At 60.3% G+C, this 87,215-nt stretch carries 69 protein-coding genes, 1 other RNA gene and 1 pseudogene; 40 read left to right on the forward strand and 31 right to left on the reverse strand.

The window, feature by feature from the left end:
- Nucleotides 1-140 precede the first annotated feature (140 nt).
- On the forward strand, nucleotides 141-1,550 hold the full coding sequence (locus tag KGA97_RS06390; protein ID WP_008028508.1) for an MATE family efflux transporter: 1,410 nt from the start codon (nucleotides 141-143) through the stop codon (nucleotides 1,548-1,550).
- A 45-nt stretch (nucleotides 1,551-1,595) separates the two neighbouring features.
- On the opposite strand, the gene tusA is transcribed toward KGA97_RS06390, so the two are convergent.
- On the reverse strand, nucleotides 1,596-1,847 hold the full coding sequence (gene tusA / locus KGA97_RS06395; protein WP_008037724.1) for a sulfurtransferase TusA: 252 nt from the start codon (nucleotides 1,845-1,847) through the stop codon (nucleotides 1,596-1,598).
- Nucleotides 1,848-2,008: 161 nt separating this feature from the next.
- Nucleotides 2,009-3,082: a 23S rRNA (cytidine(2498)-2'-O)-methyltransferase RlmM gene (rlmM, locus tag KGA97_RS06400; RefSeq protein ID WP_008028511.1), complete on the reverse strand. Its 1,074-nt coding sequence runs from the start codon at nucleotides 3,080-3,082 to the stop codon at nucleotides 2,009-2,011.
- Between the two features lie 222 nt (nucleotides 3,083-3,304).
- Between rlmM and acnA the strand changes: the two genes are divergently transcribed.
- The 3 genes from acnA to KGA97_RS06415 all read left to right on the forward strand — a co-directional run bounded on the left by acnA (nucleotide 3,305) and on the right by KGA97_RS06415 (nucleotide 8,738).
- The gene (gene acnA / locus KGA97_RS06405; protein ID WP_008028513.1) at nucleotides 3,305-6,046 is read left to right on the forward strand and encodes an aconitate hydratase AcnA; all 2,742 of its coding nucleotides are present in this window, start codon (nucleotides 3,305-3,307) and stop codon (nucleotides 6,044-6,046) included.
- Between the two features lie 229 nt (nucleotides 6,047-6,275).
- Nucleotides 6,276-7,067, forward strand: a complete 792-nt coding sequence (locus KGA97_RS06410) for a CPBP family intramembrane glutamic endopeptidase (RefSeq protein ID WP_207285073.1) — start codon at nucleotides 6,276-6,278, stop codon at nucleotides 7,065-7,067.
- Between the two features lie 105 nt (nucleotides 7,068-7,172).
- Complete coding sequence (locus KGA97_RS06415) at nucleotides 7,173-8,738, forward strand: methyl-accepting chemotaxis protein (protein ID WP_008028517.1); 1,566 nt, start codon at nucleotides 7,173-7,175, stop codon at nucleotides 8,736-8,738.
- Between the two features lie 189 nt (nucleotides 8,739-8,927).
- Here KGA97_RS06415 and KGA97_RS06420 read toward each other — a convergent pair whose 3' ends face one another.
- On the reverse strand, nucleotides 8,928-9,614 hold the full coding sequence (locus tag KGA97_RS06420) for an alpha/beta family hydrolase (RefSeq protein ID WP_223480421.1): 687 nt from the start codon (nucleotides 9,612-9,614) through the stop codon (nucleotides 8,928-8,930).
- Nucleotides 9,615-9,707: 93 nt separating this feature from the next.
- Between KGA97_RS06420 and ccoN (KGA97_RS06425) the strand changes: the two genes are divergently transcribed.
- The 8 genes from ccoN (KGA97_RS06425) to ccoP (KGA97_RS06460) all read left to right on the forward strand — a co-directional run bounded on the left by ccoN (KGA97_RS06425) (nucleotide 9,708) and on the right by ccoP (KGA97_RS06460) (nucleotide 16,620).
- The gene (gene ccoN, locus KGA97_RS06425; protein WP_008028521.1) at nucleotides 9,708-11,132 is read left to right on the forward strand and encodes a cytochrome-c oxidase, cbb3-type subunit I; all 1,425 of its coding nucleotides are present in this window, start codon (nucleotides 9,708-9,710) and stop codon (nucleotides 11,130-11,132) included.
- Nucleotides 11,133-11,142: 10 nt separating this feature from the next.
- On the forward strand, nucleotides 11,143-11,751 hold the full coding sequence (gene ccoO / locus KGA97_RS06430) for a cytochrome-c oxidase, cbb3-type subunit II (protein ID WP_008028522.1): 609 nt from the start codon (nucleotides 11,143-11,145) through the stop codon (nucleotides 11,749-11,751).
- A 3-nt stretch (nucleotides 11,752-11,754) separates the two neighbouring features.
- Nucleotides 11,755-11,964, forward strand: a complete 210-nt coding sequence (locus KGA97_RS06435) for a cbb3-type cytochrome oxidase subunit 3 (protein ID WP_008028524.1) — start codon at nucleotides 11,755-11,757, stop codon at nucleotides 11,962-11,964.
- Nucleotides 11,961-12,914, forward strand: a complete 954-nt coding sequence (gene ccoP, locus KGA97_RS06440) for a cytochrome-c oxidase, cbb3-type subunit III (RefSeq protein ID WP_207285065.1) — start codon at nucleotides 11,961-11,963, stop codon at nucleotides 12,912-12,914. Before KGA97_RS06435 ends, ccoP (KGA97_RS06440) begins: the two co-directional genes overlap by 4 nt.
- A 484-nt stretch (nucleotides 12,915-13,398) precedes the next feature.
- Nucleotides 13,399-14,841 (forward strand): cytochrome-c oxidase, cbb3-type subunit I, encoded by a 1,443-nt coding sequence (gene ccoN / locus KGA97_RS06445; RefSeq protein ID WP_008028528.1) that lies wholly within the window; start codon nucleotides 13,399-13,401, stop codon nucleotides 14,839-14,841.
- Nucleotides 14,841-15,449 carry a cytochrome-c oxidase, cbb3-type subunit II gene (gene ccoO / locus KGA97_RS06450; RefSeq protein ID WP_008028530.1) on the forward strand — a complete coding sequence of 203 codons (609 nt, stop codon included), beginning with the start codon at nucleotides 14,841-14,843 and terminating at the stop codon, nucleotides 15,447-15,449. Before ccoN (KGA97_RS06445) ends, ccoO (KGA97_RS06450) begins: the two co-directional genes overlap by 1 nt.
- 5 nt (nucleotides 15,450-15,454) lie before the next feature.
- A complete protein-coding gene (locus KGA97_RS06455; RefSeq protein WP_003175465.1) occupies nucleotides 15,455-15,640 on the forward strand; it encodes a CcoQ/FixQ family Cbb3-type cytochrome c oxidase assembly chaperone in 186 nt (61 codons plus the stop codon).
- On the forward strand, nucleotides 15,637-16,620 hold the full coding sequence (gene ccoP / locus KGA97_RS06460) for a cytochrome-c oxidase, cbb3-type subunit III (RefSeq protein ID WP_008037742.1): 984 nt from the start codon (nucleotides 15,637-15,639) through the stop codon (nucleotides 16,618-16,620). Before KGA97_RS06455 ends, ccoP (KGA97_RS06460) begins: the two co-directional genes overlap by 4 nt.
- Nucleotides 16,621-16,696: 76 nt before the next feature.
- On the opposite strand, the gene KGA97_RS06465 is transcribed toward ccoP (KGA97_RS06460), so the two are convergent.
- The gene (locus KGA97_RS06465) at nucleotides 16,697-17,683 is read right to left on the reverse strand and encodes a metallophosphoesterase family protein (protein ID WP_223480422.1); all 987 of its coding nucleotides are present in this window, start codon (nucleotides 17,681-17,683) and stop codon (nucleotides 16,697-16,699) included.
- Nucleotides 17,684-17,983: 300 nt separating this feature from the next.
- Here KGA97_RS06465 and KGA97_RS06470 point away from each other — a divergent pair, with 300 nt between their 5' ends.
- The 7 genes from KGA97_RS06470 to hemN all read left to right on the forward strand — a co-directional run bounded on the left by KGA97_RS06470 (nucleotide 17,984) and on the right by hemN (nucleotide 26,209).
- Entirely contained in the window at nucleotides 17,984-18,913 is a 930-nt protein-coding gene (locus KGA97_RS06470) for a metallophosphoesterase family protein (RefSeq protein WP_223480423.1), read from the forward strand.
- Nucleotides 18,914-19,170: 257 nt separating this feature from the next.
- Nucleotides 19,171-20,586: a cytochrome c oxidase accessory protein CcoG gene (gene ccoG / locus KGA97_RS06475; RefSeq protein WP_223480424.1), complete on the forward strand. Its 1,416-nt coding sequence runs from the start codon at nucleotides 19,171-19,173 to the stop codon at nucleotides 20,584-20,586.
- Between the two features lie 11 nt (nucleotides 20,587-20,597).
- Nucleotides 20,598-21,137, forward strand: coding sequence for a FixH family protein (locus tag KGA97_RS06480; protein WP_008028539.1), 540 nt, complete (start codon nucleotides 20,598-20,600; stop codon nucleotides 21,135-21,137).
- Nucleotides 21,138-21,248: 111 nt separating this feature from the next.
- On the forward strand, nucleotides 21,249-23,699 hold the full coding sequence (locus KGA97_RS06485) for a heavy metal translocating P-type ATPase (protein WP_223480425.1): 2,451 nt from the start codon (nucleotides 21,249-21,251) through the stop codon (nucleotides 23,697-23,699).
- Between the two features lie 24 nt (nucleotides 23,700-23,723).
- A complete protein-coding gene (ccoS, locus tag KGA97_RS06490) occupies nucleotides 23,724-23,942 on the forward strand; it encodes a cbb3-type cytochrome oxidase assembly protein CcoS (protein ID WP_223480426.1) in 219 nt (72 codons plus the stop codon).
- Nucleotides 23,935-24,618, forward strand: a complete 684-nt coding sequence (locus KGA97_RS06495; protein WP_008028545.1) for a sulfite exporter TauE/SafE family protein — start codon at nucleotides 23,935-23,937, stop codon at nucleotides 24,616-24,618. Before ccoS ends, KGA97_RS06495 begins: the two co-directional genes overlap by 8 nt.
- A gap of 208 nt (nucleotides 24,619-24,826) precedes the next feature.
- A complete protein-coding gene (hemN, locus tag KGA97_RS06500) occupies nucleotides 24,827-26,209 on the forward strand; it encodes an oxygen-independent coproporphyrinogen III oxidase (protein WP_223480444.1) in 1,383 nt (460 codons plus the stop codon).
- Here hemN and KGA97_RS06505 read toward each other — a convergent pair.
- Nucleotides 26,206-26,685 carry a hypothetical protein gene (locus KGA97_RS06505; RefSeq protein ID WP_223434372.1) on the reverse strand — a complete coding sequence of 160 codons (480 nt, stop codon included), beginning with the start codon at nucleotides 26,683-26,685 and terminating at the stop codon, nucleotides 26,206-26,208. The two genes, hemN and KGA97_RS06505, sit on opposite strands and share 4 nt — an antisense overlap.
- Nucleotides 26,686-26,839: 154 nt before the next feature.
- Between KGA97_RS06505 and fnr the strand changes: the two genes are divergently transcribed.
- Nucleotides 26,840-27,574, forward strand: coding sequence for a fumarate/nitrate reduction transcriptional regulator Fnr (gene fnr, locus KGA97_RS06510; RefSeq protein WP_008028550.1), 735 nt, complete (start codon nucleotides 26,840-26,842; stop codon nucleotides 27,572-27,574).
- Between the two features lie 79 nt (nucleotides 27,575-27,653).
- Entirely contained in the window at nucleotides 27,654-28,202 is a 549-nt protein-coding gene (locus KGA97_RS06515) for an adenine phosphoribosyltransferase (RefSeq protein WP_008057870.1), read from the forward strand.
- 111 nt (nucleotides 28,203-28,313) lie between these two features.
- On the opposite strand, the gene KGA97_RS06520 is transcribed toward KGA97_RS06515, so the two are convergent.
- The 5 genes from KGA97_RS06520 to dnaX all read right to left on the reverse strand — a co-directional run bounded on the left by KGA97_RS06520 (nucleotide 28,314) and on the right by dnaX (nucleotide 34,107).
- Nucleotides 28,314-29,462: an acyl-CoA dehydrogenase family protein gene (locus KGA97_RS06520; protein WP_223480427.1), complete on the reverse strand. Its 1,149-nt coding sequence runs from the start codon at nucleotides 29,460-29,462 to the stop codon at nucleotides 28,314-28,316.
- Nucleotides 29,463-29,644: 182 nt separating this feature from the next.
- Complete coding sequence (gene recR, locus KGA97_RS06525; protein WP_223434374.1) at nucleotides 29,645-30,247, reverse strand: recombination mediator RecR; 603 nt, start codon at nucleotides 30,245-30,247, stop codon at nucleotides 29,645-29,647.
- Between the two features lie 65 nt (nucleotides 30,248-30,312).
- The gene (locus KGA97_RS06530) at nucleotides 30,313-31,347 is read right to left on the reverse strand and encodes an NADP-dependent oxidoreductase (protein WP_223480428.1); all 1,035 of its coding nucleotides are present in this window, start codon (nucleotides 31,345-31,347) and stop codon (nucleotides 30,313-30,315) included.
- 264 nt (nucleotides 31,348-31,611) lie between these two features.
- The gene (locus tag KGA97_RS06535) at nucleotides 31,612-31,950 is read right to left on the reverse strand and encodes a YbaB/EbfC family nucleoid-associated protein (RefSeq protein WP_008028561.1); all 339 of its coding nucleotides are present in this window, start codon (nucleotides 31,948-31,950) and stop codon (nucleotides 31,612-31,614) included.
- 66 nt (nucleotides 31,951-32,016) lie between these two features.
- A complete protein-coding gene (gene dnaX / locus KGA97_RS06540; protein ID WP_223480429.1) occupies nucleotides 32,017-34,107 on the reverse strand; it encodes a DNA polymerase III subunit gamma/tau in 2,091 nt (696 codons plus the stop codon).
- 144 nt (nucleotides 34,108-34,251) lie between these two features.
- Here dnaX and KGA97_RS06545 point away from each other — a divergent pair, with 144 nt between their 5' ends.
- Nucleotides 34,252-34,989 (forward strand): substrate-binding periplasmic protein, encoded by a 738-nt coding sequence (locus tag KGA97_RS06545; protein ID WP_223434377.1) that lies wholly within the window; start codon nucleotides 34,252-34,254, stop codon nucleotides 34,987-34,989.
- Nucleotides 34,990-35,106: 117 nt separating this feature from the next.
- On the opposite strand, the gene KGA97_RS06550 is transcribed toward KGA97_RS06545, so the two are convergent.
- Nucleotides 35,107-36,807, reverse strand: coding sequence for a putative bifunctional diguanylate cyclase/phosphodiesterase (locus KGA97_RS06550; protein ID WP_223480430.1), 1,701 nt, complete (start codon nucleotides 36,805-36,807; stop codon nucleotides 35,107-35,109).
- Between the two features lie 66 nt (nucleotides 36,808-36,873).
- Here KGA97_RS06550 and KGA97_RS06555 point away from each other — a divergent pair, with 66 nt between their 5' ends.
- Nucleotides 36,874-37,176 carry a hypothetical protein gene (locus KGA97_RS06555; protein ID WP_223480431.1) on the forward strand — a complete coding sequence of 101 codons (303 nt, stop codon included), beginning with the start codon at nucleotides 36,874-36,876 and terminating at the stop codon, nucleotides 37,174-37,176.
- A gap of 47 nt (nucleotides 37,177-37,223) precedes the next feature.
- Nucleotides 37,224-37,538, forward strand: coding sequence for a helix-turn-helix domain-containing protein (locus KGA97_RS06560; protein ID WP_008028568.1), 315 nt, complete (start codon nucleotides 37,224-37,226; stop codon nucleotides 37,536-37,538).
- A gap of 183 nt (nucleotides 37,539-37,721) precedes the next feature.
- Here KGA97_RS06560 and ffs read toward each other — a convergent pair.
- The 6 genes from ffs to KGA97_RS06590 all read right to left on the reverse strand — a co-directional run bounded on the left by ffs (nucleotide 37,722) and on the right by KGA97_RS06590 (nucleotide 47,094).
- An RNA gene (gene ffs, locus KGA97_RS06565) (signal recognition particle sRNA small type) lies at nucleotides 37,722-37,818 on the reverse strand.
- Between the two features lie 137 nt (nucleotides 37,819-37,955).
- Nucleotides 37,956-39,122 carry a putative zinc-binding metallopeptidase gene (locus KGA97_RS06570; protein WP_223480432.1) on the reverse strand — a complete coding sequence of 389 codons (1,167 nt, stop codon included), beginning with the start codon at nucleotides 39,120-39,122 and terminating at the stop codon, nucleotides 37,956-37,958.
- A 172-nt stretch (nucleotides 39,123-39,294) separates the two neighbouring features.
- Nucleotides 39,295-41,652, reverse strand: a complete 2,358-nt coding sequence (ligA, locus tag KGA97_RS06575) for an NAD-dependent DNA ligase LigA (protein WP_223480433.1) — start codon at nucleotides 41,650-41,652, stop codon at nucleotides 39,295-39,297.
- A gap of 178 nt (nucleotides 41,653-41,830) precedes the next feature.
- Nucleotides 41,831-42,685 (reverse strand): cell division protein ZipA, encoded by an 855-nt coding sequence (gene zipA / locus KGA97_RS06580; protein WP_008027358.1) that lies wholly within the window; start codon nucleotides 42,683-42,685, stop codon nucleotides 41,831-41,833.
- 258 nt (nucleotides 42,686-42,943) lie between these two features.
- Entirely contained in the window at nucleotides 42,944-46,432 is a 3,489-nt protein-coding gene (gene smc / locus KGA97_RS06585; RefSeq protein WP_192416911.1) for a chromosome segregation protein SMC, read from the reverse strand.
- A 2-nt stretch (nucleotides 46,433-46,434) separates the two neighbouring features.
- Nucleotides 46,435-47,094, reverse strand: coding sequence for a GntR family transcriptional regulator (locus KGA97_RS06590; RefSeq protein ID WP_223480434.1), 660 nt, complete (start codon nucleotides 47,092-47,094; stop codon nucleotides 46,435-46,437).
- Nucleotides 47,095-47,360: 266 nt separating this feature from the next.
- Between KGA97_RS06590 and xdhA the strand changes: the two genes are divergently transcribed.
- The 4 genes from xdhA to guaD all read left to right on the forward strand — a co-directional run bounded on the left by xdhA (nucleotide 47,361) and on the right by guaD (nucleotide 53,510).
- Nucleotides 47,361-48,815: a xanthine dehydrogenase small subunit gene (gene xdhA, locus KGA97_RS06595; protein WP_223480435.1), complete on the forward strand. Its 1,455-nt coding sequence runs from the start codon at nucleotides 47,361-47,363 to the stop codon at nucleotides 48,813-48,815.
- Nucleotides 48,808-51,207 (forward strand): xanthine dehydrogenase molybdopterin binding subunit, encoded by a 2,400-nt coding sequence (xdhB, locus tag KGA97_RS06600; protein ID WP_192416913.1) that lies wholly within the window; start codon nucleotides 48,808-48,810, stop codon nucleotides 51,205-51,207. The genes xdhA and xdhB overlap by 8 nt, the downstream gene beginning before the upstream one ends.
- A gap of 144 nt (nucleotides 51,208-51,351) precedes the next feature.
- The gene (gene xdhC, locus KGA97_RS06605; protein WP_008027370.1) at nucleotides 51,352-52,197 is read left to right on the forward strand and encodes a xanthine dehydrogenase accessory protein XdhC; all 846 of its coding nucleotides are present in this window, start codon (nucleotides 51,352-51,354) and stop codon (nucleotides 52,195-52,197) included.
- Nucleotides 52,198-52,205: 8 nt separating this feature from the next.
- A complete protein-coding gene (guaD, locus tag KGA97_RS06610; RefSeq protein ID WP_008027372.1) occupies nucleotides 52,206-53,510 on the forward strand; it encodes a guanine deaminase in 1,305 nt (434 codons plus the stop codon).
- A gap of 154 nt (nucleotides 53,511-53,664) precedes the next feature.
- Here guaD and KGA97_RS06615 read toward each other — a convergent pair whose 3' ends face one another.
- Nucleotides 53,665-54,429, reverse strand: a complete 765-nt coding sequence (locus KGA97_RS06615; protein WP_008027375.1) for a GntR family transcriptional regulator — start codon at nucleotides 54,427-54,429, stop codon at nucleotides 53,665-53,667.
- 271 nt (nucleotides 54,430-54,700) lie between these two features.
- Here KGA97_RS06615 and KGA97_RS06620 point away from each other — a divergent pair, with 271 nt between their 5' ends.
- The gene (locus KGA97_RS06620; RefSeq protein WP_223480436.1) at nucleotides 54,701-55,891 is read left to right on the forward strand and encodes a benzoate/H(+) symporter BenE family transporter; all 1,191 of its coding nucleotides are present in this window, start codon (nucleotides 54,701-54,703) and stop codon (nucleotides 55,889-55,891) included.
- Nucleotides 55,892-56,060: 169 nt separating this feature from the next.
- Here the strand turns inward: KGA97_RS06620 and KGA97_RS06625 are convergent, their stop codons facing one another.
- Nucleotides 56,061-56,405, reverse strand: coding sequence for a YggL family protein (locus tag KGA97_RS06625; RefSeq protein WP_008027379.1), 345 nt, complete (start codon nucleotides 56,403-56,405; stop codon nucleotides 56,061-56,063).
- Nucleotides 56,406-56,639: 234 nt separating this feature from the next.
- Between KGA97_RS06625 and dacB the strand changes: the two genes are divergently transcribed.
- The gene (dacB, locus tag KGA97_RS06630; RefSeq protein ID WP_008037767.1) at nucleotides 56,640-58,100 is read left to right on the forward strand and encodes a D-alanyl-D-alanine carboxypeptidase/D-alanyl-D-alanine-endopeptidase; all 1,461 of its coding nucleotides are present in this window, start codon (nucleotides 56,640-56,642) and stop codon (nucleotides 58,098-58,100) included.
- A gap of 129 nt (nucleotides 58,101-58,229) precedes the next feature.
- On the opposite strand, the gene KGA97_RS06635 is transcribed toward dacB, so the two are convergent.
- Nucleotides 58,230-60,620: a GGDEF domain-containing protein gene (locus KGA97_RS06635; RefSeq protein WP_223480437.1), complete on the reverse strand. Its 2,391-nt coding sequence runs from the start codon at nucleotides 60,618-60,620 to the stop codon at nucleotides 58,230-58,232.
- 143 nt (nucleotides 60,621-60,763) lie between these two features.
- The gene (rlmKL, locus tag KGA97_RS06640; RefSeq protein ID WP_223480438.1) at nucleotides 60,764-63,034 is read right to left on the reverse strand and encodes a bifunctional 23S rRNA (guanine(2069)-N(7))-methyltransferase RlmK/23S rRNA (guanine(2445)-N(2))-methyltransferase RlmL; all 2,271 of its coding nucleotides are present in this window, start codon (nucleotides 63,032-63,034) and stop codon (nucleotides 60,764-60,766) included.
- Nucleotides 63,035-63,565: 531 nt separating this feature from the next.
- Here rlmKL and rmf point away from each other — a divergent pair.
- Entirely contained in the window at nucleotides 63,566-63,781 is a 216-nt protein-coding gene (rmf, locus tag KGA97_RS06645; protein WP_003223300.1) for a ribosome modulation factor, read from the forward strand.
- A 232-nt stretch (nucleotides 63,782-64,013) separates the two neighbouring features.
- Here rmf and KGA97_RS06650 read toward each other — a convergent pair whose 3' ends face one another.
- Complete coding sequence (locus KGA97_RS06650) at nucleotides 64,014-65,033, reverse strand: quinone-dependent dihydroorotate dehydrogenase (protein WP_032832392.1); 1,020 nt, start codon at nucleotides 65,031-65,033, stop codon at nucleotides 64,014-64,016.
- 229 nt (nucleotides 65,034-65,262) lie between these two features.
- Here KGA97_RS06650 and KGA97_RS06655 point away from each other — a divergent pair, with 229 nt between their 5' ends.
- The 7 genes and pseudogenes from KGA97_RS06655 to cobA all read left to right on the forward strand — a co-directional run bounded on the left by KGA97_RS06655 (nucleotide 65,263) and on the right by cobA (nucleotide 75,401).
- Nucleotides 65,263-66,474 carry a CmpA/NrtA family ABC transporter substrate-binding protein gene (locus KGA97_RS06655; RefSeq protein WP_008027389.1) on the forward strand — a complete coding sequence of 404 codons (1,212 nt, stop codon included), beginning with the start codon at nucleotides 65,263-65,265 and terminating at the stop codon, nucleotides 66,472-66,474.
- Nucleotides 66,475-66,489: 15 nt separating this feature from the next.
- Nucleotides 66,490-67,065, forward strand: coding sequence for an ANTAR domain-containing response regulator (locus KGA97_RS06660; protein WP_008027390.1), 576 nt, complete (start codon nucleotides 66,490-66,492; stop codon nucleotides 67,063-67,065).
- A gap of 314 nt (nucleotides 67,066-67,379) precedes the next feature.
- Nucleotides 67,380-68,591: a nitrate/nitrite transporter gene (locus KGA97_RS06665; protein WP_008027395.1), complete on the forward strand. Its 1,212-nt coding sequence runs from the start codon at nucleotides 67,380-67,382 to the stop codon at nucleotides 68,589-68,591.
- Nucleotides 68,592-68,598: 7 nt separating this feature from the next.
- On the forward strand, nucleotides 68,599-70,269 hold the full coding sequence (locus KGA97_RS06670) for a bifunctional protein-serine/threonine kinase/phosphatase (protein WP_223480439.1): 1,671 nt from the start codon (nucleotides 68,599-68,601) through the stop codon (nucleotides 70,267-70,269).
- Between the two features lie 413 nt (nucleotides 70,270-70,682).
- A pseudogene (locus KGA97_RS06675) lies at nucleotides 70,683-71,882 on the forward strand (NAD(P)/FAD-dependent oxidoreductase); the annotation flags it as partial.
- A 20-nt stretch (nucleotides 71,883-71,902) separates the two neighbouring features.
- Nucleotides 71,903-74,620: a nitrate reductase gene (locus tag KGA97_RS06680; protein ID WP_223480440.1), complete on the forward strand. Its 2,718-nt coding sequence runs from the start codon at nucleotides 71,903-71,905 to the stop codon at nucleotides 74,618-74,620.
- A gap of 10 nt (nucleotides 74,621-74,630) precedes the next feature.
- Entirely contained in the window at nucleotides 74,631-75,401 is a 771-nt protein-coding gene (gene cobA, locus KGA97_RS06685; RefSeq protein WP_223480441.1) for a uroporphyrinogen-III C-methyltransferase, read from the forward strand.
- A gap of 125 nt (nucleotides 75,402-75,526) precedes the next feature.
- Here the strand turns inward: cobA and KGA97_RS06690 are convergent, their stop codons facing one another.
- The 8 genes from KGA97_RS06690 to ppsA all read right to left on the reverse strand — a co-directional run bounded on the left by KGA97_RS06690 (nucleotide 75,527) and on the right by ppsA (nucleotide 83,648).
- On the reverse strand, nucleotides 75,527-76,561 hold the full coding sequence (locus KGA97_RS06690) for an OmpA family protein (RefSeq protein WP_008027405.1): 1,035 nt from the start codon (nucleotides 76,559-76,561) through the stop codon (nucleotides 75,527-75,529).
- A 107-nt stretch (nucleotides 76,562-76,668) separates the two neighbouring features.
- Nucleotides 76,669-77,259, reverse strand: a complete 591-nt coding sequence (gene sigX / locus KGA97_RS06695; RefSeq protein ID WP_017337463.1) for an RNA polymerase sigma factor SigX — start codon at nucleotides 77,257-77,259, stop codon at nucleotides 76,669-76,671.
- 86 nt (nucleotides 77,260-77,345) lie between these two features.
- A complete protein-coding gene (locus KGA97_RS06700; RefSeq protein WP_008027407.1) occupies nucleotides 77,346-78,170 on the reverse strand; it encodes a mechanosensitive ion channel family protein in 825 nt (274 codons plus the stop codon).
- A 2-nt stretch (nucleotides 78,171-78,172) separates the two neighbouring features.
- Nucleotides 78,173-78,421: a hypothetical protein gene (locus tag KGA97_RS06705; RefSeq protein WP_007944521.1), complete on the reverse strand. Its 249-nt coding sequence runs from the start codon at nucleotides 78,419-78,421 to the stop codon at nucleotides 78,173-78,175.
- A 63-nt stretch (nucleotides 78,422-78,484) separates the two neighbouring features.
- On the reverse strand, nucleotides 78,485-79,480 hold the full coding sequence (locus tag KGA97_RS06710) for a zinc transporter ZntB (RefSeq protein WP_008027409.1): 996 nt from the start codon (nucleotides 79,478-79,480) through the stop codon (nucleotides 78,485-78,487).
- 26 nt (nucleotides 79,481-79,506) lie between these two features.
- Nucleotides 79,507-79,998, reverse strand: coding sequence for a ribonuclease E activity regulator RraA (gene rraA / locus KGA97_RS06715; RefSeq protein WP_008037775.1), 492 nt, complete (start codon nucleotides 79,996-79,998; stop codon nucleotides 79,507-79,509).
- A 121-nt stretch (nucleotides 79,999-80,119) separates the two neighbouring features.
- Entirely contained in the window at nucleotides 80,120-81,109 is a 990-nt protein-coding gene (locus KGA97_RS06720) for an alpha/beta fold hydrolase (RefSeq protein ID WP_032832384.1), read from the reverse strand.
- 163 nt (nucleotides 81,110-81,272) lie between these two features.
- Nucleotides 81,273-83,648, reverse strand: a complete 2,376-nt coding sequence (ppsA, locus tag KGA97_RS06725) for a phosphoenolpyruvate synthase (RefSeq protein ID WP_008027416.1) — start codon at nucleotides 83,646-83,648, stop codon at nucleotides 81,273-81,275.
- A gap of 174 nt (nucleotides 83,649-83,822) precedes the next feature.
- Here ppsA and KGA97_RS06730 point away from each other — a divergent pair, with 174 nt between their 5' ends.
- A complete protein-coding gene (locus tag KGA97_RS06730) occupies nucleotides 83,823-84,641 on the forward strand; it encodes a pyruvate, water dikinase regulatory protein (RefSeq protein WP_008027418.1) in 819 nt (272 codons plus the stop codon).
- A 96-nt stretch (nucleotides 84,642-84,737) separates the two neighbouring features.
- Here the strand turns inward: KGA97_RS06730 and KGA97_RS06735 are convergent, their stop codons facing one another.
- Nucleotides 84,738-86,147 carry a PLP-dependent aminotransferase family protein gene (locus KGA97_RS06735; protein ID WP_223480442.1) on the reverse strand — a complete coding sequence of 470 codons (1,410 nt, stop codon included), beginning with the start codon at nucleotides 86,145-86,147 and terminating at the stop codon, nucleotides 84,738-84,740.
- A 94-nt stretch (nucleotides 86,148-86,241) separates the two neighbouring features.
- Here KGA97_RS06735 and KGA97_RS06740 point away from each other — a divergent pair, with 94 nt between their 5' ends.
- Nucleotides 86,242-87,180, forward strand: coding sequence for a DMT family transporter (locus KGA97_RS06740; protein ID WP_223480443.1), 939 nt, complete (start codon nucleotides 86,242-86,244; stop codon nucleotides 87,178-87,180).
- The last annotated feature ends 35 nt before the right edge of the window (nucleotides 87,181-87,215 follow it).

Genomic DNA, 87,215 nt, shown 5'->3' on the forward strand with positions numbered 1-87,215 from the left:
GTTTACGTCCATCGCGAGCAGGCTCGCTCCTACAGGTTTTTGTGTGATTACAAATGGGTAACACAGGACTTTTCCTGACCGTTGCGTCAACGCGTAGAATGCGCCGCCTCGCGCATCAAAACCTTTTGGACGTTTTGCCTTTGAATTCCGTGACTGACCGCCCCGCTGCCATTTCCCTCAATCGCCCCGCCCGGGTTCGCCTCGAGCTGAAGAACCTGCTCGGCCTGGCGTTGCCGATCATGATCGCGCAACTGGCCACCACGGCGATGGGCTTCGTCGATGCGGTGATGGCCGGTCGCGTCGGGCCACGGGATCTGGCGGCGGTGGCATTGGGCAACTCGATCTGGGTCCCGGTGTTTCTGTTGATGACCGGTACGCTGCTGGCCACCACGCCGAAAGTCGCCCAGCGCTTTGGTGCCGGTACCCACAGCGAAATCGGCCCGATCGTGCGCCAGGCGTTGTGGCTGGCGTTGGTGGTGGGCTTGATGGCGACTGGCATGCTGTTCAGCGCCGAACCGATTTTGCACCTGATGAAGGTCGATCCCGAGCTGATCGGCCCGTGCATGCAATACCTGCACGGTATCGCCAGCGGGCTGCCCGCCGTCGCGCTTTACCATGTGTTGCGCTGTTTCAGTGACGGCCTGGGACGCACGCGCCCGGCGATGGTCCTGGGTTTGTGCGGGCTCGCGCTGAACATTCCGCTGAACTATGTCTTCATTTATGGCCACTTCGGTGTACCCGCCATGGGCGGCGTCGGTTGTGGCTGGGCCACGGCGATTGTGATGTGGGTGATGGCGCTGGGCATGGCCGGCTGGGAACGCTGGGCGCCGGCGTATCAGTCGAGCCAGTTGTTCAGCCGTTTCGACTGGCCACAATGGGCGGTGATCAAACGCCTGCTGAGCATCGGCTTGCCGATCGGCATCGCGGTGTTTGCCGAATCGAGCATCTTCGCGGTGATTGCCCTGCTGATCGGCAGCCTCGGCGCCACGGTGGTGGCCGGGCATCAGATTGCCCTGAATGTCAGCTCGCTGGTGTTCATGATCCCTTACTCCCTGGGCATGGCCGTGACCGTACGCGTCGGTCAGGCACTGGGACGTGAAGAGCCGCGCGAGGCGCGTTTTGCGGCGGGTGTCGGCATGGGCACCGCGCTGGCCTACGCCTGCCTGTCGGCGAGCATGATGTTGCTGATGCGCGAGCACATCGCAGCGATCTACACCGCAGACCCGACGGTGATCCATATCGCGGCGATGCTGATTGTGTACTCGGCGCTGTTCCAGTTTTCCGACGCCATCCAGGTGACAGCGGCCGGCGCCCTGCGAGGTTTTCAGGACACTCGGGTGACGATGATCCTCACCCTGTTCGCCTACTGGGGCATCGGCTTGCCGGTGGGTTACGCCCTCGGCCTGACCGACTGGTTCGGCGAACCCCGAGGCCCGAGCGGGCTGTGGCAGGGTTTGATCGTCGGCCTGAGCTGCGCCGCCCTGATGCTGTCGATTCGCCTGACGCGCAGTGCACGCAAGCGGATCCGCATGAGCCATTCGATGGGTTGACCGCACAAAAAAGGCCTGCAAATGCAGGCCTTTTTTTCGAATCGATTAATCCGATTTCTTGCGAATCCAGTACAGGTAAGTGCCGGCCTCTTCGTGCTGCGCGATCAGCTCGTGGTCGAGGAACACGCAGAACTTGGGAATGTCGCGACGGGTCGACGGGTCGGTGGCGATCACCTTGAGCAGGCCGCCGGGCGCCAGGTCACGGATGTGCTGGTGCAGCATCATCACCGGTTCCGGGCAGTTGAGGCCGGTGGCGTCTAGGGTGCCGTCTACCGGCGTATCAAGCATTTCACTCATGATTCACTCCTGAAACTGGCCGGCATTGTCGCGCATTACCGGGTGTTCGGTCATCTGTGGCATGACGCCATCCCTGTAGGAGCGAGGCTTGCCCGCGAAGAGGCCCTTAAGGACGCCAAAAGCTTCGCGGGCAAGCCTCGCTCCTACACGGGTTGTGTACATCAGCGGGACTTGGGTTTCTTCACGTCCAGGCGGCGCAGGTGGCACGTCACTTCTTCGCGGTCGTGATACAGCTGCTTGCAGCCGATCTCGACGCGAATCCCGCGCTCCTTGAAACCGTCGGCAATGCGCTCCAGCAAGCGTTTCACTTCGGCGTAACGCTGCTTCATCGGCAGCTTGAGGTTGACCACCGCTTCGCGGCAATGCCCTTCGCCAATCCACTCTTCCAGCATCGCCGCGTTGCGTGCCGGTTTCTCGACGATGTCGCAGACCATCCAGTCCACCGGTTGCCGTGGCTTGAAGGTGAAACCGTCGGCCATCAAATGCTGCACCAGACCAGTGTCCATCAGGCTTTCAGCCATCGGACCATTGTCGATGGCAGTCACCAGCATGCCACGATTGACCAGTTGCCAGGTCCAGCCACCCGGCGCCGCGCCAAGGTCGACGCCAGTCATGTCGCTGTGCAGACGCTCGTCCCACTGATCGCGCGGGATGAAATGGTGCCACGCCTCTTCCAGCTTCAACGTCGAACGGCTCGGCGCCTCGCGCGGAAACTTCAGGCGTGGAATGCCCATCGGCCACATGGCCGAGTTGTTCGACTCGGCCAGGCCCATGAACACTTCGCGACCACTCTTGAACGTCAGCAGCAAACGCGGCTTGTTCGCGTCTTCCACCAGTTTGCCGGCCGCCATCAGCGCCTTGCGCAGGTGTACTTCGAATTTCTTGCAGAAGTTCGACAGCTCTTTGCCGTCGTTGGTGTCGACCATTTCCAGCCACAGGCTGCCGCACAGCGGGAAGTCGGCCATGTGCGCGAGAATCACGCTGATACGATCGGTTTCCGGCAGGTCGATGAAAATCCCCCGCGCCCATTGGCGCGGGAAGATCAGATCGGCGAAACGCTGACCGCGCATCAGGCGCTCGGCGCCGTCTTCTTCGGTGCAGATGAATTCGGCGCAGGCGCTGGCGGTTTTTGCCTTGGCATAACCGGCCACGTTCAGCCGTGCGGCGTGTTCGGAAATCTCGGAACAGACTTCGCCTTCGAAGCCCGGCCGGCAATGCATAAAGAGGGTGTTCATTCTTACTCCTGGGCAGTTGGCGAAGAATTCAGCCACTGCGCGATGCCCAGACTTGCGTTGAAGCAAAGCCTGTCACGAAAACCGGCGCATGATAGCCGAGTTCGGAACCTCGGACTTGCCCATAGAGTCCGGTTATTAGCTTTAACGTTCAAACGGGGCTAGGTTGAAAGCTCTGTCCGTCCCCTCAGTCCGTAGCCGTGCGGACTTTAAGGAGTGATCGTAATGCCGTCCCTCGATAGCCTGAAAACCCTTAAAACCCTGCAAGTCGACGACAAGACCTACCATTATTTCAGTCTGCCCGATGCCGCCAAGAGCCTCGGTGATCTCGACAAGCTACCTATGTCGTTGAAAGTGCTGCTGGAAAACCTGCTGCGCTGGGAAGACGAAAAAACCGTCACCGGCGCCGACCTGCGAGCGATTGCCGCCTGGCTCAAGGAGCGCCGCTCCGACCGCGAGATCCAGTACCGCCCCGCCCGCGTCTTGATGCAAGACTTTACCGGCGTTCCCGCCGTGGTCGACCTGGCCGCCATGCGCGCCGCCATGGCCAAGGCCGGCGGCGACCCGCAGCGGATCAATCCACTGTCGCCGGTGGACCTGGTGATCGACCACTCGGTGATGGTCGACAAGTTCGGCAGCGCCAGCGCCTTCGAACAGAACGTCGACATTGAGATGCAGCGCAACGGCGAGCGTTACGCCTTTCTGCGCTGGGGCCAGAGCGCTTTCGACAACTTCAGCGTGGTGCCGCCGGGCACCGGGATTTGCCATCAGGTGAACCTCGAATACCTCGGCCGCACGGTCTGGACCAAGGATGAAGACGGCCGCACCTATGCGTTCCCCGACACGCTGGTCGGCACCGATTCCCACACCACCATGATCAACGGCCTCGGCGTACTTGGCTGGGGCGTCGGCGGGATCGAGGCGGAAGCGGCGATGCTCGGCCAACCGGTGTCGATGCTGATTCCGGAAGTGATCGGCTTCAAACTCACCGGCAAATTGAAGGAAGGCATCACCGCCACCGACCTGGTGCTGACCGTGACCCAGATGCTGCGCAAGAAAGGTGTGGTCGGCAAATTCGTCGAGTTCTACGGCGACGGTCTCGCCGACCTGCCGCTGGCCGACCGCGCGACCATCGCCAACATGGCCCCGGAATATGGCGCCACCTGCGGCTTTTTCCCGGTGGATGACATCACTCTGGATTATCTGCGCCTGTCCGGTCGTCCACTTGAAACGGTGAAACTGGTCGAGGCCTACAGCAAGGCGCAAGGCCTGTGGCGCCAGCCAGGCAAGGAGCCGGTGTTCACCGACAGCCTGGCGCTGGACATGCGCAGCGTCGAAGCCAGCCTCGCCGGGCCGAAACGCCCACAGGACAGGGTGTCGTTGCCGAATGTCGCGCAAGCATTCAGTGACTTCACCGACCTGCAATTCAAACCTGCCAGCAAGGAAGAAGGTCGCCTCGAAAGTGAAGGCGGCGGTGGCGTTGCGGTGGGCAATGCCGACTTGGCCGGTGAAGCCGACTACGATTTTGAAGGTCAAACCTATCGCTTGAAAAACGGCGCGGTGGTCATCGCCGCAATCACCTCCTGCACCAACACCTCCAATCCGAGCGTGATGATGGCCGCCGGACTGGTGGCGAAGAAAGCCGTGGAAAAAGGCCTCAAGCGCAAGCCGTGGGTGAAAAGCTCGCTCGCTCCCGGTTCCAAAGTGGTGACCGACTACTACAAGGCTGCCGGGCTGACGCAATACCTGGATCAACTCGGTTTCGACCTGGTCGGTTATGGCTGCACCACCTGCATCGGCAACTCCGGGCCCTTGCCGGAGCCGATCGAAAAAGCCATCCAGAAAGCCGACCTGACCGTCGCCTCGGTGCTGTCGGGCAACCGCAACTTCGAAGGCCGCGTGCATCCGCTGGTGAAAACCAACTGGCTGGCCTCGCCGCCGCTGGTCGTCGCGTTTGCGCTGGCCGGCACGGTGCGCATAGATATCAGCAGCGAACCACTGGGCGATGACAAGGATGGCAACCCGGTGTATCTACGGGACATCTGGCCAAGCACCCAAGAAATCGCCGATGCGGTGAATCAGGTCAACACCGCGATGTTCCACAAGGAATACGCCGAAGTGTTTGCCGGCGACGAGCAATGGCAGGCGATTGAAGTACCTCAAGCGGCGACCTATGTCTGGCAGGACGATTCGACTTACATCCAGCACCCACCGTTTTTCGACGACATCGGCGGACCACCACCCGTGGTCAAGGACGTCGCGGGCGCACGGGTCCTTGCGCTGCTCGGCGACTCGGTGACCACCGACCACATCTCCCCCGCCGGCAACATCAAGACCGAGAGCCCCGCCGGCCATTACCTGCGCGAGAAAGGTGTGGAGCCGCGGGACTTCAACTCCTACGGCTCCCGTCGCGGCAACCATGAAGTGATGATGCGCGGCACCTTTGCCAACATCCGCATTCGCAACGAGATGCTCGGCGGCGAGGAAGGCGGCAATACGATTTACATTCCTACCGGGGAAAAACTGGCGATCTACGACGCGGCCATGCGTTACCAAGCCTCGGGCACGCCGCTGGTGGTGATTGCCGGGCAAGAATACGGCACAGGTTCGAGCCGCGACTGGGCGGCCAAGGGCACCAATCTGTTGGGCGTGAAAGCGGTCATCGCTGAAAGCTTCGAGCGGATTCACCGCTCCAATCTGGTCGGCATGGGCGTGTTGCCCTTGCAGTTCAAGCTGGATCAGAACCGCAAGAGCCTCAATCTGACTGGCAAGGAGACCCTGGACATTCAGGGCCTGAGCGGCGTCGAGCTGACGCCGCGAATGAACCTGACGCTGATCATCACTCGCGAAAACGGCAGCCGCGAGAAGATCGAGGTGTTGTGCCGGATCGATACGCTGAATGAAGTCGAGTACTTCAAGTCAGGGGGGATTTTGCATTACGTGTTGCGGCAGTTGATTGCGTCGTAGGTGTTTGCAGAAAAAGACACCGCCTTCGGGCGGTGTTTTTGTTTGCGGACACACCTCTATAATCGCCGCGCTTTTATAGCCCCACACAAGACCACTGTGGGAGCGAGCCTGCTCGCGATGGGGCCGTAACATCCAATATCAGTGCCGCCTGATACTCCGCCATCGCGAGCAAGCTTGCTCCTACAGTGGACCGAGGCGACCCGCAGAATTTCGAACACAAGGACTTCAGATGTTTGCTTTGCCATGGACCTTCCTGGCCCTGCTCTCCCTCGGTTATGCCATGGCGCTGTCCTACGGCCATCTCGGCTGGCTGGCGCTTATCTCGGTCGCATTGCTACTGATCGCCGGTCTCGCCGTGCGCCAGCAACAGGTCCGGGTCGGTCATTACCTCGGTCACGGCCTGTTCATTTTCATGGCGCTGGCATTGGCGATGCACTGGCTCCCCGGCTTCTACAACGGTCGCGGTATCAATCCGCATCGTATTACCGACGATGCCGTACCGTTTGCGCTGTACCTGAATCTGGACAAACCGCTGATTGGTTTCTGGCTGTTGCTGGTCTGCCCGTGGATTGTCGGCCGGCATTCGCTGCGGCTTTCCATTCCCGCCGCGCTGCTGGGGCTGACACTGAGCAGCGTGCTGGCATTGGGTGGCGCGCTGTTGTTGGGTGTGATCAGTTGGGCCCCCAAATGGCCTGATCAGGCCTGGCTGTGGCTGTTCAATAACCTGTTGCTGGTGACGCTGGTGGAAGAAGCGCTGTTTCGCGGCTACCTTCAGGGCGGCCTCAGCCGGTACTTTAAACACCTGCCTTATGGTGAAAACCTGGCGCTGCTGCTCGCCTCGCTGTTGTTTGGCCTGGTGCATGCGGGCGCTGGCTGGCAATGGGTGTTGCTGGCGAGTCTGGCAGGTGTCGGCTATGGTCTGGCCTACCGTTTCGGAGGGTTAGGTGCGGCCATTGCCACGCATTTCGGTTTGAACCTGCTGCATTTCAGCCTGTTCACCTATCCGATGCTGGCGGGCTGACGCAACGGTCGTTTTGCGACGCGCCGCTGATTATTGAAAAATATTCTTCAATAAATCCCTGACGGTGCCGACAACCTCTCAAAGCCTTGCGGATTGAAAAAAGCCATGCGTAACAACCAGCCCATTACACAACGCGAACGGACCTTCCCGGCTCAGCAACGGTTGATCTCCACCACCGATGCCAAGGGCGTGATCACCTACTGCAACGACGCTTTCGTCGAAATCAGTGGGTATTCCCGCGAGGAACTGATCCGTGCACCGCATAACCTGGTTCGTCACCCCGACGTACCGGCCGCGGTGTTCGCGCACATGTGGGGCACATTGAAACAAGGCTTGCCATGGATGGGCATTGTCAAGAATCGCTGCAAGACCGGTGACCACTACTGGGTTAACGCCTACGTCACACCGGTGTTCGATGGCAACCAGGTGATCGGTTACGAGTCGGTGCGGGTCAAACCCACCGCCGAGCAGATCCAGCGTGCCGAAGCGCTCTACCAACGCATCAACCAGGGCAAGTCAGCGATTCCTTCCACCGATAAATGGCTGCCGGTCCTGCAGGACTGGTTGCCGTTCATTCTGGTCAGCCAGCTGAGCTTCATGATCGGTGCCACGCTCAACTCCCAATGGGGTTTCGCCTTGGCCGCCGGTCTTTCGGTGCCACTGGGCCTGCTGGGGTTGAGCTGGCAACAGCGCGGCCTCAAGCGCTTGCTGCGCCTGGCCGAGCAGACCACCTCCGACCCGCTGATCGCACAGATGTACACCGACAGCCGTGGTGCCCAGGCGCGTCTGGAGATGTCGATCCTCAGCCAGGAAGCCCGCCTGAAAACCTGCCTGACCCGTCTGCAGGACACCGCCGAGCACCTGAGCGACCAGGCGAAACAGTCCGACACACTGGCTCACAGCAGCTCCACCGGCCTGGAACGTCAGCGCGTCGAAACCGAGCAGGTGGCCACCGCCGTCAATCAGATGGCCGCCACCACCCAGGAAGTCGCCAGCCACGTGCAACGCACGGCGGACGCGACTCAAGAAGCCAATCGCCTGACCGGGCGCGGCCGTGACATCGCCGGGGAAACCCGCGAAGCCATTCAGCGCCTGTCGGAGGTGGTCGGCGAAACCGGCCTGACCGTGACGCAACTGGCCAAGGACAGCGATGAAATCGGCGGCGTGGTCGACGTAATCAAAGGCATCGCCGACCAGACCAACCTGCTGGCGTTGAACGCCGCCATCGAAGCGGCGCGTGCCGGCGAGATGGGTCGCGGCTTTGCGGTGGTTGCCGACGAAGTTCGCCAATTGGCGCAACGCACCAGCGAATCCACCGGGCAGATTCACGCCCTGATCGCCAAGCTCCAGCAAACCGCCAGCACCGCCGTGCAAACCATGGAATCCGGGCATCGCCAGGCGGAAGAAGGTGTGGCGCGGGTACTCGAAGCGGATCAGGCACTGGTCGGGATCAGCGAAGCGGTGGCACACATCACCGACATGACCACCCAGATCGCGGCCGCGACCGAAGAGCAAAGCTCGGTGGCCGAAGAAATCAGCCGCAACATCAGCAACATCTCGCAACTGGCCGACCAGACGTCGGAACAGGCGCAGCACTCGGCGTTGTTGAGTGAAGAGCTGACCAAGACCGCGAATACCCAGTATTCGTTGGTGGAGCGGTTTAACCGCTGATTGATGCTGGAAAAACAAAACCCGGACGGTGAAAGCCTCCGGGTTTTTTATTGCCAGTTTGAATGAGATGTTGCCTGTTGGGGCGCCTTCGCGGGCAAGCCTCGCTCCTACAGGTCATCCCAAGCGGACACCGATAACCTGTAGGAGCGAGGCTTGCCCGCGAAGAGGCCCGGACAGACACTGCAAATCTCACCGCAGAAATGTTGCAACCTTGCTCGCCGCAGCCGCCAAATGCTGCTCATGCGTAAACCCCGAAGCCTTCAACGGCTTCAAATCATGATCCCCCGCCACCAGCCAGAACACCTCGATACTCGGTGACAACGCATAAGCCTCGACCGCCTCACGATTCCCCAGCGCATCGCGCTCACCCTGGACAATCAGCGTCCGGGTCTTCAGCGCAGCCAGATGCTCGACCCGGGGTTTCTCCGGTTTGCCTACGGCATAGAACGGATAGCCGAGGCACACCAACGCATCGGCTTTGAGCTCATCGGCCAAAAGACTGGCCATCCGTCCGCCCATGGACTTGCCGCCAATGGCCAGGCGACCAGTGACATGGCGTCGCACCACGGCGTACACCTCACGCCAGCACTCCAGCAGTTTCGGTGCCGGGTTCGGGGGACGCTTGCCGCCATCGACACGTCGTTGCGCCATGTAGGGGAACTCGAAGCGCAGCACGTTGACGCCCTGCGCAGCAAGGCGCGCGGCCATGTCGTTCATCCAGGCGCTGTCCATCGGCGCCCCGGCGCCATGCGCAAGAATCAGCGTCACAGGTTCACCCGAAACCGTTGAAGCGGCTTCATTCCACAGCCATCCATGCTCCCGCACACACTGCGCCCATTGATCCCCGTCAATACTGGCCTTGTGCTCTTTGTCCATGCTTGCCTCGCTTTTAGTCTGCCTATAACTCCAGGCGAAGGGAGCGTCTGCCTTGCGCGAACGCCCTTTCGGCTGAACCGTGGATGGGGAACCATGAACACTTCTATCAGTACCGCCTACAACTACAAGGTGGTCCGCCAATTCGCCATTATGACGGTGGTGTGGGGCATCGTCGGCATGGGGCTCGGGGTTTTTCTCGCGGCTCAATTGGTCTGGCCCGAACTCAACTTCAATTTGCCGTGGACCAGTTTCGGCCGCTTGCGCCCGCTGCACACCAACGCGGTGATCTTCGCGTTCGGCGGTTGCGCCCTGTTCGCCAGTTCGTTCTATTCGGTGCAACGCACCTGCCAGACGCAACTGTTTGCACCGAAAATCGCCGCGTTCTGCTTCTGGGGCTGGCAACTGGTGATTCTGCTGGCGGCGATCAGCCTGCCGCTGGGTTACACCAGTTCCAAGGAATACGCCGAGCTGGAATGGCCGATCGACATCCTGATCACCATCGTCTGGGTCGCCTACGCCATCGTGTTTTTCGGCACGCTGGCCAAGCGCAAGACCAAGCACATCTATGTGGGCAACTGGTTCTTCGGTGGTTTCATCATCACCGTGGCGATTTTGCACATCGTCAACAACCTTGAGCTGCCGGTGAGTTTCACCAAGTCCTACTCGCTGTACGCCGGTGCGACCGATGCCATGGTGCAGTGGTGGTACGGCCACAACGCCGTAGGCTTTTTCCTCACCGCCGGTTTCCTCGGGATGATGTATTACTTCGTGCCGAAACAGGCCGAGCGTCCGGTGTATTCCTATCGCCTGTCGATCGTGCACTTCTGGGCGCTGATCACCCTGTACATCTGGGCCGGCCCGCACCACTTGCACTACACCGCGCTGCCGGACTGGGCGCAGTCGCTGGGCATGGTGATGTCGCTGATTCTGCTGGCGCCAAGCTGGGGCGGCATGATCAACGGCATGATGACGCTCTCCGGTGCCTGGCATAAGTTGCGCAGCGACCCGATCCTGCGCTTCCTCGTGGTCTCGCTGGCGTTCTACGGCATGTCGACCTTCGAAGGGCCGATGATGGCGATCAAGACCGTGAACGCCCTCTCCCACTACACCGACTGGACCATCGGCCACGTACACGCCGGCGCACTCGGCTGGGTGGCGATGATTTCCATCGGCGCGCTGTACCACATGATCCCGAAAATCTTCGGTCGCCCGCAGATGCACAGCATCGGCCTGATCAACGCACACTTCTGGCTGGCCACTATCGGCACCGTGCTGTACATCGCCTCGATGTGGGTCAACGGCATCGCCCAGGGTCTGATGTGGCGCGCAGTCAACGAAGACGGCACGCTGACCTACTCCTTCGTCGAAACCCTGGTGGCCAGCCACCCAGGCTTCATCGTGCGACTGGTGGGCGGTGCGATCTTCCTCAGCGGCATGTTCCTGATGGCTTACAACACCTGGCGCACCGTGCGGGCCTCGCAGCCTGCCGAAGTCGCCGCTGCCGCGCAGATGGCCTGAGGAGTCCGAGATGAAACACGAAACAATCGAAAAAAACGTCGGCCTGCTGATGCTGCTGATGGTCCTGGCCGTGAGCATCGGCGGTCTGACCCAGATCGTCCCGCTGTTCTTCCAGGACGTGACCAATAAACCGGTGGAAGGCATGAAGCCCTACACCGCGTTGCAACTGGAAGGTCGCGACATTTACATCCGCGAAGGCTGCGTCGGTTGCCACTCGCAGATGATCCGGCCGTTCCGCGCCGAGACCGAGCGTTACGGTCACTACTCGGTGGCCGGGGAAAGCGTCTGGGATCACCCGTTCCTGTGGGGTTCCAAGCGTACCGGTCCGGACCTGGCCCGTGTCGGCGGCCGCTACTCCGAAGACTGGCACCGCGCGCACTTGTACAACCCGCGCAACGTGGTGCCGGAATCGAAGATGCCTGCCTATCCATGGCTGGTGGCCAATCAGCTCGACAGCAGCCACACCGAAACCAAGATCAAGGCGATGCGCACCCTCGGCGTGCCGTACACCGATGCCGACATCGCAGGCTCGGTCGAATCGCTCAAGGGCAAGACCGAAATGGACGCACTGGTCGCCTACCTGCAAGTGCTCGGCACTGCCATCAAGAGCAAGAGGTGAGCCATGCCCTTTGAAATAATGAGCGTAATGAGCAGTGGATTGATTCGCGGCCTGGGCACGGTCGTGGTGTTCGTGGCCTTTGTCGGCCTGACGTTGTGGGTGTTCAACAGCAAGCGCAATCCGGAGTTCGCCGAAGCACGTTTGCTGCCGTTCGCCGATGAGCCACAAGCCGATAGCACCCAAGAACCTGAAGCAAGGAGTACCCGGTCATGACCACTTTCTGGAGTACGTGGATCTGCGTACTGACCATCGGCAGCCTGATCGGCCTGACCTGGCTGCTGATCGGCACCCGCAAGGGCGAAACCAAGGGCAGCGTCGACCAGACCATGGGCCACAGCTTCGACGGCATCGAGGAGTACGACAATCCGCTGCCGCAGTGGTGGTTCATGCTGTTCGCCGGCACGCTGGTGTTCGCCGTGGGCTACCTGATTCTTTACCCGGGCCTGGGCAACTGGAAAGGCATCCTGCCGGGTTACGAGAACGGCTGGACCGGCGTTCACGAATGGGAAAAGGAGATGAACAAGGCCGACGCGAAGTTCGGACCGATCTTCGCCAAATTCGCCGCCATGCCGGTGGAAGAAGTGGCCAAGGACCCGCAAGCGCTGAAAATGGGCGGTCGCCTGTTCGCCTCGAACTGCTCGGTGTGCCACGGCTCGGATGCCAAGGGCGCTTTCGGTTTCCCGAACCTGGCCGACAGCAACTGGCGCTGGGGCGGCGACGCCGAGATGATCAAGACCACGATCATGGGTGGACGCATGGCGGCGATGCCGGCCTGGGGTGAAATCCTCGGTGAAGCCGGCGTGAAAAACGTTGCCGCGTATGTGCGTCATGAACTGGCCGGCCTGCCATTGCCGGCTGGCGACACCGCCGACCTGCAAGCCGGACAGCAAGCATTCAGCACCACCTGCGTAGCCTGTCATGGGGCAAACGGCAAGGGCACTGAAGCCATGGGTGCGCCGAACCTGACGCAACCGGCCGGTTTTATCTACGGTACAAGCCTGGCGCAACTGCAACAAACGATCCGCCATGGCCGCCAGGGCCATATGCCGGCGCAGAACGAACTGCTCGGCAACGACAAAGTGCAACTGCTGGCCGCTTATGTGTACAGCCTGTCCCACGGTCTGAATACAGAGCGTTTGCAGGCGGAAGGCAAAAGCGAATAATTCTTGACCGCTCTGCTGCCGCATTCTTCTCGGATGCGGCAGTTCCCTGCCCCTTTGCGACCCATTGTCGCACCCCTCCGTTAGTCCGCCTTTCGGTTCACCAGATTCGGGTCTAAGCTTGCCCCGATGCGGACTGGCTTGAGCCGGTTCCAGGTCGACCCGACCCGATGTGTTCGACGAATCAGCTCGATGACAAGCCGCAAAGGCTGGTAGATACCGGCTGTCGTGCCAATTGCCATCGGTCACCCGATCGTTGCGTTTGAACACACCCCGTTACAACTGACCTGACCCTCTCATCATTTTCGTTCGCTGCGACATTTTGTCCGAGGGCGATTTTGTCCTTACGCGGCGCATGGAAAGGCCGCAGAATCAGCTTTTGAAAGCATTGACCCAGGTCATGGCGCGTTGCAATGACCCCCTGCTTTCTCCATACTTGCGGCCGATTTTTACTCCTAATAAAACACCCAAACCGTGGAACCTTAGAATGAGCACAGCAATCAGTCCGACTGCTTATAACTATAAGGTAGTCCGCCAGTTCGCCATCATGACGGTGGTCTGGGGGATCCTTGGCATGGGGCTCGGTGTCTTCATCGCCTCGCAACTGGTCTGGCCGGAGTTGAACTTCGGTCTGCCGTGGACGAGCTTTGGACGCCTGCGCCCGTTGCACACTAACCTGGTGATTTTCGCCTTTGGTGGTTGTGCACTGTTTGCCACTTCTTATTACGTCGTGCAGCGAACCTGCCAAACGCGACTGATTTCCGACAGCCTCGCGGCCTTCACCTTCTGGGGTTGGCAAGCGGTGATCGTCGGCGCCATCGTTACCTTGCCGCTGGGTTACACCACCACCAAGGAATACGCTGAGCTGGAATGGCCCCTGGCTATTCTGCTGGCCATCGTCTGGGTCACCTACGGTCTGGTGTTCTTCGGCACCATCACCAAGCGCAAGACCAAGCACATCTATGTGGGCAACTGGTTCTACGGTGCCTTCATCGTCGTGACGGCGATGCTGCACATCGTCAACCACGCCTCGCTGCCGGTCAGTTTCTTCAAGTCCTACTCGGCCTACGCCGGTGCGACGGATGCGATGATCCAGTGGTGGTACGGCCACAACGCCGTAGGTTTCTTCCTGACCACCGGCTTCCTCGGGATGATGTACTACTTCGTTCCGAAGCAGGCCGAGCGTCCGATCTACTCCTATCGCCTGTCCATCGTGCACTTCTGGGCGCTGATCACCCTGTACATCTGGGCCGGTCCGCACCACCTGCACTACACCGCGCTGCCGGACTGGGCGCAGTCGCTGGGCATGGCCATGTCGATCATCCTGCTGGCACCAAGCTGGGGCGGCATGATCAACGGCATGATGACCCTGTCGGGCGCCTGGCATAAGCTGCGCACCGACCCGATCCTGCGTTTCCTCGTGGTCTCCCTGGCGTTCTACGGCATGTCGACCTTCGAAGGTCCGATGATGGCGATCAAGACCGTCAACTCGCTGTCGCACTACACCGACTGGACCATCGGCCACGTACACGCCGGCGCTCTTGGCTGGGTAGCGATGATCTCGATCGGCGCGATCTACCACATGATCCCGAAACTGTTCGGTCGCGCGCAGATGCACAGCATCGGCCTGATCAACGCACACTTCTGGCTCGCGACCATCGGTACCGTGCTGTACATCGCTTCGATGTGGGTCAACGGCATCACCCAGGGTCTGATGTGGCGTGCAATCAACGACGACGGCACCCTCACCTACTCGTTCGTCGAAGCGCTGCAAGCCAGCCACCCGGGCTTCATCGTTCGCGCATTGGGCGGCGCATTCTTCGCCACCGGCATGCTGCTCATGGCCTACAACGTATGGCGTACCGTACGTGCCTCGAACCCGGCAGAAGCTGAAGCCGCCGAACAGATTGCTGTAGTTGGAGCTCACTGATGAAGCATGAAGCAGTCGAGAAGAATATTGGCCTGCTGGCCTTCTTCATGGTCATCGCCGTCAGCATCGGCGGCCTGACCCAGATCGTTCCGCTGTTTTTCCAGGACGTCACCAACAAGCCGGTCGAAGGCATGAAGCCTCGTACCGCCCTTGAACTGGAAGGCCGCGACATCTACATCGCCAACGGTTGTGTCAGCTGCCACTCGCAGATGATCCGCCCGTTCCGTGCTGAAACCGAACGCTACGGCCACTACTCGGTTGCCGGTGAAAGCGTCTGGGACCACCCGTTCCTGTGGGGTTCCAAGCGTACCGGTCCAGACCTGGCCCGTGTCGGCGGTCGTTACTCCGATGACTGGCAGCGTGCGCATTTGTACAACCCGCGCAACGTAGTGCCCGAGTCGAAAATGCCGGCCTACCCGTTCCTCGTGGAAAACAAGCTCGACGGCAAAGACACCGCCAAGAAAATGGAAGTCTTGCGCACGCTCGGCGTCCCTTACACCGACGAAGACATCGCCGGTGCCAAGGATGCTGTGAAGGGCAAAACCGAAATGGACGCGCTGGTGGCCTATCTGCAAGGCCTGGGCACCATCATCAAAAGCAAACGGTGATTTAGATGGATATCGGGATGATTCGTGGCCTGGGCACCGTTGTTGTGATGGTGGCCTTCATCGGTCTGGCGTTGTGGGTGTTCAGCCCCAAGCGCAAGTCGGAGTTTGAAGACGCGACCTTGCTGCCTTTCGCGGATGATCCCGAAGCCATCAAGCACGTCGAGCAAGCTTCTAGGAGTAACAAAGAATGACTACGTTCTGGAGTCTGTACGTCACAGTCCTCAGTCTCGGCACCATCTTCGCCCTGACCTGGCTGTTGCTGTCCACCCGCAAGGGCCAGCGCAGCGAAGCCACCGAAGAAACGGTTGGCCACTCCTTCGACGGGATCGAGGAGTACGACAACCCGCTGCCGAAATGGTGGTTCATGCTGTTCGTGGGCACCATCATTTTCGCCCTGGGTTACCTGGTGCTGTACCCGGGCCTGGGCAACTGGAAAGGCCTGCTGCCAGGTTACAACTACCTGGATAACGAGAAGCAGACCGCGTTCGCCAACGGCCAGAGCGGCTGGACCGGCGTTCACGAGTGGGAAAAGGAAATGGCCAAGTCGGACGCCAAGTTCGGCCCGATCTTCGCCAAATTCGCTTCCATGCCGATCGAAGAAGTCGCCAAGGACCCGCAAGCCCTGAAGATGGGTGGCCGTTTGTTCGCCTCCAACTGCTCGGTTTGCCACGGCTCCGACGCCAAAGGCGCTTATGGCTTCCCGAACCTGACCGACGCCGACTGGCGCTGGGGTGGCGAAGCACAAACCATCAAGGCCACCATCATGGGCGGCCGCCACGCGGTCATGCCGGCGTGGGCTGAAGTGATCGGCGAGCAAGGCGTTGCGGACGTTGCTGCGTTCGTCCTGACCAGCCTCGATGGCCGCAAGCTGCCGGAAGGCACCAAGGCTGACCCGGCTGCCGGGCAGAAACTGTTCGCCGCCAACTGCGTGGCGTGCCACGGTCCGGCCGGCAAAGGGACGCCAGCGATGGGCGCACCTGACCTGACCCACCCGGGTGCGTTCATCTACGGTTCGAGCTTCGCTCAACTGCAGCAGACCATCCGTTACGGCCGTCAGGGCCAGATGCCTGCGCAAGAACAGCTGCAAGGCAACGACAAGGTTCACCTGCTGGCCGCTTACGTCTACAGCTTGTCTCACGGTGAGAAAGCTCCGGCGGCGGATGCCCAGTAAGGCAAACGCTTGATGCAAAAAAAGAGGCCCCGCCAGTGATCTGACGGGGCCTTTTTTATGGGCTATTGGCCAGAAGTCATGACACCGGCACTGTCGCTATCAGCTCACGTTTTTGCCACTGGTTGTTATCGACCGCATAGACGTGCAGGTTTTTGCGATCCTCGGAAAAACTGGCGATCAGATAGGTCTGCTGGGATGCACTGCCGCTGATGAAACCGGGCACACCGTTCGTGTACCAGATGGTGCCGCCATGCCCATGAAGATGACCGGCGAATATTGCAGTCACTTCATACTTTTCGATCATATCCCTGAACCGTTTTTCCTGACTCCAGTCACCCATAAAATCATTGGGTTTATGCATGTTCAGTAGAATGATTTTCCCCTGCGCGCGTGCCTGCTGAAGGTCACGCTCAAGCCAATCGAGTGCCGGGGTAATTTCAAAATCCTTCGGACTGAAAAAAGTCCCCGAAGAGAAGGTCACCGAGTAAGTCGGCTCATTATGTAACTGCACCAGGTGCACATCACCATAATCCCTGGAGTACGCGAGGCTGCCGTAATAAATGGTGCTCGACCCTGAAGCGCGCGCCGCCAGATCCATACTGCCGACTTTCCCCCAATAGCGTTTCTTCAAGTCCTCAATGCTTCCAGCGGCGCAATTATTCAGAAAGCAATCATCCACGTTATTTTGATAGTCGTGATTACCCAGCCCGTAGTCATAGTCCCCTTGAAGTTTCGAATCCAGCGTCTGCTGGATATAGGAACGCTCATCCGCATGACCGAAGGCAGTCATATCGCCATTGATCATCACGGGCACCGCCGCGCTCCCACCCTGTTGCCGCCTGAAGTCAGCAATACTGTCGTACTGCGTTTCGATCAGCCAACGGGAGCGCTCCCGCTTCTGCGAATCGGACTCCGGCAACCGGGCGTCAGTGTTATCGGTCCAGGGAAACTGCGGGTCCGAAGCGAACACAATATGGCGCGGCATTTCCGCCGCCGACACAACAGGAACTACCCACACACCTACCAGCAACATCAACAACTGCCATCCTTTGCTTAATTCCATCTTGTCCCTTTCCCTAATATTTAATAGTGAGCACGCTCACACAATTCCAATTTAAAAATTACTTGCGACGAGCAAACTACAACAACACCCACCCAAGCTCCAACAAACAACACATTTAGAATCATGAAACATTAACTATAAAAACAAACCAAATTACTCATTGAGCCCATCAACTTATTTAATCTAGATTTTGCCTAACCTTAAACGCAACCATCACATCAATAAAAATGGACTTCTATGAACTTTTATACATTACCGACCGCCCTGATATTGGCGTTCTCTGTAACGACCACCTTTTCCATGGCCTCTGACTTCGCGCCGCAACATATCGTCTTTGCCTCGGACCCCAAGTTCCCTTCAAGTGAAAAGTCCGACAATGGCGAAAGTGAATCCACCTCAAGCAAAGAAGAGCGTTCACGCTGGCTGATCGATGCGCAGTACTCCAGCATCGCTGACTTGCGCAAACAATCGGGTGGCGCCTCCGCCGTTCCCGTCATGATCAACGGCAACATGACTGCGTCAGGACAACCCGGCGAACGCACCTACCTCAACGCGGTATTGCAGAACAAACTGAGCAACCTCTATGACTACGGCCTGGGCAATCACGACTACGACTTCAATGTCGCCAGTTGCGCAAGTTGCGCCGCTGGAAGCGTGGACGACCTCAAGGACCGGTACTGGGGAAAAGTCGCCAACATGGACCTCGCCGCCCGGGCTTCCGGCCTGACGAAAACCTGGTACGGCAGCCTGGCTTACTCCCGGGATTACGGTGATGTTCACGTGGTTCAGTTGCACAACGAACCCACTTACACCACCAACTTTTCCACCAGCTCGTTCTTCCAGACCACCGCCTATGAAATCACGGCATCCCTCGACTGGCTGGAACGCGATCTGCAGCGGGCACGGGCGCAAGGCAAAATCATTTTGCTGAACTTGCATCAGCCGTTTCACTGGCCGGTCAGGGAGACCGAGATTTTCCGGTTCACAAAAATGATCGAGGACTATGGCGTGACCGCCGTGTTTTCCGCGAGTGCGAACAAGCAAAGCGGGAAATACGAGTCGAGCAACTACATCTACGGCGACATTCCCTTGTTCATGAGTGGCTCGGCGGTTCAGCAAAGCTGGTTGTATGCCACGTTCTCTGCCGATAGAACGCAAATGACAGTGAACGTCGTCGCGGGCAATGACTGGCGAAACCCCGTCGCGACTCACACTGTCCCGGTCAAGTAAGCGGCGATCGGCGCCTGGCATACAAGATGCTGGCGCCGATGAACAACCCCCAGCCGGCTATACTCCACAAGTCAATTGACCTGAATCATGTTTTGTTACATCTGCTACACCATTCATGATTTTTCCCCAACGCGACCAAAGGTCGCACCCTTGATCTAGAGCTACAGGCGTATCATTGCGCCACTGCAACACCCCTTTTTGACCGCGGTCGGCATGTACTGACCGAGGCATTTTTCCACTGCCGTGGGATGCAACTGATGAGCAACCAGATTCCGGTACACGACGTTACCCCGCCTGCCAAGAACGCGAACAACAGCGTCGACCTCTACGCCTCTCGAGAAAAGATCTACACCCGCGCCTTCACCGGCCTGTTCCGTAACCTGCGGATGATGGGCGGCGCGTTTTTGTTTCTGTTGTATTTCGGCACGGTCTGGCTGAACTGGGCCGGTCATCAAGCCGTCTGGTGGAACCTGCCGGAGCGTAAGTTCTTTATTTTTGGCGCAACGTTCTGGCCGCAGGATTTCATCCTGCTCTCGGGAATTCTGATTGTCAGCGCGTTCGGCCTGTTCTTCATTACCGTGTACGCCGGTCGTGTCTGGTGCGGTTATACCTGCCCGCAGAGCGTCTGGACGTGGATTTTCATGTGGTGCGAGAAGGTCACCGAAGGCGACCGCAACCAGCGCATCAAGCTCGACAAGGCGCCAATGAGCGCCAACAAGCTCCTGCGTAAATTCAGCAAGCACTCGATGTGGCTGCTGATCGGCTTCGCAACCGGCATGACCTTCGTCGGTTACTTCTCGCCGATCCGCGAGCTGACCATCGAATTCTTCACTGGCGAAGCGGATGGCTGGTCGTATTTCTGGGTCGGTTTCTTCACCCTCGCCACTTACGGCAACGCCGGCTGGTTGCGCGAGCAGGTGTGCATTTACATGTGTCCGTATGCGCGCTTCCAGAGCGTGATGTTCGACAAGGACACGCTGATCGTTTCCTACGATCCGCGTCGCGGTGAAAGCCGCGGCCCGCGCAAGAAAGGCATCGACTACAAGGCCCAGGGCCTGGGCGATTGCATCGACTGCACCATGTGCGTCCAGGTCTGCCCGACCGGCATCGACATCCGCGACGGCCTGCAAATCGAATGCATCGGTTGTGCTGCGTGCATCGATGCCTGCGACAGCATCATGGACAAGATGGATTACCCGCGCGGCCTGATCAGCTACACCACCGAGCACAACCTGTCCGGGCAAAAAACCCATAAACTGCGCCCGCGCCTGATCGGCTACGCCGCTGTATTGCTGGCGATGATGGCGTTGCTGGCGACGGCGTTCTTCATGCGTTCGCTGGTCGGTTTCGACGTCAGCAAAGACCGCGTGCTGTACCGCGAGAACGCCGAAGGCCGGATTGAAAACGTCTACAGCCTGAAGATCATGAACAAGGATCAGCGCGACCACACCTACGTGCTGGAAGCCGCCGGCCTGCCGGATCTCAAGCTGCAAGGCAAACGCGAGATCAAGGTCGCCGCCGGCGAAATTTTCAGCCAGCCGGTGGAACTGTCCATCGCGCCGGAAAAACTGCCATCGAGCACCAACGAGGTGAAATTCATCCTCAAGGATGCCGATGACGAGAGCATCCACGTTGAAGCCAAGAGCCGGTTCATCGGCCCACAAATTCGTTAAGAGAAGTGATCATGCCCGCAGCAAACGCCGCAAGTCCCTGGTACAAGCATCTTTGGCCGTGGATCATCATTGCCATCCTCGCCTGTTCGGTGACCTTGACCTTGTCCATGGTGACCATCGCGGTGAACAACCCGGATAACCTGGTCAACGACAACTACTACGAGGCCGGCAAAGGCATCAACCGCTCCCTCGACCGTGAACTGCTGGCGCAAACCCTGCTCCTGCGCGCCAGCGTGCACCTGGATGACGTGACCGGCGAAGTCGACCTGCGCCTGAGCGGCAACAGCCAACCGAAAACCCTCGAACTGAACCTGATCTCGCCGACCCAGCCGGAGAAGGATCGCAAGATCACCCTCGCCCAAAGCGAAACCGAACAGGGCCGCTACATCGGCCAGTTGAGCGACAAGGTGGAAGGTCGTCGTTTTGTCGAATTGCTGGGTACTCAGGACGACCACATCTGGCGTATGTTCGAAGAAGAGCTGGTCAGCCATGACAAGGATCTGCTGCTGGGTGACGAACCGCTGCAGGGCGCCGAAGACCTGAAAAAGTAAAGTCGCGCTTCGCGCATCGCCGGCAAGCCGGCTCCTACAGGATCGTGCGAACCTTTGTAGGAGCTGGCTTGCCAGCGATGAGGCCCTTTCAGACGACATAGATCCAACATCATGACCACCCCAACCCCCTGCTACCACTGCGCCCTGCCCGTCCCGGCCGGCAGCCGCTTCACCGCGGCCGTCCTCGGTGAAACCCGCGAGTTCTGCTGCCCGGGTTGTCAGGCGGTGGCCGAAGCGATTGTCGCCGGTGGGCTGGAAAGCTATTACCAGCACCGCAGCGAAGCCTCGGCCAACCCCGAAGCGTTGCCGGTGCAGTTGGTGGATGAACTGGCGCTGTACGATCGCGCCGACGTGCAAAAACCCTTCGTGCGCCACGATGGCGAACTCGCCGAAACCACGCTGCTGATGGAAGGCATCAGTTGCGCGGCCTGTGGCTGGCTGATCGAGAAACACCTGCGCGGCTTGCCGGCGGTGGCCGAAGCGCGCCTCAACCTGTCCAACCATCGCCTGCACGTACGCTGGGCCGATGCGCAATTGCCGCTGAGCCAGGTGCTCAGCGAGTTACGCCACATCGGTTACGCCGCCCATCCCTATCAGGCCGACCGCGCCAGCGAACAACTGGCCAGCGAAAACCGCCTGGCCCTGCGCCAACTCGGGGTTGCCGGGCTGCTGTGGTTCCAGGCGATGATGGCGACCATGGCCACCTGGCCGGAATTCAATATCGACCTCAGCCCCGAGCTGCACACCATCCTGCGCTGGGTCGCGCTGTTCCTCACCACGCCGATCGTGTTCTACAGCTGCGCGCCGTTCTTCAAAGGGGCGATGCGCGATTTGCGTACCCGCCACCTGACCATGGACGTCTCGGTGTCGCTGGCGATTGGCAGTGCCTACATCGCCGGGATCTGGACCTCGATCACCGGGGTCGGCGAATTGTATTTCGATGCCGTCGGCATGTTTGCGCTGTTCCTGCTGGCCGGGCGCTATCTGGAGCGTCGCGCCCGCGAACGCACCGCCGCCGCCACCGCACAGCTGGTCAACCTGCTGCCCGCCTCGTGTTTGCGCCTGAGCGCCGACGGTCAGAGCGAGCGGATCCTGCTCAGCGAACTGCGCGTCGGCGATCAGGTTCTGGTGCATCCCGGCGCGATCCTGCCGGCCGACGGCAAGATCCTCGACGGTCAGTCGAGCATCGACGAATCCCTGCTGACTGGCGAATACCTGCCACAGCCGCGCACGCTTGGTGACGCCGTCACCGCCGGCACCCTGAACGTCGAAGGCGCGCTGACCGTGGAAGTCCTCGCCCTCGGCCAGGACACCCGACTGTCTGCCATCGTCCGCCTGCTCGACCGAGCCCAGGCCGAGAAACCACGACTGGCGGAGATCGCCGACCGCGCCGCGCAATGGTTCCTGCTGCTGACGCTGATCGCCTCCGCTTGCATTGGCCTGCTGTGGTGGGAGCTGGACTCATCGCGCGCCTTCTGGATTGTCCTGGCGATGCTCGTCGCGACCTGCCCGTGCGCCCTGTCCCTCGCCACACCGACCGCACTCACCGCCGCCACCGGCACGCTGCACAAGTTGGGTTTGTTGTTGACCCGCGGCCATGTGCTGGAAGGCCTGAACCAGATCGACACGGTGATTTTCGACAAGACCGGCACCCTCACCGAAGGGCGCCTGGCGCTACGCTCGATCCGCCCGCTCGGCGCGCTCGACAGCGATCAATGCCTGGGCCTCGCCGCCGCCCTCGAAAACCGTTCCGAACACCCGATCGCCCGTGCGTTTGGTCGCGCGCCACTGGCCGCCGAAGAAGTCCACAGCACGCCGGGGCTGGGCCTGGAAGGCGTGGTCGGTAAGCAACGCCTGCGCATCGGCCAACCGGGTTTTGTCTGCGAACTCAGTGGCGCTGCCATCCCGTTGATGCCGGATGAAGCCGGCCAATGGCTGCTGCTCGGCGACAATGCCGGACCGCTGGCATGGTTCGTCCTCGACGACCGTTTGCGCGCCGATGCACCCGCGTTGCTGGAAGCCTGCCGGGCGCGCGGCTGGCGCACGTTGCTGCTGTCGGGTGACAGCTCGCCGATGGTCGCCAGCGTCGCCGCCGAACTGGGCATCGACGAGGCCCGTGGCGGTTTGCGTCCGGACGACAAATTGCAGGTCCTGCAACAGTTGCACAAAGAAGGACGCAAGGTGTTGATGCTCGGTGACGGCGTGAATGACGTGCCGGTGCTGGCCGCCGCCGACATCAGTGTCGCCATGGGTTCGGCCACCGATCTGGCGAAAACCAGTGCGGATGCGGTGCTGTTGTCCAACCGCCTGGACGCGCTGGTGCAAGCCTTCAGCCTCGCTCGGCGCACCCGTCGGGTCATCATCGAGAACCTGCTGTGGGCCGGGCTGTACAATGGCCTCATGTTGCCGTTCGCCGCCCTCGGCTGGATTACGCCAGTGTGGGCGGCGGTCGGCATGTCCATCAGTTCGTTGACCGTGGTGCTGAACGCCCTGCGCCTGACTCGCCTGCCGCGCACGCCGGCCGCCAGCGCCACGCCAGAAACCCGCCCGCTGCCGGCCTGAGCCGCGCGGGCATGGAGCCTCACCATGCCAGCTCTCTACGTGATGATCCCGGCCGCACTGCTGATCGTCGCCATCGCGGTCTACATCTTCTTCTGGGCGGTCGACAGCGGTCAGTACGACGACCTCGACGGCCCGGCCCACAGCATCCTGTTCGACGACCAGGACCCGAACCACACCGCAGCGGTCGACGAGGCCAGCGGCCATCCGACCAAACCGGACGACAAGGCGCCCCCGCATGTTTGAGCTGGCGCCACTGCTGGTGTCGGCGGTCATCCTGGGCCTGCTCGGCGGCGGGCATTGCCTGGGCATGTGCGGCGGTTTGATGGGCGCGTTGACCCTGGCGATTCCCAAGGAACAGCGCAGCCGCCGGTTTCGATTGCTGCTGGCCTACAACCTCGGGCGAATTCTCAGTTACGCAGCGGCCGGCCTGCTGATCGGCCTGGCGGGTTGGGCGGTGGCGAACAGTCCGGCGGCGATGTTCATGCGTATCCTCGCCGGATTGCTGCTGATTGCCATGGGGCTTTATCTCGCTGGCTGGTGGAGCGGCCTGACCCGCATCGAAAGCCTCGGTCGCGGTCTGTGGCGGCATATTCAGCCCGTCGCGAACAAGCTGTTGCCAGTGTCGAGCCTGCCGCGAGCCTTGTTGCTCGGCGCGCTCTGGGGCTGGCTGCCGTGCGGGCTGGTTTACAGCACGTTGCTGTGGTCGGCGAGCCAGGGCAATGCGCTGGACAGTGCATTGCTGATGCTCGCGTTCGGGCTGGGCACCTGGCCGGTGTTGCTCGCCACGGGGCTGGCGGCCGAGCGGGTCACGGCGCTGTTGCGCAAACGGTACGTACGCATGACGGGTGGCTTGCTGGTGATGCTGTTTGGCATCTGGACCTTGCCGGGGCCGCATCAGCATTGGCTTATGGGGCATTGATCGGCGGCGCGGCCTTCGCGGGCAAGTCGAATCGTCGCACCGCTCGCTCCTACAGGGGAATGTAATTCAACGTAGGAGCGAGGCTTGCCCGCGAAGAGGCCCGCACCCACAACACAAATCCTGACCGTTGATGCAAATCAAGATGCCCCAACGCCGCACCCCATAGACTTGCCGACACTGCCAGCCTATCCGGGGGAATGCCCGCATGATGCTCGACGCCATTCGTTGGGATACCGATCTGATCCGCCGTTATGACCTGGCGGGACCGCGTTACACCTCCTACCCGACCGCCGTGCAGTTCGATGGTCATGTCGGCACCTTCGACCTGTTCCATGCGCTGCGCGAAAGCCGCAAGGCCCTGCGTCCTTTGTCGCTGTATGTGCACGTGCCGTTCTGCGCGAACATTTGCTACTACTGCGCCTGCAACAAAGTCATCACCAAGGATCGCGGCCGCGCCCTGCCCTACTTGCAGCGCCTGGAGCAGGAAATCCAGCTGATCGCCTGCCATCTCGACCCGGCGCAGAAGGTTGAGCAATTGCACTTCGGTGGCGGCACACCGACCTTTCTCAGCCATGACGAACTGCGTCAGCTGATGGCCCAGTTGCGTAAAAGCTTCAATTTGCTGGAGGACGATTCCGGCGACTACGGCATCGAGATCGACCCGCGCGAAGCCGATTGGTCGACCATGGGCCTGCTGCGCGAACTGGGTTTCAACCGGGTCAGCATCGGCCTGCAAGACCTCGACCCAGCCGTGCAGCGCGCGGTGAATCGCCTGCAAAGCCTGGAGGAAACCCGGGCGGTGATCGACGCCGCACGGACGCTGCAATTTCGCTCGATCAACATTGACCTGATCTACGGTTTGCCAAGGCAGACACCGGAGAACTTCGCCCGCACGGTCGACGAAGTGATCAACCTGCAACCGGACCGCCTGTCGGTGTTCAACTACGCGCACTTGCCGGAACGCTTCCTGCCGCAACGGCGAATCAACAGCGACGAATTGCCGACGCCGGCACAGAAGCTGGAAATGCTCCAGCGCACCATCGAACAGCTGACCGCCGCCGGCTACCGTTACATCGGCATGGATCACTTCGCCCTGCCCGACGATGAGCTGGCAATTGCTCAGGAAGAATCAACCCTGCAACGCAACTTCCAGGGCTACACCACTCACGGCCATTGCGACCTGATCGGCCTCGGCGTCTCGGCCATCAGCCAGATTGGCGACTTGTACTGCCAGAACAGCAGCGACCTGAATCAGTACCAGAACGCCTTGGCTTCAGCACAACTGGCCACCAATCGCGGCCTGCTGTGCAATGCCGATGACCGCCTGCGGCGGGCGGTGATTCAACAAATGATTTGCAGTTTCAACCTGGAGTTCGCTGATATCGAGAAGGCTTTCAACATCGATTTTCGCGGTTACTTCGGCGAATTGTGGCCGCAACTGCAACGCATGGCCGAAGACGGACTGATCGAACTGAACAATGAACGGATCACCGTATTGCCGGCCGGACGGTTGCTGGTGCGTTCGGTGTGCATGGTGTTCGACGCGTACCTGGAGCAACAGAATCGCCAGCGGTTTTCGCGGGTCATCTAACGTTCCAACAGCAGGGAAGTCGTCTTCAGCACTTGCTCAGGGGTCAGGCTCGCCTGCGAGATGGCTTTGGACAGCACCATATTGGCCGTGATCAGCCCGCCATTGAGGGTGGTGATGGTCGCTTGCAGCGCGCCGAGCTTGGCCCTGCGTTCTTCTGCTGAAAGTCGCTTGTCTGCCATTACCGCTTGCATGCTCGCGACTTTCTCGGCGATCTGCTTCTGTATTCGGCGAATCATTTTCAGGATCTGTTGAATGTTTTCCGGCAACCCGCTTTCTTCAATGTCCTTGTTGTCATCGTGGGAACTGGCAGCCTTGGTCAAACCGGCGCCAGACAACGAGACTTTGATGCCTTCAGCCACGGGCGAAGTGGCCGGGCCAATGGCGATTGCCGAGTCTTCGCCGGCCAGGCCGTTTGCGGGCTCATGCAGCGTTTGCACGCCACTGTTGCCGGGGTTGAGCACGCCGATGGTGGCCATGAAACGAGTACCTGCGCATAGGTTGATGCCAAGTTATCGGCCACCGATAGCGGCGCTTTACCATGGCGTGACAAATCGGCACAGCGCTGGCCTGAACGTCTTCCGGTGAGGTACCCTTACGTCTTATGTGTGCTTTCCCACAAGGATTTAAGAAATGTCCGAGCCAGTAAAACTGCGCGCTCATAACCAGGCCCATTGCAAGGACTGCAGCCTGGCTCCCCTCTGCTTGCCACTTTCTCTGAATCTGGAAGACATGGATGCGCTGGACGAAATCGTTAAACGTGGCCGCCCACTGAAGAAGGGCGAGTTCCTGTTCCGTCAGGGCGACGTTTTCGACTCCGTTTATGCAGTACGTTCTGGCGCCTTGAAAACCTTCAGTCTCAGCGATGGCGGTGAAGAACAACTCACCGGTTTCCATCTGCCGAGCGAGCTGGTTGGCCTGTCGGGCATGGACACCGAAAAGCATCCGGTCTCGGCGCAGGCGCTGGAAACCACCTCGGTTTGCGAAATTCCGTTCGAACGCCTCGACGAACTGGCGCTGCAACTGCCACAACTGCGCCGTCAGTTGATGCGCGTGATGAGCCGTGAAATCCGCGACGATCAACAGATGATGTTGCTGCTGTCGAAAAAAACCGCTGACGAGCGCATCGCCACCTTCCTGGTCAACCTGTCGGCACGCTTCCGCGCTCGCGGCTTCTCGGCCAATCAGTTTCGCCTGAGCATGTCGCGCAATGAAATCGGCAACTACCTGGGCCTGGCGGTGGAAACCGTGTCGCGGGTGTTCACGCGCTTCCAGCAGAACGAGCTGATCGCCGCCGAAGGCAAGGAAATCCACATCCTCGACCCGATCCAGCTCTGCGCCCTCGCCGGCGGTTCGATCGAAGGCTGATTACGACCACGGCGGCTGAGCGAAACGGTTCAGCCGCCGTTATACTGCGACGTTTGCAGCCTGCCAGGACACCTAGACAATGGTCTTCGACTCCTTCGACATCAAATCCCTGATCCGCCCGGTGATCGACTTCCCGAAACCGGGCGTCATTTTTCGCGACATCACCCCGCTGTTCCAGTCGCCCACGGCCCTGCGCCTGGTGATGGACAGCTTTGCCCACCGTTATGTCGAGGCTGATTTCACCCACATCGGTGCCATGGATGCCCGTGGTTTCCTGATCGGTTCGGTGCTGGCCTATCAGTTGAACAAGCCGCTGGTGCTGTTCCGCAAGCAAGGCAAACTGCCGGCGGATGTGCTGGCCGAAGGTTATGCGACCGAGTACGGCGAAGCCTTCCTCGAAGTCCACGCCGACAGCTTGTGTGAAGGCGACTCGGTGGTGATGTTCGATGATTTGATCGCCACCGGCGGCACGCTGATTGCGGCGGCGAACCTGATTCGACGCATGGGCGCGCGGGTGCATGAAGCGGCGGCGATTATTGATCTGCCGGAGTTGGGTGGGTCGCAACGCCTGGAAGACATGGGGATTCCGACGTTTTGCCTGACGCAGTTTGCCCTGAGCGATAAATAAGCTGCGTCTACAAAGGCCTCTTCGCGGGCAAGCCTCGCTCCTACAGGATAATGCGACCCCTTGTAGGAGCGAGGCTTGCCCGCGAAGGCGTCAGCAGCAACACCACAACACTCAAAGCCCCATCTGCTTACTGATGATCTCGTTCATCACTTCCCGTGTCCCGCCACCAATCGACAAGATGCGATTGTCCCGGTACAGCCGCTCCACCAGGCTTTCACGCATATAACCCAAGCCCCCCAGAATCTGCACCGCATCCGTGGTAATCCGATCCGCCGTGTCCGTCGCGAAATTCTTCGCCATGGAAATCTCCTTGATCACACTCTGCCCCGCCGCCATTTTCGCCGCCTGGCGGTAGGTGAACTCCCGTGACACTTCCAGCGCCGTAGCCATTTCGGCGAGGCGATGCTTGAGCACCTGAAACTTGCCAATGGGCTTGCCGAACGCTTCACGCTGTCGGGCCCATTTCAGGCTTTCCTCCAGCGCCAGTTGCGCGGTCATGTTGGCCATCAGCGCCAACGCCAGGCGTTCACTCTGGAAGTTACCCATGATGCAAGCGAAGCCCATGTTCTCCGCGCCGATCAGATGGCCTACAGGTACGCGGCAATCGTCGAAGAACAACTCGGCGGTGTCCGACGCCCACCAGCCCATTTTCTTCAACTGACGGCCTACGGTGAACCCTGGCGTGCCCTTCTCGATCAGCAACAGGCTGATGCCACCGAAACCGGGCGCACCGGTGCGCACCGCAACGGTGTAGTAATCCGCACGCACGCCACTGGTGATAAAGGTTTTGCTGCCGCTGACCCGGTAGACATCGCCGTCACGCACGGCGCGGGTTTGCAGGTTGGCCACGTCGGAGCCACCGCTGGGCTCGGTGACCGCCAGGGCACTGATCTTCTCGCCAGCCAGTACGGCCGGCACGACGCGATCGCGAACTTCCGGCCTGGCCCATTTGAGAATGGGCGGCAGACCGATGTCCAGCGACCCCAACCCGGCGACCAGACCGCCAGAGCCGCAGCGCATCAACTCTTCGCTGGCGGCGATCTTGGCGAACAGATCACCTTCATGGCTGCCACCCAGGGTTTCGGGGTAACCGATGCCCAGGATCCCCGCTGCACCGGCCTTGAGGTAGAGTTCGCGGGGAAAGCTTTCGGCTTCTTCCCACTGGTCGATGTCCGGAAGAATCTCGCGTTCGACGAAACGTCTGACGCTGTCGCGGACCAATTGGTGGCTGGGGTCGAAGTATTCCTGGAAGGCAGGCATCGGCGAACTCCATGGAAGGGTTCAGCGACGTTAACCGAGCGCTTGCTTGGTTTTCAACAGGATTGTGTGAATCAGATGGACCGAGGTGCTCCCTTCGCGGGCAAGCCTCGCTCCTACAGGTTTTGCATAGCCCTTGTAGGAGCGAGGCTTGCCCGCGAAGGCGTCAGTCCAGACGCCACACACTACAAAGCGATCGGCTTACGCCCCGCAAACGAATGCGCCAACGTCCCGCCATCCACCAGTTCCAGCTCGCCACCCAACGGCACGCCGTGGGCAATGCGCGAGGCGATCAGGCCTTTGTTGCTGAGCAACTGGGCGATGTAGTGCGCCGTGGCTTCACCCTCGACCGTCGGGTTGGTCGCCAGGATGACTTCGGTAAAAGTGCCTGCCTCTTCGATCCGCGCCAGCAATTGCGGAATCCCGATGGCTTCCGGCCCCAGCCCGTCGAGCGGCGACAGGTGGCCCTTGAGCACAAAGTAACGACCGCGGAAACCGGTCTGCTCCACCGCGTAGACGTCCATCGGCCCTTCCACCACGCACAGCAAGGTGTCGTCGCGGCGGTTATCGGCGCATTGCGGGCACAGGTCGTCTTCGGTCAGCGTGCGGCACAACCGGCAATGCCCCACCCCTTCCATCGCCTGGCTGAGTGCCAGGGCCAGTCGCGAGCCACCGCTGCGATCACGCTCGAGCAGCTGCAACGCCATGCGTTGGGCAGTTTTCTGACCCACACCTGGCAAAATTCGCAGGGCATCGATCAGTTGGCGAATCAAAGGGCTGAAGCTCATGGGGAAACGTCCGACAAAACAACGAGACGCGGTTTATACCCGCGCCTCTCTTTAGCGTCAAATACTCAGTCCTGCGCGACGCGCACCACCAGTTTGCCGAAGTTGCGTCCCTCCAGCAGGCCGATGAACGCCTCGGGTGCATTCTCAAGACCCTCGACCACATCTTCGCGGAATTTCACCTTGCCGTCGCGCACCCACGGCGCCATGGCGCTGACGAATTCCGGCTGACGATCACCGTAGTCGTCGAACACGATGAAGCCCTGAATCCGCACACGCTTGGTCAGCAAGGTGCGCTGCAATTGCGGCAGGCGATCCGGACCGGTCGGCGCCTCGCTGGCGTTGTAGGAAGCGATCAGGCCGCACAGTGGAATCCGCGCCTTGGGGTTGAGCAACGGCACCACCGCGTCGAATACCTTGCCGCCGACGTTCTCGTAATAAATGTCGATGCCCTGGGGACACGCCTGAGCCAGCTCATCGGCGAAGTCGGGACACTTGTGGTCGATGCAGGCATCGAAACCCAACTCGTCCACCACATAGCGGCACTTGTCCGCGCCACCGGCCACACCGACCACACGCAGGCCTTTGATCTTCGCCACTTGCCCGACCACTGAGCCCCCCGCGCCGGACGCCGCCGCGACCACAAGGGTTTCTCCAGAGGCTGGCTGGCCGATGTCCATCAAGCCCATGTAGGCGGTCATGCCCGGCATGCCGAGCACACCCAGCGCCATCGACGGGCTCGGCAGCCCGGACGGCACCGGAATGATATTGCGACCGTCGCTGATGCTGTGGCTCTGCCAGCCGGTAGCGCCGACGACCAGGTCACCTTGCTGAAATTTCGGATTCAGCGAGCGCTCGACACGGCTGACGGCGCCACCGGTCATCACTTCGTCGATGGCCACCGGCGCCGCATAGGACGGCGCGTCACTCATTCGGCCGCGCATGTAGGGGTCCAGCGACAGGTACAGGGTTTTGAGCAATATCTGGCCATCCGCCAGGTCCGGCAGTGCTTCCCGTTCCAGGCGAAAATTCTCCGGCGTCGGTGCGCCCACCGGGCGGGACGCCAGGACGATACGTTGGTTGAGGGTCAATGCTTGTGGCATGTGAGCGTCTCCTTTGATCGATGAATTTGGCGGTATAGGGAAGCAGACCTTTGTGGCGGTCGGGTGTTCGATGTTTCTGTCGGGGACCGCGTCGCTTTCTTCGCGGGCAAGCCTCGCTCCTACAAGAGCGACGCATGACCTGTAGGAGCGAGGCTTGCCCGCGAAGGCGTCCCCACAGACACTACATCTCCAACAGACAGAAACAAAAATGCCAGGCGCAATGCCTGGCATTTTTTTGTAGCTCATCCGACGCGCTTTGGCGAATCAGAACGGCAGCTTCATCCCCGGTGGCAGTTGCATGCCAGCGGTCATGCCGGACATTTTGTCCTGGCTGTTGGCTTCGATCTTGCGCACGGCGTCGTTGACGGCGGCGGCGAATACGGCCTCAAGCATCTCTTTGTCGTCTTCACTCAGGCCTTCGACCAGGCTCGGATCGATGGTCACGCGCTTGACGTCGTGACGACCGGTCATCACCACGGTGACCATATCGCCACCAGCCTTGCCGGTGACTTCGGCGTTGGCCAGCTCTTCCTGCATCTTGGCCATTTTTTCCTGCATCTGCTGCGCCTGCTTCATCAGGCCGGCCATGCCACCTTTCATCATGGGAATCACCTCAAAGTACTTGGATAAAAACAGCGCCCGGCCCTTTCGGCCGAACGCCTTCAGTTATTAGCCCTGACTGACCAGGGCTTCGACAGGTTCAATAGTATCGTTACGGACCACCGCACCGAACTGCTGCATCATTTGCTGGATGAACGGATCACCGTGGATCGACTCTTCCGCCTCGCGCTGACGGTTGGCACGACGCCGGGATGCGGCCTGGGCCGGGGTCTCCTGCTCGGGCTTGATCAGTTCCATGCTCAGGGTCAGCGTGCGCCCGTGAAACTGGTTCAGCGCATCGTTGAGACGACGTTGCTGGGTCGCGTTGAACAAGGCGCTATGGGCCGGGTCCAGGTGCATCAGCCAGTGGTCACCTTCCACGGAGATCAGCGTGCAGTTGGCGGCGATGCTGCCGGTCATGCCGGAAATCGGCAGTTTCGGGAACAGTTCCAGCCATTGCAGGGCCAGACCGGTGGCGGGCATCGCGGCCGGCTCAGGTTCAGGTTCCGGCGCGGGTTCGGCGGCATGTTCACTCGCCAGTTCGTCGAGGTAGCTGTACGCCGAATCCATGTCCGGTTCGATGTAGTCCTCGTCCAGCGGCGGCTCGTCGTCGGAGTCGATGCCCCGTGTCCCGGCGTCGACGTCGGCCACGGAAGGTTCCGGGATCGGCGCAGCGGCCCATTCCGGCGCGTCTGGCACAACGCTGTCAGGCGTCGGCAACGGCATCGGGGGCAATTCGGGTTGTTCAGCGGCGGTTTCCAGCACCGGCTCGACGGCCGGCTGCTGGACGACTTCGGGCTCTACCGGATCATTCCACGGCAGGTCGACGACCGCTTCGACCGCTACCGGCGCAACAACGGGCTCCGGCACGATGACCGGTTCCGGCACGACAACGGCCGCAACCGGCTCAGGCTCGGGAGCAACCACCGGCGCGACCGGCGCGGCAACAACCGGTGCAACTGCCGCAGCGACTACCGGCGCAACAACCGGCGCGGCAGCCACTGAGTTTGCGGAATCAACTGTGGCCTGGCTGATCCCCACTGGCTTTAGCGGTTGCCTCGGCGCATCCGCGGTGTCCGCCGGGCGGAACGCGAGCATCCGCAGCAAGACCATTTCGAAACCGCCGCGCGGGTCCGGCGCCAGCGGTAAATCGCGGCGGCCGATCAGGCCCATCTGGTAATAAAACTGTACGTCTTCGGCCGGCAAGGCCTGGGCCAGCGCCAGCACCCGATCACGGTCGCCGTGACCGTTGTCGACGCCTTCAGGCAAGGCCTGGGCGATGGCGACACGGTGCAGCACGTTGAGAATTTCCGAGAGCACGCCGTTCCAGTCCGGGCCTTGTTCCGCCAGATGGCGGACAGCCTCGAGCAACGCCTTGGCGTCGCCTTCGATCAGCGAGTGCAGAACGTCATAAACCTGACCGTGATCGAGCGTGCCAAGCATCGCCCGTACATCGGCGGCCATGACCCGACCTTCACCGAAGGCGATCGCCTGGTCGGTCAGGCTCATGGCATCGCGCATCGAACCGTCGGCGGCACGGCCCAGCAGCCACAGCGCGTCGTCTTCGAACGGTACGTTTTCGACGCCCAGTACGTGGGTCAAATGCTCGACCACCCGTTCAGGGGTCATGTTCTTCAGCGAGAACTGCAGGCACCGCGAAAGAATCGTTGCAGGAAGTTTCTGCGGGTCAGTGGTCGCCAGGATGAACTTGACGTAGGGCGGCGGCTCTTCGAGGGTTTTCAACAGCGCATTAAAGGAATGACTGGAGAGCATGTGCACTTCGTCGATCAGGTAGACCTTGAAGCGACCGCGGCTCGGGGCGTACTGCACGTTGTCGAGCAGCTCGCGGGTGTCCTCGACCTTGGTCCGGCTCGCGGCGTCGATCTCGATCAGGTCGACGAAACGGCCTTCATCGATCTCGCGGCACACCGAACACTCGCCACACGGCGTCGAAGTGATACCCGTTTCACAGTTCAGGCATTTGGCGATGATCCGCGCGATGGTGGTCTTGCCGACCCCGCGCGTGCCCGTAAAGAGGTAAGCGTGGTGCAGCCGCTGGCTGTCCAAGGCATTGATCAGAGCCTTGAGCACATGGGTCTGGCCGACCATTTCGCGGAACGAGCGCGGACGCCATTTACGTGCAAGAACCTGATAACTCATCGAAAACCATCGCCACTGGGAAGCAGAAGCGGCTAATGCTAGCGGAGCAAGGCCAAAATTGCATCCGGCGCGCTCGTCTAATCTGGCTAAGCTGCACTTGCGGTGATTTTTATCGGCTCGATTTTCATCGATAGCGGAGCGTTTATGCGGCTGGCCTTGGGGGCACTGCTGTTGATGAGTCTGAACGTCATGGCTGCCAACGCGCCGCTGCGCTTCGTGGTGCCCGACAGTTGGGCGATGCCGATGGTGCAGCTTTATCAAGGCCAGCCGACCCAGGGCATCCTGCATGACGTGATGGTCAGCCTCGCGACCCAGGTTGGCGTTCCGGCCGAGTTTCACGTACTGCCGCGGGCCCGGGTGCAAAATGCCATGGAGCACGGCGAGATCGATGTCCGCTGCTACGCCGCGCAAACGTGGTCGCCAAACCAGTCCGGGGACTACATCTGGAGCATTCCGCTCTGGACCCAGCCGGACGTGCTGATCAGCCGGCACGAGTTGCAGGCCTCAATCGATCCAGCGAATTTGCCGCAACAATCCATCGGTACGGTGCTCGGCTACAGTTACCCCACCCTGCAACCACTGTTCGACGCCGGGCGCCTGCTTCGCGAGGACGCGCGCAATCAGGAACAGGTCCTGGAAAAACTCATGGCCGGACGCTATCGCTACGCCGTGAGCAATCAATGGACACTGGACTGGTTCAATCAGCGTCTGCTACCTGAGCAGCAACTGCAAGGCGTTGCGGTGCTGCAAGTGCAGAGTGTCGGTTGTTACGTGCGCAATGACCCGAAAGTGCCCGTGCAACGCATCCTGCGCACGTTGCTGAGGATGAAAATGTCCGGGGAAATCGATGACATTATCCGCCTCTATGTCGGCAAACCCTGAACCTGTGGGAGTGAGCCTGCTCGCGATTGCGTACTTTCAGCCAGCACTTGCGTGATAGACACACCGTCATCGCGAGCAGGCTCGCTCCCACATTTGATCTTCATAGGTCTGATAGCCTCAGGCTGTTTGATCGAGCGCTCGCCATTGCGCCGGCGCGACAAAACCTTCGACCCAACCCGGCACATCAACCGCCGGCATCGGCCGGGCAATGAAATAGCCCTGGGCAACGTCGCACCCCAACTGCATCAACAGTTCGCCGTGCTCGATACTTTCCAGCCCTTCGGCGATCACTTGTCGGCCAAACGCGCGGGCCAGGCCAATCACTGCGGTGGTGAGGGCCAGGTCGTCGCGGTCATGCAGAATGTCGCGGATAAACGACCTGTCGATCTTGATGGTCTGGGTGCGCAAGCGCTTGAGGTAGTTCAAGGACGAATAACCGGTGCCGAAGTCGCCCAGTGAAAACTGCACGCCGAGCGCCTGACAGGCCTGCAGACAGGCGCTGACATGCTGGATGTTTTCTATCGCCACCGACTCGACGATTTCCAGATCGAGCATCTGCGGCGCGACCCGGGCATGCCGGGCGAGCACCTGCCTGAGCCGGTCGACGAAATCCGCTCGCTGGAAATGCCGGGCGGCGATGTTGACGCTGATCGGCCAGCCCTGCCCCGCTTGCTGCCAACGGTCCAACTGCATCAACACCTGATCCATCACCCATTCACCGATATCGATGATCAGGTCCGTCTCCTCCACCATCGGCAAAAACTCTCGGGCTGGCACCATGCCATTTTGCGGATGCTCCCAACGCAAGAGCGCCTCGAAGCCGACGACGACACCACGACGCATGTTCACTTTCGGCTGGAAATGCACACGCAGCTCGCCGGCGGCCAACGCCTGCCGAACACGTTCGACGGTCTGGTGAGTGGCCTTGACCTCTCGATCCCGGAACACGTCGAATAAATGAAAGCGGTTGCGCCCGCTCTGCTTGGCCACGTACATCGCCTGATCGGCGTGACGCAGCAAGGTTTCGGCATCTTGATTGTCATCGGGGAACAGGGTGACGCCGATGCTGGCAAATACATTCAGGGTCTTGCCCCGCAACTGGTACGGCGCCGAAATCGCGCCCAACACACGGTTCAGCGCCGCGCGCAGCTCCGGCACATCACGCACATAGCGCAACACCAGCACGAACTCGTCACCGGCCAGCCGCGCCACCACATCCTCGCCGCGAACAATGTCGCGCAAACGCTTGGCCACCTCGACCAGCAACAGATCGCCACTGGCATGCCCGTAGCCGTCGTTGACCGCCTTGAAGCCGTCGAGGTCGAGCATGCACACCGCCAGCGGGATGTTTTCCTCACGCGAGAACGCCAGCGCCTGATCCAGCAGGTCCGAGAGAAACGCGCGATTGGGCAGCCCGGTCAGCACGTCATGACCGACCCGCCATTGCAGGGAATGCAGCAGTTGGCGTTTTTCGCTGATGTCGAAACGGATCGCCAGGTAACGATGAATCCGCCCGGTGGCGTCATCCAGCAGCGGCACCAACGTACTTTCGACCCAATACAGACTGCCATTCTTGGCGCGATTGCAGATCTCGCCCTTCCAGACATTGCCCAGCGCAATGGTGCGCCACATGCCGGCGAAGAAATCAGCGGAGTGCAGGCCGGAATTGAGCAGGCGATGGTTCTGCCCGAGCAGTTCTTCGCGGCTGTAACCGGAGACGGCGCAGAACTGATCGTTGACGTAGGTAATCCGGCCGGTCAGATCGGTCTCGGAAAAGATCGCGGCGGCGTCCACGGCCCTGCGGTATTTCTCATCCATGAGTCAGGCTCACTGTCGCTAGCGGTGGTACCGCTCGACCAGCGCAAAATGCCCGGAAGAGATGTTTTGATTCGTACTGCGCAGAGCCACGTGATCACTCCAGGAACAGCGATTGATGGCCCTTTGGCCGCCGAAGATCAACTAGGCTCAAAGACCCGGACAAAGGGCAGCAACAACGATTTCGATAACATTTTGCAAGGCTTCAGGGAGGCTTTGGCACTCAACTTATTGTTCAAGGGAGCACCGTACTGGCTCTTTCGCATCAGCCAAACTTACGCAAACAGGTCACAAAATACCCTTTGGAGGAGGCAATTCTACGAAATGCATCACATTTTGCAAAGCAAGGTGATGGATCATGCAGTTGTCTAATGCAAAAATCTATCGTTAAGTTCTTGATTCTAAATGGGAATTGAGCGATGCAAATTTCAAGTTTGGGTTCAGCCATTCGGCGTTACCGCAAGGTCGCGGGGCTTACTCAGGCTGAACTCGGCGAAAAAACCGGTTTTGACCCGAAAACCATCAGCCGTTTTGAAACCGGCACCTACACCCCCAGCGTGGAAGCCCTGTTCCTGCTTGCCGGCGTGCTGGGGGTGAAACTGAAAGCCTTCTTCGCAGATTTGGGCGATGAGGATGAACAGCGGGCGTACCTGTTCGGAGTCATCCACAAAGCCACCCCGAAGGATCTGGGAAAGCTGATTGCAGCGGTTGACCAGGCCATGTCCAAGCCTTAGTGGCAGAAATGAAAAAAGGAGGCCGACTTGTCGTGATTCGACAGGTCGGCCTCCTTTTTTGCGCCTGTTTTCAAAACAGAAACGACGAAAAATCCGCCCTGGACGAAATCCATGGCAGAGCAACAAGACGGTATTTTTTGATGAAAAACGCGAGAGAAGGCTCGCGGTGCGTTATGGAGGCAACCCCACCAGCCACACCCCGGCACACAATGTTCCCGCTGTGGCTGCTTCCTTCCGGATCTGACCAGGTTCACGGGTAATCGTTGCGGGGGGACCGATGGGGTCACCATAACGACGCTCACCTGACGGCGAGCCGCGCCATTGTACCTATCTGAGGCGAAGTTACAACCGTTCGGGCGGATTAAAAAATATGAGCGGCTTCAAGGACATGCGCAGTCCTGAAAAGAGCGCAGGCGCCTACAGGTCCTGCACCACTTCATCCGCCCTGCCGCCCTCCTGCTGGATCACCAGATGAATGAAGTGCAACTTGGCAATCACCGCCGGCGGCAATACGAACGGGTAGAAATCCGGCTGGCCCATGCTGCGCGACAGTTCGTTGAGCATGCCGGCGAGTTCGATCCACGCATTGACGAATGACAGGAACGCCGCGCCGCCGGGATGCTGCGGATCATAGAGGGTGCTGGACGGAAATGGCTGGTAGTCGAAATCCATTTCCCGCGCACTCATGCCGAAGCCGAGGGCGGTGTCCACCGCGTCCATCATGTGCAGGTAATGCGCCCAGGTTTCGGCCCAGTCTTCCCAGGGATGCATGGTGGCGTAGGCGCTGACGAAATGTTGCTGCCAGTCGAGCGGCGCGCCTTGCTGGTAATGCCGGTCGAGCGCCTCGGCGTAACTCGCGCGCTCGTCGCCGAACACGTCACGAAACGGTTCCAGCCACTGGCTGCTGGCGATCAGCCGGTCCCAATAATAATGCCCGACCTCATGACGAAAGTGCCCGAGCAACGTGCGATACGGTTCGTGCATCTGCACCCGCACCTGCTCGCGGTGCGCGTCGTCGGCTTCTTTGATATCGAGGGTGATCAGGCCGTTGGCATGGCCCGTGGTCGGTGGCTTGCCTTCGAGGTCGACACCAATGAAATCGAAGGCCAGCCCGCTCTCTTCGTCCACGGTTTTGGGGATGACCTGCAAACCCAGGCTGACCAGTTGCGCAACCAGCCGACGCTTGGCGATTTCGACCTTGCGCCAGCGTTCGTGATTCTCGGGAAGCGATAAATCAGGAATGGTGTGATTCAGGCTACAGGCGATGCACAAGGTTTCGTGATCATTGGCCGGCAACAGCCAGTTGCAGGCGGCCGGGGTGTCGAGATTGGCACAGCGCCGGAAGATACCCGCGCCGGGTTCGGCATCGAGAATCCAGGTATCGGCCTGCGAACCGGGCTGTAACGACGATAAGCGACTCTGTTCAGGCTGATAGCCCAAGGCCGCCGAACAGGCCAGGCACTGACTGTTGCGAAAGAACAGCGACTGCCCGCAGCGACAATGCCAGACCTTGCTGTTGCGCGAACTTTCGCCAATGAAAGGCGCGGCGATGCGTGAGCTGAGCTGTTCGAAGAAGCGGTGCATGGCGATCTCTCCCTGGGCTTGCCAAGACTAGATCATGATTGGTTACCGATCGTTCCCGGATTTTGCGTGATGGCGAATATCGCCTTCGCGAGCAGGCTCGCTCCTACAGGTAACCGCGTTCTTCCAGTAGGAATGCGGTCAAATGTGGGAGCGAGCCTGCTCGCGATTGGCATCAAACAGAAATACCGTGTGTACTCAAAAACGCGACAAACGCCTCTTCATCCAGCACCTTCAACCCCAGCTCATTGGCCTTGGCCAACTTCGAACCGGCACCCGGCCCGGCCACCACGCAATGGGTCTTGGCCGACACCGAACCGGCCACTTTGGCGCCGAGGCTTTCCAGTTTGTCCTTGGCAACATCGCGGCTCATCAATTCCAGCGAGCCGGTCAGCACCCAGGTCTGCCCTGCCAGCGGCAAGCCTTCGACGACCTTCTTCTCGCTCTGCCAATGCATGCCGAAATCGCGCAGCTGCTTTTCAGCGGCCTCAGCGATCTGACGATTTTCGGCGACGGCAAAGAACTCGCGAACCGAATTGGCCTGTTTCTCTGGCAAGGCCTGGCGCATGTCCAGCCAGTCAGCGCCGAACACGCCCTCCAGCGAACCGAATTTTTCCGCCAGTTTCTGCGCCCCGCCCGGCCCGACCGAAGGAATGTGCAGCTTGTCGAGGAAACCGCCCAGCGTGGTGCTCGCCGCAAACTCGGCGCCCAACTCGCCCTGATCCTGAATCTGCAGGCCATGCTTGAGCAGATCGGCGATCACCTGCCGGTTATGCGCATCTTCGAAGAAGCTGTGAATCTCGTGAGCCACTTCCAGGCCGACATCCGGCAAGTACGTGAGCACTTGCGGCAACGCCTGCTGAACCCGCTCCAGCGAGCCGAGGGAGCGTGCCAGCACCTTGGCGGTCTCTTCGCCGACATCGGGAATGCCGAGGGCGTAGATGAAGCGCGCCAGGCCCGGCTTTTTGCTGTCTTCGATGGCGCTTAGCAGGTTCTTGCTCGACAGCTCGGCAAAGCCTTCGAGATCGACGATTTGCTCGAACGTCAGGGCGTACAGATCGGCCGGCGAACTCACCAGACCTTCGTCCACCAACTGCTCGACGCTCTTCTCGCCCAAACCTTCGATGTCCATCGCTCGACGGGAAACGAAGTGAATGATCGCCTGCTTGAGTTGCGCACCGCAGGCCAGGCGACCGACACAGCGATACACCGCGCCCTCGCTGATGGTCTCGCGCCCCTTGCTGCGCTTGACCAATTGTGTGCGTTCGACATGCGAACCGCAGACCGGGCACTGCTCAGGAATCTGCACTGGCCGTGCGTTTTCCGGGCGGCGCTCAATGACCACTTGCACCACCTGCGGAATCACGTCGCCCGCGCGGCGGATGATCACGGAGTCGCCGATCATCAGCCCCAGACGCGCCACTTCGTCCATGTTGTGCAGCGTCGCGTTGGCCACGGTGACGCCCGCCACCTTGACCGGCTTCAAGCGCGCCACCGGCGTTACGGCACCGGTCCGACCGACCTGGAATTCCACGTCGAGCAATTCGGTGAGTTCTTCCATCGCCGGGAATTTATGGGCAATCGCCCAGCGCGGTTCGCGGGCGCGGAAGCCCAATTCACGTTGGGAGGCGATGCTGTTGACCTTGAACACCACGCCGTCGATTTCATAGGCGAGGCTGTTGCGGCGCTCACCGATGTCGCGGTAGTAATCCAGGCATTCATCGATGCCGTGTGCCAGTTTCAGCTCGCGACTGATCGGCATGCCCCATGCCTGAAGCTGCTTCAGATTGCCGATGTGAGTGTCGGCAATCTCCGCCGAAACCTGGCCGATGCCGTAGCAGCAGAATTCCAGCGGACGGTTGGCAGTGATCTTCGAATCCAGCTGCCGCAAGCTGCCAGCCGCCGCGTTGCGCGGGTTGGCGAAGGTCTTGCCGCCGACTTCCAGTTGCGTGGCGTTGAGCCGCTCGAAACCGGCCTTGGACATGAACACTTCGCCGCGCACTTCCAGGGTCGCCGGCCAGCCGGTGCCTTGCAGTTTGAGCGGAATATTACGCACGGTGCGCACGTTGACACTGATGTCTTCACCGGTGGTGCCGTCACCGCGCGTTGCGCCGCGCACCAACACACCGTCCTGATAAAGCAGGCTGACCGCCAGGCCATCGAGCTTCGGTTCGCAGCTGTACTCCACCGCCGCCCCGCCGCCAAACAAGTCGCCGGCTGGCAGGTCGAGGCCTTCAGTCACCCGACGATCGAACTCACGCATGTCGGTTTCTTCGAAGGCGTTGCCGAGGCTGAGCATCGGCACTTCGTGACGCACCTGGGTGAACGCCGACAGCGCCGCGCTGCCGACGCGCTGGGTTGGCGAGTCGCTGGTGATGAGGTCAGGGTTGGCCGCTTCGAGGGCCTTGAGTTCGTGGAACAACCGGTCGTACTCGGCGTCCGGAATGCTCGGCTCGTCCATCACGTGGTAGCGATAGTTGTGCTGATCCAGCTCAGCGCGCAGCTCTAGAATGCGGGTTTTGGCGGCGGTCATGGGTGTTCTCTCATAAAGCAAAAGAGCAGCCGAGGCTGCTCAATCTGTAAATACGGCGGTGACTTTAATTGTAGGAGCCAGCTTGCTGGCGAAGGCGTATTTGAAATCGCCTTCGCCGGCAAGCCTGGCTCCTACAGGGTGCGGGAGTCGCGTCATGAACGCCCGCACATTGCCAATATCAGCGCTTCTGGGTCAGGGCGCGGCGTTCGAATTCGACGATGCGCTGACGGTAATGCTCGATCGTCTGCGCGGTCAGTACGCTGCGCTGGTCGTCTTTCAGTTCGCCGTTCAGCTCCTGGGACAGTTTGCGCGCCGCAGCCACCATCACGTCGAAGGCCTGCTTCGGATGACGCGGGCCTGGCAGGCCAAGGAAGAAGCTCACGGCCGGTGTGCTGAAGTGGTCGATGTCGTCCAGATCGAAGACGCCCGGCTTGACCGCATTGGCCATGGAGAACAGGACTTCGCCGTTGCCAGCCATGCTTTCGTGGCGGTGGAAAATGTCCATCTCGCCGAAGCGCAAGCCGCTTTCCAGAATGTTCTGCAACAGCGCCGGGCCTTTGAAGCCAGCGGCGTCGCGGCAGATCACGCTGATCACCAGCACCTCTTCGGCTTGCGGTTGTTCTTTGTCGCTGACCGAAGGCGAAGACTTGGCATCAACCGGGAAATCGTCGTCACGACTGCTGAAGCTCGGGCCGCCGTCCAGGTCCAGGCTGAGGTTCATGTCGCCTTGCGACGGCTCGCCATGGCCACGCTTGCCGCGCTTGGAACCCGACTCACGGGGCTCACGGGCAGGCATGCTCACCGACGGCAGATCGTGCTCGTCCAGTTGCGGTTCTTTGTGGGTATCCAAAACGCGCGGCGGGCCCAACAGCTCGGCGCTGGTGTCCTCGTCCGGCAAATTGGACAGACTTCGATCAAGACGGAACTTCAGTTTTCCCTTGCCGCCGCGCATACGGCGCCAGCCATCGAAAAGAATACCGGCAATGACAATAATGCCGATGACGATCAGCCACTCGCGCAGACCGATTTCCATGTAATCCCGTGCCTCTATAAAAAATGCTGAAAAATAAGGGGTTTACAACTCGTAAACCGCTTTAAAACGTGGCGCCAACTCTATGTTCTGACAGGCGTTTTGCCCACGTATACGAAAAATTGACATTAAACTAGCACGACCAAAGGCAACTTTACACCGTCTGTCACAATGGCTTGCGCGAATATGTCGATTGGCCAGCAAGTCAAGGAAGGTAAATAAGTCCTACGGACAAAAAATACTCACCCTACAGACGCCGACTCAGGCATCCACCATCGCCATCGCCTCCTCGACATCCACTGCCACCAGACGCGAGCAACCCGGTTCGTGCATCGTCACCCCCATCAATTGATCGGCCATTTCCATGGCGATCTTGTTGTGGGTGATATAGATGAACTGCACCGTCTGCGACATCTCTTTCACCAGCCGGGCGTAGCGTCCAACGTTAGCGTCATCCAGCGGCGCGTCAACTTCATCGAGCATGCAGAACGGCGCCGGATTCAACTTGAAGATCGCAAAAACCAGGGCCAATGCGGTCAGGGCTTTTTCGCCACCGGAGAGCAAATGGATGGTGCTGTTCTTCTTTCCGGGCGGCTGCGCCATGATCGTCACCCCTGTATCGAGTAGATCTTCGCCCGTCAGTTCCAAATACGCGCGCCCTCCACCGAAAACTTTTGGGAAAAGCGCCTGTAAACCGCCATTGATCTGATCAAAGGTATCCTTGAAGCGGTTGCGGGTTTCCTTGTCGATCTTGCGAATCACGTTCTCGAGGGTGTCCAGCGCTTCGACCAGATCGTCGTTCTGCGCATCCAGATAACGTTTACGCTCGGATTGTTGCTGATATTCGTCGATGGCCGCGAGGTTGATCGCGCCGAGGCGCTGAATGCGTGCGGCAATGCGTTCGAGTTCTTCTTCGGCGTCCTTCTCGCTGGCTTCGGTGGTCAGCGTGGCGAGTACGCCGTGCAGGTCGTAACCGTCTTCCAGCAACTGATCTTCCAGGGTCTTGCGGCGCACGGTCAGGGCTTGCCATTCCATGCGCTGGGTTTCCATCTGGCCACGAATCAACTGCGATTGCTGCTCCGCCTGATGGCGGCGTTTTTCGGCGTCACGCAATTCGCGGTCGGCGTCTTCGAGGGCAATCTGTGCGGTCTTGAGTTCTTCATCGACGGTCATGCGCTTGTCGAGCAACTCTTCGAGCTTCAGGCGCAGCTCTTCCAGCGGCGCCTCGCCCTCCTCCAGATTGAGGCTGAGCTGTTCGCGTTTTTCGGTGAGACGCTCGGACTGCATTTCCAGCCGCTCCAGCGCCTGACGCGTCGAGTCGTGTTGCGCCTTGAGCGAACCCAGGCGCACCGCCAATTGATGCGCGTGATCCTTGTGCTGCCGGGCTTCCTGACGCACGCGGTCAAGGCGCTCGCGCAGGCTGTCGCGCTGGGCCAGCAGCAGCTCACGCTGCTCGGTGTCCAACGCCATGGCGTCGAGAGCTTCCTGCAATTGCAGACGTGCTTCGCCGATGTTTTCGTGTTCCAGCGCGCGCTGCTCGGCCAGTTCGGTGAGCTCTTCATCGAGCCGCGTACGGCGCAAGGTCAGTTGCTCGACCTTGGCTTTGCCGGCGGACAACTGGGCTTTCAATTCACCTTGCTGACGCGCTTCGTCCTGCAGCAAACGGCGCAAATGTTCGCGACCGTTTTCCTGCTGACGCTGCTGCGCCCGCAGATTCTGAAGTTGGGTTTCGAGGGTTTCGACCGTGGCCTCGCGCTCTTCGCGTTCGCTGCTCAGACGCTGGATTTCCTGACCGCGAGCCAGCACGCCACTTTCCGCCTCGCTGGCGCGGCGCACCCGTAAAAAGTGCCGGCCGACCCAGTAACCATCACGGCTGATCAGGCTCTGACCGGCGCTCAACTGACTGCGCATTGCCAAGGCCTGTTCGAGGTTTTCAACCGGCTTGACTTGCCCCAGCCACGGCGACAGATCGATCTGCGCCTCGACCTTGTCGAGCAAGCTGCCGGGCACGCGCACGCCATCGCTGGCGGGGCTGAGCAATCGCAAATCACCCTGGGCAAAACCGGCCAGGTCGAAACCGCCGAAATCGTCCACCAGCACCGCTTGCAGATCGGCACCGAGCACGGTTTCCACCGCCAGCTCCCAACCGGCTTCAACCTTGAGGCCTTCGGCCAGGCGTGGACGGTCCGCCAGGTGTTGCTCGCGCAACCATTCCGCGGTGCCGGTGCCCGGATCGAGCGCGGCTTGCTGCAAGGCTTCAAGCGAGGCGAGACGCCCGTTGAGACGCTGCAAATCGCCCTGCGCCTGTTGCTGCGCCGACAACGCTTGCTGCAATTCCTGACGCAGTTGCTCGAGTCGCTCGACCTGCGCTTCTTCGCTGGCCTGCAAGTCTTCGAGCGTGGCCTCGGAAGCGGCCAACTGCTCGCTGAGCTCCATGATCGCCGCGTCTTCCGGGTCCGCCGAAAGCAAGGCGCGTTCTTCGCCGAGACGCTTCTGGCGATCAGCCAAACGCTCCATGCTGGTTTCCAGCTGCTGGATGCGCGACTGCTGGACTTCGGACTGGCGACGCGGTTCGGCGGCGGTCAGGTTGAACGTGTCCCACTGCTCCTGCCAGCCGTGCATGGTGGTTTCGGATTCTTCCAGCGCGGCGGCGGCTTCTTCGGCGGCGGCGCTGGTGACTTCCTGCTCCGGCGTGAGCATGTCCAGCTCTTCGCCGAGGGTCAGCAGCAACGTGCGGTCGTGACCCAGGTGAGATTCGGTTTCCAGACGCGCGCGCTCGGCTTCTTTCAGATCATCCTGCAGCTGACGCAAGCGCTGCTGACCGTGCTGGATGCTCTGCTCGACCCGGGCGATGTCGCCACCGACCGAATAGAAACGCCCCTGCACCAGATTGAAGCGCTCCGACAGGTCATGGTGCCCGTCGCGAAAGCGTTCGATGCTCGCGTCGGCGTTGCGTTGCTCGGCCACCAGCGCTTCGAACGTGACTTCCTGGGTGCCAATGATCGCTTCGCGCTGGCCGACCTGTTCGTTCAAGGCTTGCCAGCGCAGGGCCGACAGTTGGGCCTTGAGTTGACGCTCCTCGCCCTTGTATTCCTGATACTTCTTGGCCGCTTCCGCCTGGCGGTGCAGGCGTTCAAGCTGACGCGTCAGCTCTTCGCGCAGGTCCGTCAGGCGCTCCAGGTTTTCATGGGTACGACGAATGCGGTTTTCGGTCTCGCGCCGGCGCTCCTTGTACTTGGAGATGCCCGCCGCTTCTTCAATGAAGTTGCGCAAGTCTTCGGGCTTGGACTCGATCAGCTTGGAGATCATCCCCTGCTCGATGATCGAGTAGCTGCGTGGACCCAGGCCGGTACCGAGGAAGATGTCGGTGATATCGCGGCGACGGCACTTGGTGCCGTTGAGGTAATAAGTGGTCTGGCTGTCGCGGGTGACTTTGCGGCGAATGGAAATTTCCGCATAGGCGGCGTATTCGCCAAGCAGCGTGCCGTCGGTGTTGTCGAACACCAGCTCGATGCTGGCCTGGCTCACCGGTTTACGGCTGGTCGAACCGTTGAAGATGACATCGGTCATCGACTCGCCGCGCAAGTTTTTGGCCGAGCTCTCGCCCATCACCCAGCGCACGGCGTCGATGATGTTCGATTTGCCGCAGCCATTGGGCCCGACCACCGCCGCCATGTTACTGGGGAAGTTCACCGTGGTCGGATCGACGAAGGATTTGAACCCCGCCAGCTTGATGCACTTGAGCCGCACGCTTAAGCGTCCGTCAGGGCAGAAATCACCAGATCGCAACTGCGCTGGCAATACGCGGTCAGCACGGTGCGAATCAGCGCATGGTCACGGGCGATCACGGCCGCGAGCAAGCGTTCGAACAGTTCCAGATACTCGCTCATCGAGGCCTTGCGCTGCTCCAGGGCGAGGAAGTACGCACGGCTCATGGCCGGTTGCAGATTCTCGACGGTTTCCTGCAAGTACGGGTTGTTGGCAAACCCGTACGTGGCGCGCATCACATTGAAACTGTCGTCGACGAAGGCGTGGATGTCCTGGCGCTCGTAGCTCGCGGTCAGGCGCTGCTGGATCTGCACGAACGGCGCCAGGTCGGCCTGGACTTGCCAGCCAGTGGCCACGGCATTGGCGAGCAGGATGTACATCTCGCCCATCAGCGCGCACAGGCTCTGCACCTTGTGCACGGTGAGTTCGGTCACATGCGCGCCGCGTCGCGGCAGGATCGCGATCAGGTGGCGACGCTCGAGGATCAGCAAGGCTTCGCGGACCGAACCGCGGCTGACATTGAGGGCCAGCGTGACCTTCTGTTCCTGGATGCGCTCCCCGGGCTTCATTTCGCCACGAATGATGCGTTCGGCGAGGTGGTGAGCAATTTGCTCGGCGAGGCTGTCCGGCGCCTTGAACGTCATGGGTGTCCTTCAAATTCTTCGATCTGTACAAGCGGCGCAGTGTAGCGCACATGAGGGGTCATGGCGGAGTGCCCACTCGGCGGTTTTTGGCACGAATCCCGCAAAAAGCAGGCTAACCCGCAAGGGTCAATAATGAAGGAACGAGTCGTTGATCGACAAAATGCTATTTCCTGACCTTTAAGTCAGAAAATCATTGACCGCAAAGTCAGACCTGATAAATTCGGTCCAAGTCGGTTAACAACAATAATGAGTCTGCGAGGCCTTCCGTGATCCAGTTTTTACTTAACCAGGAACTCCGTAGTGAGCACGCCCTGGACCCAAACCTGACCGTGCTCAATTATCTGCGCGACCATGTGGGCAAACCCGGCACCAAAGAAGGTTGCGCCAGCGGTGACTGCGGCGCCTGCACCGTGGTGGTCGGCGAGTTGCAAACGGATGACGATGGCCGCGAACACATTCGCTATCGCAGCCTCAACTCGTGCCTGACGTTCGTTTCGTCGCTGCATGGCAAACAACTGATCAGCGTCGAAGACCTCAAGCACCAAGGCGAACTGCACAGCGTGCAGAAAGCCATGGTCGAGTGCCACGGCTCGCAATGCGGCTTCTGCACCCCCGGTTTCGTGATGTCGCTGTTCGCGCTGCAAAAGAACAGCGAACAACCGGACTCACATAAAGCGCACGAAGCACTGGCCGGCAACCTCTGCCGCTGCACCGGCTATCGGCCGATTCTGCAAGCTGCCGAGCAATCCTGCTGCGGCAAGCAACCCGATCAATTCGACGCTCGCGAAGCCGAGACCATTGCACGTCTGAAGGCCATCGCGCCGACCGATATCGGCGAACTCAACAGCGGCGACAAGCGCTGCCTGGTGCCGCTGACCGTCGCCGATCTGGCCGACCTCTACGACGCTTATCCACAGGCCCGGCTGCTGGCCGGCGGCACGGACCTGGCGCTGGAAGTCACGCAGTTCCACCGCACGCTGCCGGTGATGATTTACGTCGGCAACGTCGCCGAAATGAAGCGCATCGAACGCTTTGACGATCGCCTGGAAATCGGCGCCGCCACCGCCCTCTCCGATTGCTATGAAGCCTTGAACGCCGAGTACCCGGACTTCGGCGAATTGCTGCATCGCTTCGCTTCATTGCAGATCCGCAACCAGGGCACCCTCGGCGGCAACATTGGCAACGCCTCGCCGATCGGTGACTCTCCACCGCTGCTGATCGCCTTGGGCGCGCAGATTGTGCTGTGCAAGGGCGAAACCCGCCGCACCCTGGCTCTGGAAGATTACTTCATCGATTACCGCGTCACGGCGCGTCAGGAAAGCGAGTTCATCGAGAAGATCATCGTGCCGCGTGCCAGCGCCGAACAACTGTTCCGTGCGTACAAGGTTTCCAAGCGTCTGGACGATGACATTTCCGCCGTTTGCGCCGCCTTCAACATCCGCCTGGAAAACGGTGTGATCGCCGACGCACGCGTTGCCTTCGGTGGCATGGCTGCCATCCCCAAACGCGCCGCCAACTGCGAAGCCGTGTTACTCAGTTCACCGTTCAACAACGCCACCGTCGAACGCGCCTGCGCCGCACTGGCCGAAGATTTCACGCCGCTCTCGGACTTCCGCGCCAGCAAGGAATACCGCCTGCTCAGTGCACAAAACCTGCTGCGCAAATACTTCATTGAACTGCAAACGCCGCACATCGAGACTCGGGTGACCGCTTATGTCTAATCATCACGCTGTAGAGAAGACCCAAGCCGAACTGGCTGAACTGTTCGCCAAGGACCTGACCACCGGCGTCGGCCGCAGCGTCAAGCACGACAGCGCTGCCAAGCACGTGTCCGGTGAAGCGCAGTACATCGACGACCGCCTGGAGTTTCCGAACCAGCTGCACGTTTACGCACGGCTGTCGGACCGCGCCCACGCTAAAATCATCAGCATCGACACCAAGCCTTGCTACGCCTTCGAAGGCGTGCGCATCGCCATCACCCACGAAGACGTGCCGGGGCTGAAAGACATCGGCCCGCTGATGCCCGGTGACCCGTTGCTGGCCATCGACACCGTGCAGTTCGTCGGTCAGGTGGTACTGGCCGTTGCCGCTCGTGACTTGGAGACCGCACGCAAAGCCGCCATGGCCGCAGTGATCGAATACGAAGACCTGGAACCGGTGCTGGACGTGGTCGAGGCCTTTCGCAAGAAGCATTTCGTGCTGGACAGTCACACCCATGAACGTGGTGATTCAGCGGGCGCGTTGACGACAGCGAAAAATCGTATCCAGGGCACGCTGCACATTGGCGGCCAGGAGCACTTCTACCTCGAAACGCAGATCTCGTCGGTGATGCCCACTGAAGACGGCGGGATGATCGTCTACTGCTCCACGCAAAACCCCACCGAAGTACAGAAACTGGTGGCGGAAGTGCTGGACGTGTCGATGAACAAAATCGTCGTCGACATGCGCCGCATGGGCGGTGGTTTTGGTGGCAAGGAAACCCAGGCAGCGAGCCCGGCCTGCCTGTGCGCGGTGATTGCGCACCTGACCGGCCAGCCAACCAAAATGCGCTTGCCGCGTGTCGAAGACATGCTGATGACCGGCAAGCGTCACCCGTTCTATGTCGAGTACGACGTGGGCTTTGACGACAGCGGGCGCCTGCACGGCATCCAGCTGGAACTGGCGGGTAACTGCGGCTGCTCGCCGGACCTGTCGAACTCGATTGTCGACCGTGCGATGTTCCACGCCGACAACTCGTACTACCTCGGCGATGCAACCATCAACGGTCACCGCTGCAAGACCAACACCGCGTCGAACACCGCTTACCGTGGCTTCGGCGGCCCGCAAGGCATGGTCGCCATCGAAGAAGTCATGGACGCGATTGCCCGGCATCTGGCCCTCGACCCGCTGGCGGTGCGCAAGGCCAACTACTACGGCAAGACCGAACGCAACGTCACCCATTACTACCAGACCGTCGAGCACAACATGCTCGAGGAAATGACCGCCGAACTGGAAGAAAGCAGCCAGTACGCCGAGCGCCGCGAAGCGATTCGCCGCTACAACGCCAACAGCCCGATCCTGAAAAAAGGCCTGGCGCTGACCCCGGTGAAATTCGGTATTTCCTTCACCGCCAGTTTCCTCAACCAGGCCGGTGCGCTGGTGCACGTCTACACCGACGGCAGCATCCACCTGAACCATGGCGGCACGGAAATGGGCCAGGGCTTGAACACCAAAGTCGCGCAGGTCGTGGCCGAAGTGTTCCAGGTGGAAATGGACCGCGTGCAGATCACCGCGACCAACACCGACAAGGTGCCGAACACCTCGCCGACCGCCGCCTCCAGCGGTGCTGACTTGAACGGCAAAGCTGCGCAAAACGCGGCGGAAATCATCAAGAAACGCTTGGTGGAATTCGCCGCACGGCAATACAAGGTCAGCGAAGAAGACGTGGAATTCCACAACGGTCACGTACGGGTTCGCGATCACATCCTGACGTTCGAAGCGCTGATTCAGCAGGCGTATTTCGCTCAGGTGTCGCTGTCGAGCACCGGTTTCTACAAGACCCCGAAAATCTTCTACGACCGCAGCCAGGCACGTGGTCGGCCGTTCTACTACTACGCGTTCGGCGCGGCGTGCTGCGAAGTGATCGTCGATACGCTGACCGGCGAGTACAAAATGCTGCGCACCGACATTCTCCACGACGTCGGCGCCTCGCTGAACCCGGCCATCGACATCGGTCAGGTCGAGGGCGGTTTCATCCAGGGCATGGGCTGGCTGACCATGGAAGAGCTGGTCTGGAATGCAAAGGGCAAACTGATGACCAACGGCCCGGCTAGCTACAAGATTCCGGCGGTGGCGGACATGCCGCTGGACCTGCGGGTGAAGCTGGTGGAAAACCGCAAGAACCCGGAAGACACGGTGTTCCATTCCAAGGCTGTGGGCGAGCCGCCGTTCATGCTCGGCATCGCGTCGTGGTGTGCGATCAAGGACGCCGTGGCGAGTCTGGGTGATTACAAACATCAACCGAAAATCGATGCGCCGGCGACGCCGGAGCGGGTGTTGTGGGGCTGTGAGCAGATGCGGCAGTTGAAGGCGGCGAAGGCCGTTGAAACCGAAACCGAGTTGGCTTCGCTCTAGAAACCGAGACGCGCCCTTCGCGGGCAAGCCTCGCTCCTACGGGTCAGATGTTGAATCGCGATTATGCGGACGACACAAAACCTGTAGGAGCGAGGCTTGCCCGCGAAGAGGCCGGAACAGACAACACAGATGTCGAGGTGAAACATGTACAACTGGATCGACGCCCTCGCCGACCTGCAAAACCGCGGTGAACCCTGCGTGTTGGTGACCATCATCGAAGAGCTCGGCTCGACGCCGCGCAATGCCGGTTCAAAAATGGTCATCAGCGCCAGCCAGACCTTCGACACCATCGGTGGCGGGCATCTGGAATACAAGGCCATGCAGATCGGCCGCGAAATGCTCGCCAGTGGCAAGCAGGACACGCACCTGGAGCGCTTCAGCCTCGGCGCCAGCCTCGGCCAGTGCTGCGGCGGCGTGACCGTGTTGCTGTTCGAACCGATGGGCCAGGTCCAGGCGCAGATCGCCGTGTTCGGCGCCGGCCATGTCGGTCGCGCACTGGTGCCGCTGCTCGCCAGCCTGCCCTGCCGGGTGCGCTGGATCGATTCGCGGGAAGATGAATTCCCTGAACAGATCCCCCACGGCGTACGCAAAATCGTCGCCGAAGAGCCGGTGGATGAAATCGACGACCTGCCCGCCGGCAGCTACTGCATCGTCATGACCCACAATCATCAGCTCGACCTTGAACTCACCGCTGCGATCCTCAAGCGCAACGACTTCGCCTATTTCGGCCTGATCGGTTCGAAAACCAAACGGGTGAAGTTCGAACATCGCCTGCGCGACCGTGGTTTTGACAGCAGCGTGCTGCAACGCATGCGCTGCCCGATGGGCATCGGCGAAGTCAAAGGCAAATTGCCTGTGGAAATCGCCATCTCCATCGCCGGCGAAATCATCGCCACCTATAACGCGAATTTCGGCCAGCACACCGCCAGCGCCGGATCGTCGATTGCCAAATTGCTGCCTGCTTCACGCCGCAGCCAAGCCTCTAATTGAGAACGCCCATGCCTCTGACTCGCAAAGCCTACCGCGCCGCCATCCTGCACAGCATCGCCGACCCCGCTGAAGTGGGGATCGAAGCCTCGTACGAGTATTTCGAAGACGGTTTGCTGGTGGTCGATAACGGCCAGATCAGCGCGCTCGGTCACGCCAGCGAATTGCTGCCAACCCTGCCCGCCGATATCGAGATCACTCATTATCAGGACGCGCTGATCACCCCCGGTTTCATCGACACCCACATCCATTTGCCGCAAACCGGCATGGTCGGTGCCTACGGCGAGCAGTTGCTGGACTGGCTCAACACCTACACCTTCCCGTGTGAAAGCCAGTTCGCCGACAAGACTCACGCCGACGAAGTCGCGGACATTTTCATCAAGGAACTGCTGCGCAACGGCACCACCACTGCGCTGGTGTTCGGCAGCGTGCACCCGCAATCGGTGAACTCGTTCTTCGAAGCGGCTGAACAGCTGGACCTGCGGATGATCGCCGGCAAGGTGATGATGGACCGCAACGCGCCGGACTACCTGACCGACACCGCCGAATCCAGCTACGTCGAAAGCAAGGCGCTGATCGAGCGCTGGCACGGCAAGGGTCGCTTGCACTACGCCGTCACGCCGCGTTTCGCCCCGACCAGCACCCCGGAACAACTGACCCTCGCCGGTCAGTTGCTGAGTGAATATCCGGACCTGTACATGCAGACCCACATCAGCGAAAACCTCAAGGAAATCGAGTGGGTCAAGGAGCTGTTCCCGGAGCGCAAAGGCTACCTGGACGTCTACGATCACTACCAGTTGCTCGGCGAGCGCTCGGTCTTCGCCCACGGTGTGCACCTGTGCGATGACGAATGCGCGCGATTGGCGGAAACCGGCTCGGCCATCTCGTTCTGCCCGACTTCGAACTTTTTCCTCGGCAGCGGCCTGTTCAACCTGCCGATGGCCGAGAAGCACAAACTCAATGTCGGCATCGGCACCGATGTGGGTGGCGGCACCAGTTTCTCGCTGCTGCAAACGTTGAACGAGGCGTACAAGGTCATGCAACTGCAAGGTGCGAGACTGAGCCCGTTCAAATCGTTGTACCTGGCGACGCTGGGCGGCGCACGGGCACTGCGGTTGGAAGACAAGATCGGCACACTGCAACCGGGCACCGACGCGGACTTCCTGGTGCTGGATTACAACGCCACGCCGTTGCTGAGCTACCGCTTGAAGCAGGCGAACAACATTGCCGAGACGTTGTTTGTGTTGATGACGCTGGGGGATGACCGGACGGTGTTGCAGACGTATGCGGCGGGGAATCAGGTGCATCAGCGATAAGGTTTTTCGGGCATAAAAAAATCCCCCGCAATCGATGGTTGCGGGGGATTTTTATTGGCCTTGAGGTCGCCTTCGCGGGCAAGCCTCGCTCCTACAGGTACAGCGTAAACCCCGTAGGAGCGAGGCTTGCCCGCGAAGGCAGCGCCGCGGTCTATCAGATTTTCGCCGGCGAACGCCCTGGCTTCTTGGTCTGCAACAAATGCGAGAACACCGCGTGCAAATCATCCGACGCGCTTTCTTCGTCAAGGTTGAGTTTGCTGTCGATGTGGTCCATGTGATGCATCATCAGGTTCACCGCCAGCTCACCGTTGCGCGCTTCGATCGCGTCGATCAGTTGGGTGTGTTCGTCATAGGAACAGTGCGAACGGTTGCCGCTTTCGTACTGGGCGATGATCAACGAAGTCTGGGACACCAGACTGCGCTGGAAGCTGATCAGCGGTGCATTCTTCGCTGCTTCGGCCAGTTTCAGGTGGAATTCGCCCGACAGACGAATGCCGGCACCGCGATCGCCACGGGAAAAGCTGTCGCGCTCGTCGTTGACCATCTGCCGCAACTCGGCGATCTGCTCGGCGGTGGCGTGCTGCACGGCCAGTTCAGTGATCGCACGCTCGACCAGACGGCGGGCGAGGAACACCTGGCGCGCTTCCTCGACACTCGGGCTGGCAACCACGGCGCCGCGATTCGGCCGCAACAGCACGACGCCTTCATGGGCCAGACGCGACAGCGCGCGGCGAATGATGGTGCGACTGACCCCGAAAATTTCCCCCAGCGCTTCTTCGCTCAACTTGGTGCCGGGCGCCAGGCGCTGTTCGAGGATGGCCTCGAAGATATGCGCGTAGACAATATCGTCCTGGGTACCGCTGCGGCCGGCTTTGCCTGCTCGCGGTTGTTTCTTGAGGGGTTGCAACTGTTCGTTCATGGGCACTCGAGTCGGGAGAACTGCGGCGAATTGACCGTGACTGTAATACGGCACAGTGGGTCGCTGGCAAGTATCGCGTAAAAAACACCGCGATTGTACACAATGGATGGTGGCAACACGACTGTACGGCTGTTTGTCGCCTTTGCTGTATCGCAACGATTGCTTACGTTTGAGTTTAGGCTTATCCGCAGAATCCGCAGCCCAATGCGCTCCTACATTGGGGATTGTGTTGCTTTGGGTATTTTCGTACGTATTAAGGAACACCGTTGTCATGAACGACGCCACGCACACGCAGCTCCGCCCATTGGCGGACACGTCCCCTTCCGCCATCGTCGCCGGGTTCATCGCGATGATGACCGGCTACACCAGCTCCCTGGTGTTGATGTTCCAGGCCGGGCAAGCGGCAGGCCTGAGCAGCGGGCAGATTTCGTCGTGGATCTGGGCGATCTCCATTGGCATGGCGGTGTGTTCGATTGGCCTGTCCCTGCGTTATCGCACGCCGATCACCATCGCGTGGTCGACACCCGGCGCGGCGTTGCTGATCACCAGCCTGGGCGGTGTGAGTTACGGCGAAGCCATTGGCGCCTACATGACCTGCGCGGTGCTGGTCACCATCTGTGGCTTGACCGGCAGCTTCGAACGCCTGGTGAAGAAGATTCCTGCCTCATTGGCTGCCGCGTTGCTGGCCGGGATTCTGTTCAAGATCGGCAGCGAAATCTTCGTCGCCGCCCAACATCGCACCGCGCTGGTGCTGGGGATGTTTTTCACCTACCTGGTGGTCAAGCGCCTGTCGCCGCGCTACGCGGTACTCGCTGCGCTGCTGATCGGTACAGCGCTGTCAGGGTTCATGGGGCTGCTGGATTTCAGCGCGTTTCACCTGGAAGTGGCGACGCCGGTCTGGACCACGCCGCACTTCTCCCTGGCCGCGACCATCAGCATCGGCATTCCATTGTTCGTGGTGGCGATGACCTCGCAGAACATGCCAGGCATTGCGGTGCTGCGCGCCGACGGCTACACCGTGCCGGCCTCGCCGCTGATTACTACGACGGGCATCGCCTCGCTGCTGCTGGCGCCGTTCGGTTCCCACGGGATCAACCTGGCCGCCATCAGCGCGGCGATCTGCACCGGGCCGCATGCCCACGAAGACCGCAACAAGCGTTACACGGCCGCCGTGTGGTGCGGGGTTTTCTACGGGATTGCCGGGGTATTCGGCGCAACGCTGGCGGCGCTGTTTGCCGCGCTGCCCAAAGAACTGGTGCTGTCGATTGCGGCGCTGGCGTTATTCGGCTCGATCATCAATGGCTTGAGCATTGCGATGGCCGAAGTGAAGGAACGCGAAGCGGCGCTGATCACCTTTATGGTCACGGCGTCGGGGTTGACGCTGTTTTCCGTGGGTTCGGCGTTCTGGGGGATTGTGGCGGGGGTGTTGACGCTGGTGATTCTGAATTGGCGCAAGGCCTGAGGGCCCCTTCGCGGGCAAGCCTCGCTCCTACAGGTACAGCGCAAAGCCCTTGTAGGAGCGAGGCTTGCCCGCGAAGGCATTTCCGAGATCGCCATGGCGGCCAAGCCATGCACCATCAAAAAGCAGGCATAAAAAAACGGCGACCCTTGGGTCGCCGTTTTTTATGACATCAAGCTACCGGATTGATCGGCTTTTCCGGGTACCAGACGTCGATCAGCGGGCTGACGGTGACTTCAGTCAGTTCGCTGCGGCCTTTGAGCCAGGCTTCAACAGCTGCACGCTGCTCTTCGGACACCGAGCCACGTTTCTGCAGGCAAACCAGACCGAAGTCGTCGCCGCCAACATAGCCCAGACCGTTGGCTTCCATGGCTTCTTTCAGGAACGCGTCGAGGAAAGCATCAATGGCTTCATCAGCCAAATCTTCTTTGAAATCCAGGTTCAGCTCGAAACCCAGCTCTTGAAATTCATCGACGCACAGTTTTTTGCGCAGACGCTGGGAACGGTTAGTCGCCATTGGAACAATCCTCATAAGTAATAACGGGCGGCACTTTAGCAGTTTAAGCCGCCAATTGCCCGACTCTCTGGGCGCAACGCGTTACCGCCGGTAAAAAAATAGCGGATTAGAAGGCGCGGGCACGGCACAAGCCGCTACACCTTGGGGCATAATGCCGACACTTTCATGACCACTGAGGGAAATTATCTTCATGCCCTCGTCTTTTTTCCCCTCGGCTGTAGGGTTTTATTTCAGATGATCAAATCTTTGCGTCCACTGCTGCTGGCCAGTCTTCTTCTCCCGCTGGCCCTCCCCCTTTCCGCCGCCACCATCAACACCGCGCTGTCGCCCAACGTCGAAAAAGCCCTCAAGGCCAGCAAGCTGCAGGACAACGCCCTGTCGCTGGTGATGATCCCGCTCAATGGTCCTGGCACCCCGACCATTTTCAACGCTGACGTCTCGGTCAACCCGGCGTCCACCATGAAACTGGTGACCACCTATGCAGCGCTGGAAATGCTCGGCCCGAACCACCAGTGGAAAACCGAGTTCTACACCGACGGCACCCTCAGTGGCGGCATTCTCAACGGCAACCTCTACCTCAAGGGTGGCGGCGATCCGAAGCTGAACATGGAAAAACTCTGGCTGCTGATGCGCGATCTGCGGGCCAACGGCGTGACACAAGTCACCGGCGACCTGGTGCTGGATCGTGGCTTCTTCGTGCAACCGCAACTGCCGGAGTTCAACGATGACGGCAATGACGAGAACAAACCGTTCCTGGTCAAACCCGATTCGCTGCTGGTCAACCTCAAGGCCCTGCGCTTCGTCGCGCGCAACGACAACGGCCGCGTGCTGATCTCGGTAGAGCCGCCGATTGCCAGCATCCGCATCGAAAACCAGGTCAAGGCCGTCAACGGCAAGCAATGCACCGGTGGCGTGCGTTACAACCCGGTGACCCAGGCCGACGGCAGCGTCACCGTGACCGTCGGCGGGCAGTTGGGCGACGGCTGCAGCTCGCAGACTTACCTGTCGCTGCTCGATCACGCGACGTACACCGCCGGTGCCGTCCGGGCGATCTGGAAAGAACTGGGCGGCAGCATTCAGGGCAGGGATGTTCTGGCGCCCACGCCGAAAGACGCCAAGGTCCTGGCTCGTGCCTTCTCGCCGGACCTGGCGGAAGTCATCCGCGACATCAATAAATACAGCAACAACACCATGGCGCAGCAGCTGTTCCTGAGCCTGGGCCAGAAATTCCGCACCGACGCCGACGCCGATGACGCCAAAGCGGCCCAGCGCGTGGTGCGTCAGTGGCTGGCGAAGAAAGGCATTACCGCGCCGCACCTGGTGATGGAAAACGGTTCCGGCCTGTCCCGCGCAGAACGCGTGAGCGCCCGTGAAATGGCGGCGATGCTGCAAGCCGCGTGGCATAGCCCGTACGCTGCCGAGTTCATCAGTTCGATGCCGATTGCCGGCACCGACGGCACCATGCGCAAACGCCTGAAGACCACCGCGATGCGCGGCGAAGCCCACGTCAAGACCGGCACCCTGAACACCGTGCGCGCGATCTCCGGCTTCAGCCGCGACGTCAATGGCAACACCTGGGCGGTGGTGGCGATCCTCAACGACAAGGCCCCGTTTGGCGCATCGTCGGTGCTGGATCAGGTGCTGCTGGACCTGTATCGCCAGCCGAAACTGCCGGATACCGCTTCAGTGTTGTAAGCACACCTCAAATCCAATGTGGGAGCTAGCCTGCTAGCGATAGCGGTGTGTCAGTCGGCACATGTATTGACTGACACACCGCTATCGCTAGCAGGCTAGCTCCCACAGGGGGTTGTGTGTAGCCCCGACTTAACCCAACTCGCCCTGAACCCGATCCCGTCCCGCCTGTTTCGCCGCATACACCCCCGAGTCCGCCCGCAACAGCAGCGCATCCGCGCCCTCGTCCGCACGCCAACTGGCAATGCCGAAACTCGCTGTGACGACCCCGACATCGTCGATCGGTGAACTGCGCAAGCCCTGCCACAACTCCAGCGCCAGCCCATAGGCTTGTTCGCCATCGATGTCCGGGCAGAGCACCATAAACTCTTCACCGCCCAGGCGACAGAACACATCGGTGCGACGCAGGCGATTGCCGATGCGCTCGCACACCGCCTGCAACACCCGATCACCCACGGCGTGGCCATGCTGGTCATTGATGCGTTTGAAATGGTCGATGTCGAGCATGATCACCGACAACTCGCCGCCACCGCGCTCCACACGAACCATCTCGGTGGTCAGGCGCTCCTGGAAGTAGCGACGGTTGTGGATCCCGGTCAGCGAGTCGGTGATCGACAGCGCCCGCAGCTCTTCTTCGACGCGCTTGAGATCGGAGATGTCCGAGATATAGCCATGCCAGAGCACGCCGCCGCCGGGCAGTTCCTCCGGGGTCGCTTCGCCACGGACCCAGCGCACCCCTCGCGTTGGCAACTGCACGCGGTACTCTTCGCGCCACGGGCTGAGCGTGTCCGCCGACGCCCGGATCGAAGCGCGGACCCGGGTGGTGTCCTGGGGGTGAATCCGGGTGAAAATCGCTTCGGCATTGAGCAACAAGACATCCGGCTCGAGCTCGTAGATATCGCGGATGCCGTCGCTGGCGTAGATCACACTGAAGCGCCCGTCGAATTCCATCTTGAACTGGTAAATCCCGCCGGGCACATGGGCGCTGAGTTTCTTCAAGAGCAAATCCCGTGCGGCAAGCGCTTCGTACACCCGTTTGCGCTCGGTGACGTCGATGCAGATCGCCAGGTGCCCGACCCACAAACCTTGCTCGTCGAGCACCGGGGTCGCCAGCATGTTCACCGTCAACTGGCTGCCATCGCCACGCACCAGCGTCCACTCCCGCGCCTCGTGACCGCCCTCCTCGCCGCCCTCGACCAACATCGCCTGGCAGGTCGGAATCGGTTTGCCATAACGTGCACTCAACTCGGCCGAACGCGCGGCAAGCTCCCGGGGCAGGTGCAGGTTTTCCAGGGTCATGTGCCCCACCACTTCCACGCTTGAATAGCCGAGCATCTGCTCCGCCCCGGCGTTGAACGTGCTGATGACGCCGCGCAGGTCGGTGGCGATGATTGCCACCTGGGTCGCGGCATTCAACACGCCACGCAGTTGACCATGGGTACCGCGCAGCTCCTGCTCACGGGCACGCAACTCCTGGGTCCGTTGCTCGACCATTTTCAGCGCGCGTTGCCGCTGACTGACCAACACATAAAGCAGCGAGCTGAGCAGCAGACTGAGCAAACCACCCAGCACCACCAGGCTGCTGACCGAAGAGTGGTTGGCTTGCAGGAAAGCCTCGCTGGGCTGGATGTCGACCTGATAGTCATGGTCGGCCAGCCGCAGCAGCCGGGTCGCGGACAACTCACTGACGGCAGGGCCGTTGGGCGATTCGTAAAGCACTTCGTGCTGTTCTTCGATGGACAGGTCGAGGATTCGCACTGACAGATAATCACGGCCCGCTTCCGGCAAGCCATCGGCCAGCAACTGCCGCATGCTGATCACCGCCATCACATAACCGTAAGGTTTCGTGTCTGGACTTTTGCGTGGCATGACCGGTGCCACCAGCAACACGCCCCGCGCATAAGCCGGCTCGATAGCGACAAGATGCATCGGCTGCGACACCGCCATCTGGCCATGCTGGTCCGCCCGGTCCAGGGTGGCACGGCGCAGGGGTTGCGCGGCAAGGTCGTAACCCAACGGTGAGCCGAGCTTGCTCTGGGTCTGGCTGTACAGCACCGCGACATACTCATCGCGCTCCGCCGCCAATTGCAGCTGACCGTCGGCATTGAGCTCACGAATGTTGAAATCGGGTACCCCCTCTTTCCGCACCCGACGCTCAAACTCCGCCCGCTCGGCACGACTGACCCGCAGGGCGAACGAATAGGCCTGAGTCCGGTGCAGCAAAGGTTGGGTGTAACCGTCGAATTCCTCGCGGGCAACCGAAGCGGAATTGACAAAGAACCGGCGCAGGCCATCGAGGCGCTGCTCCTGATCTTCGAAACGTTCTTCGATACGGCTGTAACGTTCACTGGCCAGCAGTTGGAAACGTTGCCGCAATTGTTGGTGAAACAGATTCAGGGTCGACCAGGCGAGCAACCCGGTGAGAACCCCGCCGACGACCAATACAAACAGCGCGACCAGCCAGGCCGAGACGTCTTCACTGATAAAACCCAGGATCTTTGGGCGCACGGCGTGCAACGACATAGAGGCAACTCAAAACGCCAGGTGCCGGAAAAGCCCATTGGCCATGCGATGAGTTATAGCTATTAGCCATCAATTTGACCAGCACTGAAAGAAGCCAAGAGCCTTTAAAAATCAAGGCTCTGTGGATCCAATGCAAAAAACTGTCAACGCGCGGTGATTTTCCAGGCCCGGTGGATCTTGCCGTTGCGGGCGAAGTCCGGATCGATGGTCTGGGTCGTGATCTCCTCGACCGCGTAGCGCTCGGTGAGGTTTTCCTCGAGCGCGAACTTGCGGAAGTTGTTGGAGAAGTACAACACGCCACCCGGCGCCAGTCGTGCCATGGCCAGGTCGATCAACTGCACCTGATCGCACTGCACGTCGAAGATCCCTTCCATGCGCTTGGAGTTGGAGAAGGTCGGCGGGTCGATGAAGATCAGGTCGAACTCGTCACGACAGGCATCCAGCCAGACCATCACGTCGCTCTGCTCCAGACGGTTCTTGTCGGAGAAACCGTTCAGCGACAGGTTACGACGCGCCCAGTCGAGGTAGGTTTTCGACAAGTCGACGCTGGTGGTGCTGCGCGCGCCGCCCTTGGCTGCGTGGACGCTGGCCGTCGCGGTGTAGCAATACAGATTGAGGAAGCGCTTGCCGGCCGCCTCTTTCTGGATGCGCATGCGCATTGGCCGGTGGTCGAGGAACAGCCCGGTGTCGAGGTAGTCGGTGAGGTTCACCAGCAGCTTCACGCCACCTTCGTTGACCTCGACGAACTTGCCTTGCGCCGCCTGGCGTTCGTACTGCTTGGTGCCGCTCTGACGCTCGCGACGCTTGACCACTACGCGGTTCTTGTCGATGTTCAACGCCTGTGGAATGGCTGCCAGTGCATCGAACATGCGCGCCGAGGCTTTTTCCGGGTCGATGGATTTCGGCGCGGCGTATTCCTGGACGTGGACCCAATCCTGATACAGGTCGATGGCCATCGAGTATTCCGGCATGTCGGCATCGTAGACGCGGTAGCAGTCGATGCCTTCACGCTTGACCCACTTGCCCAGCGCCTTGAGGTTCTTTTGCAGACGGTTGGCAAACATCTGCCCGCCTTCGCTCAAACGCGGTTGCTCGATCACCGGAGCGGGTGCCGCGGCCGGTTTGATCGGGTTACCGTTTTTGTTGTACTGGCGTTCCTGCGGCTCGTTCGGTGCCTGATCGTATTCCGCCTGTTCGCGCTCGACCTGACGCTGCTCCGGGGTGCGGCGCTCGCCGGTGACGAACTGATCCGGCGTGACCTTGATCAGCAGCAGCTTGCACGGTAACGCGCCGTTCCAGAACGAATACTGTTTGTGGCTGCGGATGCCCATGCGCTTGCCCAGGTCCGGCGCGCCGGTGAACACCGCCGCTTCCCAGTTCAGGCAGGCCTGACGCAGACGCTCGCCGAGGTTCTGGTAGAGGTAGAGCAAGCTCGCCTCGTCGCCCAGACGCTCGCCGTACGGTGGGTTGCAGATCACCAGGCCTTTCTGGTTCTGGTCCGGACGCGGCTCGAAGGTGCCGACTTCGCCCTGGTAGATCTTGATCCACTCGCTCAGGCCGGCACGCTCGACGTTGTTGCGGCCCGGTTGAATCAGGCGCGGGTCGGCTTCGTAGCCGCGAATCCACAGCGGTGGCTTGGCCAGACCGGCCGCAGCGCGCTCGGTGGCTTCTTCGTGAAGCTTTTTCCACAGCGCCGGCACGTGGCCAAGCCACGCGGTGAAACCCCACTGCTCGCGACGCAGGTTCGGTGCCATATCGGCGGCGATCATCGCCGCTTCGACGAGGAACGTACCAACACCGCACATCGGGTCAGCCAGCGCGCCGCCGTCGGCAGCAATGCGCGGCCAGCCGGAACGGATCAGGATGGCGGCCGCGAGGTTTTCCTTCAGCGGCGCCGCGCCTTGCTGCAGGCGATAGCCACGCTGGTGCAGGCTGTGGCCGGAGAGGTCGAGGGACAGGATCGCTTCGCCACGGTCCAGGCGCAGGTGAATGCGCAGGTCCGGGTTGAGCTTGTCGATGGACGGACGGTCGCCCTGCGGGGTACGCAGTTTGTCGACGATGGCGTCTTTGACTTTCAGGGCGCCGAAGTGCGTGTTATCGATGCCCGAACCGTGACCGCTGAACTCGACGGCCAGGGTGCCGTCGTTGAGCATGTGGTCTTGCCACTCGATATCGAGCACGCCGTGATACAGGTCTTCGGCGTCCTTCATCGGGAAACGCTTGAGCACCAGCAGCACCCGGTTCGCCAGACGCGACCACAGGCACAGGCGATAAGCGGTTTCCATGGTCGCCATGCCGCGCACGGCAGAGGTGTGCTCACGCGCTTCTTCAAGGCCAAGCCCGACGGCTTCCTCGATGAGCAGGCCTTCGAGGCCTTTGGGGCAAGTGAGGAAGATTTCGAATTGATCGGACATTGGAATTTCAGAGCCTTTGGCTAAGTGAACCGACAACGCATTGCCGGCCCGGTTTTCAATCAGGCGCTTTTCTAAAAGAGCGCCCGCGTGGCACGAAGGTGTGCCGTCCCACCCGTGCTGCTCAGGTTAGAAGAGCTTAGATGCACGGGCAGATAAAAAAGTTGATGCAACAAAATGTCATAACTCGACCCTTCGTCGAATAATGCCCGAGACCAACGCGAGGCATTCTCACTAAAGGATTAACCCCATCATCCTGCGGGGGGCCGATCATACAGGGCTTTGGCTAATAAACACGGGACAAACATCGTGTTACTTATGGCCATAGCATCTTTATGGTTACGTCCTTATGACAAAACGATCATTCCCTCGATGTGACGCATTGGTTAGAACTCAATACAGGTTGGCGCCACAACGGACGTCAACACCTTGGCTCGCCACGCCGGCAGCGAGCCCCCCAACGGCAGACATTTCTGCCAGACCTCGATTGAGGTCAACGCGATACATACAGTCAACAAGTGAGGGCAACACCCTATGAGAAGACTTAAGCGTGATCCGTTGGAAAGAGCATTTTTGCGCGGATATCAATATGGCGTTGGTGGCAAATCCCGTGAGCTTTGCCCATTTACTCTACCGTCAGTACGCCAAGCCTGGATTAACGGCTGGCGAGAAGGACGCGGCGACAACTGGGACGGTATGACCGGCACTGCGGGAATCCATAGACTCAACGAACTTCACGCCGTCGGCTAACACAGGGCACACACTCCGACACGACAACCTGATTACGTAACGACTTACCACGCACGCCCCATCCGGGCGGCGGGCTTCGGCCCAGGGGCTCCTTCAAGGGGCCCTTTTTTATGCCTGCATTCTGACAAAACACATTCCCCTTGTAGGAGCACGGCTTGCCGGCGAAAGCGATCGTCAGGACGCCTTCGCCGGCAAACGGAACGCCGACCGGCCGCTCCTACAAGTACGGGGTTTAGCGCAGGGCGGCGATGGCGTCCACGGACTCGCGAATCAGCGCCGGGCCTTTGTAGATGAAGCCGGAATAGAGCTGCACCAGGCTCGCACCCGCCGCGATTTTCTCGGCGGCATGCTTGCCTTCGGTGATGCCGCCCACGGCAATGATCGGCAAACGACCCGCCAACTCGGCCGCCAGCACCTTCACGGTGTGGGTGCTCTTGTCACGAACCGGCGCCCCGGACAGACCGCCCGCCTCGTCACCGTATTCCATGCCTTCGACGCCAACGCGGCTCAGGGTGGTGTTGGTGGCGATCACCGCGTCCATCCCGGTTTCGATCAGCGCTTGAGCGACTTGTGCGGTTTCTTCGTCGGTCATGTCCGGTGCGATCTTGATCGCCAACGGAACATGTTTACCGTGACGCAACGCCAGCTCGGCACGACGAGTCGCCAGGTCAGCCAGCAATTGCTTGAGCGAATCACCGAACTGCAGGCTGCGCAGGCCCGGGGTGTTCGGCGAGCTGACGTTGACCGTCACATAGCTGGCGTGGGCATAGACCTTGTCCAGGCAGATCAGGTAGTCGTCGACCGCACGCTCGACCGGGGTATCGAAGTTCTTGCCGATGTTGATGCCCAGCACGCCCTTGTACTTGGCCGCAGCTACGCGGGCCAGCAGGTGATCGACGCCGAGGTTGTTGAAGCCCATGCGGTTGATGATCGCTTCAGCTTCCGGCAAACGGAAAATCCGTGGTTTCGGATTGCCCGGCTGTGGACGCGGCGTGATGGTGCCGATTTCGACAAAACCAAAACCCAACTGGGCAAAACCGTCGATGGCCGCGCCGTTCTTGTCCAGACCGGCCGCCAGACCCACCGGGTTCGGGAAGTCCAGGCCCATGACGCTCACCGGCATTTTTGCCGGCGCCTTGCACAGCAAGCCGTTGAGGCCCAAACGCCCGCCCGCGCCGATCAGGTCCAGGGACAGATCGTGGGAGGTTTCCGGGGAAAGTTTGAACAACAGCTGACGGGCCAGGGTGTACATGGGCGGCGTTGACTCGAATGGCGGCGAAATGAGGCGGCGATTATAGCCGGGCATCGGGGTCGCAAGCGAGGCGCGCGACAAAATCAGCAAGCGATGGCATATGCCTTGCACCAACACAGGCATCAGCACTCATGCCAACGACGGGATGAGTGGAAGGACAATGGCGTCGTCACCCGGCTTTGCTTGCGCGAAGGCCTGGGACGACGTTTTTTTTGGAAGGTGTTTTGCCATGAATGAAACCACAGCGGGCCCTCTGGCCTGGGTCAACGGCAGCGATGCCCCGGAAAAGACCGACATCAACCTCGGTTTCATGGCCTTGAGCGATTGCGCCTCGGTGGTGGTCGCCGCCACTCAGGGCTTCGCCCAGCCCTACGGCCTGACCTTGAACCTCAAGCGCCAGTCTTCCTGGGCCAACCTGCGGGACAAACTGGTCAGCGGCGAACTCGATGCCGCCCACAGCCTGTACGGTTTGATCTATGCCGTGCACCTGGGCATCGGCGGCGTGGCGCCGACCGAGATGGCGGTGCTCATGGGCCTGAACCAGAACGGCCAGAGCATCAACCTTTCCCACGGCTTGCAGGCGTTGGGCGTGACCGGTCCTGAAGCACTGGACCGCCACGTGCACCAAACTCGCCCAAAACTCACCTTCGCCCAGACTTTTCCGACCGGCACCCACGCCATGTGGCTGTATTACTGGCTGGCGAGCCAGGGCATTCATCCGCTGCATGACGTCGACAGTGTGGTGGTGCCGCCACCGCAAATGGTCGCGCACCTGCAAGCCGGGCGAATCGACGGTTTCTGCGTCGGTGAACCCTGGTCCGCCAGCGCCGTGAAACACAATCTCGGCTTCACCATGGCAACGACCCAGACCATCTGGCCCGATCATCCGGAAAAAGTCCTCGGCTGCACCCGCGCCTTCGTCGAGCAATACCCCAATACCGCCCGGGCGCTGGTGAAGGCGATTCTGGAGGCCAGCCGCTTCATTGAAGAAAGCGTCGAGAATCGCCGCAGCACCGCCCAATTGCTGAGCGCCCCCCAATACCTGGACGCGCCGCTCGACTGCATCGAACCGCGCCTGCTCGGCGACTACGCCGACGGCCTCGGCAACCGCTGGCAAGACCTGCACGCGCTGCGCTTCCATGGCGCTGGCGAGGTCAATCAGCCTTACCTGTCCGATGGCATGTGGTTCATGACCCAGTTCCGTCGCTGGGGTTTGCTGCGCGACGACCCGGACTACCTCGCCGTGGCCCGTCAGGTCCAGCAACTAGACTTGTATCGAGAGGCCGCCAGCGCGGTCGATGTCGATTCTTCGGCCAGGGAAATGCGCAGCAGCCAGTTGATCGACGGCAAAATCTGGGACGGCTCGGACCCGGCCGGATATGCCCGCAGCTTCAAACTGCACGCCATGAGCGACAGCTCGCCCCTACTCGCCAGCCGCTGACAGGAGACTACGAACATGCTGCGTATCCTGCTGATCAACGACACCGCGAAGAAAGTCGGCCGCTTGAAAGCCGCCCTGACCGAAGCCGGATTCGAGGTCATCGACGAGTCCGGCCTGACCATCGACCTGCCCGCGCGCGTCGAAACGGTGCGTCCGGATGTGATTTTGATCGATACCGAGTCACCGAGCCGCGATGTGATGGAGCAAGTGGTGCTGGTGAGTCGAGACCAGCCACGGCCGATTGTGATGTTTACCGACGAACATGACCCCGACGTGATGCGTCAGGCGATCAAGTCCGGGGTCAGCGCCTACATCGTCGAAGGCATTCACGCACAACGCTTGCAGCCGATTCTCGACGTGGCCATGGCACGCTTCGAAAGCGACCAGGCCCTGCGCGCGCAACTGCACGCCCGCGACCAGCAACTGGCCGAGCGCAAGCGCATCGAGCTGGCCAAGGGGCTGCTGATGAAGATGAAGGACTGCAACGAAGAAGAGGCCTACACGCTGATGCGCCGCCAGGCCATGAGCCGGCAGCAGAAGCTGATTCAGGTGGCGGAGCAGATCATTGCGATGAGTGAGCTGCTCGGCTGAAGGCCCCTTCGCGGGCAAGCCTCGCTCCTACAGAGGAATTGCGTTCGAACTGTAGGAGCGAGGCTTGCCCGCGAAAGGGTCGACCCGGTCTCGGACTGTTGGCACAAATCTCGCTAAGCAATCACTACAGGTAACCAACGGCGGTTGCCCCACCTACGACAAAGACGTCGCTCACCTCATTTGCCCATGGCGAATCGGGTGGCGGCGTTTTTTTGTTTTGGCCCCACAGACCGGGGCCGGTGGTGCGGCCGTTGCGGCCCCCCACCTGCAAGCTCATGACTCCTTCTCGAGACGACTCACAGCTGAGGTGCGCGATGAATTCAAGCTTCTGGAAATCCGGCCATACCCCGACCCTGTTCGCGGCCTTCCTCTATTTCGACCTGAGTTTCATGGTCTGGTACCTGCTCGGCCCTCTGGCGGTGCAGATTGCCGCCGACCTGCACCTGACCACCCAACAACGCGGGCTGGTGGTGGCCACGCCGATTCTGGCCGGGGCCGTACTGCGCTTTATCATGGGCATGCTGGCCGATCGCCTGTCGCCAAAAACCGCCGGGCTGATCGGCCAGGTGATCGTCATCTGCGCCCTGTTCGTCGCCTGGAAGCACGGCATCCAAAGTTACGAACAAGCGCTGCTGCTGGGCCTGTTCCTCGGCATGGCGGGCGCGTCGTTCGCCGTGGCCCTGCCGCTGGCGTCGCAGTGGTATCCGCCGCAGCATCAAGGCAAGGCCATGGGCATCGCCGGGGCCGGTAACTCGGGCACCGTGCTCGCCGCGCTGATCGCTCCGGTGCTGGCCGCCGCGTTCGGCTGGAGCAACGTGTTCGGCTTCGCGCTGATCCCGCTGATCCTGACCATCATCGTCTTCGCCTGGCTGGCCAAAAACGCGCCTGAACGGCCGAAAGCCAAGTCGGTGTCCGACTACTTCAAAGCCCTGGGCGACCGCGACAGCTGGTGGTTCATGTTTTTCTACAGCGTGACCTTTGGCGGCTTCATCGGCCTGGCCAGCGCCCTGCCCGGCTACTTCAACGACCAATACGGCCTGAGCCCGGTGACTGCCGGTTACTACACGGCGGCCTGCGTGTTTGGCGGCAGTTTGATGCGTCCTCTGGGCGGCGCACTGGCCGACCGCTTCGGCGGGATTCGCACATTGCTGGCGATGTACACGGTGGCGGCGATCTGCATTGCGGCGGTGGGTTTCAACTTGCCGAGTTCCTACGCGGCGCTGGCACTTTTCGTCTGCACAATGCTCGGTCTGGGTGCCGGTAACGGTGCGGTTTTCCAATTGGTCCCGCAACGTTTTCGTCGCGAGATCGGTGTGATGACCGGTTTGATCGGCATGGCCGGTGGCATCGGCGGCTTCGCCCTCGCGGCGGGCATGGGCGCGATCAAGCAAAGCACCGGCAGTTATCAACTGGCGCTGTGGTTGTTCGCCAGCCTCGGCGTCCTCGCCTGGTTCGGTCTGCACGGTGTGAAGCGTCGCTGGAGAACCACTTGGGGTTCCGCGGCCGTCACTGCTGCGCGGGTGTGAGGGCTGAATGAGCCTGCAACTGAGTTTTGCCGAAGCCAGCGCCATCGGTCCGCGCGAGGAGAACCAGGACGCCCTGCGCCTGGTGACGCCGGCCCCGGCACTGGCGGCGAGCAAGGGTTACCTGTTCGCCATCGCCGACGGCGTCAGCCAGTGCGCCGATGGCGGCCTCGCAGCGCGCTCGACCTTGCAGGCGCTGGCACTGGACTACTACGCCACCCCGGAAACCTGGGGTGTCGCCCAGGCACTGGATCGTTTGCTGCTGGCGCAAAATCGCTGGTTGCAGGCCAATGGCGGTGGGCAACCGCTGTTGACCACGGTCAGTGCCTTGGTCGTGCGCGGCAGGCGTTTTACCTTGGCGCATGTCGGTGACTGCAGGGTTTATCGCTGGCACGCCGATCAATTGCAGCGGGTCACGGAGGACCACGTCTGGGATCAACCGGGCATGCAGCATGTGCTCAAACGGGCGCTCGGCCTCGATCAGCATCTGGTGCTGGATTTTCTCGATGGCGAACTGCGGCTGAATGAGCATTTCGTGCTGCTCAGCGACGGCATCTGGGCTGTGCTGGGCGACACCGCGATTGCGGCGATTCTGCGCGATCAACCGGATCTGCACAGCGCCGCGCAGACCCTGGTGCATGCGGCGCATCTGGCGGGCAGTCAGGACAACGCCAGCGCGTTATTGGTGCGGGTCGATGCCCTCGGTGAAACGAGCATCGGCGATGCGTTGATTCATGTGCAGCAATGGCCACTGCCGCCAGCGCTGAAACCGGGCCAGACGTTTGAGGGCTGGCACGTCGAAGGAATACTCGGCCAGAGCCAGCAGTCGCTGCTCTATCGGGTGCGCGACGCTCAGCAACAACCCTGGCTGCTCAAAACCCTGCCCGGCGCATTGCGCGACGATCACCTGGCCGGGCAAGCCCTGCTGTCGGAGGAATGGTTTCTCAAGCGCGTGGCCGGTCGGCATTTCCCTGAAGTCCATGCCGCCAGTCAGCGTCAGCATTTGTACTACGTGATGCGTGAATATTCCGGCTCGACTTTGGCGCAACTGGCCGAGCGAACCACAACGCTGCCGCTGGCCCAATGGCAGGATCTGGCGGAACGTTTGCTGCGTGCGGTCGGTATGTTGCATCGACGGCAGATTCTGCATCGCGACATCAAACCGGAGAATCTGCTGCTGGGGGATGACGGCGAGCTGCGGTTGCTGGATTTCGGCCTGGCCTACTGCCCCGGCCTGTCTGAAGATCAGGCATCGACCCTGCCCGGAACACCCAGTTACATTGCGCCGGAAGCTTTTCGCGGTGACGCGCCGAACCCGCAACAGGATCTGTATGCGGCCGGCGTGACCTTGTATTTCCTGCTCACCGGGCATTATCCCTACGGCGAAATCGAAGCGTTCCAGCGTCCACGGTTTGGTGTACCGGTCAGCGCCAGTCGTTACCGCCCGGACCTGCCCGAGTGGATCGCACAAAGCCTGGAGCGTGCGGTGGCGGCGGACCCGGCGGAGCGATTCGAAACTGCGGAAGAATGGTTATTGGTGCTGGAACAGGGTGAACGACGCAGTTTGAGCGTACGGCCCCGGCCGCTGCTGGAGCGCGAGCCAGTGAAGGTCTGGCGGACGTTGGCGTTGGTGGCGCTGCTGGTGAATGTGGTGCTGCTGGTTTTGCTGTTTCGCGGCTAGACCGAGTCGCGCCTTTCGCGAGCAAGCTTCGCTCCTACAGGTTGCGGGTTGATCGACCTGTAGGAGCTGAGCTTGCTCGCGAAGGCGGACTGACAGCCAACACAAATCCATCAGCAACCCGCTCCATTAGCGGGCACCACGCTTCGATTCGGTGCAGAAGCCCCCTTTGATTAAGCACTCCGAGCCAACAAAACCGGGTGTAGGTCAACTTGGCACAACCACTGCATTACCTCTCTCAACAGACATAAAGCCCAGCCTTCAACGACGAAGGATGCGCTTCCCGAGAGAACGGGACCAGGACAAAGGCGTCCTCGCTAGGCAACTAGCGGGACGCCTTTTTTTGTTTGCGCAAAATTTGTCGAGCACGACCTGAACGCCCTGTCGAGGCGGGGCCGAGCTCCCCGGAGAACCTGATGAAAAAACTAAAACTGGTGATGATCGGCAACGGCATGGCCGGGGTTCGTACCCTGGAAGAGCTGCTCAAGCTGAGCAACGAGCTGTACGACATCACGGTCTTCGGTGCCGAACCCCATACCAACTACAACCGCATCCTGCTGTCGCCGGTACTGGCCGGCGAGCAAACCTTCGAAGAGATCGCGCTCAACGACCTGGACTGGTACCTGGACAACAACATCAAGTTGCTGCTCAACCGCAGAGTCGTAGAAATCGACCGGATCAAACGTCGGGTCATCGCCGACGACGGCACCGAGGCCGAATACGACCGCCTGCTGATCGCCACCGGCTCGACCCCGTTCATCCTGCCGATCCCGGGCAACACGTTGCACGGCGTGATCGGCTACCGCGACATCGCCGACACCCAAGCCATGATCAACACCGCCAAAACCCACAAGCACGCGGTGGTCATCGGTGGCGGCCTGCTCGGCCTGGAAGCGGCCAATGGCCTGATGCTGCGCGGCATGCACGTCACCGTGGTGCACAACGGTGAATGGTTGCTGGAACGGCAACTGGACAGCGTCAGCGGCCGCCTGCTGCAAACCGCGCTTGAGGACCGTGGCCTGCACTTTCGCCTGCGCGAGCAAACCCAAGCCCTGCACGATGCCGGCAATGGCCGGGTCGGCTCGGTCGAGTTCAAGAACGGCGACCGCATCCCCGCCGACCTGGTGGTGATGGCCGCCGGCATCCGCCCCGCGACCGAACTCGCGGAACGCTCCGGGCTCCCGTGCAACCGCGGGATTCTGGTCAACGACACCCTGCAAACCTACGACCCACGGGTTTACGCCATCGGCGAATGCGCCAGCCATCGCGGCATCGCCTATGGTCTGGTGGCGCCGCTGTTCGAACAGGCCAAGGTCTGCGCCAACCATCTCGCACAGCTTGGCTTCGCCAGCTACAAAGGCTCGGTGACCTCGACCAAATTGAAAGTCACCGGCATTGACCTGTTCTCCGCCGGCGATTTCATGGGCGGCGAAGGCACCGAAACCATCACCCTTTCCGACCCGATCGGCGGGATCTACAAAAAACTGGTGATCAAGGACGACGTGCTGGTCGGGGCCTGCCTGTACGGCGACACGGCCGATGGCGGTTGGTATTTCCGGCAGATTCGCGAGAACCGGAATATCGACGAAATCCGCAATCACCTGATGTTTGGTGAAACCATGCGGGAAGCCAGCTGATGAACCGCCAGATCACCGCCTCCACCTGTTGCTACTGCGGGGTCGGCTGCGGCGTGCTGATCGAGCATGACGGCGAGCGCATCCTCGGCGTCAGCGGCGATCCGGCCCACCCGGCCAACTTCGGCAAGCTGTGCAGCAAGGGCTCGACCCTGCACTTGACCGGCGACCTCGCAGCCCGAGCGCTGTACCCGGAACTGCGCCTGGGCAAAGGCCTGGCCCGCAGCCGCACCGACTGGGACACCGCCCTTGATCACGCCGCCAGCGTATTCGCCGAAACCATCGCCGAACATGGCCCGGACAGCGTGGCGTTTTACATCTCCGGGCAGTTGCTGACCGAGGACTACTACAGTTTCAACAAACTGGCGCGAGCGTTGGTCGGCACCAACAACATCGACAGCAATTCGCGCCTGTGCATGTCATCGGCAGTGGTCGGCTACAAGCGCAGCCTCGGTGCCGATGCACCGCCATGCAGCTACGAAGACCTTGAGACAAGCGACTGCGTGATGATCGTCGGCAGTAACATGGCCTACGCCCACCCGGTCCTGTTTCGTCGCCTGGAAGAGGCCAAATCCCGCCGACCACAGATGAAAGTCATCGTCATCGACCCGCGTCGTACGGATACCTGCGACTTGGCTGACCTACATCTGGCGATTCTTCCCGGCACCGATGTCGCCTTGTTCCATGGGATTTTGTACCTGCTGCTGTGGGAAGGCTGGATCGACCGCGACTTCATCGAGGCCCACACCGAAGGCCTGGCTGAACTGAAAAACCTGGTGCGCGATTACACGCCGCCAATGGTCTCGCAGCTGTGCGGGATCAGCGTTGAGCAACTGCAGCAATGCGCCGAGTGGGTCGGCACCTCGCCAAGCTTTCTGTCGCTGTGGTGCATGGGACTGAACCAGTCCACCGCCGGCAGTGCGAAAAACAGTGCCTTGATCAACCTGCACCTGGCCACCGGGCAGATCGGCCGTCCCGGCGCAGGACCTTTCTCCCTGACCGGTCAGCCGAATGCCATGGGTGGCCGCGAAACCGGCAGCCTGTCGAACCTGCTGCCAGGCCATCGCGAAGCGGCCAATGCCGAGCATCGCGCAGAAGTCGCAGCCTACTGGGGCGTGGATCAACTGCCGGCAAACACCGGGCTCACCGCGATCGAATTGTTTGAGCAGGTTCGTAACGGAACCATCAAAGCCCTGTGGATCGCCTGCACCAACCCCGCGCAATCGATGCCGGACCAGAGCGCCGTGCGCGAGGCCCTGCAAGCCTGCCCGTTCGTGGTGTTGCAGGAAGCCTTTCGCACCACTGAAACCGCCGCGTTCGCCGACTTGCTGCTGCCTGCTGCCAGTTGGGGCGAAAAAGACGGCACGGTGACCAACTCCGAACGGCGGATTTCCCACGTTCGCCGGGCGATTGTCGCTCCCGGAGAAACGCGTTCCGACTGGGCAATTACAGTGGATTTCGCACAGCGCCTGGAAAAACACCTGCGTCCCGGACAACCCAGTCTGTTTGCGTTCGACACCCCGGCGCAGGTCTTCGATGAGTACAAACTCCTGACGCGCGACCGGGACCTGGATTTGTCCGGTATCAGTCATGAGCTGATTGATCGTCTCGGTCCACAGCAATGGCCGTTTCCAGCCGGCGCCCATGAAGGTACGGCCCGACTGTATCGGGACGGAGTTTTCCCGACCGCCAACGGGCGTGCCCGGTTCGTGGCCGATCCGTACCTTGCCGCCAAGGAACAACGCGATGGGCAATTCCCGCTGACCCTGATAACCGGCCGCCTGCGCGATCAATGGCACGGCATGAGCCGCACCGGCACTGCCGCGCAGTTGTTCGGTCATGTCAGCGAGGCCGTGCTGAGCCTGCACCCGGATGAATTGCATCGCCATGGACTGCAACCGGGAGAACTGGTCAGTTTGAAAAGCCGTCGCGGCGCGGTGATTGTCGCCGTCGGCAGCGATGACAGCGTGCGTCCGGGCCAGGCGTTTCTGCCGATGCACTGGGGCGACCGGTTCCTGAAGGGCGGGGTCAATGCGCTCACCCAACCGGCGTTCGATCCGTTGTCGAAACAACCGGAACTCAAACACAGCGGCGTACGAATCGACCCCGTGCATTTGCCCTGGAACCTTTTCGTACTGATTGAGGGCGATGTTCAACAGCATTTTGAGACGCTACGACCGCTCTGTGAGGCGTTTTCCTACGTCAGCCTCAGCCTCACTGGTCGTGAGCGCCCTGCGCTGCTCATACGCGCTGCCAGCGCCACAGCGCCAGATCCGCAATTGTTATGCGAAATCGACCGCTGCCTTGGGCTCAATGAAGGGCCGGTCCTGGCGTACGACGACCCACGGCGCGCCATCGGCAAACGGGTGCGGATCGAGCATGGCCGGATCACCGCGATTCGCCTGGCCGGTGAAACCCTCGCACAGCACTGGCTGCAGGACCTTTGGCAAGAAGGTCGCGCCGATGAACAACTGCGGCGCTGGCTGCTTGCACCGCTGAGCGCACCACCGGGCAACTCCGCCACATCGGTTGCCGGCACTAAAACCTTGTGCAACTGCAAAAACGTCAGCCAAGGCGCGGTCTGTGCCGGTATCCGTCGGGGCCTGGATTTGCAGGGGTTGAAACAGGAATTGGGCTGCGGCACGCAATGCGGCTCGTGCGTCCCGGAAATCAAGCGTTTGCTGGCCGCCACGGCGCAGCCGATCGCCGTCATCTCGTGAGGAAAACACTATGAACGCAAAAGTCTGGCTGGTGGGTGCGGGTCCTGGTGATCCGGAATTGCTGACCCTCAAAGCCGTCAGGGCGCTGAGCGAAGCGGATGTGGTGCTGATCGACGACCTGGTGAATGGCGCCGTGCTGGAACATTGCCCGCAGGCGCGGATCATTCCGGTGGGCAAGCGCGGAGGTTGTCGCTCGACGCCTCAGGCGTTCATTCATCGATTGATGCTGCGTTATGCCCGCCACGGTAAATGCGTGGTGCGGCTCAAGGGTGGCGATCCGTGCATTTTTGGGCGGGGCGGTGAAGAAGCGCAGTGGCTGCGCGAACGCGGGGTCGACGTGGAGCTGGTCAATGGCATCACCGCCGGGCTGGCCGGTGCGACGCAATGCGATATTCCGCTGACCCTGCGGGGCGTGGCGCGCGGCGTGACGCTGGTCACCGCCCACACTCAGGATGGCAGCAGCCTGAATTGGCAAGCCCTGGCACAAAGTGGCACAACGCTGGTGGTGTACATGGGCGTGGCGAAGCTCAGTGAAATTCGCGAGCAACTGCTGGCCGGAGGGATGGCGGCGGATACGCCGGTGGCGATGATTGAAAACGCTTCCCTGCCGCATCAACGGGAATGTCGGAGCGATCTGACAGCGATGGAGGAAGATGCCTGCGCCTTTGAGCTGAAAAGCCCGGCGATTCTGGTGATCGGCGTTGTAGCGGCACACCCCGAAACCTGTAGGAGCCAGCTCGCTGGCGAAGAACTTGAGATCACCTCAGCGTGTCAGGCTTAACGCGTCATCGTTGACGACCATCGCCGGCAAGCCGGCTCCTACAGGGGGCCGGTGATTCGAAAACCCAAATCGCAGGCAAAGAAAAGCCCGGCCTAAGCCGGGCTTTTCTCAGAGCTGCGGGCTAATTACTTAGCTTGAGCTTCAACCTGCGCTTCTACGCGACGGTTTACAGCGCGGCCAGCGTCAGTTTTGTTGTCAGCAACTGGGCGGGATTCGCCGTAGCCAACAGACTGAACGCGGGACGATTCAACACCGTACTGGTTGGTCAGAACTTGCTTAACGGCGTTTGCACGACGCTCGGACAGTTTCTGGTTGTAAGCGTCAGGACCGACGTTGTCAGTGTGACCTTCAACAGTAGTGGTGGTGGATGGGTACTGCTTCATGAAGTCAGCCAGGTTCTTGATGTCGCCGTAGCTGTTGGTTTTAACAACAGATTTGTCGAAATCGAACTTAACGTCCAGCTCAACACGAACGACTTCGGCAACTGCTGGGCAGCCATCAGCGTCAACAGTTACGTTGGCTGGGGTGTCCGGGCACTTGTCAACGTTGTCGCAAACGCCATCGTTGTCGCTGTCGGAGCAGACTTCAGCTGGTGCTGGAACTGGAGCAGCTGCAGGCTTGGAGCCGCCACCGAAGTTCACACCGATACCGACGCTTGGAGCCCACTCGGTGTCACCTTGGTCGATGTTGTACTGAGCTTCAACGCCGGCACGGGCGTAGAAATTGTCAGTGAAGTACAGCTTGGCACCGCCGCCAACGTTGGCGAAGGTGGAACCGTTACGACCACCGCGATCGTTCTGACCGATGCTCTGATCGGAGAAGCCGGCCGAAACGTACGGACGCAGCATGTCGCCTGGGTTGTTGAAGTGGTACAGAGCGTCCAGGGCAGTGTTGGAGCCCTTGATGTTCTTGCCCGACTCGCTACGAACGTTGTGCACTTCGTCGTAGCCCAGACGCAGTTCAACGTCGTCGGTCAGGAAGTAACCAACCGAACCACCGAACAGGTTGCCGTCGTTTTTGAAATCGCGCTGGCTATCGTAATACTCTTTCTTTGCAAAGCCTTCGATTTCAACTGCGCCTTGGCCTTGTGCCAATGCGCCGAACGAAGTGGCCGCAATAAGAGAACCAATGGCCAAGCCCAAGGTGTTTTTCAGTTTCATCCGTTAAATCCCCATCTGGTGATTGTGAAGCAGTCCCGCAAACCGGGGGACAACTCGGCGGCAAGTCTATCAGAACTTGCCTACACGTAAGAGATATTTGCGCCGAACTAAGTTTCAGCAATGCCTGCAAATTTCTCACGCAATTTGTCTAGAGCGCGTTTGTAACGCATTTTTGTCGCACTCAAACCCATGTGCATGATGTCTGCGATCTCCTGAAACTCTAGCTCTGCGACAAATCGTAGCACCAGAATTTCACGGTCAATCGGGTTCACATACACTAGCCAGCGATCAAGCCCGCCCTTCTCCTCGGGTTTCGGCGCCTTTTCTTCAGACGCTTCCTCGAGGGGGTCCAGACTCAATGCGTCCATCAAGCGACGCTTTCGCCGTTCTTTCCGATACTGTGTGATGCACTCGTTGTACGTGATGCTATATAGCCATGTCTTGAACTTCGATTTACCTTCGAAGTTCTTCAAGCCATACAACACCTTCAACATCACTTCCTGACAGACATCGTCTGCATCGCGATCGTTCCCAAGATATCGTGCACAAACGTTAAATAATGTTCGTTGGTAACGGCGCATCAATTCTTCATAGGCGCGCGTTACGTGAAACAGCTCGGTATGCGAGCGCGCGACCAACTCCTCATCAGAGAGCTCGCGGGGGTCGTAGCGCGTGGAGAGCGATTGAGCTTTATTCAAAACAAGTCTGGCCGACAGTCAGGTCAATGTCCGCCGCAGCCCTTCAGGGCATTTTGCGGCGGCATACATTAGCAGGGTTTGCCGGGTTAGCGGCTACTCACATGCTGCTCCAGGAGAATCCGATTAGAGAGAGAGACTAGCTCACCCTCATCGGTCAGCAATGTGGTCTTAACCGTGCCGATCTCTTCGATCTGACCTTCGACCTCGCCAACACGCACTTGTTGCCCAACCTGATACAACTCACGCACATAGATTCCCGCAAGAATCTGACCGGCAATTTCCCGGCTTCCCAACCCCATGGCCAGCGCTACCGCCAGACCAACGGTAATCAAAACAATCACAATCACATGGTTGAGCAGGTCAGTCTTGACCTCCAACTGGCTGATTGCGACCGAAATACTGATGATAATCACCAGGCCCTGGGCAATTCGCCCCAGCCCGGCGGCGTAATCCAGCCCTACGCCCTCTGCCGCACCTCGCACCAGCCCATTGGCCAGTTGTGCCAGCAAAACACCTACCAGCAGCACCAGCGCGGCGCCAAACACTTTCGGCAAATACAGCGCAAGCATGTCCAGCGTAGCCGAAACTCGCTCAAGTCCAAGCGATTCTGCTGCAGAAACCAGAAAAATCAGCAAAACGAACCAATAGACAATTTTGCCTATCAGCGTCGAAATCGGCACTTGAAGGCCGGCCCGGGACAGCAATTTTGTCAGACCGGTGCCGCCCATCAAGCGGTCGAGACCGAGCTTGGCGAGCAACTTGGACAGCAAAGTATCCAAAAGTTTCGCCACGACGAAACCCAACAGCAGCACGACCAGTGCGCCGAACAGGTTCGGAATGAAATTCGCAACCTTGGTCCATAACGCAGTCATTGCAGTGACGAGGCTCTGAGTCCAGAGATCAAGTTCCATATTCAATCAGCCTTATCAGCAGTGCGAACGGTAGGTTTACGGTGACGGGAAACCGGCGAGACGTGAGCCGATCCGTTGTTCAAGGCGATCATCAGCGCGGGCAACCAGCGGCCCAGCAGGCTGAACAGATCACCGGCGCCGACCTGGCGGTTGGCGGTTTTCAGGACGCGCCCAAGACACGCATCGTCGTCGCGGGTAGACGGCGAAGCGTTCAGCATGTCACGCAAAGACTGTTCAAACGGATCGTGCATACGCACCTCTCGTGATGTCTGTGAAAGACGCGGTCAAATTTACCCGGGTCACATGGCGCATCGTCATACCCAGCGCAAACGTCGGAATAACCACCACTGCCCCAGTGCCACCGAGATCATCATCAGGCAGGCAATCAGGAAGCCATACGGGCTGGCAGAGAACGGAATACCGCCGACGTTGATACCCAAAAGACCGGTCAGAAAACTCATCGGCAAAAAGATTCCGGTGATGATCCCGAAGCGGTACATCGTGCGATTCATACGCACGCTCAAACGTCTGTCCTCGGCCTCGAGGACCAGCCCCACACGCTCCCGGGTCAATTCCAGCTCCTCAAGATAGCGGGTCAGGCTGTTGTTCAATTCGTTCCAGTAGTCGCCGTCATCTTCGACAAACCAGGGCAATTTTATCCGGGTCAGTTGTCCGAAAATATCCCGCTGCGGTGCCAGGAAACGTTTCAGCGCAGCAGCCCTGCGACGGATCTGCAAAATGGAGTCATGCTCGGGCGAATACCGTTCGTCGGCATCCAGTTTTTCTTCTTCCTCATCGACCACTTCCGAGAGGCAACTGACCAGATCCTGCACCTTATTGGTGAGGTACTGGGCCATATAAAGGATGAGTTCAGAGGCGGTCTTCGGCCCCTTGCCCTCCGCGAGCTGCACCAGCAACTCGTCGGTGGCGCGCAATGGACGCAGGCGCAGGGAAATAACCCGCTGTGCCGAGGCGAAGATCCGCACCGAGACCATGTCTTCCGGCTCGGCCCCGGGGTTGAGGTTGACCCCACGCAAAAATAGCAGCAGTTCGCTGTCGGAAAGCTGTAGAAGACGCGGACGGGTGTTTTCTTCCAGCAGCAGATCACAGCTGAATTCGCTCAGACCGCTGGATTTGCGCAGCCAGGTCTGGGTTTGCGGGTGACTGCGATCCCAGTGCAGCCACAGGCTTTCATGGGCCTGAAGCTGCAAGTCATCGAGTTCAGTCCGGGCTATCGAACGCGCGCCGCCTTTACCATCCAGCACCAGGGCATGCACCAGCCCCCACTGCGCGTTTTCTTCCTCGAACATCCTCACCCCTTCGGTTGGCGCAACGCTTATTCAGGCATCTTCAGCGGGCTTGGCGAGATGATCACGCCATTATTGTCCGCATAAATGTATTCGCCTGGACGGAACGTCACACCGGCAAACGTCACCACAACGTTGAGATCGCCAATGCCACGCTTGTCGGTTTTCATCGGGTGACTGGCCAGGGCCTGAACGCCCAGATCAGTCTGCGCGATGACATCGACGTCGCGGATGCACCCGTAGATCACCATCCCTTCCCAACCGTTTTTAGCGGCTTTCTCGGCGATCATGTCGCCCAGCAGCGCGCGACGCAGGGAACCGCCACCATCGACCACCAACACCTTGCCATTACCCTTGAGTTCGGCTTGCTCCTTGACCAGCGAGTTGTCTTCGAAGCACTTGATGGTCACGATTTCGCCGCCGAAGGAATCACGGCCGCCGAAATTGCTGAACATCGGTTCCAGCACCTGTACCAGTTCCGGATAGGCGTCGCACAGGTCAGGCGTGAGGTAATGGTTCATCGAGAAACTCCTGTAAAGAGGAAGACAATCGAGGATGTCGCAAAGTGACCAGAAAAGCTCAATGCGTCATATCTTAGCCGCAAGCCGATCAGAGCGGAATGCCCTTGATAGAGCATCAGGCTCAGACTGCCGAGGCCAAATCCGCTTTTTCACCGAGCAAAGGCGTGTGCTGGTCCGACAGCCAACGCGCCACCAACGGCCAGACTTCGGCTTGAGCGGCTTTGCTGACCAACATTTCCACGTGACCGAAATTGTCGCCAAAGCCCTGCTCGCGGCCAAGGTTGATGAATTGCTTGTGCTCGGAACCGATCTGATCAAACAACTTGCGGCACGCCCACGCTGGATCCTGATGATCGCTGACGGCGCTCACGGCCAACACAGGGCTCTGAACGTCAGCCAATCCGGCCCACCAATCCTTGTCGGCATCACCAAAACGCCCGAACAGGCCATACCAACGCATGCTTTCCAGGGCCAGGCCAATCGGCTCGTCCTCCGGGCCGCGCTTGAGCCGTGAACCGGACAGTTGGGCGAAACGCTTGAGAATGAAGCGCCCGCTCCACTCCACCGGCGGAATTTTCAACGGCCAATAGGTGCGGCTGACTTGCGTACCGAAGAATGCCGCAGACGCGACGACCGGTTCACCGATGTACCCGCCACCCAAGGCTGCCGCCAGGGTAATGCCACCTAGCGAGTGACCGATCCAGTGCGGAACCTGGCCGCTCTGCTCACGCACGAACGCGCCAATGGCCGGCAGATCGTAACGAGCGTAGTCGGCGACGCGGTTCTTGCGATAGTTCTGGTTGCGCTGGGACAGGCCATGACCGCGCATTTCCGCGATCCACACATCGAATCCCAGACGCGCCAGATAGGCGCCCAGCCCCAGGCCTTTTGGGGAGAACCAGAAGCGCCGATTGGAAAAGCTGCCGTGCAACAGAATCACCGGCACACCACCGTGCGCGGGTGCGTCTGCCATGCCCAGACGGGTCACGGCCAGTTCCACGGTGCCGTCAGGGCTGTTGCCGGGTTTCAAACGATAGACGTCTTCGCTCAGATCGCCGCGCCGCTCGGCGCTGATCAGGGCGACAGGAAATAGGTTGCTGCTGCTTTGCATAGTCTCTTGCACAAAAAAGGGCGGCATCCAGAGGAGCCCGCCCTACTTCAATCTCTTAAAACGGCCGCCCCCTGTAGGAGCACAGCTTGCTGGCGATGGCGATTTTGAAGACGCCATCGCGGGCAAGCCTTGCTCCTACAGTGAGCGAGCCGTTCCCACACCATCAAGCCGAAGCTTGACCTTCAGCCAGGAAGAACCAGGTTTCCAGTACGGAATCGGGGTTCAACGAAACGCTTTCGATGCCCTGCTCCATCAGCCACTTGGCCAGATCAGGGTGGTCCGAAGGACCCTGACCGCAGATACCGATGTACTTGCCCGCCTTGTTGCACGCAGCAATGGCGTTCGCCAGCAGCTTCTTGACCGCAGGGTTACGCTCGTCGAACAGGTGAGCGATGATCCCGGAGTCACGGTCCAGGCCCAGCGTCAGCTGAGTCAGGTCGTTGGAGCCGATGGAGAAACCGTCGAAGAACTCAAGGAATTCTTCCGCCAGAATCGCGTTGGACGGCAGTTCGCACATCATGATCACGCGCAGACCGTTGTCGCCACGGGCCAGACCGTTTTCGGCCAGCAGGTCGACGACCTGGCTCGCTTCGCCCAGGGTACGGACGAACGGCACCATGATTTCAACGTTGGTCAGACCCATCTCGTTGCGCACACGCTTGAGGGCGCGGCATTCGAGTTCGAAGCAGTCACGGAACGATTCGCTGATGTAACGCGAGGCGCCACGGAAGCCCAGCATCGGGTTTTCTTCTTCCGGCTCGTAAAGCTTGCCGCCGATCAGGTTCGCGTATTCGTTGGACTTGAAGTCCGACAGACGCACGATGACCTTTTTCGGATAAAACGCAGCCGCCAGCGTGCTGATGCCTTCGACCAGTTTCTCGACGTAGAAGCCGACTGGATCGTTGTAACCGGCGATGCGCTTGTCGACGCTGTCCTTGATTTCCTGCGGCAGGCCGTCGTAGTTCAACAGCGCTTTAGGGTGCACACCGATCATGCGGTTGATGATGAATTCCAGACGGGCCAGGCCCACACCGGCGTTCGGCAGTTGCGCGAAATCGAAGGCGCGGTCCGGGTTGCCGACGTTCATCATGATCTTGAACGGCAGATCCGGCATGGCATCCACGGAGTTTTTCTTGATGTCGAAGCCCAGCTCACCTTCGAAGATGTAACCGGTGTCGCCTTCCGCGCAGGAAACGGTCACGCCCTGGCCGTCTTTCAGCAGTTGGGTGGCGTTGCCGCAACCGACTACGGCCGGAATGCCCAGTTCGCGAGCGATGATCGCCGCGTGGCAGGTACGACCGCCACGGTTGGTGACGATGGCGCTGGCGCGCTTCATGACCGGTTCCCAGTCCGGGTCAGTCATGTCGGAAACCAGCACGTCGCCCGGCTGGACTTTGTCCATCTCGGACACGTCCTTGATGATACGGACTTTGCCGGCGCCGATGCGCTGGCCGATGGCGCGACCTTCAACCAGCACGGTGCCGGTTTCTTTCAACAGGTAACGTTCCATGACGTTGGCCTGGGTGCGGCTCTTCACGGTTTCAGGACGGGCCTGAACGATGTAGAGCTTGCCGTCGTCGCCGTCTTTGGCCCATTCGATGTCCATCGGGCACTGGTAGTGCTTCTCGATGATCATCGCTTGCTTGGCCAGTTCGCTGACTTCGGCGTCACTCAGGCAGAAACGTGCGCGATCGGCCTTGTCGACGTCGATGGTCTTGACCGACTTGCCGGCCGTGGCGACTTCGCCGTAGATCATCTTGATGGCTTTGCTGCCCAGGTTGCGACGCAGGATGGCCGGACGACCGGCGGCCAGCGTGCCTTTGTGGACGTAGAACTCATCCGGGTTCACCGCGCCTTGTACGACGGTTTCACCCAGGCCGTAGGCGCCGGTGATGAACACCACGTCACGGAAGCCCGATTCGGTATCGAGGGTGAACATCACGCCGGCAGTGCCGGTTTCGGAGCGGACCATGCGCTGCACGCCAGCCGACAGGGCGACCAGCTTGTGGTCGAAGCCCTGGTGCACGCGGTAGGAAATCGCACGGTCGTTGAACAGCGAAGCGAACACCTCTTTGGCGGCGCGAATGACGTTTTCGACACCACGGATGTTCAGGAAAGTTTCCTGCTGACCGGCGAAGGAAGCGTCCGGCAGGTCTTCGGCGGTAGCGGAAGAGCGCACTGCCACGGCCATGTCAGGGTTACCGGCCGACAGCGTGGCGAACGCGGTGCGGATCTCGGTGTTGAGCTTCTCGGGGAACTCGGCTTCCATGATCCATTGACGGATCTGGGCGCCGGTCTTGGCCAGGGCGTTGACATCATCGACGTCCAGGGCGTCGAGGGCGGCGTGGATCTGATCGTTCAGGCCGCTCAGTTCCAGAAAATCACGATAAGCCTGAGCTGTCGTGGCGAAGCCACCGGGCACCGATACACCGGCACCTGCAAGGTTACTGATCATCTCGCCCAGGGATGCGTTCTTGCCCCCCACATGCTCAACATCGTGTTTGCCGAGCTTATCGAGGGAAACTACGTACTCTACCAAGGTGATCTCTCCACTAACTGTGTTGGAAAAGCTCAGAAGCCGGCGCTCGAAAGGAGCATTTGCCGGCTGTATGGCCTGGACCTGGAAAATAAGTGAGAATGCGGGCCACTCGAGGCCGGCAAACCGCGCCTATCATATCCAAGATTCGTCACTAGCTTAAGGCCCAAGGTGCAAATGAAACGATCTGCTTTCTTTATCTCCGATGGCACCGGCATTACCGCCGAAACCCTGGGTCAAAGCCTCCTGGCGCAGTTCGAAAACATTACCTTCAGCAAATTCACGCGGCCGTACATCGACAACGTGGATAAAGCGCGGGCCATGGTACAACAAATCAACAAGGCCGCCGAAACCGACGGCTTCCGGCCGATCATATTCGACACCATCGTCAACCAGGACATTCGTGAGATCCTCGCAACGTCCAATGGTTTCATGATCGACATTTTCTCGACTTTCCTGGCACCGCTTGAACAGGAACTGACCGAGCATTCTTCCTACACTGTCGGCAAGTCTCACTCTATCGGTGGCAACTCCAATTACATGGAGCGCATCGAGGCGGTGAACTTCGCCCTCGACAACGACGACGGTGCGCGCACGCATTATTACGACAAGGCCGACCTGATCCTAGTGGGGGTGTCGCGTTGTGGTAAGACACCGACGTGCCTGTACATGGCGATGCAATTCGGCATCCGCGCGGCCAACTATCCGTTGACCGAAGACGACATGGAGCGCCTGACGCTGCCAAACGCCCTGCGCGCCCACCAGCACAAGTTGTTCGGACTGACCATCGACCCGGACCGCCTGACCGCGATCCGCAACGAGCGCAAGCCCAACAGCCGCTATTCGAGCTACGCGCAGTGCGAGTTTGAAGTGCGCGAGGTGGAGAACCTGTTCCGCCGCGAGAATATTGCGCACATAAACTCCACGCATTTTTCGGTGGAAGAGATTTCGGCGAAGATTCTGGTGGAGAAAGGTGTGGAGCGGCGGTTCAAGTAGATTTGTAGCGCCCTTCAGGCCGCCTTCGCGGGCAAGCCTCGCTCCTACAGGATGTCCGCGAACCCTGTAGGAGCGAGGCTTGCCCGCGAAGAACGATTACACGGTTTCTGTTATTGCTCCGACCAACGCTTCAAACCCTCGAATCAACAATCCATCATCCCCCGCCGAATTACACACACTCGCCCGAATGAACTGCGGCACCGCCCCATGCCCGACCGCAAACGCCTCGGCGGTGGCGACCAGGTAATTGTTCTCCTTGAGTTCCGCCGCAATCTGCGACGCCCGCCATGGCTCGGGCACTTCGATCCAGAAGTGCGGGCTGTCGGGATGGGTTTTGTACACCACGCCCTCCAACACCCCACAGACCAACGCCTTGCGCCGACCGATCTCGATAATCTGCCGAGCCAGCAACTGCGCCGCACTACCGTTTTCGATCCAAAGGCTCGCCACCTCCAGCGCCAACGGACTGGCCATCCAGCACGTTCCGCGTACCGCCGCGCTCAAGCGTCCGATCAACGGTTGCGGCGCATGCAGATAACCGACGCGCAACCCCGCCGAAACCGCTTTGCTCAGGCTGCCAATCAACACCGAGCGCTCCGGGGCGAAATAACTCAAGGGCAACGGTCGCTGCCGAGCCAACACCGCGTGGGCTTCATCCTCAAAGATCAGCAGATTGTGCTGCCGACAGACCTCGGCAATCGCCTCACGCCGTGGGACGGACATCACCGCCGCCGTAGGATTCTGGATCGTCGGCGTGCAGTACAGCGCCGACACACGATGGTTGCGGCAAACGTCTTCCAGCGCATCCGGCATCAGCCCTTCGTCATCCATCGCGACGCCGATCAGTTTGATCCCAAGCATGCGTGCAACGCTGATCAACCCCGGGTAAGTCAGGTGCTCCGTGACCACGGTATCGCCCGCCTTGAGCAACCCCATCAAGGCACACAACAGACCGTGCTGGCCGCCGTTCACGCACACGACCTGCTCGGCATCCGGCACAAATTGCAGGTGCCGCAACCAGTGCGCACCCGCCGCGCGATGGCGTAGCGATCCGGCATCGGCGGTGTAGCCGCCGATGCTGTGCAAGGCATCGGGATCGTGCGCCAACGCCTGCAAGCTCTGGCTTAAAAACAGTGCTTCCTGCCCCGGAATCGGTTGATTACGGCTCATGTCGAAACATGCCTGCGGCTCGTCGCTGACGTTGCGAAAGCCAGCATCGCGCTGACGTTCCATCCCGCGCTGACGCACGTAAGTGCCATCTCCTACGCGAGCGACCACCCTTCCTACGCGTTCGAGTTCGCCGTAAGCACGGCTGACGGTGCCGATGGTCACGCCGAGGCTGTCGGCCAACAGCCGATGCGGCGGCAGTTTGCAGCCGGGCTCGATCACGCCTTCCACAATCGCTTTTTCCACAGCGTCCGCCAGGCGCTTGTACTTCACGCCCAGTCCGTTGACGAGCCCGTCGCGCAGGATTGACACCATGGCAATACTTACTTTGACACTCATTTAAGTCCCGAATAGCGTGCTTTAAACAGGTTCAATCAGGGATAGACCTTTTGCAGACGCAGGTCAATTCCGACAACAAAAAAGGAACTCGATCATGTCCATCGCTCTCAGCGCGAATTCAAGCACTGGAAAACCCTGGTTAGCCGCGCTGATCACCAGCGTCCTGTTTCTGATCGTGTGCCTGAGCTGGGGAACGACATGGCTCGGGATCAAGATTGCGGTTGAAACGGTGCCACCGCTGACGGCCGCCGGGCTGCGGTTTCTGATCGCCTTTCCGTTGTTCCTTGCTTTCGCCCTCATCCGTCGTGAACCGTTGATGTTCCCCAAGGAAAGCCGCTGGTTTTTCCTGTTCGTGACGCTGTCGTATTTCAGCCTGCCGTATTACTTGCTCAATTACGGCGAGATGCACGTTTCATCAGGCCTGACAGCCCTGCTGTTCAGTTGCATGCCGGTGTTCATCCTGGTGTTTTCCGCGCTGTTTCTGCGAGAAAAAATCTACCCGTCACAAGTGCTCGGCATTGCCATCGGCTTCGGCAGTCTGTTCATGATTATTCGCAGCCAGGGATTGCACCTGGACCACGCCGAGCTGCTCGGTGTGCTGGCGATTCTCTGTGCGGCGGTGATGCATGCGTTGTGTTACGTGGTGACCAAGAAACACGGCTCGGCGATCAGCGTCATTACCTACAACACGCTGCCGATCGGCATTGCGGGCTTGATGCTGTTTGTCGCGGGGCTGAATGTCGAAGCGCCGGTGTTCGATGGGATCAGCCTGCGTTCCTGGGGCGCCCTGCTCTACCTGGGGCTGGTGGCGTCGGTGGGCGGGTTTATCGTTTATTTTTTGCTGCTCAAGCGCTTGAGCCCGATCATTTTGTCGTTTGTGTTCATCATTTTCCCGGTGTTCGCCGTGATCATCGGCGCTTGGTATGAGGGGCAAAGTCTTTCGCGAGAGTTGATGATCTATTCGGCGATCTTGTTGAGCGGGTTTGCAATCACCAAATTACCGCTAGAGAAATGGCTGACACGGAACCTGTAGGAGCCAGGCTTGCCGGCGAAGGCGTCCTTGAATAC

The organism is Pseudomonas sp. BF-B-15, assembly GCF_019946675.1.
GTDB classification, from domain to species: Bacteria; Pseudomonadota; Gammaproteobacteria; order Pseudomonadales; family Pseudomonadaceae; genus Aquipseudomonas; species Aquipseudomonas migulae.

Coding starts and splice junctions, on each gene's coding strand:
- xdhC (WP_008027370.1), top strand. CDS start 51,352: ATGTACAACTGGATCGACGCCCTCGCCGACCTGCAAAACCGCGGTGAA.
- ccoS (WP_223480426.1), top strand. CDS start 23,724: ATGCCAGCTCTCTACGTGATGATCCCGGCCGCACTGCTGATCGTCGCC.
- ccoG (WP_223480424.1), top strand. CDS start 19,171: ATGAGCAACCAGATTCCGGTACACGACGTTACCCCGCCTGCCAAGAAC.
- KGA97_RS06495 (WP_008028545.1), top strand. CDS start 23,935: ATGTTTGAGCTGGCGCCACTGCTGGTGTCGGCGGTCATCCTGGGCCTG.
- KGA97_RS06690 (WP_008027405.1), bottom strand. CDS start 76,561: ATGAAACTGAAAAACACCTTGGGCTTGGCCATTGGTTCTCTTATTGCG.
- KGA97_RS06560 (WP_008028568.1), top strand. CDS start 37,224: ATGCAAATTTCAAGTTTGGGTTCAGCCATTCGGCGTTACCGCAAGGTC.
- rlmM (WP_008028511.1), bottom strand. CDS start 3,082: ATGAACACCCTCTTTATGCATTGCCGGCCGGGCTTCGAAGGCGAAGTC.
- dacB (WP_008037767.1), top strand. CDS start 56,640: ATGATCAAATCTTTGCGTCCACTGCTGCTGGCCAGTCTTCTTCTCCCG.
- KGA97_RS06520 (WP_223480427.1), bottom strand. CDS start 29,462: ATGCCTGCCTTCCAGGAATACTTCGACCCCAGCCACCAATTGGTCCGC.
- cobA (WP_223480441.1), top strand. CDS start 74,631: ATGAACGCAAAAGTCTGGCTGGTGGGTGCGGGTCCTGGTGATCCGGAA.
- ccoP (WP_008037742.1), top strand. CDS start 15,637: ATGACTACGTTCTGGAGTCTGTACGTCACAGTCCTCAGTCTCGGCACC.
- rraA (WP_008037775.1), bottom strand. CDS start 79,998: ATGAACCATTACCTCACGCCTGACCTGTGCGACGCCTATCCGGAACTG.
- ccoN (WP_008028528.1), top strand. CDS start 13,399: ATGAGCACAGCAATCAGTCCGACTGCTTATAACTATAAGGTAGTCCGC.
- acnA (WP_008028513.1), top strand. CDS start 3,305: ATGCCGTCCCTCGATAGCCTGAAAACCCTTAAAACCCTGCAAGTCGAC.
- KGA97_RS06470 (WP_223480423.1), top strand. CDS start 17,984: ATGGCCTCTGACTTCGCGCCGCAACATATCGTCTTTGCCTCGGACCCC.
- KGA97_RS06700 (WP_008027407.1), bottom strand. CDS start 78,170: ATGGAACTTGATCTCTGGACTCAGAGCCTCGTCACTGCAATGACTGCG.
- KGA97_RS06420 (WP_223480421.1), bottom strand. CDS start 9,614: ATGGACAAAGAGCACAAGGCCAGTATTGACGGGGATCAATGGGCGCAG.
- KGA97_RS06485 (WP_223480425.1), top strand. CDS start 21,249: ATGACCACCCCAACCCCCTGCTACCACTGCGCCCTGCCCGTCCCGGCC.
- KGA97_RS06625 (WP_008027379.1), bottom strand. CDS start 56,405: ATGGCGACTAACCGTTCCCAGCGTCTGCGCAAAAAACTGTGCGTCGAT.
- hemN (WP_223480444.1), top strand. CDS start 24,827: ATGCTCGACGCCATTCGTTGGGATACCGATCTGATCCGCCGTTATGAC.
- KGA97_RS06415 (WP_008028517.1), top strand. CDS start 7,173: ATGCGTAACAACCAGCCCATTACACAACGCGAACGGACCTTCCCGGCT.
- recR (WP_223434374.1), bottom strand. CDS start 30,247: ATGAGCTTCAGCCCTTTGATTCGCCAACTGATCGATGCCCTGCGAATT.
- KGA97_RS06515 (WP_008057870.1), top strand. CDS start 27,654: ATGGTCTTCGACTCCTTCGACATCAAATCCCTGATCCGCCCGGTGATC.
- KGA97_RS06435 (WP_008028524.1), top strand. CDS start 11,755: ATGCCCTTTGAAATAATGAGCGTAATGAGCAGTGGATTGATTCGCGGC.
- KGA97_RS06635 (WP_223480437.1), bottom strand. CDS start 60,620: ATGTCGTTGCACGCCGTGCGCCCAAAGATCCTGGGTTTTATCAGTGAA.
- KGA97_RS06505 (WP_223434372.1), bottom strand. CDS start 26,685: ATGGCCACCATCGGCGTGCTCAACCCCGGCAACAGTGGCGTGCAAACG.
- KGA97_RS06650 (WP_032832392.1), bottom strand. CDS start 65,033: ATGTACACCCTGGCCCGTCAGCTGTTGTTCAAACTTTCCCCGGAAACC.
- KGA97_RS06410 (WP_207285073.1), top strand. CDS start 6,276: ATGTTTGCTTTGCCATGGACCTTCCTGGCCCTGCTCTCCCTCGGTTAT.
- KGA97_RS06680 (WP_223480440.1), top strand. CDS start 71,903: ATGAACCGCCAGATCACCGCCTCCACCTGTTGCTACTGCGGGGTCGGC.
- KGA97_RS06720 (WP_032832384.1), bottom strand. CDS start 81,109: ATGCAAAGCAGCAGCAACCTATTTCCTGTCGCCCTGATCAGCGCCGAG.
- tusA (WP_008037724.1), bottom strand. CDS start 1,847: ATGAGTGAAATGCTTGATACGCCGGTAGACGGCACCCTAGACGCCACC.
- KGA97_RS06545 (WP_223434377.1), top strand. CDS start 34,252: ATGCGGCTGGCCTTGGGGGCACTGCTGTTGATGAGTCTGAACGTCATG.
- KGA97_RS06660 (WP_008027390.1), top strand. CDS start 66,490: ATGCTGCGTATCCTGCTGATCAACGACACCGCGAAGAAAGTCGGCCGC.
- rlmKL (WP_223480438.1), bottom strand. CDS start 63,034: ATGTCCGATCAATTCGAAATCTTCCTCACTTGCCCCAAAGGCCTCGAA.
- xdhB (WP_192416913.1), top strand. CDS start 48,808: ATGTCTAATCATCACGCTGTAGAGAAGACCCAAGCCGAACTGGCTGAA.
- ccoP (WP_207285065.1), top strand. CDS start 11,961: ATGACCACTTTCTGGAGTACGTGGATCTGCGTACTGACCATCGGCAGC.
- fnr (WP_008028550.1), top strand. CDS start 26,840: ATGTCCGAGCCAGTAAAACTGCGCGCTCATAACCAGGCCCATTGCAAG.
- KGA97_RS06455 (WP_003175465.1), top strand. CDS start 15,455: ATGGATATCGGGATGATTCGTGGCCTGGGCACCGTTGTTGTGATGGTG.
- KGA97_RS06550 (WP_223480430.1), bottom strand. CDS start 36,807: ATGGATGAGAAATACCGCAGGGCCGTGGACGCCGCCGCGATCTTTTCC.
- KGA97_RS06735 (WP_223480442.1), bottom strand. CDS start 86,147: ATGAGTGTCAAAGTAAGTATTGCCATGGTGTCAATCCTGCGCGACGGG.
- zipA (WP_008027358.1), bottom strand. CDS start 42,685: ATGGAAATCGGTCTGCGCGAGTGGCTGATCGTCATCGGCATTATTGTC.
- rmf (WP_003223300.1), top strand. CDS start 63,566: ATGAGAAGACTTAAGCGTGATCCGTTGGAAAGAGCATTTTTGCGCGGA.
- dnaX (WP_223480429.1), bottom strand. CDS start 34,107: ATGAGTTATCAGGTTCTTGCACGTAAATGGCGTCCGCGCTCGTTCCGC.
- KGA97_RS06465 (WP_223480422.1), bottom strand. CDS start 17,683: ATGGAATTAAGCAAAGGATGGCAGTTGTTGATGTTGCTGGTAGGTGTG.
- KGA97_RS06615 (WP_008027375.1), bottom strand. CDS start 54,429: ATGAACGAACAGTTGCAACCCCTCAAGAAACAACCGCGAGCAGGCAAA.
- KGA97_RS06570 (WP_223480432.1), bottom strand. CDS start 39,122: ATGCACCGCTTCTTCGAACAGCTCAGCTCACGCATCGCCGCGCCTTTC.
- ligA (WP_223480433.1), bottom strand. CDS start 41,652: ATGACCGCCGCCAAAACCCGCATTCTAGAGCTGCGCGCTGAGCTGGAT.
- KGA97_RS06655 (WP_008027389.1), top strand. CDS start 65,263: ATGAATGAAACCACAGCGGGCCCTCTGGCCTGGGTCAACGGCAGCGAT.
- KGA97_RS06535 (WP_008028561.1), bottom strand. CDS start 31,950: ATGATGAAAGGTGGCATGGCCGGCCTGATGAAGCAGGCGCAGCAGATG.
- KGA97_RS06480 (WP_008028539.1), top strand. CDS start 20,598: ATGCCCGCAGCAAACGCCGCAAGTCCCTGGTACAAGCATCTTTGGCCG.
- ccoO (WP_008028530.1), top strand. CDS start 14,841: ATGAAGCATGAAGCAGTCGAGAAGAATATTGGCCTGCTGGCCTTCTTC.
- KGA97_RS06665 (WP_008027395.1), top strand. CDS start 67,380: ATGAATTCAAGCTTCTGGAAATCCGGCCATACCCCGACCCTGTTCGCG.
- ccoO (WP_008028522.1), top strand. CDS start 11,143: ATGAAACACGAAACAATCGAAAAAAACGTCGGCCTGCTGATGCTGCTG.
- KGA97_RS06710 (WP_008027409.1), bottom strand. CDS start 79,480: ATGTTCGAGGAAGAAAACGCGCAGTGGGGGCTGGTGCATGCCCTGGTG.
- ccoN (WP_008028521.1), top strand. CDS start 9,708: ATGAACACTTCTATCAGTACCGCCTACAACTACAAGGTGGTCCGCCAA.
- KGA97_RS06740 (WP_223480443.1), top strand. CDS start 86,242: ATGTCCATCGCTCTCAGCGCGAATTCAAGCACTGGAAAACCCTGGTTA.
- KGA97_RS06590 (WP_223480434.1), bottom strand. CDS start 47,094: ATGACGTTCAAGGCGCCGGACAGCCTCGCCGAGCAAATTGCTCACCAC.
- KGA97_RS06530 (WP_223480428.1), bottom strand. CDS start 31,347: ATGCCACAAGCATTGACCCTCAACCAACGTATCGTCCTGGCGTCCCGC.
- guaD (WP_008027372.1), top strand. CDS start 52,206: ATGCCTCTGACTCGCAAAGCCTACCGCGCCGCCATCCTGCACAGCATC.
- KGA97_RS06730 (WP_008027418.1), top strand. CDS start 83,823: ATGAAACGATCTGCTTTCTTTATCTCCGATGGCACCGGCATTACCGCC.
- KGA97_RS06670 (WP_223480439.1), top strand. CDS start 68,599: ATGAGCCTGCAACTGAGTTTTGCCGAAGCCAGCGCCATCGGTCCGCGC.
- KGA97_RS06620 (WP_223480436.1), top strand. CDS start 54,701: ATGAACGACGCCACGCACACGCAGCTCCGCCCATTGGCGGACACGTCC.
- KGA97_RS06705 (WP_007944521.1), bottom strand. CDS start 78,421: ATGCACGATCCGTTTGAACAGTCTTTGCGTGACATGCTGAACGCTTCG.